82 protein-coding genes and 4 pseudogenes (1 of these 86 running past the window's edge) are annotated in these 115343 nt (G+C 70.5%); 36 read left to right on the top strand and 50 right to left on the bottom strand.

From position 1 onward, the window contains the following. The 3 genes from uraD to N4G66_RS14745 all read right to left on the bottom strand — a co-directional run. Nucleotides 1-161, bottom strand: partial view of a 2-oxo-4-hydroxy-4-carboxy-5-ureidoimidazoline decarboxylase gene (gene uraD, locus N4G66_RS14755; RefSeq protein ID WP_261704544.1) — the 5' end (the start) only. The gene continues 427 nt to the left of window position 1, outside the view; the window shows 161 of its 588 coding nt (coding positions 1-161); the start codon lies at nt 159-161; its stop codon lies beyond the left edge, outside the window. Between the two features lie 189 nt (nt 162-350). Continuing rightward, nucleotides 351-719, bottom strand: coding sequence for a helix-turn-helix domain-containing protein (locus N4G66_RS14750; RefSeq protein WP_261704543.1), 369 nt, complete (start codon nt 717-719; stop codon nt 351-353). Next, the gene (locus N4G66_RS14745; RefSeq protein ID WP_261704542.1) at nt 716-976 is read right to left on the bottom strand and encodes a thiamine-binding protein; all 261 of its coding nucleotides are present in this window, start codon (nt 974-976) and stop codon (nt 716-718) included. The genes N4G66_RS14750 and N4G66_RS14745 overlap by 4 nt, the downstream gene beginning before the upstream one ends. Nucleotides 977-1192: 216 nt before the next feature. Here N4G66_RS14745 and N4G66_RS14740 point away from each other — a divergent pair, with 216 nt between their 5' ends. The 4 genes from N4G66_RS14740 (at nt 1193) to N4G66_RS14725 (ending at nt 4971) form a co-directional block, all read left to right on the top strand. After that, a complete protein-coding gene (locus tag N4G66_RS14740; RefSeq protein ID WP_261704541.1) occupies nt 1193-2032 on the top strand; it encodes a TIM barrel protein in 840 nt (279 codons plus the stop codon). Nucleotides 2033-2076: 44 nt separating this feature from the next. Beyond that, complete coding sequence (locus N4G66_RS14735) at nt 2077-2970, top strand: 2-hydroxy-3-oxopropionate reductase (protein WP_261704540.1); 894 nt, start codon at nt 2077-2079, stop codon at nt 2968-2970. Between the two features lie 928 nt (nt 2971-3898). Then, the gene (locus N4G66_RS14730; protein WP_261704539.1) at nt 3899-4147 is read left to right on the top strand and encodes a hypothetical protein; all 249 of its coding nucleotides are present in this window, start codon (nt 3899-3901) and stop codon (nt 4145-4147) included. Nucleotides 4148-4383: 236 nt separating this feature from the next. Then, the gene (locus N4G66_RS14725; protein ID WP_261704538.1) at nt 4384-4971 is read left to right on the top strand and encodes a TIGR04222 domain-containing membrane protein; all 588 of its coding nucleotides are present in this window, start codon (nt 4384-4386) and stop codon (nt 4969-4971) included. On the opposite strand, the gene N4G66_RS14720 is transcribed toward N4G66_RS14725, so the two are convergent. Then, nucleotides 4940-5848, bottom strand: coding sequence for an alpha/beta fold hydrolase (locus N4G66_RS14720; protein ID WP_261704537.1), 909 nt, complete (start codon nt 5846-5848; stop codon nt 4940-4942). The genes N4G66_RS14725 and N4G66_RS14720 overlap by 32 nt on opposite strands. A gap of 98 nt (nt 5849-5946) precedes the next feature. After that, nucleotides 5947-7731 (bottom strand): glyoxylate carboligase, encoded by a 1785-nt coding sequence (gene gcl / locus N4G66_RS14715; RefSeq protein ID WP_261704536.1) that lies wholly within the window; start codon nt 7729-7731, stop codon nt 5947-5949. Between the two features lie 1144 nt (nt 7732-8875). Between gcl and N4G66_RS14705 the strand changes: the two are divergent. Next, nucleotides 8876-9259 (top strand): annotated as a pseudogene (locus tag N4G66_RS14705) (hypothetical protein); the annotation flags it as partial. 122 nt (nt 9260-9381) lie between these two features. On the opposite strand, the gene N4G66_RS14700 reads toward N4G66_RS14705, so the two are convergent. Further along, nucleotides 9382-10989: an AMP-binding protein gene (locus N4G66_RS14700; RefSeq protein ID WP_261704535.1), complete on the bottom strand. Its 1608-nt coding sequence runs from the start codon at nt 10987-10989 to the stop codon at nt 9382-9384. Next, the gene (locus N4G66_RS14695; protein ID WP_261704534.1) at nt 10986-12665 is read right to left on the bottom strand and encodes an AMP-binding protein; all 1680 of its coding nucleotides are present in this window, start codon (nt 12663-12665) and stop codon (nt 10986-10988) included. Before N4G66_RS14695 ends, N4G66_RS14700 begins: the two co-directional genes overlap by 4 nt. Nucleotides 12666-12767: 102 nt before the next feature. On the opposite strand from N4G66_RS14695, the gene N4G66_RS14690 reads away from it, so the two are divergent. From N4G66_RS14690 to N4G66_RS14680, 3 genes are all read left to right on the top strand, one after another. After that, the gene (locus N4G66_RS14690; RefSeq protein ID WP_261704533.1) at nt 12768-13619 is read left to right on the top strand and encodes a helix-turn-helix transcriptional regulator; all 852 of its coding nucleotides are present in this window, start codon (nt 12768-12770) and stop codon (nt 13617-13619) included. Nucleotides 13620-13770: 151 nt separating this feature from the next. Next, entirely contained in the window at nt 13771-16620 is a 2850-nt protein-coding gene (locus N4G66_RS14685; RefSeq protein ID WP_261704532.1) for an ATP-binding protein, read from the top strand. A 489-nt stretch (nt 16621-17109) separates the two neighbouring features. Beyond that, the gene (locus N4G66_RS14680; protein ID WP_261704531.1) at nt 17110-17901 is read left to right on the top strand and encodes a S1 family peptidase; all 792 of its coding nucleotides are present in this window, start codon (nt 17110-17112) and stop codon (nt 17899-17901) included. A gap of 244 nt (nt 17902-18145) precedes the next feature. On the opposite strand, the gene N4G66_RS14675 is transcribed toward N4G66_RS14680, so the two are convergent. Continuing rightward, nucleotides 18146-19252: a winged helix DNA-binding domain-containing protein gene (locus N4G66_RS14675; RefSeq protein ID WP_261704530.1), complete on the bottom strand. Its 1107-nt coding sequence runs from the start codon at nt 19250-19252 to the stop codon at nt 18146-18148. Between the two features lie 152 nt (nt 19253-19404). Between N4G66_RS14675 and N4G66_RS14670 the strand changes: the two genes are divergently transcribed. Together N4G66_RS14670 and N4G66_RS45900 are read left to right on the top strand one after the other, a co-directional pair. Next, on the top strand, nt 19405-20637 hold the full coding sequence (locus N4G66_RS14670) for a magnesium and cobalt transport protein CorA (protein WP_261704529.1): 1233 nt from the start codon (nt 19405-19407) through the stop codon (nt 20635-20637). A gap of 401 nt (nt 20638-21038) precedes the next feature. Next, nucleotides 21039-21176: pseudogene (locus tag N4G66_RS45900) on the top strand (IS3-like element ISRhosp1 family transposase); the annotation flags it as partial. Between the two features lie 188 nt (nt 21177-21364). Here the strand turns inward: N4G66_RS45900 and N4G66_RS45895 are convergent. The 4 genes and pseudogenes from N4G66_RS45895 to N4G66_RS14650 form a co-directional block, all read right to left on the bottom strand. Further along, a pseudogene (locus N4G66_RS45895) lies at nt 21365-21631 on the bottom strand (hypothetical protein); the annotation flags it as partial. A 235-nt stretch (nt 21632-21866) separates the two neighbouring features. Next, nucleotides 21867-22547, bottom strand: coding sequence for a hypothetical protein (locus N4G66_RS14660; RefSeq protein WP_261704527.1), 681 nt, complete (start codon nt 22545-22547; stop codon nt 21867-21869). Then, nucleotides 22540-29472: a polymorphic toxin-type HINT domain-containing protein gene (locus N4G66_RS14655; protein WP_261704526.1), complete on the bottom strand. Its 6933-nt coding sequence runs from the start codon at nt 29470-29472 to the stop codon at nt 22540-22542. Before N4G66_RS14655 ends, N4G66_RS14660 begins: the two co-directional genes overlap by 8 nt. Before the next feature lie 291 nt (nt 29473-29763). Further along, nucleotides 29764-34083 (bottom strand): LamG-like jellyroll fold domain-containing protein, encoded by a 4320-nt coding sequence (locus N4G66_RS14650; protein WP_261704525.1) that lies wholly within the window; start codon nt 34081-34083, stop codon nt 29764-29766. A gap of 455 nt (nt 34084-34538) precedes the next feature. On the opposite strand from N4G66_RS14650, the gene N4G66_RS14645 reads away from it, so the two are divergent. Then, a complete protein-coding gene (locus N4G66_RS14645) occupies nt 34539-34787 on the top strand; it encodes a hypothetical protein (RefSeq protein ID WP_261704524.1) in 249 nt (82 codons plus the stop codon). Between the two features lie 102 nt (nt 34788-34889). On the opposite strand, the gene N4G66_RS14640 is transcribed toward N4G66_RS14645, so the two are convergent. Next, nucleotides 34890-35486, bottom strand: a complete 597-nt coding sequence (locus N4G66_RS14640) for a DUF4328 domain-containing protein (protein ID WP_261704523.1) — start codon at nt 35484-35486, stop codon at nt 34890-34892. A gap of 1032 nt (nt 35487-36518) precedes the next feature. On the opposite strand from N4G66_RS14640, the gene N4G66_RS14635 reads away from it, so the two are divergent. Further along, a complete protein-coding gene (locus N4G66_RS14635; RefSeq protein ID WP_261704522.1) occupies nt 36519-37469 on the top strand; it encodes an aminotransferase class I/II-fold pyridoxal phosphate-dependent enzyme in 951 nt (316 codons plus the stop codon). On the opposite strand, the gene N4G66_RS14630 is transcribed toward N4G66_RS14635, so the two are convergent. Next, nucleotides 37356-38654, bottom strand: coding sequence for a Glu/Leu/Phe/Val dehydrogenase dimerization domain-containing protein (locus N4G66_RS14630; RefSeq protein WP_261704521.1), 1299 nt, complete (start codon nt 38652-38654; stop codon nt 37356-37358). The two genes, N4G66_RS14635 and N4G66_RS14630, sit on opposite strands and share 114 nt — an antisense overlap. A 113-nt stretch (nt 38655-38767) precedes the next feature. On the opposite strand from N4G66_RS14630, the gene N4G66_RS14625 reads away from it, so the two are divergent. Both N4G66_RS14625 and N4G66_RS14620 read left to right on the top strand, forming a co-directional pair. Continuing rightward, nucleotides 38768-39733 (top strand): hypothetical protein, encoded by a 966-nt coding sequence (locus N4G66_RS14625; protein WP_261704520.1) that lies wholly within the window; start codon nt 38768-38770, stop codon nt 39731-39733. A 1-nt stretch (nt 39734) separates the two neighbouring features. Further along, nucleotides 39735-41690, top strand: a complete 1956-nt coding sequence (locus N4G66_RS14620) for a S9 family peptidase (RefSeq protein WP_261704519.1) — start codon at nt 39735-39737, stop codon at nt 41688-41690. Here N4G66_RS14620 and N4G66_RS14615 read toward each other — a convergent pair. Genes N4G66_RS14615 through N4G66_RS14585 form a run of 7 tightly spaced genes read right to left on the bottom strand, consistent with a single transcriptional unit; the run spans nt 41674 to nt 49079 of the window. Further along, on the bottom strand, nt 41674-42306 hold the full coding sequence (locus N4G66_RS14615) for a GAF domain-containing protein (protein WP_261704518.1): 633 nt from the start codon (nt 42304-42306) through the stop codon (nt 41674-41676). The two genes, N4G66_RS14620 and N4G66_RS14615, sit on opposite strands and share 17 nt — an antisense overlap. Then, nucleotides 42306-43142: a S8 family peptidase gene (locus N4G66_RS14610; protein ID WP_261704517.1), complete on the bottom strand. Its 837-nt coding sequence runs from the start codon at nt 43140-43142 to the stop codon at nt 42306-42308. The genes N4G66_RS14615 and N4G66_RS14610 overlap by 1 nt, the downstream gene beginning before the upstream one ends. Next, entirely contained in the window at nt 43139-46180 is a 3042-nt protein-coding gene (locus N4G66_RS14605) for an adenylate/guanylate cyclase domain-containing protein (RefSeq protein ID WP_261704516.1), read from the bottom strand. The genes N4G66_RS14610 and N4G66_RS14605 overlap by 4 nt, the downstream gene beginning before the upstream one ends. 20 nt (nt 46181-46200) lie before the next feature. Continuing rightward, nucleotides 46201-46407: an aroma-sacti cluster domain-containing protein gene (locus tag N4G66_RS14600; protein WP_261704515.1), complete on the bottom strand. Its 207-nt coding sequence runs from the start codon at nt 46405-46407 to the stop codon at nt 46201-46203. Further along, nucleotides 46404-47087 carry an iron-containing redox enzyme family protein gene (locus N4G66_RS14595; RefSeq protein WP_261704514.1) on the bottom strand — a complete coding sequence of 228 codons (684 nt, stop codon included), beginning with the start codon at nt 47085-47087 and terminating at the stop codon, nt 46404-46406. The genes N4G66_RS14600 and N4G66_RS14595 overlap by 4 nt, the downstream gene beginning before the upstream one ends. Beyond that, the gene (locus N4G66_RS14590; RefSeq protein ID WP_261704513.1) at nt 47084-48028 is read right to left on the bottom strand and encodes a radical SAM protein; all 945 of its coding nucleotides are present in this window, start codon (nt 48026-48028) and stop codon (nt 47084-47086) included. The genes N4G66_RS14595 and N4G66_RS14590 overlap by 4 nt, the downstream gene beginning before the upstream one ends. After that, on the bottom strand, nt 48012-49079 hold the full coding sequence (locus N4G66_RS14585; protein ID WP_261704512.1) for a radical SAM protein: 1068 nt from the start codon (nt 49077-49079) through the stop codon (nt 48012-48014). Before N4G66_RS14585 ends, N4G66_RS14590 begins: the two co-directional genes overlap by 17 nt. Before the next feature lie 348 nt (nt 49080-49427). Here N4G66_RS14585 and N4G66_RS14580 point away from each other — a divergent pair, with 348 nt between their 5' ends. Genes N4G66_RS14580 through N4G66_RS14565 form a run of 4 tightly spaced genes read left to right on the top strand, consistent with a single transcriptional unit; the run spans nt 49428 to nt 53122 of the window. Then, nucleotides 49428-50558, top strand: coding sequence for a PqqD family protein (locus tag N4G66_RS14580; RefSeq protein WP_261704511.1), 1131 nt, complete (start codon nt 49428-49430; stop codon nt 50556-50558). Then, the gene (locus tag N4G66_RS14575) at nt 50555-51544 is read left to right on the top strand and encodes an ABC transporter ATP-binding protein (RefSeq protein WP_261704510.1); all 990 of its coding nucleotides are present in this window, start codon (nt 50555-50557) and stop codon (nt 51542-51544) included. The genes N4G66_RS14580 and N4G66_RS14575 overlap by 4 nt, the downstream gene beginning before the upstream one ends. Further along, nucleotides 51541-52326, top strand: coding sequence for an ABC transporter permease (locus tag N4G66_RS14570; RefSeq protein ID WP_261704509.1), 786 nt, complete (start codon nt 51541-51543; stop codon nt 52324-52326). The genes N4G66_RS14575 and N4G66_RS14570 overlap by 4 nt, the downstream gene beginning before the upstream one ends. Before the next feature lie 7 nt (nt 52327-52333). Further along, nucleotides 52334-53122, top strand: coding sequence for an ABC transporter permease (locus N4G66_RS14565; protein WP_261704508.1), 789 nt, complete (start codon nt 52334-52336; stop codon nt 53120-53122). A gap of 7 nt (nt 53123-53129) precedes the next feature. Here N4G66_RS14565 and N4G66_RS14560 read toward each other — a convergent pair whose 3' ends face one another. The 3 genes from N4G66_RS14560 to N4G66_RS14550 form a co-directional block, all read right to left on the bottom strand. Further along, nucleotides 53130-55265 carry a hypothetical protein gene (locus tag N4G66_RS14560; RefSeq protein ID WP_261704507.1) on the bottom strand — a complete coding sequence of 712 codons (2136 nt, stop codon included), beginning with the start codon at nt 55263-55265 and terminating at the stop codon, nt 53130-53132. 68 nt (nt 55266-55333) lie between these two features. Beyond that, on the bottom strand, nt 55334-56269 hold the full coding sequence (locus N4G66_RS14555; RefSeq protein ID WP_261704506.1) for a hypothetical protein: 936 nt from the start codon (nt 56267-56269) through the stop codon (nt 55334-55336). 3 nt (nt 56270-56272) lie between these two features. Then, on the bottom strand, nt 56273-58231 hold the full coding sequence (locus N4G66_RS14550) for an ABC transporter substrate-binding protein (protein ID WP_261704505.1): 1959 nt from the start codon (nt 58229-58231) through the stop codon (nt 56273-56275). A 333-nt stretch (nt 58232-58564) separates the two neighbouring features. Here N4G66_RS14550 and N4G66_RS14545 point away from each other — a divergent pair, with 333 nt between their 5' ends. Then, the gene (locus N4G66_RS14545; protein ID WP_261704504.1) at nt 58565-59908 is read left to right on the top strand and encodes a phosphotransferase; all 1344 of its coding nucleotides are present in this window, start codon (nt 58565-58567) and stop codon (nt 59906-59908) included. Between the two features lie 46 nt (nt 59909-59954). Here N4G66_RS14545 and N4G66_RS14540 read toward each other — a convergent pair whose 3' ends face one another. From N4G66_RS14540 to N4G66_RS45890, 6 genes are all read right to left on the bottom strand, one after another. After that, nucleotides 59955-60416 carry a response regulator transcription factor gene (locus N4G66_RS14540; RefSeq protein ID WP_261704503.1) on the bottom strand — a complete coding sequence of 154 codons (462 nt, stop codon included), beginning with the start codon at nt 60414-60416 and terminating at the stop codon, nt 59955-59957. A gap of 481 nt (nt 60417-60897) precedes the next feature. Continuing rightward, nucleotides 60898-61935, bottom strand: a complete 1038-nt coding sequence (locus N4G66_RS14535) for an alcohol dehydrogenase catalytic domain-containing protein (protein ID WP_261704502.1) — start codon at nt 61933-61935, stop codon at nt 60898-60900. Beyond that, entirely contained in the window at nt 61935-63257 is a 1323-nt protein-coding gene (locus N4G66_RS14530) for a nucleotidyltransferase family protein (protein WP_261704501.1), read from the bottom strand. Before N4G66_RS14530 ends, N4G66_RS14535 begins: the two co-directional genes overlap by 1 nt. Beyond that, entirely contained in the window at nt 63254-64081 is an 828-nt protein-coding gene (locus tag N4G66_RS14525; RefSeq protein WP_261704500.1) for a hypothetical protein, read from the bottom strand. The genes N4G66_RS14530 and N4G66_RS14525 overlap by 4 nt, the downstream gene beginning before the upstream one ends. Nucleotides 64082-64420: 339 nt before the next feature. After that, entirely contained in the window at nt 64421-66760 is a 2340-nt protein-coding gene (locus tag N4G66_RS14520) for an FdhF/YdeP family oxidoreductase (RefSeq protein WP_261704499.1), read from the bottom strand. A gap of 14 nt (nt 66761-66774) precedes the next feature. After that, complete coding sequence (locus N4G66_RS45890; protein WP_373287922.1) at nt 66775-66852, bottom strand: 50S ribosomal protein bL37; 78 nt, start codon at nt 66850-66852, stop codon at nt 66775-66777. Nucleotides 66853-67031: 179 nt separating this feature from the next. Here N4G66_RS45890 and N4G66_RS14515 point away from each other — a divergent pair, with 179 nt between their 5' ends. After that, complete coding sequence (locus N4G66_RS14515) at nt 67032-67514, top strand: GreA/GreB family elongation factor (RefSeq protein ID WP_261704498.1); 483 nt, start codon at nt 67032-67034, stop codon at nt 67512-67514. Between the two features lie 198 nt (nt 67515-67712). Here the strand turns inward: N4G66_RS14515 and N4G66_RS14510 are convergent, their stop codons facing one another. The 6 genes from N4G66_RS14510 to N4G66_RS14485 form a co-directional block, all read right to left on the bottom strand. Then, a complete protein-coding gene (locus N4G66_RS14510; protein WP_261704497.1) occupies nt 67713-67991 on the bottom strand; it encodes a hypothetical protein in 279 nt (92 codons plus the stop codon). 94 nt (nt 67992-68085) lie between these two features. Continuing rightward, a complete protein-coding gene (locus tag N4G66_RS14505; protein ID WP_261704496.1) occupies nt 68086-70644 on the bottom strand; it encodes an ATP-dependent Clp protease ATP-binding subunit in 2559 nt (852 codons plus the stop codon). Between the two features lie 216 nt (nt 70645-70860). Further along, the gene (locus N4G66_RS14500; RefSeq protein ID WP_261704495.1) at nt 70861-71736 is read right to left on the bottom strand and encodes a family 1 encapsulin nanocompartment shell protein; all 876 of its coding nucleotides are present in this window, start codon (nt 71734-71736) and stop codon (nt 70861-70863) included. Further along, nucleotides 71733-72788 (bottom strand): Dyp-type peroxidase, encoded by a 1056-nt coding sequence (locus N4G66_RS14495; RefSeq protein WP_261704494.1) that lies wholly within the window; start codon nt 72786-72788, stop codon nt 71733-71735. The genes N4G66_RS14500 and N4G66_RS14495 overlap by 4 nt, the downstream gene beginning before the upstream one ends. Nucleotides 72789-72908: 120 nt before the next feature. After that, nucleotides 72909-73553, bottom strand: a complete 645-nt coding sequence (locus N4G66_RS14490; RefSeq protein WP_261704493.1) for a DUF1345 domain-containing protein — start codon at nt 73551-73553, stop codon at nt 72909-72911. A 144-nt stretch (nt 73554-73697) separates the two neighbouring features. After that, entirely contained in the window at nt 73698-74183 is a 486-nt protein-coding gene (locus N4G66_RS14485; protein WP_261704492.1) for a PaaI family thioesterase, read from the bottom strand. A 118-nt stretch (nt 74184-74301) separates the two neighbouring features. Between N4G66_RS14485 and N4G66_RS14480 the strand changes: the two are divergent. The 3 genes and pseudogenes from N4G66_RS14480 to N4G66_RS14470 all read left to right on the top strand — a co-directional run. Continuing rightward, nucleotides 74302-74757, top strand: a pseudogene (locus N4G66_RS14480) (winged helix-turn-helix transcriptional regulator); the annotation flags it as partial. A gap of 252 nt (nt 74758-75009) precedes the next feature. Next, nucleotides 75010-76392, top strand: a complete 1383-nt coding sequence (locus N4G66_RS14475) for a diacylglycerol kinase family protein (protein ID WP_261704491.1) — start codon at nt 75010-75012, stop codon at nt 76390-76392. A gap of 272 nt (nt 76393-76664) precedes the next feature. Continuing rightward, nucleotides 76665-77432: a polysaccharide deacetylase family protein gene (locus tag N4G66_RS14470; protein ID WP_261704619.1), complete on the top strand. Its 768-nt coding sequence runs from the start codon at nt 76665-76667 to the stop codon at nt 77430-77432. 83 nt (nt 77433-77515) lie between these two features. Here the strand turns inward: N4G66_RS14470 and N4G66_RS14465 are convergent, their stop codons facing one another. Continuing rightward, on the bottom strand, nt 77516-78760 hold the full coding sequence (locus N4G66_RS14465; protein WP_261704490.1) for a cytochrome P450 family protein: 1245 nt from the start codon (nt 78758-78760) through the stop codon (nt 77516-77518). Between the two features lie 259 nt (nt 78761-79019). Between N4G66_RS14465 and N4G66_RS14460 the strand changes: the two genes are divergently transcribed. Next, nucleotides 79020-79511 carry an SRPBCC family protein gene (locus N4G66_RS14460; RefSeq protein ID WP_261704489.1) on the top strand — a complete coding sequence of 164 codons (492 nt, stop codon included), beginning with the start codon at nt 79020-79022 and terminating at the stop codon, nt 79509-79511. A 74-nt stretch (nt 79512-79585) separates the two neighbouring features. On the opposite strand, the gene N4G66_RS14455 is transcribed toward N4G66_RS14460, so the two are convergent. From N4G66_RS14455 to N4G66_RS14430, 6 genes are all read right to left on the bottom strand, one after another. Beyond that, nucleotides 79586-80761, bottom strand: coding sequence for a glycoside hydrolase family 6 protein (locus N4G66_RS14455; protein WP_261704488.1), 1176 nt, complete (start codon nt 80759-80761; stop codon nt 79586-79588). A 228-nt stretch (nt 80762-80989) separates the two neighbouring features. Beyond that, nucleotides 80990-82144: an XdhC family protein gene (locus N4G66_RS14450; protein WP_261704487.1), complete on the bottom strand. Its 1155-nt coding sequence runs from the start codon at nt 82142-82144 to the stop codon at nt 80990-80992. Nucleotides 82145-82204: 60 nt separating this feature from the next. Beyond that, nucleotides 82205-83662, bottom strand: coding sequence for an NCS2 family permease (locus N4G66_RS14445; protein ID WP_261704486.1), 1458 nt, complete (start codon nt 83660-83662; stop codon nt 82205-82207). Between the two features lie 284 nt (nt 83663-83946). Further along, nucleotides 83947-86334: a xanthine dehydrogenase family protein molybdopterin-binding subunit gene (locus N4G66_RS14440; protein WP_261704485.1), complete on the bottom strand. Its 2388-nt coding sequence runs from the start codon at nt 86332-86334 to the stop codon at nt 83947-83949. A gap of 2 nt (nt 86335-86336) precedes the next feature. Continuing rightward, nucleotides 86337-86939: a (2Fe-2S)-binding protein gene (locus tag N4G66_RS14435; RefSeq protein WP_261704484.1), complete on the bottom strand. Its 603-nt coding sequence runs from the start codon at nt 86937-86939 to the stop codon at nt 86337-86339. Beyond that, entirely contained in the window at nt 86939-87829 is an 891-nt protein-coding gene (locus tag N4G66_RS14430; protein WP_261704483.1) for an FAD binding domain-containing protein, read from the bottom strand. Before N4G66_RS14430 ends, N4G66_RS14435 begins: the two co-directional genes overlap by 1 nt. 386 nt (nt 87830-88215) lie before the next feature. Between N4G66_RS14430 and N4G66_RS14425 the strand changes: the two genes are divergently transcribed. Next, nucleotides 88216-89889: a PucR family transcriptional regulator gene (locus N4G66_RS14425; RefSeq protein ID WP_261704482.1), complete on the top strand. Its 1674-nt coding sequence runs from the start codon at nt 88216-88218 to the stop codon at nt 89887-89889. A 135-nt stretch (nt 89890-90024) separates the two neighbouring features. Continuing rightward, complete coding sequence (locus N4G66_RS14420) at nt 90025-90798, top strand: hypothetical protein (RefSeq protein ID WP_261704481.1); 774 nt, start codon at nt 90025-90027, stop codon at nt 90796-90798. 138 nt (nt 90799-90936) lie between these two features. Here the strand turns inward: N4G66_RS14420 and N4G66_RS14415 are convergent, their stop codons facing one another. Beyond that, nucleotides 90937-91662 carry a GntR family transcriptional regulator gene (locus tag N4G66_RS14415; protein WP_261704618.1) on the bottom strand — a complete coding sequence of 242 codons (726 nt, stop codon included), beginning with the start codon at nt 91660-91662 and terminating at the stop codon, nt 90937-90939. Between the two features lie 835 nt (nt 91663-92497). Between N4G66_RS14415 and N4G66_RS14410 the strand changes: the two genes are divergently transcribed. Continuing rightward, nucleotides 92498-93310 carry a (2Fe-2S)-binding protein gene (locus N4G66_RS14410; protein ID WP_261704617.1) on the top strand — a complete coding sequence of 271 codons (813 nt, stop codon included), beginning with the start codon at nt 92498-92500 and terminating at the stop codon, nt 93308-93310. A 321-nt stretch (nt 93311-93631) separates the two neighbouring features. Further along, entirely contained in the window at nt 93632-94672 is a 1041-nt protein-coding gene (locus N4G66_RS14405; protein ID WP_261704480.1) for a DUF2637 domain-containing protein, read from the top strand. A gap of 90 nt (nt 94673-94762) precedes the next feature. On the opposite strand, the gene N4G66_RS14400 is transcribed toward N4G66_RS14405, so the two are convergent. Then, complete coding sequence (locus N4G66_RS14400; RefSeq protein ID WP_391858816.1) at nt 94763-95215, bottom strand: ATP-binding protein; 453 nt, start codon at nt 95213-95215, stop codon at nt 94763-94765. A gap of 216 nt (nt 95216-95431) precedes the next feature. Between N4G66_RS14400 and N4G66_RS14395 the strand changes: the two genes are divergently transcribed. Next, nucleotides 95432-98446, top strand: coding sequence for an alpha-mannosidase (locus N4G66_RS14395; RefSeq protein ID WP_261704479.1), 3015 nt, complete (start codon nt 95432-95434; stop codon nt 98444-98446). A gap of 414 nt (nt 98447-98860) precedes the next feature. Beyond that, nucleotides 98861-100303: a transcriptional regulator gene (locus tag N4G66_RS14390; protein ID WP_261704478.1), complete on the top strand. Its 1443-nt coding sequence runs from the start codon at nt 98861-98863 to the stop codon at nt 100301-100303. 50 nt (nt 100304-100353) lie between these two features. On the opposite strand, the gene N4G66_RS14385 is transcribed toward N4G66_RS14390, so the two are convergent. Both N4G66_RS14385 and N4G66_RS46210 read right to left on the bottom strand, forming a co-directional pair. Continuing rightward, entirely contained in the window at nt 100354-102096 is a 1743-nt protein-coding gene (locus N4G66_RS14385) for a pyruvate dehydrogenase (protein WP_261704477.1), read from the bottom strand. Between the two features lie 101 nt (nt 102097-102197). After that, nucleotides 102198-104255, bottom strand: a complete 2058-nt coding sequence (locus N4G66_RS46210; protein WP_261704476.1) for a protein phosphatase 2C domain-containing protein — start codon at nt 104253-104255, stop codon at nt 102198-102200. 687 nt (nt 104256-104942) lie between these two features. Here N4G66_RS46210 and N4G66_RS14375 point away from each other — a divergent pair. Together N4G66_RS14375 and N4G66_RS14370 are read left to right on the top strand one after the other, a co-directional pair. Further along, a complete protein-coding gene (locus N4G66_RS14375; protein WP_261704475.1) occupies nt 104943-105923 on the top strand; it encodes a helix-turn-helix transcriptional regulator in 981 nt (326 codons plus the stop codon). Between the two features lie 36 nt (nt 105924-105959). Further along, nucleotides 105960-106442, top strand: a complete 483-nt coding sequence (locus N4G66_RS14370; RefSeq protein WP_261704474.1) for a DUF456 domain-containing protein — start codon at nt 105960-105962, stop codon at nt 106440-106442. Here the strand turns inward: N4G66_RS14370 and N4G66_RS14365 are convergent. Beyond that, nucleotides 106405-107742: an SGNH/GDSL hydrolase family protein gene (locus N4G66_RS14365; protein WP_261704473.1), complete on the bottom strand. Its 1338-nt coding sequence runs from the start codon at nt 107740-107742 to the stop codon at nt 106405-106407. The genes N4G66_RS14370 and N4G66_RS14365 overlap by 38 nt on opposite strands. Before the next feature lie 163 nt (nt 107743-107905). Between N4G66_RS14365 and N4G66_RS14360 the strand changes: the two genes are divergently transcribed. Together N4G66_RS14360 and N4G66_RS14355 are read left to right on the top strand one after the other, a co-directional pair. Further along, complete coding sequence (locus tag N4G66_RS14360; protein ID WP_261704472.1) at nt 107906-108274, top strand: PPOX class F420-dependent oxidoreductase; 369 nt, start codon at nt 107906-107908, stop codon at nt 108272-108274. Nucleotides 108275-108448: 174 nt separating this feature from the next. Beyond that, nucleotides 108449-109051, top strand: a complete 603-nt coding sequence (locus N4G66_RS14355) for a GNAT family N-acetyltransferase (protein WP_261704471.1) — start codon at nt 108449-108451, stop codon at nt 109049-109051. A gap of 42 nt (nt 109052-109093) precedes the next feature. On the opposite strand, the gene N4G66_RS14350 is transcribed toward N4G66_RS14355, so the two are convergent. Continuing rightward, nucleotides 109094-110584, bottom strand: a complete 1491-nt coding sequence (locus N4G66_RS14350; RefSeq protein ID WP_261704470.1) for a DNA-3-methyladenine glycosylase 2 family protein — start codon at nt 110582-110584, stop codon at nt 109094-109096. A gap of 351 nt (nt 110585-110935) precedes the next feature. After that, complete coding sequence (gene rsgA / locus N4G66_RS14345) at nt 110936-112096, bottom strand: ribosome small subunit-dependent GTPase A (protein WP_261704469.1); 1161 nt, start codon at nt 112094-112096, stop codon at nt 110936-110938. Between the two features lie 458 nt (nt 112097-112554). Here rsgA and N4G66_RS14340 point away from each other — a divergent pair, with 458 nt between their 5' ends. Beyond that, entirely contained in the window at nt 112555-113139 is a 585-nt protein-coding gene (locus N4G66_RS14340) for a DUF4232 domain-containing protein (protein WP_261704468.1), read from the top strand. A 320-nt stretch (nt 113140-113459) separates the two neighbouring features. Next, nucleotides 113460-115196 (top strand): trypsin-like serine peptidase, encoded by a 1737-nt coding sequence (locus N4G66_RS14335; protein ID WP_261704467.1) that lies wholly within the window; start codon nt 113460-113462, stop codon nt 115194-115196. Nucleotides 115197-115343 lie beyond the last annotated feature (147 nt).

The following is a 115343-nucleotide window of genomic DNA, read 5'->3' as shown; positions in this document are numbered from 1 at the left end:
CTCGCGGCGTACAGGTCGTCGGCGGTCGCGTAGGGACGGGCGGCGAGCAGCCGCTCGGCCCACGCGCGGGAGGCGCACGCCTCGCGGAGGACGGCGAAGGCCGCGCGCTCCTGAAGGGCGTTGAAGCGGGCCAGGCCGCCAGATGTCGTACTCGACGTCACGGGAAGCCTCCGTGGCCTTGTGCTGGACGGGCTGCGGACAGCTAACGCCCTCGGAAACACCACGTCAACACTTTGTTGAAAACTTCGAGTTACAAAAAACCCCGCCGCCGAAAACCGCCGCCCGGTCGTTCCGGACGGCGGCGGGTGACGGCGGGCGGACCCTGTCGCCCTGAGGCGCGTTTTCGCTGGTCAGGCGTCCTTTTCGCGATTCAGGTAGTTGTAGACGGTGAACCGGCTCACGCCGAGCGCGCTCGCCACGGTCTCCACACCGTGCCGCACGGAGAAGGCCCCGCGCGCTTCCAGTATGCGCACGATCTCCTGCTTGGCCTTGCGGTCGAGCTCCGCGAGCGGCTTGCCCCGCTTGCGCTCCAGGGCGGCGAGAATGTGGTCGAGCGAGTCGGCGAGCTGGGGCAGGCGTACGGCGACGACGTCCGCACCCTCCCAGGACAGCACGACGTCATCGACACCGGCCAGCTCGGGCGGCAGCATCTCACCCCCCATGGCGTCGACCAGCGGCTTGACCGCCGTGACGAAGGGGTCGTCCCCGATTCCGGTCACTTATCGCCCTCCCCGGCCGCGCCCACGACGTTCACCTGGAGCGAGACCCGGGTGGCGCCCGCCTCCAGGACCTTGCGCAGCAGCGCGTCGACCGCGGTGAGCACGCTGTCCGCGCCGCCTTCCGCCGTGTTGCCGAACGGGCCGACGTCCACGGCGTCCAGTTCGGCCGCCTCGATGACCTCGCGGGCGACCAGCGCGTGCCGGGGCGCCTCGTCGAGATCGAAGGGCTCGGTCGTGAACTCCACTCTCAATCGCACGGGCTCAACCTACTGCGCGCCGCGGACATCCCGGCAGCCCCCCGTGGCCCGAGCGGGTCACGGCTGCGGCTTTCCGTCGGCACCCCCTTGACAAGCTCCGACACACGACGGCAATCTTCCATTAAGCAGAAACGAACTTCCGCAATACGGAATACCCCTGAATCGCCGGCCCGGCCGACAGCACGGCCGCCAGTACGGAAGGGAGCGCCGACCCCCATGGGATTCGCGGACCAGCGCTTCAACGTCAACCTGTCGATCCTCTTCACGGAACTCCCGCTCCTGGAGCGCCCCGCGGCCGCCGCCGCGGCAGGCTTCAACGCGGTCGAGCTGTGGTGGCCCTGGGTCGACTCCCCCAGCCCCGAGCGGTCCGAGCTCGACGCCCTGAAGAAGGCGATCGAGGACGCGGGCGTCCGGCTGACGGGGCTGAACTTCTACGCCGGACAGCTGCCCGGACCCGACCGGGGCGCCCTGTCGATCCCCGGGGAGGAGTCGGAGAGGTTCCGCGCCAACATCGACGTGGCCGCCGAGTTCGCCGGGTCGCTGGGCTGCACGGCGCTCAACGCCCTGTACGGCAACCGCGTCGAGGGCGTGGACCCGGCCGAGCAGGACGCGCTCGCGCTGGAGAACCTGGTGCTCGCGGCGCGGGCCGCCGACCGGATCGGCGCGATCCTCCTCGTCGAGACTCTCAACGAGCGGGAGTCACCGCGCTATCCACTGGTGAGCGCAACAGCCGGTGTCGCCGTCGTCGACAAGGTCAACGCGGCGACCGGCCTCGGCAACACCAGGTTCCTCATGGACCTCTATCACCTCTCCATGAACGGCGAGGACCTGCCGCGGGCGATCGCCGACCACGCCGACCGGACCGGCCATGTGCAGATCGCCGACAACCCCGGCCGCGGCGCTCCGGGCACCGGCAGCCTCCCGCTGGAGGAGCTCCTCGACCAGCTGGCCGAGGCCGGTTACGCGGGCTGGGTCGGCCTGGAGTACAAGCCGGGCGACCGGCCGAGCGCCGAGGCCTTCGACTGGCTGCCCGCCGACGCCCGAGCCGCCCGCTGAGCGGCACCCCGATGACGCAGCAGAGATTTCAGAGAGGCACCCCCATGAGCAACAACCTCCCCAAGGTGGCATGGATCGGTCTCGGCATCATGGGCTCACCCATGTCGGAGAACCTGATCAAGGCCGGGTACGACGTCACCGGTTACACGCTGGAGCGGGACAAGCTGGAGCGCCTGGCCGCCGCGGGCGGCACCGCCGCCGGTTCGATCGCCGAGGCCGTGCGGGACGCCGACGTGGTGATCACGATGGTGCCCGCCTCCCCGCAGGTCGAGGCCATCGCGTACGGCCCCGACGGCATCCTGGAGAACGTGGGGTCCGGCGCACTGCTGGTCGACATGTCCTCGATCACCCCGCAGACCTCGATCGACCTCGCGAAGGCCGGCGCCGAGAAGGGCGTTCGCGTACTGGACGCCCCGGTGTCCGGCGGTGAGGCCGGCGCGATCGAGGCCGTGCTGTCGATCATGGTCGGTGGCGAGCAGGCCGACTTCGACGAGGCGGAGCCCCTCTTCGAGGCGCTCGGCAGGACCATCGTGCTGTGCGGTCCGCACGGCTCGGGCCAGACCGTGAAGGCGGCCAACCAGCTGATCGTCGCCGTGAACATCCAGGCGTGCGCCGAGGCCGTCGTCTTCCTGGAGAAGTCCGGCGTGGACCTCAGGGCCGCGCTCGACGTCCTCGGCGGCGGCCTCGCGGGCTCCACCGTGCTGGCCCGCAAGAAGGACAACTTCCTGAACCGCGACTTCAAGCCGGGCTTCCGCATCGACCTGCACCACAAGGACATGGGCATAGTCACGGACGCCGCCCGTACCGTGGGCGCCGCGCTGCCCGTCGGCACCGTGGTCGCCCAGCTGGTCGCCAGCCTGCGCGCACAGGGCGACGGCGGCCTGGACCACTCCGCGTTGCTGCGCGCGGTCGAGCGTCTCTCCGGCGCACAGATCTGAACCACGGCCGGGAGCCGAACAACGGCCAGGTCCTGGACACCACGGCCTGGAGCCGAACCATGGCCGAGTCCGCCGGCTCGACCGAGGGCTGAACACGGCCGAGGGCCCGCCGCGCCGGCCCTGCCCGGGCACCTCGAACTTCCGGGCATCTCGAACTTCCGGGCATCTCGAACTTCCGGGCCGCGGTGGCGCTGACACCTGTCCTGTCGCGCCCAGGCGCCGCCGCGGCCCGGATCCGCCTCAACGAACCGCCTACGGCCTTGAGCCGACCGCCCCGAGGAACCTACTTCAACAACTTGTTGACGTTTGGTCCACACCGAACCTAGGCTCCACCAGGCGGCGCACGTCCACATGGCGGAAGAAGTTTTCCGCTGAACCCGCCACCCTCTCGTACGGAAGGTCCACGATGTCGAAGCGCGTGCCCACGACCGAGTCCGGCGCCCCTGTCTCCGACGACCGGAACTCCGCCACGAGCCCAACTCCTACGACGGCCCGGCCGAGACCGGCCGGTCTCGAACCGAGAACCCAGCTCGCGTACCGCCCCTGACGGGAGGTCAGGAACGGTACGCGTAGCCCGCGGTGGATCGAGCGGCCCGGATGAGGGGTGGCCGCACGACAGGACCGCGGGCGAGGCGAGGACCGCGGCGGCATGCGAGCCAGTGCGGTGGTGAAGGTCCCGGGACCCGCTTCTCGACCTGAGGGAAGCGGCGTCACGGTTCCGTCGCATCCGCCGCGGTCCCAGCCACACCGGCCAACGGGGCCCGCCCCCACCGGCCTCAAGGGCCACAGACCCCGTCCGGCGGCGCGAACGTACTGTCGCGCCCAGCCTCGCGCCGTCGGACGGCCACAACCCCTCAGCACGACGAGCCGGACTCCGGGTGCGGATTCCGGCCGCGCGCAGCAGCCTGGGAGCATGGAGGCTGACGGCATGGATTTTCCCAGGATCGTGGTGCACACACCGGCGCTGGACGGGTCGCGACGGGTGACCGAGGGCGACCGGGTTCTCGGCATGGCGTACCACCTCGACGACGTGGTCGAGATCCTGCGCCAGGCGGACGTCGACCTCGACGCGATCGAGGTCGAGGAGAGCGACATCATCGAATGGCAGGGCGGTGGTCCGGACGACTGGCCGGGCCTCTCGGAGCATTCGGACCACTCGGACCACTCGAACGGATGAGGACCCCGGGCACCGGCCGACACCGGACCCCAACCGCGAGCCGAAACGGGCGACAAACAGACTCCGAACGTACTCAAGCGGGCGTAGAGCGCCTACGGAACCCTCAAATCAACCTCTGAACACCGCCCCAGGGGCTTCACCTCACGCCGGATGAGGCACATTCTCGGCACACGGGGCCCGCCGGCACGGGGGCGGCGGGTCCCGAACGGGGGTAACGGGGGCACGGGGGAAGCACCATGAGCGGGAGCGCGGCGGTCGGGCCTGGGCCTTTGACCGTCGCGCTGCTGCGTGGCGGGCCCCGCGCGGCCGTGAAGGTCGCCGTGGTCGCCCTGCATCTGAGGGGCGCGGTGGTCCCGGGCCCGCCGGTCACGATACGGACCTCGACCCCGGCCCCGGGGACGTCCTTCGTACCAGGGCTCTCCCTGGAGAGGGCCGTGCGCGGCTCGCTCTATCTCCCGGCGGGAATGCGGGAGTTGATGGACCGGCCGCGCGTGCGACGGGCGCTGGCGGAGCTGCGCGGCGAGGCCGCAGCGGCCGGACTGCTGCGCCGCCTGCCCCCGCGCCGGACGCGCGCCGCCCGGCGTGTCCTCCGGGAGCTTCGTGCCGCGGTCCCGCCTCCCACCGGACCGGAGGGCCTGTCCACGGCCGATGTCCTGCTCGCGGTCGCCCTGTACGGCGACGCCGCCCTGACCGTGCTGGTGCCGCGCTTCACCGAGGCTGCCGGCCTGAAGGGGCGCGGCGGCCGGGAGGAGCGCGGGCTGCCCCGGAGCGGCGACGTGGGGGGCGATGGCTTCACCGGCTGCGCGGGCGGCTGGGGGGCTTGACACTCCGTGCGGTGACCGCCCGCGGATTCTCCAGGAACGGCAGGACATGCCGGAGGAAGAGACCCGGGCGTTCGTTGTACGGCTCGTGTGCCGTGGGCAGCCGGACGCTCGACGTCCCCGCGGGGAGCTCGCGCCGGGCACGCCGGCCGTCGAGGAACGCGGGGACGACCGGGTCACGGCTGCCCCACAAGAGCAGGATCGGCAGGCCGAGGGCGGCCGGGTCCGCGAGGCCGAATCCCGGGTCGGCGAGACCGCGCCACAGCGCGCAGTGCACCGCCAGTCTCCGCTCGTCGTGGGGCAGTTGACGGACACGGGCGTACGTCTCCCGCGCGCTCGGCGTGCCCAGCCGGCCCAGATAGGCGCGGGCCAGCGGGACGACCAGCCGGCGGGCGCGGGCGGGGCGGCCCATCACCTCACGGCAGAACCAGCGGGTGAGCGCGGTCTGCCGGGTGAAGCCCGCGGGGTCGACCAGGACGAGCGCGGTGACCGACGCGGCGCGGGGGCCCTCGGCGAGGCGGCAGGCGACATAGCCGCCGACGCTGTTGCCGAGCACGGCGACCTCCCGCACACCCTGCTCCTCCGCGAGCGCGTCGATCACCCGCTCGGCGACCTCCACCAGCCCTTCGGGAGTGACCCGCCCGGGTTCCGGCGCGGTGGAGTCGCCGTACCCGGGCCAGTCCACGACAAAGGTGCGGTACCGGTCGGCGAGGGCGGGCAGCACGGCGTCGAAGTCACGGCCGTCCCCGGGGTTGGCGTGCAGAAGCAGCAGCGCGGGGGCGTCGGGCGGGACGGAGGTTCCCTCCGGGCGTGCACCGGGAAACGGGGGACGGCAGCGTACGGCGATGTCGCCGAGGGGGGTGGGGACGGTCATCCGCATGGGGCGAGCATGCCGGACCCGCCCGTCCCTGTGAACAACGCGCGAGGGCGGCCCGTCATTTGGGGTGGGCCGCCCTCGCGAGCGGACGAGCGCCCGCGTCACACCTTCAGCGTCCTGATCGAGGTGGGCGCGTGGCCCGGCTCGGTGGCGATCTCCTCGAACTCCACGACGTTTCCGATGTCGTTCGTCCTGCTCATGGCGATGTTGGTGACACGCTCCAGGATCGCCTCGACAACGACCGGGACCTGGAACTCGGCCGCGAGCTTCTTGGCCCGCTCGAAGGCGGCGCCGAGTTCGCCCGGGTCGGTGACGCGGATCGCCTTGCAGCCGAGGCCCTCGACGACCTTGACGTGATCGACGCCGTAGACGCCGAGTTCCGGGGAGTTGATGTTCTCGAACTCCAGGTTGACCTGGAAGTTGATGTCCAGTCCGATCTGCGCCTGCCGGATCAGGCCCAAGTAGGCGTTGTTCACCAGGACATGGACGTACGGGATCCGGTGCTGGGCGCCGACGGCCAGTTCCTCGATCATGAACTGGAAGTCGTAGTCGCCGGAGAGGGCGACGACCTGCGCGTCGGGGTCGGCCTTGGCGACGCCGAGCGCGGCCGGTATGGTCCAGCCGAGCGGGCCCGCCTGGCCGCAGTTGATCCAGTGGCGCGGCCGGTAGACGTGCAGCATCTGGGCACCCGCGATCTGCGAGAGGCCGATGGTGGTGACGTACCGGGTCTCCGGACCGAAGGCCTTGTTCATCTCCTCGTACACGCGCTGCGGCTTGATCGGGATGTCGTCGAAGTGCGTCCGGCGCTGGAGCGTGGCCCGCTTCTCCTGCGCCGAGGCGGCCCACGCGGAACGGTCGGGCAGGCTGCCCGCGGCCTTCAGCTCCCTTGCCACCTCGACGAAGAGCTCCAGGGCGGCCTTGGCGTCGGAGGCGATGCCGAAGTCCGGGGCGAAGATCCTGCCGAGCTGGGTGGGCTCGATGTCGACGTGCACGAACTTCCGTCCGGCGGTGTAGACATCCAGGCTGCCGGTGTGGCGGTTGGCCCAGCGGTTGCCGATGCCGAGGACGAAGTCGGACTCCAGGAAGGTCGCGTTGCCGTAGCGGTGCGAGGTCTGCAGGCCCACCATGCCGGCGTTGAGCTCGTGGTCGTCGGGCAGCACGCCCCAGCCCATGAGCGTCGGGACGACCGGGATTCCCGTCAACTCGGCGAACTCGACGAGGAGTTCGGCGGCGTCGGCGTTGATGACGCCGCCGCCGGCCACGATCAGCGGACGCTTCGACGCGTTCAGCAGCCCGATCGCCTTCTCGATCTGGGCGCGGGTCGCGGCGGGCTTGTACGCCTGGAGCGGCTCGTACGTGTCGGGGTCGAACTCGATCTCGGTGAGCTGGACGTCGATGGGCAGGTCGATGAGGACGGGCCCGGGGCGCCCTGAGCGCATGAGGTGGAAGGCCTGCTGGAAGACGCCGGGAACCTGCGCGGCCTCCAGCACGGTGACGGCCATCTTCGTCACGGGCCCCGCGATCGAGGCGATGTCGACGGCCTGGAAGTCCTCCTTGTGGATCACCGAGGTCGGCGCCTGGCCGGTGACGCACAGGATCGGGATCGAGTCGCCGGTCGCGGAGTAGAGGCCGGTGATCATGTCGGTGCCGGCGGGGCCCGAAGTGCCGATGCAGACACCGATGTTGCCCGGGTGGGTGCGGGTGTAGCCCTCCGCCATGTGCGAGGCACCCTCGACATGGCGGGCGAGGGTGTGACCGATCCCGCCGGACGCCTTGAGCGCCGCGTAGAAGGGATTGATCGCCGCACCGGGGACGCCGAACGTGTCGGTCACGCCCTCGCGCTTGAGGATCTCGACTGCCGCGCGGGCAGCGGTCATACGAGCCATGGAGTACTCCTGCTTCGGCTGTCGGATTCGCAGCTCCCGTCGCGCCCCGCGGAGAGTCACTTATTCCGTATTGCGGAAACTAACTTCTACTATCTGGAAGCAATGTAGGCGTAGGGGCAAGGAGCGTCAAGAGTGGGCGGCGCTGCGGACCGGCCTGGTGCGCGTCGCGGCGTTTCGCTGCCGGACGCCGCCCGGCAGGAGGACGATGGACGCGCTGACCCGACGTGAGTTCCTGGAGCGGTCCATGGCCGAGAGCGTGCCGGTGCGTTGCCCGGCCTGCCGCCGCGAGCACCTTTACGCGGCCCCGTCGTATCCATGCGTGTGCGGAGCACCCGTGACGGCGCCGCTCGACCGCCTCGCGGAGCCGGTCCCCGTCACCCACCGGGCGTGGGACGACGAATGGACCGCGGTCCACTGCGACGCCTGCGGCCGCGAGAGCCAGTGGCCGCACCCGGAACTGGGCTGCCCCTGCGGAACGACGCTGCGGATTCCGCTCCGCGGGGTACGAGAGGAGCGAGCCGTCGGCCGGCCTCCGCGCGCGGAGGCCGCGCCCGGCACGGCCGACACCATGCGACGCGCCGGCACCGACGCATCGGTGCCGGGCGACGAGGGCGGTCGACGGAGCGCGGAAGCGGGCGGCCCTCCCGACGGCGGCGAAGCCGACCGTCGGGGCAGCACCCCGGACGGGTCCGGAAGCGGCCATCGAGCCCCCGGCCCTGGCACGGTCCCGGACAACGACAGGGACGAGGAACAGGTACAAGGCAGAGCCGCCGGAATCGGCACACCCCAGGACACCGCCCGGCCCCAGACTTCGGACCAGGACACCGAACCCGGCGCGCCTCAGGGCACCGGCAGGAGCGAGGACCGGGACCAGGACACCGGGGTCGGCTCACCTCGCGGGACCGGCCGCGGCGAGGACCGGGACGCCGAACCCCGAGCGCCTCGGCGCACCTCCCGGGGCGCGGACCGGGACCCGGACACCAAACCTCGCGCACCCCAAGGCGCCGCCCAGGGCGAGGACCGGGACCAGGACACCGACGTCGGCTCACGCCGGGGCACCGCGCAGGCCCGGACCCCGGACCGGGGTGCCGGGGCCCGCGCGGACCGGGGCGTCGGAGGGCGCGGGCGCGACGGCTCCCCCGAGCGCCGACCGGCGTTCCAGCCGGTCACCATCCGTACCGCACGCGACGCCGTCACCGCCGCCGCGCTCTATCTGGGCTGGCTCGGCTATCGCGACATCCGGCGCGCGGACCAGCGGCCCCCGTCCGGGATCGGGCTCGCCGCGCGCGGCATCCTGGCCCAGGTGGACCCCACCGTGCGGCCGGCCTCGCTGCGCGATGTGGAGTGTCTGTGGCTGACCGCCATGACGGAGTCGGCGGACTGCGTGTTCTTCTCCCTGGCGGGGTACGCCGACGACGCCCGCTCCCGTGCCGACACCCTCGGCGTCCCCCTCTTCGTCCTGGACCTCACGGGCACCCCGCAGCCGGTGAACAGCCCGGCCGACGAACTCATCGCCGTCACGGGCTGATCACCGGGCAAAAGTACCGACGCGGGCACAGGCAGGGGCAAAACCAAAGGCAGGGGCACGAGCGCGGGTGCAGGTACCTGTACCTGCACCTGCACCTGCACCTGCACCTGCATCCCTGGCGCCTACTCCGCGTACGTCTCCCGCAGTTCGATCTTCCGTACCTTCCCCGAGACCGTCATCGGGAAGGTCTCCAGGACGCGCAGCCGACTGGGGATCTTGTAGTGCGCCAGCCGGCCCTCGCAGTAGTCGCGCAGTTCGTCCAGGGTGAGGGGGTCGGCCGGATCGCGCGGGATGACACAGGCGAGCACTTCCTCGCCGTAGCGCTCGTGAGGGATGCCTACCACCTGGACGTCGGCGATCTTCGGGTGCGCGTACAGGAACTCCTCGATCTCGCGCGGATAGATGTTCTCGCCGCCCCGGATGATCATGTCCTTGATGCGGCCGACGATCTCGACGTACCCGTCCTCCCGCATCACGGCGAGGTCGCCCGTGTGCATCCAGCGCCCCGCGTCGACGGCCTCGGCGGTCTTCTCCGGCTCGTTCCAGTAGCCGAGCATCACGCTGTAGCCACGGGTGCACAACTCTCCTGCGGTGCCGCGGGGTTGCGTCACCCCGTCCACCGGGTCGACAACCTTCACCTCCAGGTGCGGGAGCACCCGGCCGACCGTGCCCGTGCGATGTTCCAGGTCGTCGTCCCGGCGGGTCTGGAGCGAGACGGGCGAGGTCTCCGTCATGCCGTAGCAGATGGAGACCTCCTCCATGTGCATCTCGGCGACCACCCGCTTCATCACCTCGACCGGGCAGGGCGAGCCCGCCATGATGCCGGTGCGCAGGGTGGACAGGTCGTACGCGCCGAAGTCGGGGAGGTTCAACTCCGCGATGAACATGGTGGGTACGCCGTAGAGCGATGTGCACCGCTCCTGCTGCACGGCGTTCAGTGTCGCCGCCGGGTCGAACGACGGCGCGGGGATGACCATGCACGCGCCGTGCGAGGTGGCGGCCAGATTCCCCATCACCATGCCGAAGCAGTGATAGAAGGGCACGGGGATGCAGACCCGGTCCTGCTCGGAGTAGGCGATCAACCCACCCACGAAGTAACCGTTGTTGAGGATGTTGTGGTGGGAGAGCGTGGCCCCCTTGGGGAAGCCCGTCGTGCCCGAGGTGTACTGGATGTTGATGGGGTCGTCGCAGGACAGCTCGCTCCCGCGGACCTGGAACTCCTCGTGCCGGTCAGGGGTTCCGCGCCTCACCAGCGTGTCCCAGCCCGGGTCGCCGATGTACACGGTCTCCCGCAACTGCGGGCACCTGCGGCGCACTTCCTCGACCATCGCCCGGTAGTCGCTGCCCTTGTGGCTGAGGGAGGCGAACAGCAGCGAGATCCCGGCCTGGTTGAGGACGTACTCGACCTCGTGGGTGCGGTAGGCCGGATTGATGTTCACCATGATCGCGCCGATGCGGGCGGTGGCGTACTGGACGAGTACCCACTCCGGGCAGTTGACCGCCCAGATGCCCACCCGGTCGCCCTTGGCGATGCCACTGGCGAGCAGCGCGTACGCCAACCGGTCGACGTCCGCGCCGAATCGGGCGTACGTCCAGCGCCTCCCGGACGGCACGTCGACGAGCGCCTCGCGGTCCGGCCAGGCCGCGACCGCCCGGTCGAGGTTGGCCCCGATGGTGTCGCCGAGCAGCGCCGTGCCGCTCGTTCCGTGCGCGTACGACAGTTCACTCACCGGAAGTCCTCCTCGCGGTACTCGGCGTCCGAGCCGGCGGCCGTGGCCTCGCGCAGCTCGATCCGGCGGATCTTGCCGGAGACGGTCTTGGGAAGTTCGCCGAACTCCAGACGGCGGATGCGCTTGTACGGCGCCAGGACCGAACGCGCGTGCTCGAAGAGCACCTTGGCGGTGTCGGGGCCCGGCTCGTACCCGGCCGCGAGGACGATGTACGCCTTCGGTACGGCGAGGCGCAGCTCATCGGGGGCCGGGACCACGGCGGCCTCGGCGACCGCCTCGTGCTCCAGGAGCGCGCTCTCCAGCTCGAAGGGCGAGATCTTGTAGTCGGAGGCCTTGAACACGTCGTCGGCACGGCCGACATAGGTGATGTAGCCGTCCGCGTCGCGCGAGCCGATGTCCCCGGTGCGGTAGTAGCCGCCCGCCATCGCCTCCGCCGTACGGTCGGGGTCGCCGTGGTATCCGGTCATCAGGCCCACGGGGTGCTCGGACAGGTCGAGGGAGATCTCGCCCTCCGTCGCGCCGGGCGCGCCCGAGACCGGGTCGAGCAGCTCGACGCGGAAGCCGGGGCTGGGCCGGCCCATGGAGCCGGTCTTGAGCGGCTGGCCGGGGCTGTTGGACACCTGGACGGCGGTCTCCGTCTGCCCGAAGCCGTCCCGGATGGTGACGCCCCAGGCGTGCCGGACCTGCTCGATGACCTCGGGGTTCAGCGGCTCGCCCGCGGCGACGACCTCGCGCGGCGGGGTCCGCAGCAGGCTCAGATCGGCCTGGATGAGCATGCGCCACACGGTCGGCGGGGCGCAGAAGGTGGTGACGCCGGCCCGGTCCATCTCGGCCATCAGGCGGCCCGCGTCGAAGCGGGTGTAGTTGTAGAGGAAGACGGTCGCCTCCGCGTTCCACGGCGCGAAGAGATTGGACCAGGCGTGCTTGGCCCAGCCGGGTGAGGAGATGTTCAGATGGACGTCCCCGGGCTGGAGCCCGATCCAGTACATGGTGGTCAGGTGGCCGATCGGGTACGAGGCGTGGGTGTGCTCCACCAGCTTGGGCCGGGCTGTGGTGCCCGAGGTGAAGTAGAGCATCAGGGGGTCGTCCGCGTGCGTGGGGCCGTCCGGCTCGAAGGCGGCGTCGGCGGCGGCCGTCTCCTCGTACGCCTGCCAGCCGGGCCGGGTGCCGCCGACCGCGATACGGGTGTAGCGGCCGGGTACCGCGTCGAACTTCGCGGTGTCCTCGGCCCGGACGACGACGTGCCGCACCCGGCCGCGTTCGACCCGGTCGGCCAGGTCGACGGGGCCGAGCAGCGGGGTGGCCGGGATGACGACCGCGCGCAGTTTCATCGCGGCGAGGGCCGTCTCCCACAGCTCGACCTGGTTGCCGAGCATGACGAGGATGCGGTCCTCGGCCCGCACTCCCCGGTCGCGCAGCCAGTTGGCCACCCGGTCGGAGCGCTCGGACATCGCGGCGAAGGAGACCTCGACACGCTCGCCGTCCTCCTCCACGATGTGCAGGGCGGTGCGGTCGTTGTCCCGCGCGATGGCGTCGAACCAGTCGAGGGCCCAGTTGAAGTGCTCCGGGCGGGGCCAGCTGAAGCCCTCGTAGGCCGTGGTGTAGTCCGCGCGGTGCTCCAGCAGGAAGTCCCGTGCGGTGCGGAACTCGTCCGCCCTGCCCGTTGTCGCCGTCATGTGTCCTCCTCGTTGCCGGACCGCCGCCTACCATCGTGTATTCCGTGTTGCAGGTCTCACCACCCCCGAACGGGGGGTGCGCCGCGATGAAGGGGAGAGCCGGTGGCAGCAGACACGGCCGAGTCGGTGGAAGTGCGCGCCGCGCTGGTGCGGCTGCGCCGTGCCACGGGGCTGCCGGTCGCCTTCGGCGGCCTGGTGGACTCCGGCGGCCGCCTGGTGCGCATCAGTGAGCTGAGCGGTACGGCGACGCCCGCGCTGAGCGCGCTCGCGGTCTCCTCGGGCAACGGCCTGGGCGGCAAGGCGGTCGCCCTCGCCCGGCCCTGCGCGGTGAGCGACTACTCGGCCTCCCGGAAGATCAGCCACGAGTACGACACGGCGGTGGCCACGGAGGGGCTGTGTTCGGTCCTCGCGGTTCCCGTTGTCGTACGGCGCCGGGTGCGCGGGGTGCTGTACGGCGCTCTGCGGACGGCCCAGCCCCTGGGCGACCGCACGCTGGGAGCGGCCGTGGCGGCGGCCCGGGACGTGGAGCAGGCGCTGGTCGTCCGGGACCAGGCGCGTGATCTGCTCGGTGTCGTCCGTGAACCCGGTCCGGCGGCGGGAGTCACGGGAGGCGCGGCATGGGAGGAGGTCCGCGAGGCGCACGGGACGCTGCGGGCACTCGCCCCACGGATCGCCGACCCGGAACTGCGCGCCGAACTCCTCTCCGTGTGCGGCCGGTTGGCCGACGCGGCGGCACCGTCCGCGGGGGCGCCGCGCGAGGTCGGACTCGCTCCGCGCGAGGTGGACGTCCTCGCCTGTGTCGCGGCCGGCGCGACCAACGCGGCCGCCGCCGAACGGCTCGGGCTCCGGCCGGAGACGGTCAAGGGGTATCTGCGCTCGGCGATGCGCAGGCTGGGCGCGCGCACCCGCCTGGAGGCGGTCGTCGCGGCGCGCCGGGCCGGTGTGCTGCCCTAGCGGACCACCCGTTCTGGCGCTCCCCATTCAATCGGCCGGACCGTGAAATGACTTATGCGCGACATCTGTTATTTCCCTCACCACCCAGACTGTCCGAAATTCAAAGAGACATTGCCTAATATTGGCCAGGACACGACACACGAGGGGAGCGGTGACCGTGCGAGGGGACTTCAAGGAACCTGCGAGACCGCGCCCCGACCTGGTCATCGGCCGGGAGGAACTCTTCGCGGGGGCTCGTGAGCAGCTCTCCGGCGGCGGCAGTGTGCTCGTGCACGGGCCGGCGGGAATTGGAAAGTCGACCGTCCTGCGGGCGTTGGCCGCCGAATGCGCCGAATCGGCCCGCACCGTCCTGCGGTGCTCGGCCACCGAGTCCGAATCCCATCTCCCCTTCCTCGCGCTGGCCGACCTCCTCGGTCTGGTCGTCGACGAGATCGCCGACCGGCTGCCCGCGCCACAGCGCACCGCCCTGGAATCCGCGCTCACCGGCCGCGGCGAATCCACCCTCCAGCGCGACGGTCTCGCGCTGCGGCTCGCGGTGCTGTCGGCGTTCCGCGCCCTGGCCGCCCAGGGCCCGGTGCTGATCGTCGCCGACGACCTGCAGTGGCTCGACCCGGCCAGCGCCGAGCTGCTCGGATTCGCCGCCCGCAGGCTCGGCGGCACGCCGGTCCGCATGCTCTGCGCGGTCCGTACGGAGACCGAGCCGCAGGCACAGGACCACGACCGCTTTCTACGCGCGTCCCCGCCGGAGACCCTGGCCCTGCGGGTCGCCCCGCTGGCCCGCACCCAGGTGGCCGAACTCCTCGGACAGCGCGGCTACACCGGTCTGCCCCGCTCCACCGTGCGCGACATCCACCGCACCAGCGGCGGCAACCCGCTCTTCGCCCTGGAGCTGGGCCGCGCCCTCGCCGAGTCCCCGACCCGGCCGTCCCCCGGCGAGCCGCTCCCCGTGCCGACGTCACTGCGCGCGCTCGTCCTCAGCCGTCTGGACATGCTGTCCGCCGAGGCCCGCCGCACCCTGCTGGTGGTGAGCGCGGGAGCCCGCCCGACACTCGCCCTGCTGCACGCCGCGGGCCGGGAGAACGCCGAGGCGGAGACGGCCTCGGCCACCGCCCTCGGACTCCTGGCCACCGAACGCGAGACACCCGGCATCCGCTTCGCGCACCCCCTCGTCTCGGCCGCCCTGTACGCGGAGGCCGACGCCCAGGAGCGGCGCGCCGCGCACGCCGCCCTGTCCCGCGCGGCCTCCGATCCCATCGAGCGGGCCCGGCACCTCGCGCTGGCCACCACCGGCACGGACCCCGCGGTCGCCGCCCGGCTCGGCGAGGCGGCGACCGCCGCCCGTGACCGCGGCGCCCCCTCCGTCGCCGTCGGGCTCGGGCTGCTCGCCGCCCGGCACACCCCGGCCGACATCCGGCCGGGCCCGGACGAACGGCGCCTGCAGGCGGCCGAGGACGCGCTGACGGCAGGGGAGACGGACCTCGCGCGGGACATCGCGCGCCAGGTGCTGTCCCGGGCCACCGCCCCCGCCGACCGGGTCCGGGCCTGGATGGTCGTCGTCGACGCCGCCGGACAGGCCATGTCCGAGATCGACGCCGTCTTCCCGCAGGCGCTCGCCGACGCGGGCGACGACCCCGGCCTGCTCGCCCTCGTCCGCTACCAACTCGCCTGGCGTGCCCTGCTCATGGACGGCGAGATGACCAAGGCACGCGAGGAGGCCGCCCGGGCCGCACGGCTCGCGGCACGCGCCGGGGACCGGCGCACCGAACTCCTCGCGCTCGGCTTCCAGGCGCAGATGGAGACCCTGATGGGGCATCCGGACGCACCGTCGACCATCCAGCGGGCCATGCGCGAGCCGCAGGACCCCCGGGTCGCCTGCGACCACAACGGCGCCGGTGCCGCCCGCTTCCGCTGGCTCGTCATGGGCGACCGGCTCGCCGAGGCCCGTACGGCCATCACCGCACTGCTGCGCGAGGTCCAGCGGCGCGGCATGGTCGAGAGCGAACTGCACTTCCTGCGCGGCCTCGCCGAGACCGAACTGCGCTCAGGGCACTGCGGCCGCGCCCTGGACCTGGCCCGGGAGAGCCTCAGGCTGGCCCGTGACACCGGCATCGGCGAGGCGGCCACCGCCATGCTCACCTCACTCACCGAGGCGGCGGGCGGTGACGTGGACCGGGCGCTCGCCCTCGCCCACGAGGCGGTGGACCGCGCCGAGGAGGACGGCGACCTGGTCTATCTCTCGCGCGCCCTGGGCGCCCTCGGGCACGCCCAGCTGGTCGCCGGGGACGCGTCCGCCGCGGTCCACTCCCTGCGCCGGGTCCGGGAGTTGGAGGAGGGGCTCGGTGTCATCGACCCCGCCCGCGGCCGCTGGCACGGCGACCTCGCCGAGGCCCTGGTCAGGATCGGGGAGACCGCGGAAGCACAGGACGTCATCGACGTGACCCGCCGGCGCGCGCTGCGGCTGGAGCGCGAGAGCGTGCTCGCCGTGCTCGACCGCGCCGAGGCCCTGGTCCGGGCCGCGCGCGGCGAACAGGGGCCCGCGGAACGCCAGTTGGCGTCAGCGCAGGACCGCCTCGGCAAGCTGGGCTACGGCCTTGAGGAGGCCCGCGCCGCGTACGCCCTCGCCGGTCTGCGCACCCTCCCCCAAGCTCTCGGCTCCGCCAGGGCAGGGGGGACCCCCGTCCCGGGACCCACGTCCTACGACGAAGCCGCCCGTCTGTTCCGCCGGTGCCGTGCGCTGCCCTGGCTCCGTCAGGTGGAGACGGCGTCCGCGCCCCCTCCGGTCGCTCCGCCCCTCGCCTCCGCCGCCCTCAACACCCTCGCGGCGACCGAGCGCCAGGTCGCCGCCCTCGTCATGGAGGGCGCCACCAACCGCGAGATCGCCGCGCGCCTGTTCATCAGCGTGAAGACCGTGGAGGCCACCCTCACCCGGGTGTACCGGAAACTGGGAATACGGTCACGGGTGGACATCGTGCGGCTGGCGGCGGAACGCAGGCCCGACTGAGGCCTGCGGTGGCCAGGGCGGAAAACGGCCGACTCGGCTGGACCGGCGGCCGGAGCCATGGCACAGCCCCTGGTGGGAGGCCGGCGGACCGCTGAGGCCGCGAGCGAGACGGTGACGGGGCCTCCGGCGGGAAGGGGCCGGACCGGTGAGACTGCGGGCCGGAACGGTGACACTGCGGACTGGAACGGTAGAGCTCCGGGCCAGGGCGGTAGAGCTCCTGGGTGACTCCTTCGGGTGAACGGGCGTCAGACGGGCGAGGCTCCCGGGCCGGGACCAACCGGACGGCGCCCGCGTCAAACACCGCTCGCCCCGGGCAAGGGTTTTCCCTCCCCCATCTCCACTAGGGGGTTCCCTCATAGAGAGGGAGCGGTCCCACGCCCTAGCGTGTGGCCGTGCCGCTCGCTCGGGCACACGACACCCCACCCAGAGGCGTCGTGACTCACCCCCCACACCCGCGCGTCCCCCCACCGGCAACTTTCAAGGAGACCGATGTTCGGGCTCAACCGCGTCAAAAAGACCGCCGCCGTCTGTGCGGCGACCGCCGCAGCCGCCGCGACCACGCTGCTCGGCGCCCCCTCCGCCGCAGCCGCGCCCCAGCCCATCGTCGGCGGCACGACGACCACGACGACCGCGTACCCGTTCATGATGCAGATCACCGACGCCTCGCAGAACCAGTTCTGCGGCGGCACCCTCGTCGCCGCCAACAAGGTCGTGACCGCCGCCCACTGCATGTCCGGCGAGACCACCGGCAGCATCCGCGTGGTGGGCGGCAGGACCTACCTCAACGGCACGAACGGCACCGTCAGCAAGGTCAGCAAGATCTGGATCAACCCCGGCTACACGGACGCCACCAACGGCGACGACGTGGCCGTACTGACCCTGTCGACGTCGATGTCGTACACCCCGGCGAAGTACGTCGCCTCCTCGGACACCGGCCTGTACGCGACCGGCACCACGGCCCGCATCGTCGGCTGGGGCACCACCTCGGAGAACGGCAGCTCCTCCAACCAACTGCGCACCGCGACCGTACCGATCGTGTCCAACTCCAGCTGTGCGAGCTCGTACGGCTCCGACTACGTGGCCTCCGACATGGTCTGCGCCGGTTACACCGCCGGCGGCGTCGACACCTGCCAGGGCGACAGCGGCGGCCCGCTGCTCATCGGCGGTGTGCTGGCCGGCATCACCTCCTGGGGCGAAGGCTGCGCCGAGGCCGGCTACCCGGGTGTCTACACCCGCCTGACGACGTTCTCCAGCCTGGTGACCACACAGGTCAACTCGTAGTAATCGATGATCTCCTGAGTACCCCTCAGGTAAAAGCCGAGGGGCGTTGCGAGCCTCCACGAGCGGCCCGCAACGCCCCTCATCCACTTAAGGACAGGTCCTGGGTCGCCAGTCCGTTCTCCCCCTCGGCCTCGACTTCGGTGGCCCTCGCACTTGCCGGCGGACGGCTGCTTCCCCGCAGCCCCCCAACCGTCCGCCGGCACCTCAGGTCGACCCACTTGATGTCGCACACCGCGACGAGGCCTCAGGGCCGTGCGACCGTGCCGAACCGGACGTCGTGCCCCTCCCCCTCGTGCATCGTCGCGAGCATCCGCTCCCCCTCCGCCGTGACCTCGTCCCGCTGCGCCTTCGTGAGCCTGCCGAAGGGCTCGACGACGAGCGCGCCCTCCTCCAGCTTCCACAGGCCGGACAGGAAGCCGTCGACGAGCAGGGTGCAGTAGGCCTGATTTCCCTGCCAGGTGCGCCCCTTGAGGTCGGCGGGGACGACCCGGGAGCGGTCGGCGTGGGACAGCAGCAGATTGTCGAACTCGGGCAGGAAGCGCGGCGGGGCAGGGGTGTCGGCGTCGGGCCGGGACGCGCCGGGAAGGTCGAAGAGTTCCACGCCGCTCTCGTCACGGAACGTCGTCAAGCTGGGCCGGAGCCGCTCGAAGACCTCACGGAGCCGGGTCAGACCGGCCCAGGTCTGCATGTCCTTGACCGAGGCGGGGCCGAAGGCGGTGAGATAGCGCAGCACGGTCGCGTCGGGTGCCGGGGCCGGCTCCGCGGAGCGGCCCAGCCAGTGCTCGGCGGTGGTGAGGGCGACCTGACCGCTGCGGCCCCACAGACCGCGCGGGGTGACCTGGACGAGCGGCAGGGTGCAGCGGGCCGCGACGGACAGGGCGAACGGGTCGGCGTCCGGCCACTTTGCGAGCAGCGCCTCGCGCAGCTGCTTCATGGTGCGCGGCTCGGTCTCCACCAGCTCACGGCTGATCGTGGCGAGCCGCTCCAGATCGACGCCGACGAGTCCCTTGCGGAACTGGCCCAGCTCCCGGTCGCGGGCGGCCTGCACCAGCGGACGCAGGGTGAGGACGTCCTCGGCGGTGTGCGTGTGGATGGTGGAGCGCATGGTGACGATCCGGACGACCTCGCGTGCGCCCATGGCGGCCGACAGCTGCTCGGGCCGGAAGCCGTCCAGCCGGGCGGCAAGGGCGTAGTACGGCGGCTTCACGTTCTGTGCCTGGAGGCCGAGGAGATGCTCGACGGCGGTCGTCGCGGACAGCGGGGAGCGGCGCAGCAGGAGCTGACGGTCGAGGGTCGCGCGGTTGAGGGCGCGGGTCCCGAGCACGGGGGCCGTCGCGGTCGTCTTCGTCATGTCCGGCACGCTAACGCCGTTTGCGGACACCCCCTGTCCGCAACTCCCACCCGATCCCGATCCCGATGCCGCCGACCACTCACTGAACGTTTGCCCCGTATATCCTGCTCCGTGATCACACAGACGTACGTTCGACCCTGGAGGCAGCCGCGATGTCCGAGCGACGCGCCCGCCAAGCCTCGAAGAACCGGAAAAGCACCAGGGACGCGGACGGCTCCCCGGAGACGAGGAACCCCGAGGGCTCGAAGGGCGCGAAGGCCACGCGGAAGTCCCTCTGGCGGCGCGCCCTGACCCCGCCGTCCGCGCCGCCGCCGCAGCCTCCGGCGCCGCTCGACTCCCCTCCCGCGCCAGAACCCGCCGAGGTCGCCAGCGTCGTCCAGTCCGCGCTCTACCGCGACGGGGTACGGGTGTCGACGCCCGCGTCGCTGGCCGAGACCTTCCGTGAGCTGCGCGAACAGCCGGACGGTATGGCGTGGATCGGCCTGGCCCGTCCGACGGAGACCGAACTCCTCTCGCTGGCAGCCGAGTTCGACCTGCATCCGCTGGCCGTCGAGGACGCGATGGAGGCGCATCAGCGGCCGAAGCTGGAGCGCTACGGCGAGACGCTCTTCGTCGTGCTGAGCGCCGCCCGTTATCTGGACGCGGTCGAGGAGGTCGACTTCGGCGAACTGCACGTGTTCGTGGGACCGGACTTCGTGATCACGGTCCGGCACGGCGCGGCACCGGACCTCTCGGCGGTGCGCCGCCGCATGGAGGGCAGCCCGGAGCTGCTGAGGCTCGGTCCGGAGGCCGTCCTCTACGCGATCCTCGACTCCGTCGTCGACGGCTACGTCCCGGTGGTCTCCGGCGTCCAGAACGACATCGACGAGATCGAGACCGAGGTCTTCCGCGGCGACCCGGCGGTGTCCCGCCGCATCTACGAACTCTCGCGCGAGATGGTCGAGTTCCAGCGTGCCACCCGCCCGCTGGTCAGCATGCTGCACAGCCTGATGGCCGGTTTCGCCAAGTACCGCACGGACGAGGAGCTCCAGCGCTACCTCCGCGACGTCGCCGACCACGTCACCCACACCAGCGAACGCGTCGACGGTTTCCGTCAAGCCCTCACCGACATCCTCACCGTCAACGCGACGCTGGTCACCCAGCAACAGAACGCCGAGATGCGGGCGTTGGCGGAGGCGGGTTTCGAACAGAACGAGGAGATCAAGAAGATCTCCTCCTGGGCGGCGATCCTGTTCGCCCCGACACTGGTCGGGACGATCTACGGAATGAACTTCGACCACATGCCGGAGTTGCACTGGGTGTTCGGGTACCCTTTCGCGATCATCCTGATGGCGGTTGTCTGCACCAGTCTGTACGTCATCTTCAAACGGAAACGCTGGCTCTGAGCAGTCACCGCGAGAGGCGCTGTCGCGGTGAGGCGTCGCCCCGATCGCAGGCGCCGGCAGAGCATCCGTGGCCGCTGGGGAAATCTGGGGAGAATGAGCCGCCCTCCGTTCCGGGCGGGCTCCCGCGATCACGGGCGTCGAGCTGCGAAAGCGTCCGTGCTGCGGTGCGGGTTGGAGTGCCGACGATCACGGAAAGCAGTGGACTTCCGGGCCGAGAAACCAGAACGCATGGGCACAGCGAGGTGCTGTGTCCATCCGTTTCGCGAGTTGCGGAGGGTTGCCGCCCATGTGGTCGTGACAACGACGGCAGGTTGGCCGAGCAGGGCATCGACGGCCCCGCGCCCTGAAGTGATCCCCGTGGTGTGGACACATCTGACAGTGGATCTTGTTGATCCTGGAAGGTGCAGATCCACGTGGCACGGCCCTCGAAGTACAGTGCGGAGTTCCGGTCCGACGTGATCGCGTTGCGGCGGGCTTCGGCCGGCAGGCGGACGTTCAAGGACGTCGCGGCCGATCTGGATGTCGATCCCGAGACGCTGCGAACCTGGTGCGGGACGCCGACGGCCGTGCAGTCGCCGCCGGGGCGTCGCAGGACACCGAGGCCGAGCCGGCCCGGCTGCGGGCGGAGAACGCGCGGCTGGCCAGGGCGGAGGAGGAGTGGCGGTTCGAGCGGGATGAACCATCCTCCGACGGCGAGCCCCGGGCTGTGCTTCTGGGTGCCCGGCGCCAGGATCTCCGCGTTCACCCTGCAGCCCCGGAACCACACCAGGAAGGCGATCACCGAGCCGAGCAGGGCCGGCGGCACCACCGGCGACGCCACGGCGAACGCCCGGGTGCCCGTCCCTCCGGCGAGCCCCACCCCCAGCTGCGTCAACGCGTGCGCCGCGATGAACACCTGCGCCGCCCGCCCGACCGACCGCGGATCGGCCGGCCTGACCGCACCACCCTGGGCAGACGCTCCTGGGGCCACCCCCGAGGGAATCGTGGGCACCATGAACTCCCTTGCTCTGCAACCTGCTTGCTGCCGCCTTCCCGGCCGCCCGCATCTCCTTGCTCTGAGCGCCCCGTCACCACGGTCCGCCACAGATCCCGACGACAGCGACGACCCGCCGCTTCGCGCGGCACCCGTTCTCTGACGCTGCCGTCGACTGCCGCCGTCACACACGCCGAGAGCCCCACCGGAATCACATCCGGTGAGGCTCTCAGTTCACTCGGCCGAAGGAACTCGGTCAGTCGGCGGCAAAGAACTCGACGATGCGACGAGCCACTTCGTCAAGGCCGCCCAGGGCGTACTCCCGGCGCTCCGGTCCGGATTCCCGCACACGGAACACCGCCCCGTCGCTCTGAACGCGGAACATCCGGTCGCCCTGCCGGGGCGGAGCCTCGGTGAAGCGGAGCTCGCCGTAGCTGATCTCCGGAAAGAAGCTCCGCAGTTCACCGAACTGGGCAAGCCGGACGAGCAGTTGCTGGCCCCCCGTGCGGTACTCCGAATCCAGCAGATCCTGCCACTGGGCCTCGGCGACCCTTCCCTCCGCGAATGCGCGCGCCAGCTTCCCCGGTTTCATGAACGGGAATTCCAACACGTGGTCATCGAGAGGCTCGCCGTCCTGCCAGGCGGCGATCGACCGGAGGACCTGACCGAGGTCATCGGTCGCTCCCGACGCCCATTCGATACCGGACTCGTGAATTCCGATGCCGAAGCCCCTCTCCCAGGCCCCGACGTGGATCGAGACGATACCGCGGCCGGTGACGAGTTCCGCCCGGCCGAATCCGTCGACGAGCCCGTCAAGCGTCAACCCGATACCGGAAGCGCTGCGCTTCAGCGCTTCGGCCAGACCCTCGGACATGTCGAGGTCGGAGTAAAGAACTGTCGGATCCCATGAGTCATTCGATGGCATCTTGCTATTCATCCCAGGGAATCGACCCTTCACAATTGCACGTGGTCATCGTGCTCCTGACCGGATCCAGTTTACCGAAGGTGGACCAGTCGGGCTCAGCGGGTCGGGGCACTTCGACGATCTTTCCGCCCGGACCCTCGTTGTAGAAATGCACACTGTCCCATGAACGCTGACCATTGGCCACCGCCCTGGCGATCCAGCTCATCTCGAGTTCCGTGGCTTTCCCATCTCCTGAGAGACCGTTCCTCACCGCACCGTTGAAACTGGTGTCCCACCCCTTCATGTTGACGTGAAGACCGGTGACATTGGGGTCGCCGATCATACGCTGCACAGGGGCCTTCCACCCGTCATTGGGGTTGTTCAGCATGTGAAGGAATTTGTTCTCCTTCGCCCACTCCTCGGTTCCCATCGTGCGCCAGCCAAGAGCGAGATTGCAGTTGTGGACCAGTACCGGCGTGGAACCGGCGAGCACGTAGTACGTGTGCAGGTCCTCGACGGTGAGGTTGTACATGTCGGCCGCGCCGGGAACGGACTTCACCCCGGCGAGGGCGATCCGGCGGCCGGCGGCGGTGATCAGGGCATGGCCCGGCACCAGGGTGCCGGCCTGGACCCAGGCGCGGGCGGTGTCGTCCCAGAAGGGGTGATTGGCCGTGGCGTGGATGGTGGCGGTCCGCCCCTTCGCGTCACGGACGCTCAGGTCGACGAGTTCGTCGTCGCGGTGGACAAGACGGGCGGCCACCTTCCGGGGGCCCTTGTGCCGGCCGGTCCCGGGATCGGCGGCCTCGACCTCGTCACCCGGCTTGATCTTGGCGATCGCCTTGGTGCGCCCGTTCTTCATGAGCACCTTGGTCTTCGGGGTGAAGCTGCACAGCCCCCGTTCCATCCGGGCCAGCATGCGGGCCATCCGCGTCGACCCGCGAGCGATACCGCCGAGGTCCCAGGTGGACATCGCCTCGCCGAGGGTGTCGCACTTGTCCTGGTTGTTGTTGACCATGCACTGGTACGCCGGCTCGAAGACGGTCATGTCACCGAGCGCGGAGAGGAACTGCTTGTCGAGTTCCCTGCTGGCGTCCATCTCCGCCTGCGTGAAGCAGCTCAGGGCGAGCGGAGTGTAGACGGTCGCGTAGGGGCTTGCGTTATAGCGGCACTGGTCGGCCTTGAAGAAGTAGTTGTAGGCATCCTGGAGTTCCTTCTTCCGCTTCTTGGCGAAGTACTCCTGGGTTTCCCGGTTGGCCTTGTCGCCCTTTTCTTTGTTCTTCTTGATGCAGGCCGCTTTGCAGGTGTTGGTGTTGTCCTTCTTCCCGCAGAGTTCCGGGTTGACGTCGCACTTGGTGCGGCCGGTCGGATCGCTGAAGGTGACCGGATTGTTCTCGGTGTAGCTGTAGCCGTTCATCTGCTGCGGGTCGGCCGTGTTCATGACCGGGTCAAGGCTGGCGAAACGGCCGGTGTCCGGGTCGTACTCGCGGGCGCCGAGGTGGGTGAGGCCCGTCGAGGCGTCCTGGGTGCCGCCGATGAAGCCCTTCTCGCCGGGCCAGGAGGACGGGGCCTTGCCACGCGGGGCTCCGAACGGGGTGGAGCGACGCTGCTGCATGGACAGATCGGCCGCGTTCACGGCGAGTTCGGAGGTGCCGTGGTGGTCGCCGAGGAGGAAGGAGAGCTTGCCGTCGTCGGTGCGAATGGCCTGGTTGCCGCCGCCGAGGTCGTAGTAGCGGGTGGCCTTGGGAGTGCTGCCGGAGGTCTTGGCGAGGGTGATCTCGGTGGAGCCGAGGTAGAGGGTGGTCTCGCTGTCGGTGCGCCGGATCAGGCGGTTGCCGTCGGCGTCGTACACGTACGAGGTGCTCTTGGCACCCTGGGTGACCTTCGCCAGGTGGCTCTCGGCGTCCCAGTCGAGAACCTGCTTGTCACCGCCGAGGGTACGGGTCTGGGTGTTGCCGATCCCGTCGTAGGTGTACGAGTCGACCGCCGTGCCGGCGGGGCTCTCGGTGCTCACCTTGGTGAGGCCGTGCGGCTGCGGCAACTTCGGGTCGGGATAGGAGTAGGTGCGCTTGCTGTCCTTGGCCGCGTCGCCCGTCGGGTCGTGCAGGGTCTCGGTGTGCCGGTTGCCGGTGACGTCGTAGGTGTAGGACGTCCAGTACGGCGCCGGGCCGCCGAGAAGGGAGCCGCTGGGGGTGGCGGAGCAGCCGGTGCTGCCCTGGGCCCAGGCCTCGGTGAGACGGTCGAGGTAGTCGTACTGGAAGCACTGGTTGTCGGTGCCGTCACGGGAGACGTCGCTGATGGAGGTGATGTTGCCGGCGTCGTCGTACCCGAAGGTGGAGGACTTGTCGACGCCGGGCACTCCCTCGCGGTCCACCCGCGAGTTGTCCAGGCGCTGGGTGCCCCACTGGTAGGTGTTGGTGACCTGGGTCTTCTTGGCACCGCTCTGGTAGGTGAACTGCAGCGGCTTGCCCGTGTAGCTGTAGGAGGTGTTGGTGATGTAGCTGACGCCGCCGGTACCGGTGAGGGCGACCGGTCGCATCAGGTCGTCGTAGGTGGGGGTGATGACGTCCGCGGCGAGGCTGCCGGCGGCCGGGTAGCTGCTCGACTGCACGGTGCCGTCGGTGTTGTACTTGGTGTTCGACTGGTAGGAGCCGGCCAGGGCACCGTTCTCCGTCGTCGCGGGGATGCTGATGGTGGCCCGGTTGACCCGGTAGAGAGTGTCGTAGATGTTGAAGGTCGTGGTGTAGGCGCTGCCGCTCGCCCCGCCGATGTAGCGGGTCACCGAGGCCGGCTGCCCCTCGGCACCGGACGGGTCCCAGACGCGCTTGACGAGCAGCGGGCCGCTCGCGTCGCCGTCGTGGGTTTCCAGCTCACGGCCGAGATCGTCGTAGACGTGGGTGATCTTCTGCTTCGGCGTGCGGTCGTCGGTGCTGGAGATCAGCAGGTTGCGGTCATCGAAAACGTAAGTGCTGTCGCCCTTGTCCGGGTCGTGTGCGCCGGTCAGGTTGCCGCGCTGGTCGTAGGTGTACGTCCAGTGGTTGCCGGCCGGGTCGGTGACCGCGGTGACCCTGTCCGCCGGGTCGTAGTCGTAGTGGGTGGTGTCCGCCGCGCCGGTGGGCGTGGCGGCCTTGTACTGCAGCAGGTCTGTGGTGCGGCCCCGCGCGTCGGTGATCGTGGTGGTGGCCGTGCCGCCCGCAGGCGGGGTGACCGAGGTGCGGTCGCCGCCGTAGCTGGTGCTGGTGGTGGCCAGCACCTTGCCGCCGTCGCCGTTGCCCGCGACCTGCTGGGACTTCACGACGCGGCCGAGGCCGTCGAAGGTGTTCCAGGTCTGGGTCTCCACCGCCAGCGCGTCGTCGAGCTTGAGCAGCTCGGTGGAGGGGGCCGCCGTGTTGTAGTACGGCGCGAACGCCTTCGCCGTCAGACCACGCTCGTCGTAGAAGGTGTCGCTGACCACCCGTCCGCCGCCGGGACCTGGTGCCTGGGCCTGACGCTCCCGCAGGAAGCCGTCGTACAGCACGTACGAGGCCCGCTGGGAACCGTCGTTCTTCAGAACCTTGGTCGTGACGGCGACGGGCTTGCCGTCGGTGATGGTGTAGGCGAACTCGTAGTTCGGGGTGTCGCTGGTCTTGGAGCGGTTGGGCAGCCAGATCTTGAGCCTGCGGCCCAGCGCGTCATAGGTGGTGTCGCTCTGCTTGTTGTTGGTGTCGAGCCCCGAGACCGGCAGGCCGCGGGCGGCGTCGTAAGTCGTGGTCTGGGTCTGCGCCGTGGTGCTGCTGCCCGCGGTGGCGGGCGGGGTGGTCACCTTCATCGTGGTCGGGAAACCGGTCGCGGGCGTGTAGACCGTGGTGGTGGTCCGGCCGTCGGTCCGGTCGGTGCGCACCGGCGCGGTGCTCTCGGTGGCGGTGACGGTGCCCGTGATGTCGGTGCTGCTCAGCTGGCGCCCGTAGGTGGTGTCGTAGGTGACACCGGATTCCATGTAGGTGGCCGTGGTGCCGTTGTGGGATTTCAGCGCGGCCAGCCTGGTGGAATCGCCCTTGGTCGGCGCCGCGTTGTACCCCTGGCCGTCATAGGCCGTACGGACGTCGGTGATGACGTCGGCCTTGCGGTCCGGCGTGGTGTCACACTTGACCGCGACGGTCTCCACCCGGGACGGCTTGGTCAGGATCCAGGCGGTGGTGTTGTCGACGTAGGTGGTGCGGGTGCACTGGTCGTCCTTGGCCGTCGAGATGTCGCCGAGGTCCTCGCTCTGCACGACCCGGCCGGCGGTGTTCTCGAAGGTGCTGGACTCGGACGTCGTCTGCCACTTCTCGCCGACGCCGTCGTCCAGCGAGGTCCAGGTGCGGGTCGAGGCGGTGCCGGTCAGGTTGGCGGTGGTGGTGCCCCAGGAACGCACCCGCTTGGCTGTCTCGTGGTGCCAGGGGGTACTGACGGACTTCTCCAGCACCCGGCCGCCCGGACCGCTGTACTGCTCGGTCTTGTACTCGAAACCGGCCGCGGAATCGTGGTCGGTGATCGTGCCACCGTTGTCGTCGGATACCGTCACGGACTTCGTGCCGTCGTCCGTGGACGTGCCCTTGCGGTCGCCGTCCATGCCCCGCAGGAACCAGTGATCGTCCTGCGACTTCATCCCGACCGGGTCCTGACCGCCGGTGCGCACGCGGACGTGGGCGTAGCCGCGCCACTGCGACCAGGTCTTGTACTTCTCCTTGGTCAGGCCGTCGTCGTCGGTGTAGTGCCAGGCCGCGCCGTCCAGGTAGTCGTAGCGCGTGACCTGGTCGGGGGAGGCCTTGGTGCGGTCGGTCTGGGTGATCGCCTCGACGACGTACTTGTTGAACCACTGCAGCGACGGGTCGGCGTCACCGGACTTGGTGAAGTACACCGGGTAGCAGCGGGTGGTGTTGGTCTGCGGAGTGGGCAGGTTGCTCGCGTCGCAGGCCGAGGAGGAGTAGGCGACGTCGATCTGGCCGCCGGACTCGTCGGCGATGGTGGACAGCCGCTCCTTGATGAAGGGGGCGGTGTCGTCACCGGCGATGTCGAGGCGGTTGGCCCGCTGGTCGTAGCCGAAGGTGACCTTCGGCAGCGTGATCGCGGGGGTGGCCGACTTGCCGGTGTGCTGGATCGAGTCCAGCAGCAGCTGGTAGTCGATGTCCGCCATGCCCCAGCGGTAACCCAGGGCCCAGGTGTCGATCGGCGTGTAGGTGCCGTCCGACTTCAGCACGTTGGTGGTGACCGAGGACAGCTTCTTGCGGGTCCAGAAGCTGGGCGACGCGGACTTGGTGCAGTCCTCGCCGGACTTGCAGTTCAGGTCCCACGGAGTGTCGTACCAGTAGAACTTCTTGTCGTCGATCGTCGACGGGTCACACGTCACGCCGGTCTCGGGCAGGCAGCGCTCGGTGTTGGAGAAGTCCACCCGGGCCAGGGCCTTGGCCGAGGAGACGGTGTCCTTGCGCAACCCGTAGTCGATGTGGTCGACGTAGCCGCCGCGGTCGTAGACCGTCTCGTCGGCGGGCTTGAAGTTGCGGGCGTAGTAGTTGGATTCCTTCTTGTAGTAGTACGCCATCGCGTTGCCGTGCACGTCCACGACGTAGTCGAGGTTCCAGCGCCACGCCTGCTGGCACCAGGAATCCTCGAACGACGCCTGGTGGCACGGCTCGCCGGCGTCGTCGCCGTAGACCGGGACCGTCCAGGTGGAGTCGGTGGTGTCCTTGCCCGACGCCCAACCGGGGAGACGGTTGTATCCGAAGAAGTACTGGGTGCCGTCGGTGGTCGTCACCTTCCAGTACTCGTCGTTGCGGGCGCCGTTGGAGCGGACGTCGGTGGTGGAACCGTAGACCCGCTCGACCTTGGTGCCGTCGTCGCCCTTGATCTTGAACTTGTCGGTGCCGTCCGGGATCAACTCACCCGCGTGACCGTTGAACGAGATCGTGGCGTTGTCGTACGCCCAGCACATGTCGCCGGGCTTCTTGCCGTCGGCGTTCTTCACGTCGTCGTCGGCGCACGGCTTGTAACTGCGATCCACCGAACCGGGCCACAGCGCGAAACCGTCACCGGCCCACGACGACTGGTTGTTGGTCGCCGACGTCCGACCGTCGACACCACCGGAGTTGTACGACAGACCCACCTGGGGCGCCATCTTGCCGGGCACACCCGGCACCGGCATGTCGTACGACCACGAGAAGCTGCCGGAGCTGAGGTCCGTCGACCAGGTCGCCGAGGCGGACAGCTGGCTGGCGGAGTAGTCGCCGTGCTCGCTGGAGGTGCCGCCCTCGGCGGCCGTGGTCGCCGCGAGCAGGGTCGGCGTGGCGCCGAGGGTGGTCGCGGCGGTGAGCGTGGTCCCGCTGTTGCGCGCGTCGAGAGTCTCGCCGGTGCGGCACTTCGCCAGCTCCGGGGTCGTCGCGGCGCACGCGGGCAGCTGCACCAGCTTCAGACGGGACGCGTAGGCGCCGCCGTAACTCTGCGCGAACGCGGAGGTGTCGACGCCTATGCCGACCTTGGTTCCTTCGGCATCGGGCGCGCGGCGAACGGAGAACAGCAGTCCGTCGACGCCCGCCTTTCGGGCGGCGGTCTCGCCCAGTACCTTCACGGTCGCCGTGCCCGAGAGCGTGGTCGCCGACGCCTTGGCCGTCTTCTGGTTCTTACTCGCGGCAGGAGCCGTCAGGAACACTGGCAGCTTGCCGGCACGCCGGGTCACCGCCTTGGCCCCCGGTGTCAGCGTGACCTTCGCCGTGCCACTCTGCGGCCAGGCATGCCGGGGCGCCTTCGCCGGTACCCTCGGCTCGTCCTCCGTCCCACGCGGCAACGACTTCACGCCGTGGCCGGTGAGGGCCTTCTCCGACGCCGGGATCCCCGGCATGTCGTCCGCCTGGGCAAGAGGCGTACCCGCCCCTTGCAACAGGGTGCCGATCAGCACCGCCGATACGGCCCCGGCGATTCTGCGCCGGGGCCATCTACCCGTTCTCAAAATGGTTCCTCTCATCTTTGTGGTGATCCGCAGCCCGTGACGGGCCGGGGGTCGGTGGCCGGAACGGCGACACACGCATCCGTGATGCCAGGCCGCCGGTATTCGCCCCGGGTGCGGCCGTCGGTCTCTTGGCGTATGCCGAGACGTGTTCGGTGCGGAAGGGGCCGTTCGCGGCTACGGGGCGGCCCGGTGGGCTCGCCCCGTAGCTGTGCGCTGTTCGGGCGGACCCGCGGCCCAGCCGTCGTCGGCCAGGCCGCGGGTCCGCAGGTGTCAACTCGTCTTGAACAACACCTACGGACCGGGGTTGGTGGCCAGGTCGGCGCCGTTGGCAAGGGCGGCGATCTGCGTGTCGCTCGCCACGCCCTCCATCACCCAGACGTCGTCGATCGCGCCGGGCCAGTACTCGCCCCAGGTGCTGGTGCCGGTCTTGACGCGGCCGAGCTGCAGACCCTTGGTGGCGTCGAAGGAGGTCACGTTGGAGTTCCAGGAGACCTTTTCGGTGCAGGTGGGGTCGTTGGGGTTGCCGTCGTCATCGTCGTCGGCGCACAGGGTCTGCCTGCGCTCGCCGTCCACGTACAGGCTCATCTGGTCGTTGAAGGCGTCGTAGACGACGGCCAGGTGGTTCCAGGACGTGTTGTTCTGGAAGTTGGTGTGCTCGGCGGACACCGTCGCGGCGCTGGTGGAGTCCGCGCCGGCCATGACCAATTGCCAGCGGCCGCTGATCGACTCGGTCTCACCGGCGGGCGGCGGATCGGGCAGGTAGCGGACGGTGAAGCCACTGTTGTTGGCACCGGCCTGGCTCAGCACCGTGACCGGCTGCTGAGGTCGTGCCGCGGTGGTCACCCAGGCCCCGACGGTGAAGCCGGTGTTGGTGTGCACCGGTGAGGTGGCCGTCGCCGCGTAGTCGCCGTTGCCGTCGAGCAGCAGGCCGCCGGTGCCGACGTAGTTGCTGCTGCCGGAGGTGTCGACCTTGGCGTTGCCGCCGAGGGTGAGCGCGTGCTGGTCGGCCGCCGTGGGCATGTCGTCCGGGGACGTGGAGGGGGTGCCGGTCGCCGTGTCCAGCTTCCAGCGTCCCTTCACCAGGGGCCGGGCCTTGTACAGTTCGGCGATCTCGGGGGCGGACAGCGCCCGGTCGTAGAGCTGCACGTCGTCGATCTGGCCGGGGAAGAAGCTGACCGGCGTCCCGTTGTTGAAGCTGGCGCCGATCTGTACGGCGCCTCCCGCGTAGAAGGGCGTGGACCACTTGGTGGTGGCCACCCACTTGCCCTGCACGTACAGTCGCAGGTCGTCGGTGACGGCATCGTAGGAGCCCACGACCTGCGTCCACACGCCGCCCGGTGCCATGGCGGGATCACCCTGCGCGGCGCGCACCGGGGTGCCGTCGGCGGTGTCGGCGGAGTAGTTGTTGAACGTCCAGCCGTAGGTGGGCGAGTAGTACAGCTCGAAGCCCGGCCGCACCGTGCCCGCCTGGGTGGCGATGACCGCCGCCTTGGTGGGCTTGGTCGTCGACAGTTTCGCCCAGGCGGCGACGGAGAAGCTGCGCTGGTTGTTCAGCATCGGGCCGCCGGTGGTGGCGTAGTCGTCGACACCGTCGAGGGTCAGGGCCTTGCCGTCGGCACCGGTGTCGCCGGGCTTTATGCCTCCCTGGAACACCGCGGGCTTCACATCGCCCCGGCCGTGCACCTGGGTGGTCGCGGTGCCGTTGTCCTGGAGCGGCGGCTCGTCCAGCGGGAACGCCGCCAGGGCCGGGCGACCCGCACCGAGCGGCTGCTTGTTGTACAGCCTGCCGACCTCCGTGACGCTCAGCGGCTTGTCGAAGAGGCGCACGTCGTCGATGACGCCGGGGAAGAAGGACCCCGGAGCGCCGTCGTACGATCCCGCGCCGATCTGGAGACCGCGGCGGGCGTCCCACGGGGTGGAGTAGGCGGTGGTGCCGACGGCGACGCCGTTGACGTAGAGGGTGAGTGCGTCGCCCGCGGTGGTGTAGGTGCCCGCGAGGTGCACCCACTCGTTGGCCTTGGCTCCCCCGGCTGCGGCCTGCATGACCCGGACGGGGGTCGCCGTCGCCGTGTCGGCGGAGTACTGGTTGAAGGCCCACCGGTCGTAGGTCTTGGAGTAATACAGCTCGAAGCCCGGCGCGTGGTTGCCCGGCTGGGCGGCGATGATCGCGGCACCGGACGGCATGCGCGACAGCTTCACCCAGGCCGACACGGAGAATCCGGCCGAGGTGTCCACGGCCGGGATGTCCGACTGCAGGTAGTCGTCCGTCCCGTCGAAGGACGCGGCGGTGCCGACGGCGCCCTCCACGCCCAGGGTCGGTCCGCCCTTGAGGTCGAGGGTGCGAGTGCCCGAGATTCCCTCCGCCTGGGTGGCTCCGGCGGGCTCGTCCAGCTTCCACTGGCCACGGGCGGGCTGCCCGGCCGAGACCCTGAACTGGTAGGTGCGGATCTCGCTGCCGTTGCCCGCGTTGTCGAAGGCCTGGGCGGTGACCCAGTTCAGCCCCGAACGGGTGGGCCGGAACTTCATGGTCTGCGCGCCGCCACCGGTGGTGATCAGCTCGTTCTCGGAGGTGGGGTCGGTGTTGATGCCGAACCAGTACTTGGTGACGTCGGTGTTGGGCACGTCGAAGGTGAAGTTGGCGTATTTGCCCACGCCGTCGTACCAGGGGTCATTGGGATCCGACGGGTCCGAGGCGGGGTAGTCGCCCGAGGCGATCGTCGGGCCGGCCGGCACGGAGGTGTCGTAGACGAAGTAGCAGGAAGTCGCGTCGCCCGACCAGGACCAGGGCGAGTAGCTGTAGTACTTGCCGTCCTCGTAGTCCACGGCACGTGCGGACCACGCCACGGTCTTGTTCTTGGGGATGGAGGAGGGAAGGGTGATGGGGAAGTCGGAGCCGGACTTCTTGGGCGTGGTCTTCGCCGAGGTCCAGCGCGCGATCATGCCCTTGCCGTCACCGGTGTCCCAGGCGGCCTGGAACTGGACGCTCACCTGGTCGCCGTCGGGGTCGGTCACATTGCTCGCGACGACCTTCGGCAGCGAGCGGACGTACGCCTTCTTGTCCGGCTTCTTGCACGACCCGCCCGGGTCCATGGCCAGCTGCGACATCGAGATCTGCGCAGGCGGACGGTTGTACTTCACCCGCAGATAGGCGTCGTCCGAGAACCGCTTCCAGCCGTAACGGTCGGTCTCGCTGCCGGCGCGCAGTCCGAAGGAGGTGTACGAGTCGTCGTGCGCGGCCGCGTACTTGACACCGGCCGTCGCGTCGAACTCCACGGTTCCGCCGGGGCAGGAGGAGCCGAAGCCCTTGGCGACGTCCCGGCTGTCCAGCTTGTCCAGCCAGTTGTCCTTGGAACTGTTCCAGGTCGTGGAGGAGCTGAAGCTCTTGGTCCGCCACAGCTCGACCGACCGGCCGTCACAGGAGGCCGACCAGGTCTCGTTGGCCACGAACTCCGCGCTGATGATCGTCTTGTCCGCGAACTTCGAGGTGGGGAACTTGTAGAACAGCCGCTTGGTGTCGTACGGCGCGCAGTAGTCCCACTCGCAGTAACCGACACCCGCGTCCGAGTTGCCGTTGAAGCGCCACTGCGGTGAGTCCGCCCAGTACTTGGAGGCCATCGTCCACTCCCCCGCCTTGGGGGTGTAGGTCTGCGGGTCGATGTAGATCGGGAACTGGGCCTTCGGGTCGGACAGCAGCTTCGCGTCCGGGGTCAGACGCAGCTCACCGGCCTTGGCGTCCACGTCCACGCCGATCGGGGCCACCTTCGCGGCGTCTCCGGGCCCCTCGTCCGCCGTCCCGGCGGGGACCGGATCCGGGGAGTCCGCGTCGGCCGCGGAGCTCAGCTTCATCGCGGCCGCCGCCGGAGCCGGGGCACCCGTGCCGGAATCCCACATGACCGGCTTGGGGGCCTGGAAGACCACACCACCGGCGCTCGCGTCACGGGCCTCCAGCCCGCCGCCCCCGGACTCCTTCAGGGTCAGCCCCGAGGTGTCGAACCCCAGCTTCAGCTCCGCCAGGGCCGGGCTCTTCGCGGCCTCCGCGGTCCGCACCACCAACAGCTCCGAGAAGCCGTCGGTGTCGGAGCGCACCTGAAGGTCGACATCGGGGAGCACGTCGCGGTAGGTCGCGGTGTCCCCGTCCAGCACCGGCGCCGGAAGCGCCTGGGGCCACTCGAAGGCCAGCGTGCGCCCGGCCCGCTCCAGCTCCACCAGCGGGCCCTTGCCACCGCCGGAGAACGTCAGTCCCACGGCCGCGGCCTTCGGGGCGACCCGGTCGCCGTCCCCCCGGACCAGCGTGTTGTCGATCTTCGCCCACTGGCCGTCGACCCTCGCCCGCACCGGCCGCAGGTGCTGCACCGACTCCAGCTTTCCGTCCGGAGTCGCGTACACCTCCTCCGACTCGTTGCGCAGCGCGGTGATCTCGACGTTCTCACCGGTCGAACGGGCCCGCGCGAGTGCCGCGCTCTGCGACCGCGCCGCCTTCCCCGCCGACGATGACGACGCGGCCGACTTCGCCGGCGTCTTGCCCACCGACTGCGAAAGCGCCGCAGCAGGGCCGGCCGCCAGCGGCGGCACCGCCCCCATCACCACCGCCGCCACAGCGGTCAGCAGCACCGTTCTACTTCGGATGCGTCTGCCCAACAGACACGCCCCCTCGCGTTCGAGCCCCCGGACCGGGGCTTACAAGATCTTTACGAATACAAGATCAAATCCGGCCACGGTCATCACCGTCAACAGGCTTCCCGGCCAACCCCAGCTGGTTACCGCCCAGTTGGCTTGTTCTTGTTCATGTCAAAGCGACTCCCTGAGCCTCCACGACACGAGCCCTCACACCACCCAACCGCGCCCCCTCACCCAACAGGCAACAGGCAACAGGCGGTTGACACCCCGTTCCCAAAGCACAACAGCCACCCGGCAGATCTCTCCTCTCCCTTTCTCGCTGGAGCCTCGCAACCGCTCGCTCGGGGTCGGACTCCGGCAACGGCAACCAGGTCGCCGCGGCCGAGGTGCACGACTGCAGGGACAACTCCACCGGGGATGAAGGCCACCGCTGGCATGACGCCCAAGAGATGGGCACCTCGGTGAGCCTGAAGCTCTCCGAGGTGCGCGGCCCGCTCACCTGCCACTTGGTCGCCGTCGGCAAGGACGGCTCCCAGCAGACGGTCTCCAACTGGTCCGTGGGCAAGGAGGGTTACGACACCTCCGCGCAGCCCGAACCGCTGTCGCTCGACGGCGCGACGGGAATGCAGCCGGACGCCATCGACCACGTCGACGTGGTCACCACGCAGGGCCGGCGACTGGTGTCGGTGAACCTCTGACGCCACCGGCCACCGCCGGCCGGCGAGCCGCACGAGGACGGCTGAGGGGGTACACGCGATTCGCGTGTACCCCCTCAGCCGTCCTGTCCGCTGTCGCGTCGCTCAGACCAGGAACGCCTTGGGCGAGGACGCCTGGGCGGTGGTGATCCGCTGGATCAGCAGAACGACCAGCACCGCGGCGATCACGCCGGCCACCTGGTCGTAGACCGTGTAACCGCCGCCCTGCCCGGTGACCCAGGCGGCTATCAACCCGCCTGCCGTCTTGACCAGCCAGACCCCCCACCAGACGTTCACCAGGACCGTACCGCCTTCGACGCCACTCGCCCGCACGATGTCGGCGGCGACCCGGCGCGGTATCCACCACATGGCGACCGGGATGAACCACGCCCCGACGGCGAGCCCCGGACTGTACTTCTGGGTGCCCGGGGCCAGGATCTCCGCGTTCTCCCGGCAGCGCCGGAACCACACCAGGAAGGCGATCGCCGACCCGACCGTCGCCAGCAGCAGCAGCGGCACCGCCATCCGGAACACCGTAGTCCTCGTCCCCCCGGTCAGCCACAGCCCCAGCTGCGTCAGCGTGTACACGACGATCAACACCTGCGCGACCCGCGCGATCTTCCGCAGGTCCGCCAGGGGCTCTTGCGGCGCGGTCGGCGCGGACTCCAGTTCCCCGGTGGCGTCGGCGGATGGTGCTTCCATGGGAACAGCCCTTCGCTTCAAGATCGCAAGCTGCTGATCACAGCGCCCCTGCGCACACCGCGTCAACCCTCGTGGAGTCGTTTACCGCCATCCGCCCCGGACTTGGCCGATTCCCCGCGCGTGACGCTCCGGCCGGTCCGTACGAGATCACCGAGTGGCCGTCGATACACCACTCCAGCGGACGTGACCGCCCACCGATCACCGTATAGACCGAAACCCGGCAAGGGGGGCCGGCGGCAAAGAGGCGCTTCACGTACAACCCTCTTGCTCGGCCGGTCGGCGGCTTCCCCCTCGGCAGTCGCCGGGGACGTCGGTGCCGCAGCTGCAGAGGACGACGAAGAACGCAAAGAAAGAAACCTCGAAACCCTCCGACGCAATCCGGGCCTGCGTCCGTTACGTGCCGCAGATCTCGACGACTCGATCCGGCTGAGGCCATGGGACGTTCTGCACACCCCCGCGAGAGCCATCTCCTTGGCACGCCGAAGAGCAGCCCGCGGCCCGGCCGAGCACTGGGGCAGCCGGAAATACAGCCTGTCACTGAACGGCAGCGCCACTTCGGTCATGTGGCTCTCCACCGAAGGGCGAGACCACAACCGACTACGACAAGGCGCTCCAGTCGGGGGAACTCGGCATCGGATTCGCGCCGGCCGTCACCGAACGACTTCTCAGCCACGCTACCCGGATCACGCGGTATCGATCGTTCCCTCGGACACGGTCCTCCGCGATGGTTGGGCCCTGAACAGCAAAGACAAGGGCCCCACGGTGGGCCACCGATGCCGCCCGCAGTACTTCGCTGAGATCTGGAAGCCAGGCAACCGTCGCGGAGCCCCCTTGTCGTCTCACACGGCAACCACGGCACGATGGCCACCTCCTACAGCCAACTCGTCAGCGACTGCCGACAGCTTCTGCCCCAACCGTCGGCAGTAACCACCTGTGATCACCGGAGCGTCGAAGGAGCTTCGGCAGACGATCGCTCCCGGTCGGGCACGAAGCGACGTTGACACCCGAGCACGAAGGACCGAGGCTCGCGCCATGGCCGAACTGTTCGACCTCGGTGGGGAATGGCCGCGGTGGCCGGATGCCGCGGTTCGGCTCTGGCGGCGGGCGATGAGCCGGGCCGGTGCGGCCACCGATCCGTCGTGCTGGGTGCCGCAGGAGGGTGATCCGCTCCTGCGGGAGCAGCTCGCGAGCGAACTCGGCGTGTCGGCCAGGCAGTTGGTGGTCACCTCGGGCGTGCGAGCGTCCGCGGCCGCCCTGGTGCGCACCTGCAGCCCCGTGCTGGTCGAACGCCCGACCTTTCTGGGGGTGCCCGATGTACTGGCCTCCTACGGGATTCCCGTGCGGTCGAGCCGATGGGAGCAGATCACCGAGGCTCCCCGGGGATCGGCGCTCTGGGTCACCGTCCCCTGCCGGAATCCCGACGGGCGGCAACCCGACAGGCGGTTCCTGGACGACCTCGCCGCGGCTGTCGACCGCGGGGTCCGGGTCATCTGCAACTCCGCCTACGCGTGGTACGCGGGACCCGCCGACCTCCCGCCGGGCGTGGTCCGGGTCGGAACGCTGCACAAACTCGCCGGACCCGGCGCCGGTATCGGCTGGGTGATACGTGACGACACCGAGGCCGTCTCCTGGCCGCCGCCGGGCATGCCGGTGCCACCGCCCTTCTGGCAACGCACCTGGGCCCATTTCATCGAGGACGGCGGGCTGTCCCTGTTGCGGGCGCCGCTCCGCGAGCTCGAGACCGTCCGTTCGGCCTTTCTCGCCGGGGCCGGTCGCCCGGACGAAGGAGCCGGGCCGCATGTGCTGCTGCCCGTGCCGGTACCGGAGCCGTATGCGCTCTCCGCGCTCGCCGCAGTCGGCATCGTGGCCTCACCCGGGGCCGCCTTCGGGGCCGGGGAACCCGCGGTACGGGTCTCTCTGATCGGCCTGACCGCCGACGCCGCGCGAGGTGTCGGCGAGCGCATGAGGGCCGCGCTCTCCTGACACCGCGTACCGCCCGTACCGGCCGGCGATCACCGGCAGCCGCTCCCCTGCCAGTCCGTGCGCCGCCGCGCGTGGCGTCACACCCTCCCGGTCGGCCCGCCGCAGCACCTCGTCGATCAACCGCCGCATCGAGCACCTGATGTGCCTGAAGGTCTGCTCCACGTCAGCCTCCAGATCGCCGAACAGCGTCCACCACCACCAGGCGTTGGTCGCGGAGTTCACGATGACGTCCGGCAGCACGGTGATGCCGCGGGCTCCCAGCCGCCGCTCGGACGACGGCAGCACCGGGAGGTTCGCGGCCTCGACGATCCACCGGGCCCGTATCCGTGCCTCGTTCGTATCGTCGATGCAGTACGAGACCGCGGCCGGCACCAGCACCTCCGCGTCCGCCGACAGCCAGGCCTCGCCCTCCCGTTCGGCGTCGCCGGGCCGTAGGCACTCTCGGTCCACGGTGCCGTGCGCATCTCGCGCAGCGAGCAGCCGCTCGACGTCGAGGCCGTCCGCGTTGACGATCGTTCCCTTGACATCCGCGACCGCGACGACCCTCAGCCCCGCCTGCGCCAGAAACCGGCCGGTCGCCCCTCCCATCGTCCCGAAGCCCTGGATGGCCACCCGGGTGTCCTCGTACGCCCGGCCGGCCCGTTCCAGCCCGACCAGCACCGACTCGGCCACCCCGCAGCCGCCCACCAACTCACCGAGCCCGACGCCCTCGACCCGCAGGGCGAACGCGTCGGCGAGCCGCTGCCGGGCGGCCTCCTCGTCGTCCAGCAGGGGCCGGACCGCCTGCGCCGCGGAGGCCACTCCGACCTCCATCAGCGCCTGGTCCACGGTGTCCTGGGACAGCCCCAGATCCTCCCCCAGGGCCCAGCAGTTCTCCACGTACGGCCTCATCGCCCGCAGATAGCGCACCAGTACGCCATGAGCCCGCGGATCCAGCGGATCGCAGTCGATGCCGCCCTTCGCGCCGCCGAGTGGCACATAACGGGCCTGCGGGTCGTAGTGCAGGGCCTCCTTCACCGTCATGCCGCGAGCCAGGTCGGCGACCTCGCCGAGGGTGCAACCGACCCGCATCCGCAAGCCGCCGCTGGCGACCCCGCGGACCAGCGTGTCGATGACCAGATGGCCCTGGCGGCCGGTGACCGGGTCGGTCCAGGTGACGGCGAGGAGAGGTGCGGTGGATATCAACGGCGCTCCTGCACGACGGACGCGGATGAGGGCAGCTGAATTCAACGGCCCTCCAGGGGACGGGCGTTGGGCGGTATTGACACCGGCTGAGGCGATCCACTAGTCACGTCAGTGTGCCATCGACACCAGAACCTCACGGCGGCTTCCACCGATTACGGCCGCCCTCCGGGGCCCTGATCCGCATCACCCCTTCGCTGCTGCTCGCCGAAGCGGGAGAGCTGACCTGGCATCCGTCGGCCGCGCTGGTCCATGCCGTGACCGAATGTCTGGCACTCACCGGGACGAGCCCGCGGCTGGCCCTGGTCCATCATGCGATGCCCACCTTCCGCGCGGCCGGGCTGGCCGAATCGGAAGCGGTCGAATGGACCCGGCGCTTACGCCGGGAGCTCTGCGACCAGGCGTTCGAGCGTCTCTGCGAGCGCTATCCGGATGAGCTGAACCCTTCGGGGCTGCCGCTGGAACCGATCGAGTTCGATCTCGACGGCTACGGCATCAACGTGAACTTCATGGGCGACGGCATCGATTTCCGAGCCAATCAGCAGGCCCACTTCGATATCGTCGAACCGCTCGGCTCGAACCTCTACGGCCCCAACGTCAACATCCGCGGCGGCTGGCCCGTCTTCTGTGACGGCCGAGCCTATTGCCGCGACCGGGGCCTCGACATCAGAGAGATTCTGGACAAGGTTCCCGCCAGCCGGAATCTCACCTTCCGGTTGCCGCACTACCGCGCACTGCTCGAGGACTACTCCGTCGCCTACCAGGTGGACATGACCGACGACACCCCGTTCACCGTCTTCGTCAACCGGGTCGAGGAGGCCGGGCTGCTGCACGGCGCCACGGAGGTCGCCAAGGCGGACCCCGAGACCGACGCGCAGCGGCCCATCCGGCATTACGCCTGGGACAACGTCTCCTCCGCGGCCGCCGACCGCTGGTACGCGGAACTCGGCCAGGAGAACCGGCGTACGCCGGGCGAACCGCACCGCCTCAAACCGCTCATCCCGGAGAGCGTGCGGACGGCCAGAACCCCGCTCCTGATTCCCGTACCAGGCGATCCGACCGGTTTGCCGGAAAGGCACTGACTTGCCACCCTCTCCGTTCACCGAGGCGGCGCCTGGATGGCTGAGCCTGGGGGTGCCCGCGGGAGCCGGCGCCCTCACCGGGCTCGCGCTGTCGGCCGATGGCATGCTCGTGGCCGCCACCCTGGTGGCCCCCGACCCAGCCGCGGACCGGGACCGGGCCACCACCTGGATCCGCTCGACTGCCGCATCCGCGGCCTGGACCAGACTGGATACAGGCTGCACCGAGCTGGTGTTCGCCCCGACCGGGCGAAGGCTTCTTGGCCTGGCCCGGGCCGAGGAGGGACAGGTCTGCGTGGTGATCGATCCGGATGCCGGTACGGCCGTCCGGGCCACACCTCCGATGATCTCCGGCGGCGCACCGGTGTGGCACCCGCAGGGCAACGGTTTCGCGTGGTCGTGCGCAGCCCTTCCGGGCGGCCCGCGCCCGCTGCACCGCACCCGGCGGCTCGGCTTCGACCTGGACGGGCGTGGCTGGCTCGGCGAGGACGTACGGCAGGTCCATGTTTTCCGGGGCTACGACGGCTACGGGGGTTTCGGGCCCGGCGACGAGAAGCCCACGGTGATCGAGTCGCCCACCGACTGCCGACACCTCAGCTGGGCGCCGGACGGCCGGACGCTGCACTTTGTCACCGAACGGCACGACGAACGCTTCCGCGACTTCGGCGCCCAGCTCTTCGGAGTCGACCTGGACAGCGGCCACGAACGTCAGCTCACCGAGCCCGACCTCGTCGCCGCGGCCTCGCTTCCGCTGCCCGGCGGGGCGGTCGCCTGCGTGGCGCTGACCCGTGCCGCGGGCTGCGGCAGTGTCGGAGCCGTGTACACCGTCGATCCGGAGTCCGGCGAACGGGTACTCCGGTTGACCGACCCGGCGGCGTGCGACATCGCCCATCCGCTGACCTCTTATGCCCACGGGCTTGCCGCCGTGGGCGGTCTGCTCGTCACCGTGCAACTGGCCCGCGGCGCGATGCCGCTGCTGCTGCTCGATCCGGAACGGCCCGGCAGACAGCGCCGGATGCTCGACGGTCCCTGCGAGGTGCACGCGTACGACGCCGGGCCCGGCGGGATCGCCGCCCTGGTGCGCTCGGGGGCGACCGCGGAGGACGTACTCTTCCTGCCCGCCGAAGAGCTGCCCGAGCCTGCGGCGACCGTCCTGCCCGTCCCGCCGGCCACCACCTGGCAGACGGACGGCACGCCCCGGCTCCGGCCCCTGGACATCGCGGGGATCGACGCCTGGCTGGTCACGCCGGAGGGGCCCGAGCCCGCGCCCCTCGTGGTCTGGCTGCACGGGGGTCCCGGCGCCCAGGCCGGCTGGACGGTCCCGCCCGATGTCCAGCGGCTGGCCGCGCACGGCTACGCGGGCCTCTATCTGAATCCGCGCGGTGCGGCCGGACGCGGCGAGGACTTCACGGCCGCGCTGCTCGGCGGGCCCGGGACGATCGATCTCGACGACGTCGCCGCGGCGCTCGACGCCGTGGTGGGTCTGCCCGGGATCGATCAGGACCGGGTCGGCGTGCACGGTGTCTCCTACGGCGGCTACTTGGCCGCGCTGCTGTGGAGCCGGACACCGCTGATCAAGGCCGCCGTGGTGGAACGCGCCATCGTCAGTTGGGACTTCCACCGCACCGGCAGCGATCTGGGCATTCCGGTCACCGACGGCTACTGGCGGGGCGGCCCCGGGCCCGGACAGCGTCCGGATCCGCTCACCGTACCGCTGCACAACTCCTCGCCCGTGCTCGTCCTGGCCGGGGAGTTGGACCGGCGCTGCCCGCCGGCCGAATGCCAGCTGCTGTTCGGCCGGCTGGTGGAGGAGGGTGTGCCTGCCGAGTTCGCCGTACTGGCGGATTGCGGCCACAGCGTCGGCGCGGCACCGCCGTCCGTCCGGCGCGCCCGCGGTGCGGCACTACTGGACTGGTGGACGACTCAGCTGCCCGGGACAGCCGCTACATCAGCTCCCTGATGAGCCGCAGCAGCCGGACGGCCGTCTGTCGCTTCTCCTCGCTCAGGGCCGAGAAGGCCGAGGTCAGCGCGGCCAGTTCACGCAGCTCGGCGTCGGCCTCCACAGCCTCGCCCACCGTTCTGTCGCGCTCGACGAGTTGCAGCACGATCGACGCCTGACCGGCGAAGGGCGCGACGAACTCCAGACACCCGATCCCGCGCTCCTCGTCCAGCTCGTAGTCGAGCACCTCCATCACACCGACCGGCGCATCGTCCTTGATCAGTGGAAAGGCGACGATCGACCGTGGTACGTATCCGGTGGATTCGGCGACGTCCTTGGCGAAGGAGGGCTCCACCGACACGTCATCCACCACGATCGACTGGCGGGACAGCAGCGTCCAGCCGGCGATCCCCCGGTCGGACGGGTACCTGCGGCCGATCATCGAGTCCTCGCCCTGTCCCGCGACCGCCTCGAAGACGAATTCACGCCGGGCGATGTCGAGCCGCTGGATCGAGCAGGCCTGGGCGACACACGCCGCTCGCGTGGTCTCCGCGATCGACTGGAGGAGCAGCCGGTGCGCTCGCCCGTTCTCGGCGCTGCCCGCGCCGAGCAGCAGGGCGAGGTCTTGTCCCTCCATCAGGTTCCTCCCGTGACGTTTCCCGCGATGAGATGAAGCACCGTCTTCACTTGATACGGAGTCAGGCCGCCGTGTGCGCCGAGGATGCGCGCGCACATGCCGCTGACGTGCGGAGTGGCGAAGCTGTTGCCGCTGCAGACCATCTCGCCGCCGTTCAGCCAGCCGACCGGCACCCGGTCACCGCGGGCGAAGAACTCGACCGGCGGCGCCGGGTTGTACACCAGCAGCTCCGGGTCCGGCTGTTTGTGGCTGCCGACGGAGATCACCGAGGCGAAGCGCCAGGGGAAGCTCTCTATCGGCGTATTGTGCGCCGACGCGACGATCAGGTTGCGCCGGAAGTACGCGACATCGGCCAGGTGGTAGAGGGTCCGTGCCACCTCGGGTTTGGTGGTGGACAGGCTCATGTTGATGACGTCGAAGTCCTGTTCCAGCGCCCAGCGCAGACCCGTGATCAGCGCCTCGCCGCTGCCGAAGTAGCCGAGTCCGAGCACGCGCACACTGATGATCTCGCAGGCCGGGGCGAGCGACCGGATGATGCTGGCGCACGCCGTGCCGTGCCCGCAGACATCGCCTTCGGTGTCCTCGGTGACGACCGATTGCCCGCCCTGGGTCTCCTGCACCGCGTACGCCCCCTGGATGGGACCGACCTGCGGATGATCCTGTTCGACCCCACTGTCGAGGATGCAGACCCGGGCCCCGGCGCCCGAGCCGTCGCCCCAGGCCCACTCCTTGCTGATCGGGTGCGGCCAGCTCGCCGGCTGCGGTGCCGTGCCGGCGGGGTCGTCGCCGAGCCGCCAGGACAGGGAGAGTTCCGCTCCGCCGCGCCCGGGGGTCATCGTGGGTCCTCCCCTCGGGTGAACCGTTCCGCCTGTTCGATACCGGCCAGATGGCCCTTGGCCCGGTACCGGGCCAGCGCCAGATCCGCCGCCCGTCGAGCTTCCGGCTCCCGGCCCAGTTCTCGCGCCAGATGCGCCTGGTCCAGCAGCGCGACAGCCTGGATCTCCGGGGAATCGGTCATACCGGCGAGCCGTAGGGCGACTTCGACGCTCGCCTCGGCGGCCTCCGGGTTCCCCCGGGCGAGCTCCGCCCGGGCCCGCGCGCCGAACCAGCCGGCCGGGAAGTCGCCGTCGTGCTGCCATTCCGACTGCGAGCGCAGGAGGTCGACGGCCTCTGCGGCCCGGCCGAGCCGCAGCAGCACCCTGATGAGATCGCCGGCCACCGCGGCGTGCTGTACGCCGCCGAACCGGCCGAGCGCGGTGCAGGCGGTCCGTAAGCGCTCCTCGGCCGCCGGTAGATCTCCGCCGAAGGTCTTGACCGTGGCGGCGAAGACCGCGATCGAGATCCTGGCGAACTCATGGGCGAACTCCGAGACCAGCCTCTCAGCTTCGCCCAGCAGCCCCTCGGCCCGCGTCAGCTGCGATCTGCTCGCAAGCAGTACGGCGAGGGGACACATCGCCGCGACGCGCACCAGCCGCCCCGAGGCGGGCACCCCGGCCAGCAGTGACTCGCACTCCTCGATCGCCCGCGGCGCCGGTGTGGGGCCGCGCCAGAGAGAGAAGGCGAGGCCCCCGATGCTCTGCGCGTGCTGCAGATCGTCGGCCCCGGGCACCGTACCGGACCTGCTGCGTTCAAAGGCCTCGACGGCCCGCAGATAGCGGCCGTTGGACTGGTGGACCTGGCCCATCAGTGAGTAGGCCTTGCTCAGTCCCCTGGCGTCGGACGCCTCGGTGAAGACGGGCACCGCGTCGGACGCCAAGCGGAGCAGACGATCGGCGGTCAGCTCCGAGGTGGGCAGCTGGACCAGCCCCAGCCGGGCATGGGCCAGCGTGGCCCCGTCACCGTGCCGGGCGGCCTGCGCGACCGCCTCCTCGTAAGCGGTCCGTGCCTCGTCGAGCCGGGTCGTGGCCATCAGCGCGGTGCCGAGCTCGGTCAGCATCGGGCTGCGGGCCGGATCGGCCTCGGGCACCGCTTCGAGGGCACGGCGCAGCAGATCGGCCGCGGTGTGCAGATCGCCCTGGCTCATCTCCTGCCCCGCGGCGGTCCGCAGGGCCGCTGCCGTCCGGGACCGGAGCGGTTCGGCCGCCTCGGCGTTCCCCAGTTCGTGGAAGTAGGCAAGGGCACGTTCGAGGTGTCCGCCGATCTCGTCGGCCGCCTTCTCGCCGTGCAGCTCGTCGAGCAGCTCGCCGATCCGCTGGTGCATCCGGGCCCGGATCCGCTTCGTGATGGACTCATAGGCGACCTCTCTGATCTGCAGATTGTGGAACCGGTAGGCGCCGGCGCCGGCGGCCTCCAGCAGCCGCCGGTGCGCGAGCCGGTCCAACGCGGGCTGCAGTTCCGCCAGTTCGAGCAGGGCTCCGAGCAGTTCAGCCGTGCACTCCATGCCGTGGACCGCGGCCCACTGCAGGATGGCGGTCTCGTGGGCGTCGAGGGTCTGCAGGCGGGCCGCTATCAGCGCCCGGATGGTGAGGGGCAGCGAGTCGATGCCGGAGCCGTCACCCACCGCACCCACGAGTTGCTCGATGTACAGAGGATTGCCGCCCGAGCGTTCCGCGATTCCGCGCACCGTCGCCTCGGCGGTCTCGCCGTGCAGCGCGACGTCGAACTGACTGCGGGCGAGGCTCTCGGCGGCCTCGCGGTCCAGCGGGGCCAGCAGCGCGGACGCCGCCGACAGGATGCCGCCCGACCAGGTCGGGCGGCTGTCGAGAAGTTCGAGCCGGGTCAGGCAGAGCAGCATCACCGGCACATCACGCAGCGAGTGGGCGAGCTGCCCGATGACGTCGAGCAGCAGAGGCTTGGCCCACTGCATGTCGTCGAGTACGAGGATCAGGGGGCACTCCGCCGCGGCCACCTCGAAGAGTCTGCGGGCCGCCCAGAGCACATCGTCCGCGGTGTGGTCGACGGCGCCGTCGCCGAGCGCCTCGGCCGCCGCCCGCAGCCCCGGCTCGACCTGCTCGCCGCGAGCCAGCTCGGCGAGGGTGCCGAGCAGCGGGCCGAGCGAGACACCCTGCGAGAACGGCGGGCATCGTCCCGTGAAGACCTTGGCGTAGCTCTGTGCCCAGCCGAGGAACTCGTGTGCCAGCCGCGACTTCCCGATGCCCGGTTCGCCGTAGACCGTGACGATCCTGGCCATCCGGCTGTCCCGCAGATGATCGAAGTTGCCCCGCAGAAACCGCAGTTCGGCCTCCCGGGCCACCAGCGGCGCGGTCATCCGCCGCTGGATGCCGCCGGCGTCGGGGTCGACGTCGCGCACCAGCCAGGCGGGGACCGGTGTGCTCTTACCGGCGAGCTGCTTCGGTGCGAGCGGTTCGAGCAGGACGGCCCCGCTGACCAGCGCGCGGGTCGCGCCGCCGATCACGATCTGCCCCGGTGCCGCGGTCTGCTGGAGCCGCGCCGCGACATTCACCATCTCGCCGTTCACCCGCACCTGGGCTCCGTGCCCGGAGACCATCACCTCGCCGGTGTTCACTCCGATCCGCACCGCGATCCGCACACCGAGCCGCTCGGACAGCTCATGATCGAGCAGTTCGGCCTGCCGGCACATCGCCACGGCTGCCCGGACCGCCTGCAGGGCGTCGTCCTCGTGCAGTTCGGGGACGCCGAACACACCGACGACCGCGTCCCCGATGAACTTCTCCACCGTCCCGCCGTGCCGCTCCAGGGCACGCCGCATCCGCTCGTAGTAACGCCCGACGACGGCGCGCAGCGGCTCGGGGTCCAGGCGTTCGCTGAGCGCCGTCGAGCCGACCAGGTCGCAGAAGACCACGGAGACGACGCGTCGGGTCTCCGACGGGTCGTCAGCCGCGACCTGTTCACCGCAGTACGGGCAGAACCGCGCCTCGGGCAGCCCCGGCCGCCCGCATGCGGCGCAGTCCACGATGTCTGACGATCCGTCGGCTACCAGACCACACCCCCGGCCCACTCGGAGTGCGCAACCACATCGGGCGTCGCCTCGTCGAGCCGTGACTTCAGGGAGATCAGCAGGTCGGCCTCGTCCTGTGTGAGCGCGGCCATGGTGGCCAGCTGCGGCTCCGGCATCTGGTCCACCGGGAACCCCGCCGCACGCAACTGGTCGAGCACCGCTGTGCCGTGAGGATCACTCATGCGGTCCTGTCCTCTCCTTCGACCTGGCCGGCGAGTCGATCGAGGGTGGCGACGAGCATCTGCACCGAGTGTAGGGCAGCGATACCGGCCGCGGACCGGTGCCGGTCCTCGAGCGGCAGTGAGTCGAGCAGCTCGGCGAGTGCTGTGCGGTGCAGCTGGTCGAGTTCGGCGTGCCGGGCCAGGGTTCGGAAGGCCGCGGCCGGCAGACCCGTGCTCCGTCTGATCCGGCCGAGCAGGACCGGCGGCGGTGGGTAGCCTTCGAGTACGGCGATATGGCCGATGAGCGCCACCGGGTGGCCGTGCCGCGTCCAGTAGTACTGGGCGCCGACCAGCGACGCGATCTCGGGGCGGGGGATTCGCCGGAGCAGCAGCGCCGCGTCGCCGCCGGCCGCGGTGAAGTCCGCGAGCAGTTCGGTGTCATGGCCGCGTTCCTCGGCGATCTGATCCCGGTAGTACCCGGCGAGCCGTGCGGCCACGGCATCGTCCCGGCCGCGTGCCACGCATTCGGCCACCGCGAACTCCAGCAGCGGCACGGTGGCGCGGATCGCCATGTGGCACACGGCGAGGAACTCCCGGTAGCGCTCGGGGCTGGGCGGCGCCCAGGCACGCTGCGCGGCGGTCGCCAGGGCCGGCACCACCGTCTCGATCTTCAGCCGCAGCCGGGTGCTCTCGGCGATCATGACAACCCGCCTCTGAGCCCGCGCAACGCATCGACGAAGGGATGGGAGCCGGTCGGCGGGAACCGGTCCAGCACCCGCCAGCACTGTGCGCACAAGCCGCCCTGCGGGGATCCGGTCTCGAGCGCTGCGGGACCGGCTTCGCCGATGGCCCACAGCAGCGGGTCCTCGGCGAAGCCGTCGAGCGCCTCGTCCAGTGCGGGGGCGGAGTCCGCCGTCCGGCGCAGCCGCGCCGGGCCACCGCCCATGATCACCGTTTCGTTGCAGCAGGCGCTCACCGTACCGTCGTAACGGACCACCGCCGTGCCCACCAGACCGCAGCGCCCGGGGCCCGCGGCCGGTGGCGCCGGGAACCAGTCCGCGCCCCGTCCGTGCGACAGGCCCGGCTGTTCCTCGATCTCTGCCCAGCCGGCCCAGCCGGGGCCGAAGGCGCGGCGCAGCAGTCCGCGAGCCTGGTCCGCCTCCCCCTCGAGGGTCTGGACGATCAGCCAGGCTCCGCTTCGCCGGGCGAGTACGGCCGCGGCCAGCCACGCCTCGTCGGGTACGAGCGCTCGATGGTGCCGGTCGGTGCTGAGGACGATGGTCTCAGCGCGGCGCAGCACCTCGGCAGCCCACCCGGCGGCCGCCGTTCCGCCGAAGTAGCCGCTGGTGTAGAGCACCAGGTGTTTGCCCGCTGCGTGGAGTTCCTGTGCGGCGTGGATCAGACCCCGGCGTTCGGCGAAGGGTTCGCCACCGGACACGGCGACGACCTGGATCGCCTCGCGTGCGGCGAGTGACGCCACCAGCGCCGTGAAGCGGGGCCAGTCGGTGATACCGCGGCCGCCGCGCAGCGAACCGACCGAGCAGTGGGCGCATTCGACCGGGCACCGGTCGGTGAGGAACAGCAGGGCGGAGCTGCCGGGGGACGCCCTCGTCCGGGCGATGTCGCTAGCGGTCAGGGCCATCGGAGGTTCCGTTCCGGGAGCCGGACTCGACCAGCTCCGCGTAGGCCGGCGCCCCGTAGCGGCGCGCGAAGCCGAGCGCACCGCCGTCCCGTATCGAGCGCTCCACCAGCGATTCGGCCAGCACGCCGAACGGCGAGTCGAGTTCGGCTGCGATCCGCTCGCCGGTCGCGGCGTCAGCGGGCAGCCGCAGACAGGTTGCGCAGTATCCCGGCCCGGGCGGCCCGGAGTGGCGTGCGGCCAGATGTCCGGGCCCGAAGGTGCGCAGTGCGCGTGGCAGCGGAAGGGTGAGGCAGCGCTGCCGGATCTCCGGCCAGCCTTCGAGGTCGATACTGCCGAGTTGCAGGTGCGGCGCGGCAGCTCCCGCCACGACCTGTTCGTTGCAGCAGGCCGTGACGGCTCCGGTCGACGCGACCACCGGCCAGGCCGCCATCGCGCAAGGTGCCAGGGTCTGCTCCGCGGGCGCCTTGGCAGCGCGGTGCCAGGCGGCTGCCCGACCGGAGGCGACGAGCGGGGTGACGAGCACGGGCACCTGATCACCGAACTCGTGCCGCAGCCGGCCGATCAACTCGTCGGCGTGCCCGGCGACGGCCTGCACGCTCGTCGAAACCCCGCGGGACAGCAGCAGTTCGAGCAGGGCGAACACGGCTGCTCCGGGGACCTCGCGTTCATGGAAGGCGTCCATGCTCACCGCGAAGTGATCGACCGCCTCGACGGCGGCGAGAACAGCCGCGGGCACCGTCGGCCGGGTGGCGAAGAACGCGCCGGACAGCAGATAGGTACGGGCGCCCGCGGTCCGCGCCCGCTCGGCGAGTGCGGTCACGAGTCCGGGCCTCATCAGCGGTTCGCCACCGGACATCACCACGATCTGCGGACCCGGCCCGATGGCGAAGGTGTCGGCGAAGCGCAGCAGGCGGTCGGCGGGTAGTTCGGCCGATTCCAGTGACGAATCGGTGAAGCAGTGCGCACAGTGCAGCGGGCAGCGCCTGGTCACTTCGAGACAGATGCCCGCCGCAGGGACCGCCCGGAGTCTGAGCACTTCAGACAGATGCACGTGACAGCGCCTCCCTCGACGGGTTCCGGCCGAGCTCTTGCCCGGCTTCATCCTAAGTAGGGCAATTTGCGAGGTCAACGACGGAATCCGGCCAGGGAATTGTGACGGTTCGCACGCGAGAAATGCGCCGACACCGAGGTCGGAAGAGAGGATTCCGCAGGGTGAACGCTTTTCGCCTGGAACGCAGTCCGAGAAGGCCTGCCGGGAAGGTCTGGCAAATATCGAGTGTTGCCGGAACAGTCCAACTGCCCGGAAGGCCGCGGGCCTTGAGTCGTTTAGATCTCCTGGATACACTCCTTCACGATGTCCAGCCCATACCGTCGGCAGGTAACGCTGGAGGTAAAGATCTTGCGATCCACCCCGACAAGCCGCCGGCGTACGACATTAGCGGCCCAGGAAATTGACGCATGCCGGAAACTGATCGCCGGGTTACCCACCGATGACGCACTGACCGTCTTCGTCAGCGGATCCCGTGCGGAGGGCTGGTCGAGCGCCGGGTCGAACTACAACTTCTACGTCATCGGCGACATCCCCGCGGGCGTCAAACCGATCGGCGGATTCAGTGTCCCGGGCGGTACGCAACGGGTGGCCAGCCATCATCTGCTGCACGACGACGACCGTGTGGTCGTGCGGTACTGGACGCCGGCTGATGTGGAGTGGGCAATAGAGCAGGTCCGCTTTCACGAACTGCGACCCACGCTGGAGATCTGGCCGGTGGCGATCGAGTTCCTGCACCGTCTCAGTATCGGCAGCCCCATCCACGGGGAAGCCGAATTCGAGCGGATACGGGCCGGGATCGATCTGGAGCTGCTGGCCCGGTACATCACACAGACCAAGGCGATGTACGCGGAGTCGTACTTCACCGACGCCGTGACCCGGCTGGGTGCGGGCCGGGTGTACGACGCCCTGCTCCAGGCCCGGCTCGGTCTGGAGGCGCAGCTCGACGCCTATCTCGCCTCCCGGGGAGACACCAACACGCAGGAGAAGTGGCGGCACAAACGGCTGCAGCACGCGGACCGGAGCCCTGCGCTGCTCCACGACTTCGAGCGCGCGCTGTGCGGACCCGGCGCCGTCGGCGAAACGGAACTGGCCGGTCATGTCCGTGACTTGGTGGTGTTCTCGGAAACCCTCAACTGCTGTGTGCAGCTCGCCTGCACGTACGCCCGGTTGAGCCCTCCGGATCCGGACACGGCAGAGGAGCACGACCGGGTCCGGCGCAGTCTCGACGTCCGGCTTGCGCGGATGTACGACGGGAGTGTGCTGGTCGCCCATATCGACGGGCGTACGGCCGAGCTCCAGCCGTTCGCCGCCCTCGTCTACGGATGTGCCGGCGGCCGTTGGTCGGCGTCACAGATCGCCGGGCACGCGGAGCGGACGCTCGGCATGCCCCCGGCGCAGGCACGGGACGACACGAACGAGGTCGTGCGCGGACTGGTGGATCGCGGCTTCCTGCACCCCGTCCCGGAAGCCGCCCGGTGAGCCCCGGGCCGGCGATCGAAACACGGGAACTGCGCCGGGAGTTCCGGGTGCGCGGTGGGCGGGGCCGCCCGGCGTCGCAGGTCACAGCGTTGCACGGCATCGACCTGGAGATTCCGCAGGGGATGGTGTTCGGGCTGCTCGGGCCGAACGGCGCCGGCAAGACGACACTCACCCGAATTCTGTCCACGCTGCTGGTGCCGACCTCGGGGTCGGCGCGCATCATGGGACTGGACGCCCAGCGGGACCTGCGGGCCGTACGCAGGACGGTCGCCGTGGTGTTCGGCGGTGACTCCGGCCTCTACGACCGGCTGTCCGCCCGGGACAACCTGCGCTATTTCGCCGAGCTGTACGGCATCCCGCCCCGGGTCGCCCGCCCCCGGACGGCGGAGCTGCTCGAACAGTTCCGGCTCTCCGATGTCGCGGACCGCGCCGTGGAGGGCTTCTCCCGTGGCATGCGGCAGCGTCTGCATCTCGCCCGCGGACTGCTGCACGATCCGCAGGTGCTGCTCCTCGACGAACCGACGAACGGCATCGATCCCGTCGGCGCACGGGAGCTGCGCCAGGTCATCGGCGGGCTCCGGGACGCCGGCAAGACGATCCTGCTCACCACGCACTACATGTTCGAGGCCGAGGAGCTCAGCGACAAGATCGCGATCATCAACAAGGGCCGTATCGTCGCCACGGGCACGCCGAAGGAGCTGCGGGCGGCCACCACACTGGGCCGGGTCGTGGAGGTCGAGGTCCGCGGCGTCGGACCGGACCTCGTCGACACGGTGCGACAACTGCCCATGGTGCGCGCCGTGGACGTACAGGACCGTGATCAGTTGCAGGTCATGCGGGTGCACTGCCTGCCGGACCACGATCCCGGCGACACGCTGGCCGAGCTGCTCGGTGACGCCGTGATCGGACCCATGACGCGGCGGGAGCCGACCCTGGAGGACGCCTACGTCGAGCTGGTCAGCCGGTCCGCGGGCGACCTGTCGTGAGCCCCGCCACCGAGAACGCCCGCGCGACGGTGGCGGCCACGTTGTTCACGGCGAAGCTCCTGATGAGGAGCAGGTTCTCGCTGATAGCGGCAGTGCTGCAGCCGATCGTCTACGCGTCGATCACCGGCTTCATGTTCGAGGCCGGTGCCAGGGAACGTCTCACCACCGGCACGATGCTCGGGGCCGCGGTGATGGGCTCCTGGACCTCGGTGCTGTTTCTGGCCGGGGGGACGCTCAACTGGGAGCGCAGACAGGGCACTCTGCCCTTCCTGGTCGCTGCGCCGGTCCCGCTGCTCGCCGTGGCGGCGGGGTCCTGCACCGCGGCTGCCCTGTTGTCGCTGTACTCGATGGCCGGGTCCCTCGCACTCGGCGCACTGGTCTTCGACGTACCACTGGAGCTGGCACATCCCGCACTCTTCGTCCTCGCGACGCTGGTGATGATCGTGAGCATGAGCCTGCTCGGGCTCCTGCTCTGCGGCGCTTTCGTGCTGTACCGCCAAGCGGGGATGTTCACGAACATGCTCGAGTATCCGGTGTGGATCGTCTGCGGCCTTCTCGTTCCGGTGAGCACGCTCTCGCCCGGATTCGCCGCACTCGGTGCACTGCTCGCTCCGCGCTGGGCCTTGGACGCGCTGCGCGGCGCGGCGATGGGAGGGTCATCCGTATGGCCGGGAACAGCGGCGTGCTGCGGGCTGGGTGCCGCCTACGCGATCGGCGGCGCCTTCCTGCTGCGGTACGCGGAACGGCAGGCCCGGGTGACCGCGACCCTGCATCTGCGGTAGGTGCCCGATGACCGCACCACTGCGTCTGCTGCTGCTCGGCGGATATCTCTCGTACCGGGCTCTCTTCGAGTGGCTGCGGCCCAGCCTGTTCATCTCCGTGATGCTGGTGACCCCGGTACTGCAGATGCTCTTCTTCGCGGAGCTGGGCCGCTACGCCGGGTCGGCCGATCCCTCGTACTTCGTCATCGGGAACGCGATCGTCGGCTGTACCGTCGCCTGCGTCTACGGGCCGATGCTCGCCATGTCGGAGGAACGGGCGACGGGCACGCTGCCCGTACTGCTGGCATCACCGGCCAGCCGGATCTGCATATTCGTGGGACGACTGATCCCGTTCGCCGTCAACGGCCTGCTGGTCTCCGCCTATACGCTGTTCTTCGGATCCCTGGTGACGGACGCGCACATCCCGGCAGACCGGATTCTTCCCCTGGCCCTGACGCTGCTGATCGCGGCCTCCGCCTGTTCCGGCCTGGGGCTGTGTCTGGGAGCAATCGGTCTGGTCAGCCGTGACGTCCCCTTCCTCGCCAATCTTGTCGCCCTCCTGATGCTGCTGGTGAGCGGGGCGAACATCGGCATGGACCGACTGCCCACCTGGCTGCGCGTCCTGGGTGAGGCCCTGCCGCTGAGCCGGGGAATCGAGGCGGCACGCCGTATCGCACGTGGTGATTCCCTGTCCGCGGTGGGCGGTCTCCTGCTCGGGGAAATCGTCATCGGCCTGGTGTACCTCGTGGCGTCGGTCGGCGTGTTCGCCTGGGCCGAAAAGACCGCGCGCACCAAGGCGACTCTCGAGCTGGCGTGAATCAGCGCTACTTCAGCAGTGAGATGGGCTGCAAATGGAAGGAGCACGCCAGATCATCCATGATCACCACGCGCAGGTTATAGGTGCCCGGCACGGCGTCCGCGTGCACATACAGACGCAGAGTGCAGTGACCGGCCGGACCCGGCCCCGGCCCGACGCTCACTCCCGGCCGGCAGCGCCCCCGGGCGCCGAGCACCGCGGCGCCCACCACTGTCGTTCCGGGGAGCCCCGCGGACGGTGCGGACATCCGTACGGACACCGGGAACGGGGCCTTGCGTTCGGCGACCTGCGGCGCGAAGACCTCGAGCCGGCCGGCGTCGGCGGGCACATCGGCGACGACGGTGCAGCTCGGGCACAACCACAAAGTGCGTTCGACGCGGGGGAGATAGACGTCCCGGGCGGTCACCCTGAACAGCGGCGAGCCGCAGCTGTGGCAGTCCTCCCCCGTCTCCTCGACGGCGTCGTAGACGACTCGCTCCTCGTCCACCGCCATCATCGGGCCGCCGAGCGCGTCGCTCCACTCCCGGACCATGCGCTGTACGGCTGCTCCTTGTGTCAGAGCCAGACGGCTCGTCAACTCTGCGGTGGCGCGCTCCCGTGCCGTGACGGTGAGTGGATGCTGCGGCGGCAGGTGTACGGCACGCAGGGCGGCGGCGAGGCTGTGGGCCACCCGGGCCACGCCGTCGTCGGGTACGGGTACTGGCAGCGTGGTCAGCGCGGTGAGACGGTCCTGCAGCAGCCGCAGGCCTCGGGCGTCGACTGCCGGATCGGTGAGCCCGCCCAGCCGGACCACCGGATCGTCGGCCATCGAGCCGCGGTCCGACACCACAACGATCTCTCTTCCCCGCGGCACCGGGACGACGAACGCCCGTCGCCCGTCTCGGTGCTCTCCCACCGGCTCGGCCCGTAGGCCGTCACCGCCGCCGGCCAGCGAGGCGTACGTGACATGGCTCGCCGAGAACGGCAACCGGGCGGTCATGTCGCCCCGAGCCGCGGCGTCGATGACCGCATCGGTGTCGGCCGGTGGGTCGCCGATCGTCAGATCCGGATCACCGAAGAGGACGAAGACCGGCGAGCCGGTGAAGCAGTCGGCCTGCAGCCTGTTGAGCGCCAGGGTCGCCACACCGGCCGTGTGCCCGCTCCACAGCAGCCCGGACACCAGCAGTGCCTCCGCCGGATCCGCCCGGCGCTGGATCTCGGTCGCGATGACCGCGCCGGTCATCCCCTCCACGCACCTGGTCAGCAGGGAGTTCTCGAGCCGGTACCGGTATCCGGGCGCGGCGAGCAGGGTGTAGCAACTGTTCAGGAACAGCACACCGGCGAGCAGTTCCCCGGCGGGCACCAGCACGCTTCGCTCGGCGGCAAGTCCCGTTTCCGGCTCGTGGATGCGCGCCCGATAGCAGGTCTGTTCGGCGCAGCACCTCATCACCGAGTCCCCTCGTGTCGCGTCGACCAGCGCGGCCGCGCCCGAAAGGTCCCTGCTGCACAGCCAACCGCCGTGCAGATAGAGGTCCGCCTGGTCGCCATGGCCGCTCAGGGCGAGGAAGTCGTGCGGCAACGAGCGCATCCGCCGCAGCACGTCCGGCGTGATCTGCTCGTTCTGCAGGCTGGTGAGGGGACCGGCCCGGCCTGCGGGGCTCGTGGTCTCGGTGAGGGTGGACAGTGACAGATGACGCGACCAGCGGTTGCCGCGGTACAGATGCTGTTTGGCCACCACCCAGCTGAGTGCGGGAAGGTCGCGCCCGATCAGCACGCCCCACGGCACCTCCGCGTCCGTCAGCTCCCGCTGAAGGGTGCGGATGGCAGCCGGCCCGAAGTGCTCCGCGAGCCCCACCACGGTCACACTCGACGGCAGTTCGCCGAGCAGCGATGCCTTGAAGTCGTCGAGCCCCGCCAGCTCGATCAGCCGACTCCCGCTGTGCGCCGCATGGCAGGCGCCGGCCATGGCCCCGGCGGATCCGAGACCCACCACCACCCGCCCGGGACCCCGCGAGGCCGGCCGATGGAGGGTCCCCGCTCCATGCCGTGCCCGGATCAGCCGCTCCAGTCGGCGGGTGTGGTCACCGAGGACCGGAAGAAGGCCACGCTCGCCGAGCTGTGCGGCGTACTCCTCGGTCGAATGTACGGCGACGATGGTCGGCATGGCCCTCCGCCAGGCAGAGCGACGGGGGTGTACGGGACATCGGTTCCGTACACCCCTCGCGGGAGATCTCAGGAGTGCAGAGCGCTCAACTTCACCTCGGGATCGGTGACCAGCGCACTGCGCCTGCGGTCCGTCCGGCTGACCGATCCGACGATCGGCGAGACCGTCTCACCCGAGTGGGCCATGACCGCCAGCTCCTGCTCCGGGACGTCCCCGAAGATGAACGGAGTCCGCGCGATCGGCTCGACGGCCGTGAATTTGCTGGTCAGTTCTTTGGTGCGAGCGAGTGACCTGCGGTCGTTGATCACGGCGATGATCTGCAGCGTGGCCAGGCTCGGCGCCCGCAGACTGCGCTCCATCTGCAGCTTGAAGGTGCTCTCGGCCAGTTCTTCGGCAAAGTCGAAGTCGCCGAGCTCGGCCCGGGCCCGGGCCAGCAGCGCCTGGCTGCTCAGGACAAAGATCTTGTCGCCCATGGCGGCACGGACCTCGACCGCGCGCTGCGCGATCTCGGCGGCCGCCGGCCACTCCTCGTCGGCCGTCTTGAACAGCGCCTTGTAGTGCAGACCGAAGCCGATGAGGAACTGGTCGCCCATGGATTCCGCCTGGGCGTGGGCCTCGTCGAGCATGGCGTGTGCCATCTCCTCGGCGCTGCGCATGTCGGCCGTGGCCGCGTCGCCACTGGACTCCGCCTGGTCGACGTAGATGTCGGCGAGCCGCATCGCGTTGAGAACGTGGCCTCGCTCGTGCCCGTTCTCGGTGAACAGGTCCGCCGCCTTCTCGTACGCGGTCAGGGACAGATCGAAGTCCCACTGGAAGTGGTACAGATCGCCCAGGTAGTGGAAGCCGAACGCTCGGACGAGCGAGTCCTCGTCCTTGGTCGACGGCAGGATGAGCTCGAGAGCCGTTCGCTGGTCAGCGTTCATCAGTGCCTGGAACGCGCGCGTCAGTTCCGCCGCACGGTGCTCGGGCAGCCGTTTCTCAGGGTCGAGGTACTGAATGCTCATGGGTCACCCCTCCATCGGTTCCAACCGATTGTGGTAGTGGCTGAACCGCACCAGGCTGCCGCCGGTGTTCAGCGGGTCGCTCGACGGCGTCCAGCGGAACGGTCCGGTGCCCACCAGGCCGTGCCAGCCCGCGAACTCGTCGCCGCCGGCTCCGCGCGCCTCGTCCGAGATGGCGTACAGGCCCGTGGTTCCGCGGTACGTGGGCTGGGTGTAGTCCGGCCCGAGGTGGCGCCAGATGTGCATCGGGACGATGGGCATGTCACCGAACCACTCGTGCAGGTAACGGCTGCTGTGCGTGAAGTAGAGACTGATGGACTTGGCGTCCGGCATCTCGATGTGCTCCAGCCAGCGCGCCATGTCGATCCACGCGGGGATCTCTTTCTCGTTGACCAGCGCGGACTCGAACTCGGCCGTGGAGGCGTTCCGCTTCGCCAGCTCGCGGCCGCGAGCGCCGAGCATCGACAGATAGGTGAACGCCACGTCCTCGGCCGTGAAGTCCTCGCCGTCATGCCAGCGGACGCCGGGCTTGACGGTGAGGTGCAGGGCGTAGCGGATCTTGCCGCTGCTGAAGAACTCGCTGTGGAAGGAGTCGGCGAGGTTGACCGCGTCCTCGGCGACGCCCTTCATGAGCAGGAACGGGTTGAGTCCGAGCATGGACTCGTACATCCGGCTCCAGATGAGGGCGTCCCAGTAGTTGCCGACCCCGAGCGGGTTGATGTGGCGCAGGCGGTTGGTCACGCCGAGGTTGATCTCCTGGACCGCGGGATCGGTCTTGCGGATCCGCTGGAAGGTCCAGTGGCTCATCGTGCCGCCGGGGTACGTCGACTCGATCGGCTGGCTGGCCCCCGGGTAGGTGAAGCTCTCGTGCGGGTCACCGTTCCAGATGCCCAACACGTCCGAACTCCGGGCGAAGCGCACGGACGCCGCGAACATCGGGACCACCGGCGCCTCGTCGGCGATCATCCACTGCAGCTTCCACAGCAGCAGCAGGGCGTCCGCGTTCTTGGGCACGTCGCCGCCCTTGGCCCAGAACTCGGCGTTGTTCCACCACGGTTCGAGGTGCTCCTCGGTGATGACCGCTCCACGCAGGTCGCGTGGGTACAGCGTGGTGAGGAACTGCTGGGCGACACGGTCGTACTCGGGGCTGTTGAAGCCGGGGTAGTTGCGGGTCTGGCTGTTGGCGGACTGGAAGTCCGCGGTCCAGTCCAGCGACAGGCGCAGCTTGCTCATACCGGGGTTCCACCGCGACAGGTTGTCCTGCACGTACTGCCAGCCGCAGAAGATGTGCCACTCACCCTCGTCACCGGAGTAGACGGTGGTGGCGACGTCGTTACGCGTCGTCTCGACGAAGCTGATGACGCGAGCGAGTTCGGGTGACCGCTCGACGCGATCGCGGAGCGCGACCATGATCGCCTTGGAGATGGCGTCGTTCGTCGTGATCAGGCACTTGACGGAGTCATCGGCCAGACCCTCGAGTTCGGAGCCCAGGGTCGCGAGCGCCCGGGCCACCGCGTCGTCCGGACCGCTGGTCGCGTACTGGGGCAGGTAGCGGTTCACCAGGCGCCCGTAGTACTGGACCATGATGCTGTCCATGACCTCGACGCGTTCCGAGGTCACCGTCCGGCTGACCGTCTTCTTCACATCGTCGAGGAGATACGCGAACGCCTGGCGGAAGGCCTTCGAGTGTGTGGGCGCAAGCCTGTTGTTGAAGGCTACGAAGTAGTACCCGAAGTCGCGGCATGTATCGACGGCCACGCCTTCGGGTAGCGGATCCGAACTCGTGACGGGAAAGTCGACGAGGTCGATCTCGCCCGCGCCGAGAGCGGTGAGGGCGTCATCGGGGGCGGCGAAGATGCGATAGTTCAGACGCTCGACACGGGGCCCCTGAAAGAGCTCCGGCAGCGGCATACAACTTTCCTTGTACGGCCGGCCGGAGTTGTCCGCCTTGCCGGTGGATGTCATGACGCTATTCCCTTCATTTCGACCACTACTGGACTCCCGAGGGGTTTTCGCTGGTCGCGTGAACCGGCATGAACCGCTTTCATCCGATTTCACAATGGGTCTTCGCGCTATGTGATCTTCATATGCTAACGGTCGGTGCGGGCGTCGGACCACGTCCTTTCTGACAGGTTGGCGAACCTGGGGATACAAACAGTTGCACCCTGGTAAATCTGCCAGGTCGGCCGGTTCGACTGACAGGTGAATCACGGGTCGGGCCAGGGTTGTTTTCGGCCTGGCCGGAGACACTCTGGGAAAAGTGTGGGCGTCATGGAATCCTGCTGCCCGTGATGGCCAATGGCTGAAATACTGCTGGCGGCGCTGCGCAAGGGATTCACCACCGGGCGGAGTTCCGGCCTGCGGCGGTGGTATCACCCGGAATGCACGCTGGAGAGCTTTGCCAACGGCCGCGCGGAGGTGGTCCCCGGAGCGTCTGCCGTCCTGGCGGCGTGGCCCCGTGTCATCGGCCCACCCGGACGACTGACCTGGTGGTCGGTTTCTGCCGCGCCCGGTGGCTACGAGGTGGTGACGCAGCGCGAGATCGTCAAGGGCGGAACCCGCTTCCCCGTGCGCCAACTGCACCAGCTGCATGTGGAGTCCGGCAGGATCCGTCTGCATCTCGTCTCGTCGGCGGCACCGCATGAACCACCGGTTCTGGTCCCGCACGATGTGGCCGGCGTGGCTCCCGGTTCGGTCGCCGAGTTCGGGCACGACGGGCTGTCGGGGGCTGCCCTGTTCAGCGCGCGCCTGCCGTCCGGGCGGCCCGTGGTCGTCAAGATCGTCAGGCCGGGTCGGGACTGGCTTGCCGTGGCGAGCCGGGACGCGGGCCGGGAGGGCCTGCTCTTCACCGACGGTGTCTACACCGCGCTGCCGGCCGGCCTGCGTTCTCCGGTCCTCTCGGCCCGGCAGCACGACAGCGGGTGGATCATCGTCATGGACGACATCTCCGCGGAACTCGACTCGGCGCAGAGGGCAGGCCGGCAGCGCATGGCGCGCGACATCCTCACGGCGGCCGCCGACATGCACGCAGGGTTCCTCGGAAGGCAGGCGCACCCTGGTCTGTGCACCCTCGCGGACCGGCTGCGGGTGTTCTCACCGCTGCAGCGGCTGCTGAACTGGCGCAGCTCCGACAATTTCCCCACGTTGATCGGCCGGATGTGGGAGACCTTCGCCGAGCGGGCCGATCCGAAGGTCTCCGATGCCGTGCTCCGTCTGGTCGCCGATCCGTCCGCACTGCTGACCCGGCTCGGGCGCGAGGCGCCGAGCACGCTGTTGCACGGTGATCTCCGGCCGCCCAATCTCGGCGTGCGTGGTTGCGATGTGCTCGCCATCGACTGGGGGCTGGCCACCTACGGCCCGGGCGACCTCGATTTCGTCTACTTCCTCTGCAACAGCGCCTGGGGCGACGACGGGGAGCGGGACGCGCTCGAGGAGATGTGGCTGAAACTGACCGATTCGCCGCCAGGGAATCCCGTGCTCGACCTGGCCGTCGTGTACCACGCCGTCGCGGGCGAGTTGGGCGTGCTGCTGACCACGGCCGCCCATCGGCCCGAGGGGCTGCCCCGTCCCTCCGACGCAGCGGTCGCCTGGTGGATGCGGCGGGTGCGGACGGCCTTCGACCGCTTGGGGGACCTGGCCTGACAGGCCGCACGGCCGGTGTCCGGTGTCCGGTGTCGGGGCGGTCCCCCTATGGACCTCCGTACGGCCGGGACGGAGGTGTGAGCAGGCCGTTCTGGTAGGCGTACGCGACAGCTTGGGCACGGCTGCCCGCTCCCAGCTTCGACAGGATGTTGGACACATGGAAGCCGACCGTGCGCTTGCTCAGGCGCAGACTCGACGCGATGTCGGCGCTGGACCTTCCCTCCGCGAGTTTGCCGAGTATCTCCGCCTCACGGCTGGTCAGCGCGGTGTCGTTCCGTGCCACGTAGGCGGCTTCGCCCAGCTTGGCGAGGAGCGGGCTGAAGACACTGGCCGACAGGTAGTAGTCACCGGACGCGGCCGCCCGCAGAGCGGCGTGGAAGTCGGACGGCCGGCAGTCGGCGGGAAGGATCCCTCTGGCCGGCCCCTCGAGAACCGCGATGGCCACATTGATCGTGATCGGGGTACCCACCACGACCATACGCGGCGCCATCGCGGTGCTTCCGTCCATGGCACGTGCGAATTCGGAAAGCGCCATGACATGTGAGCGCCCGTCGACGACCACCACTGCCGACGTGTTCAGCGTCTGTACCAGTCGGGCCAGATCCCCCCCGAAGTCGACCAGTTCGGCCCCACCGGGGTGACTGTCGACATACTGTTGAATTCCCGCGCGGAATAATTCGCTGTCCGAACAGACAGCTACTTCGAGCATGTCGGCTCCCCCGGCGACACCGTGCCTGGTGATCGCACTGAGGATCAAGACTGTCCCGGCATTCCATCAACGCATCGGAGACACAATCCTCTTGGCCATCAGGGCGTAGGGCACATACGAGCACATCGTTCAGAGCGGTGGGCATGCAAGCGGCCGGACATTGCAACGGCCCCGCCTTCATCCATTTCTCTGCCGGCCCCACTGTACCGTCGGCCGCCTTAGGCGGGCAGTTGGTTCCACCGCCTGCAGAAAGCAGGTTCTTCCGCACAGCGCGCACGCGTCAATTGCGGAGGCAGGCTTTCAATACAGTGCGCTGGTCCATGGCGGCATAGGCGTCGGCGGCGGCCGCGAGCGGCAGTTCCAGGTCAATGACCGATGACGGGTCCATGGTTCCCTTCACGACGTCCGCGAGCAGCTCCGGGAGGTAGTTCCGCACCGGCGCCAGTCCCCCGCACACGGTGATGTTTCGGTCGAAGGTCGTGCGCAGCGGGATCGACACTCCCGTCGTCGGCCACCCCACGTAGCTCAGGGTGCCGCCGTCCCGGACACAGCTGAGCGCCGCGTCGACCGAATCCTGGGTGCCGACGCATTCGAGCACCGCGTCCGCCGGTCTGCCGAAGGTGCCCAGGACCAACTCTGCGGCCGCTTCCGGCCCGCCGACCTCGGCCACGGCCATGCCCGCTGCTCTGCTCACGGCCAGGCGGGACGGATGATGTCCCAGCACCAGGATCTGTTCGGCCCCCAGTCTCCGCGCGGCGAGTCCGGCGCAGGCCGCGACGGGGCCGTCACCGATCACCACGACGCGCGTCGCGGGTCCCACACCGGCCCGGCTCGCCGCGTGATGGCCGGTCGGCAGCACATCGGCCAGCGGCAGGAAGCGCCGGATGTCGGAGGCGCTCAGCTCAGCGCCGGGCAGCCGGACGAGCGTCGCATCGGCGAAGGGCACCCGGATCGCCTCGGCCTGCGCACCGCCGGGAGTTCCCGGATCGCCCCAGACGCCGCCTGCCGGGCAGGAGACCGGCAGGCCGCCCGCGCAGGCGGCGCAGTCGCCGTCGCTGTAGCTGAACGGGGCGACGACGCAGTCGCCGGGCCGGACCGATGTCACGGCCGACCCGATCGATTCGACCGAGCCGATGAATTCGTGCCCCATCCGTTCGCCCACCGGAAGCGGCTCGAGTCCGCGGTACTGCCAGAGATCCGAACCGCAGACGCCGGCGGCTTCGATGCGGACCACGGCATCGGTCGGTTTCTCGACGACCGGGTCGGGCACCTCCACGATCTCGATTTTTCCGGGGCCTCTGAATTCGACGGCGCGCATCAGTCCCGCCCCAGGTCGCCCGCTGCGACGTCGCGCTGGACAGGGCAGATGTCGTAGTGCACCGTCGTGGCGAACAACTCACCGTTGAGCTGGGCGAAACTGTGCCCGGAGACCACGAGTTCACGCAGTCGAGTGCTTCCCTGGACGGACGAGCTCTCCGGTTTGCCGGTCTCCTCCGGTGGGGGCGGGGATGCCGGGGCGAGGCCATGCACCATGTCCAGGGGTACGAGCCGCACGCATACATCGTTGCGCAGATGCCGCACGGGGGCGGCTGCTTCGGCGTCGTGCGTGCACGACCGTTCGGCGGTGAGCCGTAGCGGCCGCCGGTAGTAACGGTAGGAAGCCGCCGCCAGTTTCATCCCTGCCAACGGTCCGTCAGCACTGCGATAGGCGTCGATCACGGTACCGCGGACCCTCCTGCGGGCGCTGGGGACCGCGAAGGGCGGAGATTCTCGGGGCACACCGGGCAGGGCGAGCGTACCGGCGCGCCGGGCGGCTTCGCCGGAAAGACGGGAGGTGTGCGCCGTCGCCTCCAGGAGGGCATTCCAGAAAGGCCCGAGTCCGACGTGCCGGATGCGATGGAGAGCACTGCCCCACTCCCAGCCGGGCTGCTCCAGCATCAGCGCAATGTCATTGACGTCCTTCTGCCGGATCAGGAAGTCGCCCGCCGCGTTGCCGACCAGCAGCGGCAGATTCTCCAAGGGCGTCCACCGGTTGAGACCCGGTTCGGTCACGTCGAGCGGCAGGAATCGGCAGTGCCGGACGGAATAGCCGGAGAAGTGCAGGTCGACCCCGAGCCGTTCGGTACCGCGGACCAGATCCAAGGGCGCCTGGCCGTAGATCCTTCCGGTCGACCGGTCGCGTTTCACCCAGGGAAGCTCGTTCTCCCACCACTCGAAGCCGCGGGCGCGCAGCACCTCGACCAACGCCATCGCGTCATCCACGCTGCCGACCAGCAGATCGACGTCGGACATGTCCCGGAGGGCCGGCTCCTCATAGAGCGACATGGCCGCCCGGCCTTTGATCCCGGCGACCGGAACACCGGCCTCGGCGACCGCTTCGCCGATCTGCGACCACAGTTCGTCCAGTTGAGCGCGTTCCTTGCGCTTGGCGGCCGCCGCAGACAGGATGACCGACCCGGTCGGTGCCCGCCCGGACTCGGCGAGCTGGGCGGCGCCGTAACTCAGCACCTGGTTGGCGCGGAGGACCGAGAGGGCCCTCTTCTCGTCGCGGAGTACGGCATCGACGGCGTCTGCCCGGGGGATACGGGGCGCGACATGCGCCAGAGCCAGGATCGCCCGGGTCTCGCTGTCGGGCGTCATGACGGATACCCGTCGAGCAGCCCGGCGGCCGCCGGGACTTCGCGCAGGCCCGCGAGCAGAGCGGGGAAATTGACGGCCGGGTCCGCGTCCGTCACCTCGAAGAGCGGCCAGCCCCAGTCCGCGGCGACCTTGCGGAAGAACTGGTCGGAGGCGCTCTGGTGCTCAAGGAATCCCGGCCATCCGCGGGCGCCGCCGACCGGCGACATGTCTTCCAGTACCCCGAGAGTGCCGTCCTGTTCCGTGCGCCATTTGAAGGCGACATCGACAGGTCCGGAGACGATGACCGGGACATCGGGCGGGTATGTACGGAACAGGGTCAGCAGCGACTCTTCGGCTCGGTCGATTTCCTGAGCCATGTCCGGGTCGTCGTTCAGGGTGCGGGCGTGCTGAATGGCCTTGTAAGCCATTTTCAGACTTGAGCTGTCCTCAATTACCGTTATTCCCCGGGCCAGCAGTGGTCTGATCGATTCGTGGCGCAGTACGGTGTAGCCCGACCATTCGAGCCAGGCGGCCGCCAGAGGGCCGGCGGCGCGTCGCTCCGTAATGGACGCGGAGCCGAATCGGGATTCCCAGTCTTCCTGCTGAAAGGTACTGAAGTCGGCCGGCGGCTGGAAGTCGGCTCCCATGCCGAGATGCATCATACGGAATGACTCGACCCATAATTCCTGTTGAACGGTGCGGGTGGAACGCCAGGGTTGGTCGGTGAGTTCACTGCGCCAACTCACCAAGCGCGCGTCGTGGCCATTCGCGGTCAATGCGCTGTGCAACAGGCCGGCGAAGGTCGATTTCCCGACGCCGTCTATCCCGATGAATGAGAAGTACACCCCAGCAGTCAAGCTCGGTCCCCCTCCGGAGCGGCCGACGCCTCCGTGCCGCCAGGTAGCGGTGATCCATTACCACACCGTGCCTGGGGTTGCGCTGGCCAGATGACGGAATACCTGCGATTCTGATCGGAAGTGCAGCTTAGTGGCCACTGTTGTCAATGTCGATACCCCGCCAATGTGGGTACGGCGATAAAGATCGACGATGCCCTTCGCCTCACGGAGTGCCGGCCGGTCGGCGGCAAAGAGGTCATTTTCGGGCACACGACGCCGACGGCCGTCAGGCGGGACAGCCACCTGGCGGGACAGCCGTCCGGTGGGTGGTGGAGGCGACCGAGCCGGCTATCGGGCGTTGTCCACCTGGTCGGCGGCGGCCGGCGTGATGGTGACCTTGACGTGTTTCATCAGGGGCTGGTCGCTCTGGACGCTGTAGTCGCCGATCGCGCAGAGTACGTTCATCTCCGGCATGTAGCCGGCCGCACAGCCGCGGGGGATGTCGTAGGGGATGGCCAGATAGCCGTCGAGATTGCGGTGGCTGCCGTCCTTGGCGGTGCTGACGATGTCGACAGGGGTGAACTCGGAGATGCCGCGTTCCCGCATGTCGTCCTCGTTCATGAAGACGAGCGTGCGCAGGTTCTTGACGCCCCGGTAGCGGTCGTTGTCCGAGTAGATCGTCGTGTTCCACTGGTCGTGGGAGCGCATGGTGCCGAGCGCCAGGGTGCCGGGGGCTGGGACCACGTCGGGCAGGGGGGCCGCGGAGAACTCGGCCTGGCCCGACGCAGTGAGGAAGACCAGCTCGCGGGCGGGCTGCTTGATGCGGAAGCCGAGCGGCAGGCGCACGCGGCGGTTGCAGTCCTCGAACCCGTCGAGGGCCCGCGCCATCGTGTCGCGGATGCGGTCGTAGTCCTCGATGTACCACTCCCACGGAGTCTCGCTGTCCGGAAGGGCGGCGCGGGCCATTCCGGCGATGATCGCGGGCTCGGACAGCAGGTGCTTCGAGGCGGGGCGCTTCATGCCGACGGACAGGTGGACCATGCTCATCGAGTCCTCGACCGACGTGCTCTGGACACCGGCTCGCTGGTGGTCCTTCTCGGTGCGGCCCAGGCACGGGAGAATGAGCGCCCGGCGGCCGTGCACGAGGTGACTGCGGTTGAGCTTGGTGCTCACCTGGACCGTGAGATCGCAGTTGCGCAGTGCCGCGTAGGTGTACGGGGTGTCGGGCGCGGCGAGGGCGAAGTTGCCGCCCATGCCGACGAACACCTTCACGTCGCCGCGGTGCATGGCCCGGATGGTGGCCACGGTGTCCATGCCGTGCTCGCGGGGCGGGTCGATCCTGCACACTTCGGCCAGCCGGTCCAGGAACTCCTCGCTCGGCCGGTGGTCGATGCCGCACGTCCGGTTGCCCTGGACGTTGCTGTGGCCGCGCACCGGTGAAGGACCGGCGCCTTCCCGGCCCAGATTGCCGCGCAGCAGAAGGAGGTTGACGATCTCCCGTACGGTGTCGACGCCGTGTTCGTGCTGGCTGACACCGAGACACCAGCTGATGATGGAGCGGTCGGCTTCGCGGTACACCCGCGCCGCCTTGAGGATGCCGTCCCGGTCGATCCCGGACTGGCGCTCGATCTCGTCCCAGGAGGTGGCCTCGCACACCGCGCGGTATTTGTCGAAGTACGCCGTGTGGCGGTCGATGAACTCCTGGTCCAGGGCCTTGGGGTCGGTGCTCGACTGCTCCAGGATCGCCTTGGCCATGCCGCGCAGGAGTGCCATGTCCCCGCCGATGCGTGGCTGGAGGTTCAGGGTGCTGGTCCGGGTGGACTTGAGGACGGCCATGTCCGTGAAGTCGTGCGGAACGATGGTGCGGGTGGCGGCCGCCTCGACCAGCGGGTTGATGTGCACGATCTGGGCGCCGCGGTGGTAGGCCTCGGCCAGGGCGGTGAGCATCCTGGGAGCGTTGGAGGCCGCGTTGACGCCCATGATGAACAGGGCGTCGGTGGTCTCCCAGTCCTTGAGATCGGCGGTCCCCTTGCCGGTGCCGAGCGAGGCCTGGAGAGCGCGGCCGCTGGCCTCGTGGCACATGTTCGAGCAGTCGGGCAGGTTGTTGGTGCCCAGCTCGCGGGCCATCAACTGGTAGAGGAAGGTGGCCTCGTTGCCGAGACGGCCGGAGGTGTAGAACGAGGCCCGGTTCGGATCGTCCAGTTCCCGCAGGGTGCGGCCGGCCAGTTCGAACGCGTCGTGCCAGCCGATCGGCACGTAGTGGTCCGACTCCGGGTCGTAGACCATGGGTTCGGTCAGCCGCCCCTGGTCCTCCAGGTCGTAGTCGCTCCAGCCGAACAGCTCGGTCACCGAGTGGGCTGCGAAGAACTCACGGCCGACCCGCTTGTTCGTCATCTCCCAGGTGACGTGCTTGATGCCGTTCTCGCAGATGTCCAGGTGCAGGCCCTTGGTGTCGTCGGGCCACGCGCATCCGGGACAGTCGAAGCCCGTGTTCTCGTGGTTCATGCGCATGATCGCCCGCGGGCCGTCCACGAGGGCACGTTCGCGTACGAGGAACTGTCCCACGCTCTTGGCCGCACCCCAGCCGGCGGCCGGGTGATGGTACGGACGGAATTCCGGTTCACCCCGGGGCTCGGGCCCGACATGGGGCTCGAGCCCGTCCTCCTGGCCGTTCCGGGATGCGTTCAAGAGTCTCACCGGGCCTAGGACTGGGGTCGTTTCCCGTGGTTCGCGGCGTGCTTGCGGCGGCTCTTCTTCTTCCGGCGTCGCTTCGAGGACATGCGGACCTCCCTCAACTCGCAGGACATCAGGAAGCGCATCAGGAAGCGTCCTGAGCTCCAGGGACCCACGATTCCATACATCACATATCGTCGCGATTCGACTCAATGGCGAATCGAAATGGATGGATATGCTGATACTGCTCCGATACGACTCAGCTTTCGGCACCCGAGGAGTAGGCATGCCCAGCGAACCAGCACCGATCAGCGAGGCTGCCCGGCACTCTCTGGAGCAGGAACTCACCGACCTCCACGCCGAGCGCGCCACGGTCGCGGCGACCCTGCGGGACTCCGACGCGCAGGTGGGCGACCGTGCCGACGAAGCGGACGAGTTGCAGCGCGCCGACGACCTCCGGCGTCTGGACGACCGGATCTCCGACATCACCACGCGGCTCCGTCAGGCGGAGGTGGCGGGTCCGCCGCCCACCGACCTGGTCGGCGTGGGCAGCACGGTCACCGTCCGGTTCACGGACGGCACGACGGACACCGTTCAAATCGGCGAAACCGCCGTGGTGTCGGACCGGACGCTCGTCACGGCCGACAGCCCGCTCGGACGTGCTCTCCTCGGCCACAGGGCGGGAGACACCGTGAGTTTCCAGGCACCCGACGGACCGGAGAGCGCGGTGGTGGTCTCCCTGGGCCAGTCGCCCGACGACAGCGGCTGATCGGACGCGCCGCTGATCGAGTCCGCCGCTCAGCGAGCCAACTGCCCTGCGGGCGCGACCGAGTTGCCGAGGGCGGGGTCCGGGGCGCGAGTCCGGCCGCCCGGCCGAGGGCCTTCCCTGAATCGAGGGGCGCGCCCGTGAACGCGCCCCTCGGTACGGTGATGTGGGTCTTGCGGTGATGTGGGTCTTGCGGTGAATTCATTCCTCGTAGCTGGAGGGCGGGTAGGGGTTCCGGGCCCGCCGGGTGAAGTTGCCCGTCGGGATCCGACCGGCGCCCACCTCGAGATCGATCTCCACACGCTCTCGCCTGTACGCGGCTTCGGGGTCGTCCATGGGACCGCCCAGCAGACCGGCTTCCCGCCGCTCACGGACCGTACGTGCGTGGAGTTCGTCATCGTCGGACCGCAGCGGCATTCCCCTGTTGTGGGCGTGCTCCGGATCGCCTTCGACAGCCTGGTTGGACTTGTGGTGCGTCATGCGCAGCCTCCTCAAACGACTACCCGGCGTTCACGCGCCCGGGTACGTCTTCGGTGTGCAGGAGTCCTCCGTCCCGTCCTTCGTCGTGCGTTGGTCACTCGTTCTGCGTGGCGTCGGCGGGCTTCCCGCCTCCCCGTTCCGCCTTCGTGCCGTCGCCCGGGGCGTCGTCGCCCGGGGCGGCCTTGCGCACGGTGCAGTGGACGGAGCCGTCCCGGTCGTCGGCGACGATGGTGTCGCCGGGTTCGGCCTCGCCACCGAGCAGGAGCTCCGCGATCCTGTTGTCGAGTTCCGTCTGGATCGTGCGCCTCAACGGGCGTGCGCCGAACTCCGGTTGGTGACCGTGGGTGATCAGCAGCTTCTTGGCCGCCTCCGTCACCTCCAGCTTCATGCCCTGCGCGTGCACCCGGCGTTCGCTCCGGCCGAGCAGATGCTCGACGATCTGCGCCAGATCGCCCTCGTTCAGGCTGTGGAAGATGATGATGTCGTCGATACGGTTCAGGAACTCGGGCAGGAAGCGGGTCCGCAGCTCGCCCATCAAGGCGTCCTTGAGGTCGGACACATCCCCCTTGTGGTCCAGGATGCGATGCGCGCCGATGTTGGACGTCATGATCACGACGCAGTGCCGGAAGTCGACGGTGCGGCCCTGGCCGTCCGTGAGCCGACCGTCGTCGAGGATCTGGAGCAGCGTGTTGAAGACGTCGGGGTGCGCCTTCTCCACCTCGTCGAACAGCACGACGCTGTACGGCTGCCTTCGGACCTTCTCGGTGAGCTGGCCCGCTTCGTCGTAACCGACGTATCCCGGAGGCGCTCCGACGAGACGGGCGACCGTGTGCTTCTCCTGGAACTCGCTCATGTCGAAGCGGATCATGCGGTTCTCGTCGCCGAACAGCAGCTCCGCGAGGGTCTTGGCCAGCTCCGTCTTGCCCACGCCGGTGGGACCGAGGAAGAGGAAGGAACCCACGGGACGGTTCGGGTCGCCCATGCCGGCCCTGTTGCGGCGTACCGCCTGCGAGACGGCGGTGACCGCCTCGTCCTGGCCGACGATCCGGGCGTGCATCTCCTCCTCCAGTCTGAGGAGCTTCTCCTTCTCGCTGGCGGTGAGTTGGGACACCGGGATGCCGGTGCGCCGGGAGACGATGTCCGCGATGTCGCGGGCGGTCACGGAGACGACACCGGCGCGCCGCTCCTCGATGCCCGCGAGCTCGCCCTCCGCCTCGGCGATCCGCCCCTTCAGCTGTCCCGCTCTCTCGAAGTCCTCGGCGGCGACGGCCTGATCGCGTTCCCGGCGCAGTTTCGCGATGCGGTCCTCGCGCTCGGCGACCTCGGTCGAGCGCGAGGCGCCGCGCAGCCGCACCCGAGCGCCCGCCTGGTCCATCACGTCGATCGCCTTGTCGGGCAGGAACCGGTCGCTGATGTACCGGTCGGACAGTTCCGCCGCGGCGGCCAGGGCACCGTCGGCGAAACGGACCTGGTGGTGCGCCTCGTACGCGTCGCGCAGACCTTCCAGGATCTGTACGGTCTCCTCGACCGTCGGCTCCGGAACCAGCACCGGCTGGAAGCGCCGTTCGAGCGCGGCGTCCTTCTCGACGTACTTGCGGTACTCGTCGATGGTCGTCGCCCCCACCACGTGCAGTTCTCCGCGGGCGAGAGCGGGTTTGAGCATGTTGCCGGCGTCCATCGAGCCCTCGCCCGTCGCGCCCGCGCCGACGACCGTGTGCAGTTCGTCGATGAAGAGGATGACCTCTCCGTCCGAGGCCTGGACGTCCTCGATGACCTTCTTCAGCCGCTCCTCGAACTGCCCGCGGTACTGGGCACCCGCCACCATGCCGGACAGATCGAGCGAGACCACCCGCTTGCCCTTCAGGGTGTCGGGGACGTCACCGGAAACGATGCGCTGCGCGAGTCCCTCGACGATCGCGGTCTTGCCTACTCCCGGCTCACCGATGAGCACGGGGTTGTTCTTGGACCGTCGCGAGAGGATCTCGATGGTCTGCTCGATCTGCTCGGCCCGGCCGACGACCGGGTCGAGCCGCCCGGCCTTCGCCTCTTCCGTCAGGTCCCGGCCGAACTCGTCCAGGGTCGTGGCGGGCTTTTCGGGCTCGGCGGGACGGTTGTCCGGGCGGGCCGCCCGTTCCGTGAGGCCCGCCAGCTTCTGCGCGTCCTGCCCGTCGGCGCGCAGCAGCTGGGCGGCACCGGTGTCGGCGTCGCCCAGCAGGGCGCCGAGAATGTGCTCAGGACCGATGTAGGACACTCCGGCCGCCTGCGAGCGGGCGTACGCGGCGGCGAGGGTCCGCTTGGCCGCCGGGGTGAGTCCCGGTTCCGAGGACGGTTCGCTGCTCTCCCGGGGAAGCACCTCGGCCAGCTGGGCCGCGAGGGCGTCGGGATCCACCTCCGCGCGGACCAGCAGCGAGCGCGCGGGTTCCACTTTGGTGGCGGCCCACAGCAGGTGCTCCGTGTCGAGATCGGAGGACCCGTCCTGCAGGGTCCGCTGCACGGCCAGGTTGAGAAGTTCCTGCGAGGACTCTGTCAGCAGTCGCCCGATGGGCACCCGCTGCACCGCCGGGGGAGACGACGCGGGTGACATCCCGAAGAAGCGGTTCAGCAGGTCACCGAAGGGGTCGGACGAGCCGAAACCGTAGGACGACATCGACATGGGCAGCTCCCGGTGCGGCGATGAGTCCTTTCCACCATTTCGCGGCGCCTATTGCTCCGCAACTGGAGCGGTCATACGCGCCACGAGCGCCCTGGCCTGCGGTATCTCCCTGTACCAGGCGGAACTCGCCCACGGGAAAGGCATGTTGGGGAACGCCGGAAGGCGGAGCCGGCGGCCGGGGCGGACCTCCTGCCGAGGGCCGCGCACCGGGCGAGGTCAGGCCGTGTCCGTGCTCGTGTCGGTCCACGGGTCGAGTGCCACCACGGCCTCGTCCGTGTGGACCAGGAAGGTCAGGGTCTGGCGGAAGTACAGGTCGATGCCGGTGGCGTCGTGGGCCGCGTAGCCGATGGCCAGATCCTCACCGAGCCGCAGTTCGTAGTCACCGCCCCGGGTGGTGAGCAGAAAGGCCCCCTCCACGGCGGGCGCCCAGATCAGCCGGCCGTCGAGCATCCGGCCGAGGTGGGCGGCGACGGGGTAGCCATGGTCGGAGGTCTCGCTGACCGCCGTGTACGCCTCCGCGCCCAGCAGCAGCGCGTACGGGCCCTGCACTCCTGCCAGCCGGAGGGTGCTCAGGGCATGGCTGACTGCGTCCGGGAAATCGCGCGGCTCGGCGGGAAGGCGGAGCACGGGGTTGGAGGTGCGTGCGCGAAGACCGTCGATCCGGGCCGCCGTGTACCCGTTGAAGACGGTCTGGTCCTCGGCGAAGGCCATGGTGCGGGCGGCGTCCTTGACCGGTTGCCAGTCGGAGTCCTTGGCGCCCCGGTCCACGTCGTCGACGGCGGCGCGGCTCACCCGGAACGGCACCGTCAGCTCGACCAGGGGCTGTACCTGGCGCAGCCGTGCCGCGACACCGGGTGACGGCCCGTCGATGCCGGACAGGTGGCCGGTCCCCACGGCGGCGAGTCCGGGGCCGTCGGGGCCCGAGACGTCCACGGCGCGCCGCCCGGCGAGGTTGCGCCGGAAGGTGCGGCGCGCCTCGTCCTCGATCTCGTTCCACGCGGCGGGCGTGATGGGGGCGAGTTCGCGGTGCAGGTTGCCGGCGACGGGCACGGTGGCGGTAGCAGTGGCGGTGGCATCGGGCGTGGTCGTCATGGGCGGACTCCTTTGAGGCTGCCGATCCCCAGTGAGCCGTCCGCCGCCGCACGCACGCCGGGAGAGGCGGGGAGGCCGGGAGAGGCGGGGAGGTCCGTCGTCCGCTCGTCCGCCGCCTGCTCGCCCGGGGCGGCGGGGAGGTCGTCGAGGAAGTCGACGGTCGGTACGTGGAAGAGGCATCCGGTGATCGCGGTCGAGAAGTCGAGGATGCGGTCGTGCGAGGCGCGGCCGTCTCCGAGGAACATGTTCCGCAGCATCTGCTCGGTCACCTCGGGGGTGCGGGCGTAGCCGATGAAGAAGGTGCCGAACTCGCCCTGTCCCAGGGTGCCGAACGGCATGTTCTCCCGCACGATCTTGCGTTCGTCGCCGTCCTCGTCGGTGATGGTGTTGAGCGCGACGTGGGAGTCGGCCGGCTTGATGTCGTCGGGGAGTTCCACGTTGGCGAGCTTCGTGCGCCCGATGACCTTCTCCTGCTCGTCCGACGGCAGCGCGTTCCACGTCCGCAGGTCGTGCAGGTACTTCTGGACGATCACGTAACTGCCGCCCTCGAAGGCGGGGTCCTCGTCGCCGACGAGCACGGCGTCGGCGGCCGGCCGGCCTTCGGGGTTCTCGCTGCCGTCGACGAAGCCGAGCAGGTCACGGTCGTCGAAGTACTTGAATCCATGGACTTCGTCGACGACCGTGACCGCGCCGTCCAGTCGTTCCACGATCAGCCGGGCGAGTTCGAAGCAGAGGTCCATGCGGCGGGCCCGGAGGTGGAACAGGAGGTCTCCCGGCGTGGACGGGGCCCGGTGGCGCCTTCCCGTCAACTCGACGAACGGGTGCAGCCCTTGGGGGCGAGGCCCGCTGAACAGCCGGTCCCAGGCCGCCGATCCGATGCCGACGACGCAGCCGAGGTCGTCGCCGGGTGCCCGGAAGGCGACGGAACGGCGCAGTCCCGAGACATCCTCCAGCAGGCCACGGACCGTGTCCTCGTGCCCCGGCGTGACGGTGACCACGAGGAACACGGTGGCCCTGGCCGGTCGGGAGACCACAGCCTGCGGCTCGGCCAAGAGTCGGCCTCCTCATGAGACGCGGAGGTGTCCGTCGTACGCGGACCCGGTCGGTTCTTCCTCCCATCCTGCTGCGTCCCGGGGCAAACCGCACCAGAACCGGGCGCGCCGACGGCGACGTCAGCCGCTCACGAGTCCCACGACGACGTTGATGGCCGTGGCGAGAATGCTGGTGCCGAACACGTACGACAGGAGGGAGTGCCTCAGCACGATCGAGCGGATCTTCGGACTCGAAACGCCGGTGTCGGACACCTGGTACGTCATTCCGAGGTTGTAGCTGAAATAGAAGAAGTCGCGGTACGCCGGTGCGTCGTCCGTGTTGAAGTCGATGCCGCCGTTCGCCTCGTAGTACACGTAGGCGTAGCGGGTGGCGTACATCAGATGCAGCGCGGACCAGGCCAGGAACACCCCGCACAGGGCGGTCACGGCCGCCGCGTGGCCGTTGTCGGACCTGCCCCCGCGCAGGAGCAGCAGCACGATGGCGAACAGTCCGCACAGGGCGACCGCGACCACCACGAGTTCGTCGGTCAGGGGGCGGAAGTCCTCGCGTCGCGCGTTGTCGCGGGTGGCCGTGGCCGTCATCGGCCACAGCACCGCCCAGCCCGCCAGGACGAAGAACAGTTCCGTCGCGGCGATTCCGGCCAGCAGGCCCAGAAAGACGTCGGTCGACAGTCCGACGACGGCGCCGACCGCGGCGCCGAGAACCACCGCGCCGATCAGGCGCGGCACGGCGTCCAGGGGCAGGCTCGGCAGGCTCGTCCTCATACACCGTCACGCTAGCTCCGGGACCGCCGGTCGGCCCGGCGGAACGCGTCGCCTGGCCGAGGGATGCCGGCATCGACCGGCGGCATCACCCGTCCTCGGACGAGGAACAGCGGTCGCCGGCGGTCAGCGGTCAGCGGTCAGCGGTCAGACGGGGAACAGCAGGCAGCTGCTGGTGGTATGCGCCAGCAGCCGGTCGGCCGCGTCGAAGAGCTCCGCCTGGGCGAGGGCCGTACGGCGGCCGCTGCTGAGGACGGTGCCGACCGCGCGGACCTCGCCGGTGTCCACGGTGATCGGCCGCAGGAACTTCACGTTCAGGTCGAGCGAGGTGTACCCGGTGCCCCGGGGCAGCACGGACTGCACGGCGCAGCCCGCCGCCGAGTCCAGCAGGGTGGCGTAGACGCCTCCGTGGACGCTCCCGATCGGGTTGTAGTGCTCCTCCCCCGGAACCAGGGCGAAGACCACCCGGCCGCGCTCGACCTCTTCGAGTGTCATGCCGAGAGTCGCCGAGATCGGCGGTGCGGGGAGCCGTCCGGCCTGCATCTCACGGAGGAAGTCGAGGCCGCTGTACTGGCCGACGGCGGCCGCGGAGACGGCCGGGTCCTCCCAGTCGTATGTACGAGACCTGCCCATGGCTCTGCCACTCTCCCTGTTGCTCGGCGATCCGACTCCGCCCGCCTGACTCTTCTTTTCGAAGTTAGCCAGTCCCACACCTGGCTGTCAATCTCATAGTCAGCCTAGGATGAGGCGCATGACGTGGCTCGACACAAGCACCGAGAACTGCACGGTCCAGCGGACGCTCGACCTGATCGGCGAGAAGTGGTCGATGCTGGTCCTGCGGGACGCGATGAACGGCGTACGGCGCTTCGACGACTTCCGGCGGCATGTCGGACTCTCCGAGAGCGTGCTGGCGGACCGGCTGAGGAAGCTGGTCGCGGCCGGGATCCTGGACACCGTGCCGTACAGCGAGCCCGGCAGCCGCACCCGTAACGAGTACCGGCTCACCCGCAAGGGCTGGGAGCTGTGGCCCGCCATGATCGCCCTCAAGCAGTGGGGCGACCGCTACACGGCGGATCCCGAGGGCCCGCCCCTGGAGGTCGTGCACGCGGACTGCGGGGAGCAGGTGCACACGGTGGTCGTCTGCGGCGCCGGGCACGGCGCACTGGTTCCGCCGGAGGCACGTACCCGCCCCGGCCCCTCGGCGAGGCGCACGGAGTCCGCCGCCGACCGACCGGTGTCCGCAGGGGGAACGGTCCGTGGAGCGAGCCAGGAAACGGGCCGGGACACAGGCCGCCTCGTGGTGCGGGAGCCCGGCTCGTGACAGCGTGACCTCATACGGGCCGTCCCGGCACGTCGGCCATGGGAGTCCGTCCCACGGGCACATGGTTCCCGTGACGGGTGGAACGGTTCCTCTCGTCCGGTGACCGCGGCACGCGAGGGACCGACCAGTGGAGGAACGATGAGCACGGATACGGGTCCGCCGGCCCGCGAACGGTGGGCGGCGAGAGCCTCCCTGGCATCGGCGGCGCTCGCTGTGGCGTTGCCGCTCGTCTTCGGAGGCGTACGCGGATTCCTGCTCCTCCTCGCCGCTCTCGCCGGCATGGCCGTCGCGGCGGCGGCGCTGTGGTGGATGCTGACCCGTAGGGGCCTGGTGCGCTGGATCGCGGGGCTGCTGGCGATCGTCGTGCCCATCGCCAGCATCGTGGTCCTCGCGGTCACGCTGCTGTGGACCCTGCTGCTGTCCCCCGTGCTGTGGATCGTCGCCGTGTGGTGCGGGCGCTACGCGCTGCGGAGTGCCCGCGGCCGGGTCCGGCCCATGAAGGAGCACCGCACTCCGCCGCCACGACGGCCCTTCGTCCTCATGAATCCCCGGTCCGGCGGCGGCAAGGTGGAGCGGTTCGGTCTCGTGGAGAAGGCCGAGCGACTCGGCGCCCGCGTCGTCCTCCTCGACCCGGAGCACCACCAGGACGTCACCGAGCTGGCCCGGGAAGCGGTCGCGGACGGAGCGGACCTGCTGGGCGTCGCGGGCGGCGACGGAACGCAGGCGCTCGTCGCGGCCGTCGCCGCCGAACACGGTCTGCCGTTCCTCGTCGTCTCGGCCGGCACCCGCAACCACTTCGCCATGGACCTCGGCCTCGACCGCGACGACCCCGCCACCTGCCTCGACGCCCTGACGAACGGGGTCGAGCTCCGGGTGGATCTCGGCTTCGCCGGGAAGCACCCCTTCGTCAACAACGCCTCGTTCGGCGCGTACGCGGCGGTCGTCCAGGATCCCGCCTACCGGGACGACAAGATCGGCACCATCCTGCAGCTCCTTCCGGACCTGCTCACCCGCCAGCGGGGACCGCAGCTGACCGCCCGGGCCGCCGGGACGACGCTCGACGCGCCGCAGGCGCTGCTGGTGAGCAACAACCCCTACCGCACGAACGATCCGGCCGGCCTGGGTCGCCGCGAGCGGCTCGACTCGGGGCTGCTCGGCGTCCTCAGCGTCAAGGTGGACAGCGCGGTCGAGGCCGCCGCGCTGCTGCTCTCCCCGGACCCGCGGGGGCTGTCGGTCCTCACCGCGCGCGAAGTCGCCGTCGGTGCCGACAGCGACGAGCTGGAGGTCGGCATCGACGGCGAGGCCATGATCCTGCCCACCCCGGTGCACTGCCGTGTCGAACCGGGCGTGCTCCGCGTCCGCGTCCCGAAGAAGCGGCCGGGCGTCCCCACGGTCCAGCCCGCCCTGGACTGGCGTCGGCTGCTCGCCATGGCGATGCTCGTGGGCCGCACGGCCGGCGTACACCGCTCCGGCCACAAACCGAGGCCAGGGCAACCGCCGGAGCAACCCCCGAAGCAATAGCCGGAGCGACGATCCGACAACCCGTGAGCAGCGACGAACGGCCGGACGCGGACTCCTGACGACCTGGCTCCGCCAATGCAGTCGGCAAGGCGGCCGCCGAGGCCGAGCAGGGCTGTCGGCGCGAGATGGAGGACAGCGCCGAAGGCTACGGCTACGGCTACGGCGCAAGGCAACAGCATCAACCGAGCAGGGTATTTACGCAGCTCACAGCACTATACATCGAGTGTATACACTCCATATATAGTCGCGGCATGCCTTCTCTGACCAGGAAGATGAAAAGACCGGCGACCAGGTTCCGCACGGCGGCCGCGATCTCCGCCGCCGTCGCACTGGCCCTGCCACTGACGGGGTGCACGTCCATGGCCACCACCGCGCCGAGCGCCGCGAGGGCGCATCCGGGAGCCGCCGGACCGGCGGAATTCGGGACGGTGGACTGCCGAAAGGCCAAGTGCATCGCCCTGACCTTCGACGCCGGGCCGAGCGAACACTCGGCCCGGCTGCTCGACATCCTCAAGGAGAAGAAGGTCCAGGCGACCTTCTTCCTGCTCGGCAAGCGGCACATCGAGAAGTACCCGGAGCTGGTGCGGCGCATGGCCGACGAGGGCCACGAGGTGGCCAGCCACACCTGGGACCACAAGATCCTCACGCAGATCTCGCCTGCGGAGATACGAGAGGAACTGCGCCGTCCGAACGAGGAGATAGAGCGGCTCACCGGGCACAAGCCGACGCTGATGCGGCCGCCGCAGGGGCGGACCGACGACACGGTGCGGAAGGTCGCGCGCGAGGAGGGACTCGCCGAGATCCTGTGGAGCGTGACCGCCAAGGACTACCGGACGAACGATTCCGGGCTGATACGCGAGCGGGTCCTTCAGCAGTCGTCCCGGGACGGGATCATCCTGCTGCACGATCTCTACCCGGGCACCGTCCCCGCGGTACCCGGGATCATCGACGCGCTGAAGGAGCGCGGGTATGTGTTCGTGACGGTGCCGCAGCTGCTGGCACCGGGGAGGGCCGAGCCCGGAACGGTGTACCGCCCCTGACGATTCATCGCCTCTCGCGGGGCAGTTCGGATTCCGAGGCCGGCTCCCCGACCACCGCCCTCGCCACCCACCCTGACGGGTAATCAGCTCCAGCGCACGGGCAGCGTCCGATAGCCGTGGCCGATGAACGACTCGGCAAGGCGCGCCGGGCCCTGCGAGGTGTCCGCGCTCAGGGTGGGAAAGCGCTCGAAGAGCGCCGGGAGCGCGATCAAAGCCTCCAGCCGGGCCAGCGGCGCACCGATGCAGTAGTGGACGCCGTGGCCGAAGGCGAGATGCTCCTTGTCGACGCGGGTGATGTCGAACCGGGCCGCGCTCTCGCCGTGGCGCAACGGGTCGCGGCCGGCCGCCGCGTAGGTCGCCAGGATCGCGTCACCGCACGGGATCAGGGTGCCGTCGGGGAGCTTGATGTCCTCGACGGCGTAACGGAGCGGGAGGTTGGCGATCGAGGGGGCCCAGCGCAGGGTCTCCTCGATGACCTCGCTCCAGGGAACCTCACCGGCGAGCACGCGGGCGAGCTGGTCGGGGTGGGCGAGCAGGGCGTGGACCGCGTTGCCGATGAGGTTCACGGTCGTCTCGTGGCCCGCGCCGATGACGAGGAGAAGGGTGTCGATCAACTCGGCCTCGGCGAGCTGGGATCCCTCCTCGTCGCGGGCCGCGATGAGCGCGGTCGTCATGTCGTCGCCCGGCCGCTCCCGCTTCGACTCGACGAGCTGCGCGAGCAGTTCGTGTATTTCCCGGTAAGTGGCCATGGCCTGCTCGGGGGTGAGGGTGGTGTCCATGTTCGCCTCGATGAGGCGCGCGATGTCGGACCGCTTCTCCTCCGGCAGGCCGAACAGTTCGCAGATCACCCGCATCGGAAGCGGGTGCGCGTAGGCGGACCGGAGGTCGGCCCGGTCGCCGGGCGCTTCGGCCATGCGGTCGAGCAACTCGGCGGCGATCTCCTCGATACGGGGCCCCAGTGCGTCCGTGCGCCGTTTCGTGAACGCGGGAGACACGAGCTTGCGCAGCCTGCGGTGGTTGGCGCCGTACGCGGTGAACATGTTGGTGACGCCGACCCAGAGGCTGACCCAGCTCTCTCGATGGGCACCGTCGATCCAGGCGGGCCAGTGCTGATTGGGGTCCTTGGAGACCCGGTCGTCGGCGAGAAGCCGCTTGAGCGTCTCGTACCGGGTCGGGAACCAGGCACTTATCCCGCCCGGGAGTTCGACGAGGGCGGCGGCGGGGGCGGCTCCCGTGTCCGGCGGGGTGCGTCGGAGGCCGCGTAACCGTTCGGCCTCCCCATGGATGTCGGCACCTGTGGGGTCGATGACGAAGGGCTGGTCCGGCACGTGGGCTCCTGTCGCGGGAGGGGCACCGGTCGAGGTGCCGCGTCTCGGGCAAACGGTGGATCACGGTCGGCCGCATCGTAACCCGGTGCCCCTCCGGACCGGGGAGTGGCAAAGCGACTCTCAGCCCTCAACTCCCTTACCATGATGCGGTGTTGACAGTGACCTGGTCAGGTGCTTCGACCGGAAAGGGCTGGCCGGGACAGCGGGGCGGGAGAGTTCACCCTCCGTTCGACGTCCTTCGAGCGCCTACGATCATGCCGTGGTCCTCTTCGTCCTGGAACGCGTCTCCCGGCACTCCGTCGCCGAGAGCTGGCAGCGCCTGACCGACTGGCCCCGGCACGCGGACGTCGTCCCGCTGACCCGGGTCAGCGTGCGCACATCACCGCCGACGCGGGAGGGCACGGTCTTCGTGGCGCGCTCGGGGCTCGGGCCGCTCGCCTTCGACGACCCGATGGAAGTCGTCGCGTGGCGGCCGCCGTGCGACGGGGGCCCGGGAACGTGCCGCCTGGTCAAGCGCGGCACGTTCGTCACGGGCTGGGCCGAGTTCGAGGTGCACCCGGCGGACGGTGACAGCCACGGCGGCTCACGGGTGATCTGGCGGGAGGATCTGAGCGTGCGCGGGCTGCCCGGGTTCACCGACCGACCGCTGGGGTGGTCGGCGCGGTGGATGTTCGGGCGGGCGATGGACGGGCTGCTGGGCGGAAGTGAGAGCAGCCGGGGCGGGGGCGAAAGCGGCCGGGCGCGGGGGTAAGTGCGGCCGGGCGCGGAGGTGAGAGCGGCCGGGCGTGGCCGAGAGGTCGACGCCCGCGCCCCCTCTCCTGTCCGTCAGTCCCCCGGAAGAAGGGGTGGATTGGCCAACTGGGCGAGTTCCAGAGCCTGTTCCGGGAACCAGTCCCCCGCTTTCGGGTCGACCGTCCCGCGCTCCGGGTCCTCGGGCCCCGCCGTTCCGCGCAGGCAGAGCCCGTCCGACTCGCCCGGCGTCTTGATCCACAGCCGGGCGTCCTGGAGCGGGTCGCCGGTGCGCAGCGTGGGGCGGGCGCCGAGACCGCGGTCCGGCGGGTTGCACCAGTCCTGCGCGTCCGTGTACTTGCCGGCGGGCGGGGTCCAGGTGCCCTGGCCGTTGCGGCTGGAGTCCGTGACGAAGTGTTTCATCCGGGACGGCGGCGTCCGCAGATGGGCGTCGAGCCAGGCCTGAGCGTCGGCCCGCGGCCACCACTGGTTCGGGCAATCGGCTACGTCACCACCGCCGTCGGCATAGGCCAGACAGGACGAGATCAGCTTGCCGTACCAGGAGTTGGCGTCATCGGTGTTGTAGTTCGAGGCGTTGGTGTAGAAGCCGGAGGCCCGCGCCACCCCGCCCTTGATCAGGCGCGGCACGATGGAGTTGACGGTGTGCCAGCCCGGATGCCCGGTGTCGAGATAGACCCGCGTCCCGGCCAGTGGCTCCAGGGCGTCGACCGCGTAGTTGACCTCGGTGTACCGCGCGGCGGTCTTCGTGCCCTGGGCGTCGTCCTGGCCGCAGTCGGAGGGCAGCAGGGCGAGGGCGTCGGGTTCGAGGGTGACGATCGTGTCGCCGCGCCCGATCCCGCGCGCCACGGCGTCGATCCACGCCTGGTACTCGGCGGTGTCGGCGGCGCCGCCCGCCGAATAGTTGGAGCAGTCCCGGCCGGGGATGTCGTACAGCGTCAGGACGGGAATCGCGTGGTCACGGCCCGCGTCGCGCACCACCGCGCGGACCAGTCGCTCCACCTCGGCCGGTGTCTGGTCGCCGAACCACACGGCCTGCGGGGTGTTCACCATCGCCAGAACGCCCGCCGCGTCACGGAACCGGCCGGCTCGGGCGAGACCGAGGACCTGTTGATACGCCGCCGGGTTGGCGTCCGGGACGTACAGCGACGGTCCGCGGTCCGTGGACTGCGCGGCGTGCGCCGGGGGTACGGCGAAGAGGGCGGCCAGCCCGACGGACAGGGCGGCGAGCCATGTGGGGGTACGTCGTCTCATGCGCGTTCACTCCTGGTTCGCAACGGTCACGAGGGACTTGCGGGAGCGCTCCCACAGGAGATTCGCCGAGAGGCACGCCTGCGTCAATACAAGGCACAGAAGACAGGCACAGAAACGCAAGGGCCAGGCTCAGGGGCGGTTCAGGGACAAGCTCGGAGAAAGGCCCGGAAAACGAGCCCGGGAGAGGGGCCGCGGCGACCGATCCCGCCCCTCTCCCGCAACCGTCTCTCAGGCCACCGACCCGATCCGCCGCACCGGAACGGAGGCCGCATCGTGATGGATCGGCGTATGCGCCCCCGTGAGCGAAACCCCGCTCCCCCCGCGCCGGTCGGCCACGATCTCCGAGGCGATCGACAGTGCCGTCTCCTCGGGCGTACGCGCTCCGAGGTCCAGGCCGATCGGTGACCGGAGGCGGGCCAGCTCCAACTCGGTCACGCCGACTTCGCGCAGCCGCTCGTTGCGGTCCAGGTGGGTACGGCGTGAGCCCATGGCACCGACGTAGGCCACCGGGAGCCGCAGCGCGAGCCGGAGCAGCGGGACGTCGAACTTGGCGTCGTGGGTGAGGACGCACAGGACGGTGCGGGAGTCGACCTCCGTGCCCTCCAGATAGCGGTGGGGCCAGTCCACGACGATCTCGTCCGCGTCGGGGAAGCGGGCCTCCGTCGCGAAGACCGGGCGGGCGTCGCACACCGTGACCCGGTAGCCGAGGAACTTGCCCATGCGGACCAGCGCCGAGGCGAAGTCGATGGCACCGAAGACGATCATGCGCGGGGGCGGGACCGACGCCTCCACCAGAACCGTGAGCGGCGCTCCGCAACGAGAGCCCTGCTCTCCGATCTCCAGGGTGCCGGTGCGGCCGGCGTCCAGTCGGGCCGCCGCCTCGCCCACCACCGTACGGTCGAGTTCGGGGTGGGCGCCGAAGCCGCCCTCGTACGAGCCGTCGGACCGCACGACGAGGGCGCGGCCCATCAGTTCGGCGGGTCCGCTCACGACACGGGCGAGCGCTGCCGCCTCGCCGCCCGCCGCGGCGGCCAGCGCGGTCGCGAGGACCGTCCGGCGGGCGGTGTCCCGCGAGCGGACCGGGGTGACCAGGATGTCGATGACGCCGCCGCAGGTCAGACCGACCGCGAAGGCGTCGTCGTCGCTGTAGCCGAAGCGTTCGAGGACGGTCTCGCCGTCCTCCAGGGCCTGTCGGCACAGTTCGTAGACCGCTCCTTCCACGCAGCCGCCGGAGACCGAGCCGATCGCCGTGCCGTCGGAGTCGACGGCGAGGGCGGCGCCGGGCCGGCGGGGCGCGCTGCCGCCGACCGCCACCACGGTGGCGACGGCGAAGTCGCGGCCCTGCTCGACCCACCGGTGGAGCTCTTCGGCGATGTCCAGCATCTCTCGGTCTCCTTGACTGTTTGTCCGCTTGCCTGCGGTTGCGTGGAAGGAACGCGGGCGTCAGCGGACGCCCAGCCAGCTCTCGATCGGGTGGAGTGCGAAGTAGACGAAGAAGACCGCCGTCAGACCCCACATGAAGGCACCGATCTCCCGGGCCTTGCCCTGGGCGATCCTGATGGCGACGTAGCTGATCACGCCGGCCGCCACGCCCGCCGTGATCGAGTAGGTGAACGGCATGATCACGACGGTCAGGAAGACCGGGACGGCGGTGGCGCGGTCGGCCCAGTCGACATGGCGGGCGTTCATCATCATCATGGCGCCGATGACCACCAGGGCCGCCGCCGCGATCTCGCCCGGGACGATCGCCGTGAGCGGGGTGAAGAACAGGCAGGCCGCGAAGAAGAGGCCGGTGACGACGGCGGAGAGGCCGGTACGGGCACCTTCGCCGACGCCGGTCGCGGACTCGACGAAGACCGTCTGACCGGAGGCGCCGGCCACCCCGCCGACCGCTCCGCCCGCGCCGTCGATGAACAGCGCCTTCGACAGGCCCGGCATCCGGCCCTGGGCGTCGGCGAGTCCGGCCTCGGTGCCGACGCCGATGATGGTGGCCATCGCGTCGAAGAACCCGGCGAGCACGAGCGTGAAGACGATCATGCCGACCGTCATCGCGCCGACCTGGCCCCAGCCGCCGAACTCGACCTTGCCGAAGAGCGAGAAGTCCGGCATCGAGACGGCGCTGCCGTGCAGTTCGGGGGCGCCGCCGGCCCATTGCTTCGGGTCGATGACCCCGGCGGCGTCGAGGACGACGGAGACGACCGTGCCGGAGACGATGCCGATGAGGATCGCGCCGGGAGTGCCGCGCGCCTGGAGCATGAAGATCAGCAGCAGGGTGGCGGCGAAGAGCAGCACCGGCCAGCCGGCGAGTTCGCCGGCCGGGCCGAGGGCGAGGGGGGTCGCCTTGCCCTGGTGGACGAAGCCGGCCTTGACCAGGCCGATCAACGCGATGAACAGGCCGATGCCCATCGTGATGGCGTGCTTGAGGGCCAGCGGGATCGCGTTCATGATCATCTCGCGAAGCCCGGTGACGACCAGGAGCATGATGACCGCGCCGTACAGCACGCACATGCCCATGGCCTGCGGCCAGGTCATCTGCGGGACGACCTGCGAGGAGAGCACACCGGACACCGAGAGTCCGGCGGCGAGGGCGAGCGGCACCTTGCCGACGAACCCCATGAGCAGTGTGGTGAAGGCCGCCGCGAACGCGGTCGCGGTGATCAGGGCCTTCTGGCCGAGCATGTCCCCCGCCACGTCCTTGCCGGACAGGATGAGGGGGTTGAGCAGCAGGATGTACGCCATCGCCATGAAGGTGGTGACGCCGCCGCGCACCTCACGCGCGATCGAGCTTCCCCGCTGGGATATGTGGAAGTACCGGTCGAGCCAAGACCGTCCCGCCGGAACGCGGCTGCCCGCGCCCGCGTCCTGCGCGGTGGTCTTCGGCTCCAGTGACTGCTGGGTCATGTGGGCCTGCTCCCAAGGTTCAAAGGGGCACCCGGACAGCCGTCCTGACGGCTGGTCAACCGCGGGAGCGGTTGCGGGATTTGGGATGGTGCTTCGGCCGCACGACCCGGGGGACGGCCCGAGACGAACGTGAGGAACGACAAGAACTCTGCCGCGGTACGTGCCTGTTGCTTGCTGTTCCCTGCCGGGTTCCCGGTTCCGCGAGCGGTGCGGTGACCGGGTGCTCCGGGCGGTGCGGCGAAGTGTGACGTTCCCGGCGCCGCCCGGAGAGAACTGCCCGGCGCCTACGCGGTACCCGTGAGGTGTTCGGGGCGTACCGGCGTCCGGTCGAGCTCCAGACCCGTCGCGTTCCGGATCGCCGCGAGGACGGCCGGGGTGGACGACAGGGTCGGGGCCTCGCCGACGCCACGGAGCCCGTAGGGGGCGTGGTCGTCGGCGAGTTCGAGCACATCGACGGGGATGGTCGGTGTGTCGAGGATGGTGGGGATCAGGTAGTCCGTGAAGGAGGGGTTGCGCACCTTCGCGGTCTTCGGGTCGACGATGATCTCCTCCATGACCGCGATGCCCAGGCCCTGGGTGGTGCCACCCTGGATCTGGCCGATGACGGACAGCGGGTTGAGGGCCTTGCCGACGTCCTGGGCGCAGGCCAGTTCGATGACCTTGACCAGGCCGAGTTCGGTGTCCACCTCGACGACGGCGCGGTGCGCGGCGAAGGAGTACTGGACATGGCCGTTGCCCTGCCCGGTGCGCAGGTCGAAGGCCTCGGTCGGACGGTGCCGCCACTCGGCCTCGATCTCGACGGCCTCTCCTTCGAGCACGTCGGCGAGATCGGCGAGGACCTCGCCGCCGTCGGTGACGACCTTGCCGCCCTCCAGGAGGAGTTCGGCGGTGGCCCACGCCGGGTGGTACGTGCCGAACTTGCGGCGGCCGAGTTCCAGGACCTTCTCGCGGACCAGCTCGCAGGAGTTCCTGACGGCGCCACCGGTGACGTACGTCTGACGCGAGGCGGACGTCGAACCGGCGCTGCCCACCCGGGTGTCGGCCGGCTGGATGGTCACCTGGGCGACGCCCAGTTCGGTGCGGGCGATCTGCGCGTGGACGGTGACACCGCCCTGGCCGACCTCCGCCATCGCGGTGTGCACGGTGGCGACCGGCACGCCGCCGACGACCTCCATACGGACCCGTGCGGTCGAGTAGTCGTCGAAGCCCTCGGAGAAGCCGACGTTCTTGATGCCGACGGCGTACCCGATTCCGCGGACGACGCCTTCGCCGTGCGTGGTGTTGGACAGGCCGCCGGGCAGCTGCCGTACGTCGGCGTCCTCGCCCGCGGAGAGCCACTGCTGCTCGGGCGGCAGCGGCATCGCCTTGACGCGGCGCAGGAGTTCGGCGACCGGGGCCGGCGAGTCGACGCGCTGCCCGGTCGGCAGGAGCGAGCCCTGCTCCATCGCGTTGAGCTGACGGAACTCGACCCGGTCCATGCCCACCTGGTCGGCGAGCTTGTCCATCTGGGCCTCGTACGCGAAGCACGCCTGGACCGCGCCGAAGCCGCGCATGGCGCCGCAGGGCGGGTTGTTGGTGTAGAGCGCGATGGCCTCGATGTCGACGTTCTCGACCACGTAGGGGCCGACGCCGAGCGAGGAGGCGTTGCCGACGACCGCCGGGGAGGCCGACGCGTAGGCGCCGCCGTCAAGCACGATCCGCGCCTTCATGTGCGTGAGCCTGCCGTCCTTGGTCGCCCCGTGCTCGTAGAAGAGCTTGGCGGGGTGGCGGTGGACGTGTCCGAAGAAGGACTCGAAGCGGTTGTAGACGATCTTGACGGGCTTGCCGGTGCGCAGGGCCAGCAGGCAGGCGTGGATCTGCATCGACAGGTCCTCGCGGCCGCCGAACGCGCCGCCGACGCCGGAGAGCGTCATCCGTACCTTGTCCTCGGGCAGGCCGAGCACCGGGGCGATCTGGCGCAGGTCGGAGTGCAGCCACTGGGTGGCGATGTACAGCTCGACTCCGCCGTCCTCCGAGGGCACGGCGAGGCCGGACTCGGGGCCGAGGAAGGCCTGGTCCTGCATGCCGAAGGTGTACTCGCCCCGGACGATGAAGTCGGCCTTCCTCGCGGCCTCTTCGACGTCGCCGCGGACGATCGGCTGGCGGTGCACGATGTTCGGGTGCGGGACGTGGCCGATGTGGTGGTCGTCGCGGTTCTCGTGGACGAGGATCGCGTCGGACGCGGTCGCGGACGCCTCGTCCGTGATGACCGGCAGCTCCCTGTACTCCACCTTGATCTTGGCGGCGGCGCGGCGCGCGGTCTCCGGGTGGTCGGCGGCGACGATGGCGACCGGCTCACCGTGGTGGCGTACCTTGCCGTGCGCGAGGACCGGGGTGTCCTGGATCTCCAGGCCGTAGTTGCGCACGTCGGTGGGCAGGTCGTCGTACGTCATGACGGCGTACACACCGGGCTGCGCGAGGGCCTCGGAGGTGTCGATGGACACGATCTCGGCGTGCGCGACCGTGGAGCGCAGGATCTGGCCCCACAGCATGTCCTCGTGCCACATGTCGGAGGAGTAGGCGAACTCGCCGGTGACCTTGAGGGTGCCGTCCGGACGGAGGGTGGACTCGCCGATGCCGCCCTTGGTCCGGGAGCCCTGCGTGATGTTCGTGGGTGTGCCGGTCGTTCCCATGGTCAGACCGCCTCGGACTGCCGGGCGGCCGCGAGGCGGACCGCGTCCATGATCTTCTCGTAGCCGGTGCAGCGGCACAGGTTGCCCGAGAGCGCCTCGCGGATGTCCGCGTCGGTCGGGTTCGGGGTGTGCTCCAGCATCTCGTCCGCCGCAATCAGCAGACCCGGGGTGCAGAAGCCGCACTGGACGGCTCCGGCGTCGATGAACGCCTGCTGGATGGGCGCGAGTTGTGTGCCCTCGCCGGTCTGCGAATCATGACCCTTGGCCGCCCAGCCCTTGGCCTCGTCGAGGGAAATCCCGTTCCCCTCCGGGGTGTCGCACGCGCCGGTCGCACAACCTCCGTGCTCCGCGCGCTGTTCGGCGAAGTCGGCGAGCCCCTCGACGGTGACGACCTCGCGGCCCTCGACCTGGCCCGCTGCGACCAGACACGAACACACGGGCACGCCGTCCAGGCGGACGGTGCAGGAGCCGCACTCGCCCTGCTCGCAGGCGTTCTTGGAACCGGGCAGACCGAGGCGCTCGCGCAGGACGTACAGGAGGCTCTCGCCCTCCCAGACGTCGTCGGCCTCCTGCCTGCGGCCGTTGACCGTGAAATTGACACGCATTACGCGACTCCCTCCGTACGGGTGGCGCTGCCGCGGTAGGACTCCCACGTCCAGGTCAGCGTGCGGCGGGCCATGACGCCGACCGCGTGGCGGCGGTAGCTCGCCGTGCCGCGGACGTCGTCGATCGGGTTGCAGGCGGCGGAGCACAGTGCGGCGAACTGCTTGGCGACCGACGGGGTGATGATCTTCCCGTTGCCCCAGAAGCCGCCCTCGTCGAGCGCCGCGTTCAGGAACTCCTCGGCGGTCTTCGCGCGGACCGGGGTCGGCGCCGCCGAGCCGATGCCGGTGCGGACGGTGCGGGTCTCGGGGTGCAGGGCCAGACCGAAGGCGCACACCGCGATCACCATGGCGTTGCGGGTGCCGACCTTGGAGAACTGCTGCGGTCCGTCCGCCTTCTTGATGTGGACGGCGCGGATCAGCTCGTCGGGCGCCAGCGCGTTGCGCTTCACGCCGGTGTAGAAGGCGTCGATCGGGATCAGCCGCGAGCCGCGCACCGACTCGGCCTCGACCTCGGCGCCCGCCGCGAGGAGGGCGGGGTGGGCGTCGCCGGCCGGGGACGCGGTGCCGAGGTTGCCACCGACGCCACCGCGGTTGCGGATCTGCGGGGAGGCCACGGTGTGGGAGGCGAGGGCCAGCCCGGGGAGCTCACCGCGCAGGTTCTCCATGATCCGGGTGTACGGGACAGAGGCGCCCAGGCGCACGCTCCCCTCGCCGACCTCCCACTCGCTCAGCTCTCCGATGCGGTTCAGGTCGAGGAGGTACTCGGGCCGGCGGTGATCGAAGTTGATCTCGACCATGACATCGGTGCCACCCGCAATCGGCACAGCTGTGGGGTGCTCGGCCTTCGCGGCGAGCGCCTCCTCCCAACTGGCAGGGCGAAGGAAGTCCATGAGTGGCTCTCTTCATTCGTATCGTCGGTCGTTCCGATCAAGCCAGATCGTGTGCGGGCGGCCCGGCTCGTTCATGAGGTGTTCACGCGGAGTGAGGTCAGTACACAGCCGCGTCCCGCACCGGGGTCAGTCACCGAAACCATGAAGGAGTTGGCTGGCCAGCGCGTGCATCTTGTAGATTCGTATGAACCGAGGTCATCAGCAACCTCTTCGTTTTCCTCTGGAAACGGAGAGCACAGCTCTTGAATGCCCAGGACACAGGCCCAAGGGGCCGGGACCACCGATTCTCGGAACCCATGGACCCGCTCCGCGGAGCACGGGGACCGCCGACGGGCCTCACCCACGATCCATCGTAGATTTCGAGACAAAGAACGGCGGCGACGAGAATGCGGCTGCGCGCACTGCTGGACACCGACGCGCTGGGCCTGCGGCTGCTCGGCGGCGAGGACGAGCTCGACCGCACCGTGCGCGGTGTGATGACCACCGACCTCAAGGACCCGAGCCGCTACCTGTCGGGGGGCGAGCTGGTCCTCACGGGCCTCGCCTGGCGGCACGACGCCGACGACTCCGAACCGTTCGTCCGCATCCTCGCGGGCGCCGGCGTCGCGGCCCTGGCCGCGGGTGAGGCGGAGCTCGGGGACATCCCCGACGACCTGGTCGTGGCCTGCGCCCGGCACCGGCTGCCGCTGTTCGCCGTGAACGAGTCGGTCGCCTTCGCCACGATCACCGAGCACGTCGTGCGCCAGGTGTCGGGCGAGCGGGCCGGGGATCTGGCCGCCGTCGTCGACCGGCACCGGCGGATGATGACCTCGGGCCCGGCGGGCGGCGGCCCCGACGTGGTCCTCGATCTGCTCGGCACCGACCTCGACCTGCGCGCCTGGGTCCTCTCGCCCGCCGGACGGCCCATCGCGGGCTCGAAGGTCACGGGCAGCGCGCTGTCCGCGGACACCTGCGCCAAGCTGGCCGCCGAGCATCTGGCGGCGGCCCGCACCGGGCGCCGGGCACCGCACCGGGTGACGGTGGGCCACGCGATGTACTCGCTCTTCCCGATCCGCTCCTCGGGGCGCGCCACGGGCGCCTCCCGCGATGTGCGCGAGACAGTGCTCTCCGACTGGCTGCTCGCGGTCGAGGCGGACGCCGGGGACTGGCCCGAGGAGCGGCTCGACCTGCTCCAGGGTGTCACCCAGCTGATCGCGGTGGAGCGGGACCGGCGGGACGCGGCGCGCACGGTTCGGCGACGGCTCGCGCAGGAGGTCCTTGAGCTGGTCCAGACGGGTGCGGCACCCGCCGAGATCGCGGCACGGCTGCGGGTCGCGGCTCCGGTGCTGCTGCCGGGCCTGGGTGCGGCCCCGCACTGGCAGGTCGTCGTGGCGCGCGTCGAGTGGGACGGCGGCGAGGTCGAGGGCGGCCCGGTCGCCCAGGCGCTGCTGGAGGAGATCCTCGTGGACCCGCTGTCGCCGGGTCCGGAGCACTCCGACCGGATCGCCGTCGCCCACACCGGGGAGGAGGCGGTCGCGCTCGTCCCCCTTCCGGCGGTCCCCTCCGACGAGGACGGCCCGGAGCCCGGCCTGCACGCCGACACGCTGCTGGCGGCCGTACGGGACCCGCTGTCGGCCGGCCTGAACGACGACGGGCGGCTCACGCTCGGCGTCAGCGCCGCCGTCCACTCGGCCGAGGGGCTGCGCGGTGCCCTGGAGGAGGCCCGGCACGCCCGCCGGGTCGCCGCGGCGCGCCCCGGGCGGGTCTGCGCGGCCGGACACCAGGAGCTCGCCTCCCACGTCCTGCTGCTGCCGTTCGTCCCGGACGACGTGCGCCGTGCCTTCACCGCCCGGCTGCTGGACCCCCTGCGCGAGTACGACAGCCGGCACCGCGCGGAGCTGATTCCGACCCTGGAGGCGTTCCTGGACTGCGACGGCTCCTGGACGCGCTGCGCCGCCCGTCTGCACCTCCACGTCAACACGCTGCGCTACCGCGTCGGCCGTATCGAGCAGTTGACAAGTCGTGATCTGTCGCGCCTGGAGGACAAGTTGGACTTCTTCCTGGCACTGCGGATGAGCTGACCTCAGGGGCCCCCGGTGAGCGTCTCGCATCCAATGACTTTGTGAAATCCTTCACCCACCCTCTTGGCCGGGCCCGGTGATCCGTGCTGAGATGCCACCACTCAACAGCTCAATGGTGTGCTCGGGGAGGGCAACGTGGCGCATACCGCCATGTCTGGTACCGGAACGACTGCAGGGGACGATCCACTCCAGACCGCGGTATGGCGGCTGCGCTCGCGCGCCTGCTGGGCCGACGCGGCGGCGCTGATCCGGCCGCACACGGCGGGGGCCGCCCTGCAGAGAGCGTCGCTGCTGGTCGAGCGCTGTCTCTACACCGAGCAGGGCTGGGCCGAGGCGGAGGACGCGCTGCGCACCGCCGAGGCGCTGGCGCAGAGCGATGACGAGCGGGGCGCGGCGGCCTGTGAGCGGGGTCAACTCGCCTACGCCGCCACGCTGCTGACCGTGCGCGACCGTGCCGACGAGGCGCGCGCGGCGCTCGGCCGGGCCGCGGCGCTGCTCGCGCCGGGCGCGCCGGGCAGGGCCCTGCTGGACTTCCGGCGCGGACTGCTCGCCGAGAACCTCGCGCACGCGCCGCAGGCCGCCCGTGCCGCGTACCGGCGGGCGCACGCGGGCGCGACCGCCCAGAACGACGCGCTGCTGCTGTCCTTCACCTGGCGGCATCTCGCCGGACTCGCGCTGCGCGAGGGGGAGTTGGCGGAGGCCCGGCACGGCTTCGCCGAATCCCTCAGGATCCGGGAGGAGTTGGGGTACCTCGTCGGTACGGCACCGGCGCTGGCGTCCCTGGCCGACGCCGAGGTCGAGCCGGAGGCGTCGCGGCTGCGGGCGGAGGCGGGACGGCTGTTCCGGCTGCTCGGGGGCGTGCCCATCTGGCTGGCGGGCCAGTTGAATCCACCCGCGGCGACGGCCTGATCACGCACGGGCGGGCGGACACTCCGCCCGCCACCGGCTCCCACCACCGGCTCCCGCCGCCCGGCACGGACGCGTACGGTCCGTGCGGCGCGCCTCGCGGAGGGGGCGGGCCACACGCTTCAGGACACGGCGGGCACTTCAGGACGCGCCGGCGAAGTGCTCCCGCACCAGCGCCTGGACGACTGTCAGATCCTCGGCGATCAACGCGTCCAGCAGCGCGGTGTGTTCGGCCGCGTCGGCCACCAGGTCGGCGCGGCCCCGGGAGACGGGACCGCCGACGAGGGGCCACTGGGCGCGGCGGTGCAGATCGTCGGCGATGCGCACCAACTGCGCGTTGCCCGCGAGGGCGAGGACCGCACGGTGGAAGGACCGGTCGGACTCCGCGTAGGTCGCGCGGCAGCCCGAGGACGCGGCCCGCACGGTGGCCTCGGCGAGCGGGCGCAGTTCGGCCCAGCGGGCGGCGGGCACGGTGCGCGCGAGCCGGAGCATCACCGGGACCTCGATCAGGCTCCGGATCTCGGCGAGTTCGGCCAGCTCCCGGGTGCCGCGCTCGATGACGCGGAAGCCCCGGTTGGGGACGACCTCGACGGCGCCTTCGAGGGCGAGTTGCTGCATCGCCTCACGGACGGGCGTCGCGGACACCCCGAAGCGCTCACCGAGCACGGGCGCCGAGTACACCTCGCCGGGGGCGAGTTCACCCGCGACGAGCGCCGTGCGCAGGGCGTCGAGGATCTGCCCGCGCACGGAGGCACGCTGCACGACGGGCCGGGCGGCGTCGGCACGCAGGGCGGGGTGGGCGTCGTCGGCGCGTACGGGGCGGGCACCCTGCTCGCGTACGGCCGGGCGGGCCTCGCCGGCATGCACGGGCCGTACGTTCTCGACACCTCCGGGGCGCGTTGCGTCCGCGTGCCCGGGGCGGGTGTTCTCTGCGTGTACGGCGGGGCGAGTCTCGTCGACGTGTGCGGGCCGGACGTTCTCGGCGCGTACGGCGGGGTGGGCTTCCTCGGCGTGTACGGGGCGTACGACGGGGCGGGCGCCGTCCGTACGTACGGTGGCTCGGGGGTCCTCGGTGCGCCGGTGCGGGATCGGCACCTCGCTGTGCGTGTGCTCGCCGCGGGCCGAGGCCGGGACCACGGCGGGACCGCCACCCGGCCCACCACCTGACCCACCGCCGGGTGGGATCGCGCGCGGGCTCAGCAGGGACTCGCGCGGGCTCAGCAGGGACTGTGGAGTCGATTTCGCCGACCCACCGTTCGCCGGCCCACCACCCGTCCCGGCACCGGGACCGTCGTCCGCGACGCCCGCGGGGACTCCCCTCGCCCGGCCCGCGTCCGCGGGCCCGGGCTGCGGCGGAACCCGGAAAGCGCCCGCATGGATGTCCGGGTCCAAGGACTCGGCGGAGCCGTGCGCGCCGCGCGGACCGGCCTGCTCCACGGGGTCCTCCTCCGGGTCGGTGGTACTCGAGGTGATGGTGTCGGTTGTTACTCGTCCGTCAAGCACGATAGGCGTACATGGCCTCAGTTCAAACACCCACGAGGCGGGGTAAGGTAAGGCTTACCTGCTAACGATCGTGAAGCGATGGTTCCGCGTGTCCGCTCCCGCCCTGTCCGCCGACGCCGCCACGACCACCCCGTCCACCCCGTCCGCCACGGGCGACCCGGCGGCCCGCCCCGGCGCGCCGCTCGCCGCCGGGTCGCCCGTGGCGGACGCGTACGCGCGGCTGAGCGAGGCCTTCCCCGGACTGGGCATCACCGAGCTGACAGCGGGCGAAGCGGCCCCGCGGGGCGCGGGCTGGGCGGCTGCCGCCCGGCTCGCGGAGGGCGGGTCCGACCTCGACGCGTTTCTTGCCTGGGACGAGGCCCAGGTGGTCCGGGACCACGGTCGACGGGCACGGCCCGATGTCGTGGCGACTTTCGGGCTGCACCGGTACGCCTGGCCCGCCTGCCTGTTGATCACCGTGCCGTGGTTCCTGCTGCGCCGGGTGCCGCGCCTGCCTGTGGAGGACGTCACATTTCAGCGTGAGCCCGGCCGGATGGCCGTCCGCGTCACCACGTTCGCCTGTCTGCCGGACGACCCGGCCGCCGCTCTGCCGGGCGCCAGGGTCGTACCGGACGAGGAGGCGCTGCGCGTGGAGGTACGGGACGCGGTGGCCGAACACCTGGAGCCGATCCTCGGCGGGTTCGGGCCGCGGATGCGACGCCGCGGCCGGGCGCTGTGGGGCATGGCGACCGACGAGATCGTCGAGGGCCTCTGGTACGTCGCCCACCTGCTCGGCGAGGAGCGGCGCGCGATGCGCGAGCTGGAGCTGCTGCTGCCCGGCTCGACCCGGCCGTACTCCGGTTCGGCGGCCTTCCGCGAACTGACCGGCCCGGACGGGGAGTCGCTGCCCACCCGGGACCGGGTGAGCTGCTGCCTCTTCTACACACTGCGCCCCGCGGAAACGTGTGCCACCTGCCCGCGCACCTGCGACGCGGACCGGATCACCGCATTGACGGCCGTCGCGGCGGGTTGAGACACCCCGGGCGAGCACCTGCGGGCACCGGTCCGTTCGCGCCCGGGACCGGAACCGGTCGAGGCGCCCGCGCGCCCTTCGCGGATCACAGGTGCTTCACAAATTCCTCACTTGTCACGGGAACTTTCCGTGGAACCATCCGTATGGGTACTCTTATTCGTACTCAACTCCCGTCCCTCGCGCGGCAGTTCGAGCAGAAAGTCGCCCTGCGCACCTCCTTGCACTTCCTTGGCGGCCTCTTGCCCCGAAACCCCCTGAGGGCCGACGTGATTGGGCCACTATGGCGGGCGTTACGCCCTATCCCAATGCAAGGGACCCCAGATGAGACTTACCGACATATCGCTGAACTGGCTGCTTCCAGGCGCCGTTCTGCTCCTGGGCCTGCTGGCGGCGGTGGCGGTGCTCGCGCGCGGCAAGCGGTCCGGGGACGGCGCGAGCAGCGACGACTCCTGGGAGCGGACCGAGGAGCGCCGCAGGCGTAAGGAGGCCGTCTACGGCACGGCCTCCTATGTTCTGCTGTTCTGCTGTGCCGCGGTCGCGGCGGCACTCTCCTTCCACGGCCTGGTCGGCTTCGGCGAGCAGAACCTCGGCCTCTCCGGCGGCTGGGAGTACCTCGTCCCGTTCGGCCTGGACGGCGCGGCCATGTTCTGTTCCGTCCTCGCGGTGCGCGAGGCCAGCCACGGCGACGCGGCGCTCGGCTCCCGCATACTCGTGTGGACCTTCGCCGGTGCCGCGGCCTGGTTCAACTGGGTGCACGCCCCCCGGGGCATGGCCCACGCCGGCGCTCCGCAGTTCTTCGCGGGGATGTCCCTGTCGGCCGCGGTGCTGTTCGACCGGGCGCTGAAGCAGACCCGTCGTGCCGCCCTGCGCGAGCAGGGTCTGGTGCCGCGTCCGCTGCCCCAGATCCGCATCGTCCGCTGGCTGCGCGCGCCCCGTGAGACGTACAGCGCCTGGTCGCTGATGCTCCTGGAGAACGTCCGCTCCCTGGACGAGGCCGTGGACGAGGTGCGCGAGGACCGGCGCCAGAAGGAGCAGAACCGACTGCGCCGCCGGAACGAGGAGCGGGTCGAGCGAGCGCACCTCAAGGCGCTCAGCCGTGGTCACCGCGGCTTCCCCGGACGCGGTGGCGCCCGGGAACTGGAGACCGCGACCGTGGAGCGTGCGCCCGCGCAGGCCTCCACGGAGCCTGCCATATCCACCGCGGAGCAGCTGCCCGTACGATCGCGGCCCTCCCTCACCCCCGTCCGCAAGAGCACTGAGCCGATCACCGTCGACCTCACCACGGAGGACGAGACGATGGCCCTCCCGCGGCTCGACTCCCTGGAGCGCAAGCTCAAGGATCTTGAGCAGCAGTTCGGCTGAGGCACGGACGCCCGGCCCCGGACGACCGTCCGGACGGCCCGGACGGAGACTCCGGCCGGGCCCGGACACGACAATGGCGGCGCGGTGTTCCTACACCGTGCCGCCGTTCAGTTCGAACCACACCGCCTTGCCCACCCCGTGCGCCCGTACGCCCCACGCGTCGGCCAGGGACTGGACGAGGACGAGACCTCTGCCGTGCGTACCGTCGTCGGCGTTCGGTACGCACAGTCTGGGCCTGCATGCCACGAAGTCCCGAACCTCCACGCGCAGTCCGCGCGGTCCGACCGTCGCCGTCAGGAAGGCGTCGTCGTCGGTGTGAATCAGTGCGTTCGTGACGAGCTCGCTGGTCAAGAGCTCGGCTATCTCGGACCTTCCCGGTTTCCCCCAGTGCCGTAACAGCTCCCTCAGTGCCTTGCGCACCTCGGGCACCGCTCGCAGATCCGCCTTGCCCAGCCGGCGCCGGAGCTGCACGCCGTCCGGTTGGTCGATCGCCCCGTCGGACGCTTCCTCCACTGGATCGGTGGAGAAGGCCCCCCTGGTCATGGGACCACCTCCTGGTGCCTGCCGCTTCATGACCCCCGCCTGCGTGCCGATGTCGGTTCCCCTCTGCTCGAACACGTTCACCGGAATCCATGCCCTCTTCGGGAACGTGACAGTCATGCCGAATCGTCGGCCGACTGACGTACGGTCACGGGTGCGCGCCGCCCGCACGGGGAAGTGAAGGGTTCGACAGAGCCGTCCGAGCACCGAGGAGCCGCCGTGCACGACGACCGTTCGCTGGTGGAGGCGCGCCTGGAACGCGCGCTGCGGCAGCGCCTGCGCCCCGCTCAGTACGCGGACCGGGTGCCGCTCTCGCTCTCCGTATGGCATGTACCGGGCGAGCCGGTGCCCGTCGGCCAGGCGCTCCAGGCCTCCTACGAGCCCTTCACGACCGGCACGGTCTGGGGAAAGCCCTGGTCGACGAGTTGGTTCCGCATCGAGGGCCGGGTGCCCGAGGAATGGGCGGGCCGCCCGGTGGAGGTGGTGATCGACCCCGGGTTCACCGGGGACGGACCCGGATTCCAGGCGGAGGGACTGCTCTACGACGCCGCCGGCATCCCCCTCAAGGGCATCCACCCGCGCAACCGCCACCTGACGGTCGGGGCACCGGCGAGGGGCGGCGAGGAGGTGCGCCTGCTGCTGGAGGCTGCTGCCAACCCCGCCGTCCTGCACGGTTTCGAGCCCACGCGTCTGGGAGACGTACTGACCGCCGGTGATGGGCCGATCTACCGATTCGCGGCTGCCGATCTCGCCGTACTCGATGAGGACGTGTGGCATCTGGTCCTCGATGCCGAGGTCCTCTCGGAGCTGATGTACGAGCTGGATCCGGAGCGGCCGCGACGGCACGAGATCCTGCGCGCGCTGGAGAACATGCTCGACGCCCTCGATCTGCACGACGTCTCCGGCACCGCGGCGGCGGCCCGGTCCGAGCTGGTGGAGGTCCTGTCGCGGCCCGCGTCGGCCAGCGCGCACCGCGTCTCGGCGGCCGGGCACGCGCACATCGACTCGGCGTGGCTGTGGCCGCTGCGCGAGACGGTCCGCAAGGCCTCCCGGACCTTCGCCAACGTCACGGCGCTGGCCCTCGACTACCCGGAGCTGGTCTTCGCCTGCTCGCAGGCCCAGCAGTACGCCTGGGTCAAGGAGCACCAGCCGCACATCTGGGAGCGGATCAAGAAGGCCGTGGAGGAGGGCAATTGGTCTCCGGTGGGGTCGATGTGGGTGGAGTCCGACGCCAATATGCCGGGTGGTGAGGCGCTGGCCCGGCAGATCGTGCACGGCAAGCGGTTCTTCCGGGAGGAACTGGGGGTCGAGACCGAGGAGATCTGGCTGCCGGACTCCTTCGGCTACACGGCGGCCTTCCCGCAGCTCGCGAAGCTCGCCGGTGTCCGCTGGTTCCTCACCCAGAAGCTGAGCTGGAACCAGACCAACAAGATGCCGCACCACACCTTCTGGTGGGAAGGCATCGACGGCACCCGGGTCTTCACCCACTTCCCGCCCGTGGACACCTACAACTCCCAGTTCCACGGCCGCGAACTCGCCCACGCGGAACGCAACTTCGCGGAGAAGGGCCGGGCCACCCGCTCACTGGTCCCGTTCGGCTGGGGCGACGGCGGGGGCGGCCCGACCCGCGAAATGCTGGAGAAGGCCCGGCGGTTGCGGTCCCTGGAGGGCTCACCGCGGGTCCGGATCGAGAAACCGGAGGCGTTCTTCGCCGCCGCCGAGGAGGAGTACGGGGTCCACGCGCCGGTGTGGTCGGGCGAGCTGTATCTGGAGCTGCACCGGGCCACCTACACCACGCAGGCCAAGACCAAGCAGGGCAACCGGCGCTCGGAACACGCCCTGCGGGAAGCCGAGTTGTGGTGCACGACGGCCGCCGTGCGCGATCCCTCGTACACCTACCCGTACGACGCCCTGGACCGGCTCTGGAAGACGGTGCTGCTGCACCAGTTCCACGACATCCTGCCCGGCTCCTCGATCGCCTGGGTGCACCGGGAGGCGCGCGAGACGTATGCGCGGGTGCTCGCGGAGCTGGAGGAGATCACCGCGAACGCGGTGCGGGCGCTGGGGCCGGGCTCCTCGCCCGCGGTGCTGAACGCCTCGCCGTACGAGCGGACCGAGGTGGTCGGGGACGGGCTGGTGACGGTGCCGGGGCTCGGCGCCGCCGCGGCAGTGACCGGCAACGGACCCACCGTGCGGGCCGAACAGGCCGACGGCACCATCGTGTTGGAGAACGACCGGCTCCGGGTGCGGATCGACGGGGACGGGCTGCTGACCTCCGTACGGGATCTCGCGCACGGCCGGGAGGCGCTGTGCGGTCCCGGCAATCTGCTCCAGCTCCACCCCGACCATCCCAACGCCTGGGACGCCTGGGACATCGACCGGCACTACCGGCGCACGCACACCGACCTGACGGCCGCCGAGTCGGTGGAGCTGGTGGAGAGCGGGCCGTTGCGGGCGACCGTGCGCGTCACCCGGGTCTTCGGCTCCTCCCGGATCACCCAGGAGATCCGGCTGACGGCCGCGAGCCGCCGGCTGGACATCGTGACCGACGTCGACTGGCAGGAGTCGGAGAAGGTCCTCAAGGCCGCCTTCCCGCTCGACGTCCAGGCCGAACGGTCCGCCGCCGAGATCCAGTTCGGGCACGTCCACCGCCCCACCCACGCCAACACCGGCTGGGACGCGGCCCGTTTCGAGATCTGCGCCCACCGCTGGCTGCGGGTCGCGGAGGAGTCGTACGGCGTCGCGGTGCTCAACGACTCGACGTACGGCCATGACGTGACCCGCACCCCGCACGCCGACGGCCTGGGCACCACCGTACGGCTGACCCTGCTGCGCGCCCCGCACAGCCCGGACCCGGAGACCGATCTCGGCACTCACCGGTTCACGTACGCGCTGCTGCCGGGGGCGGGCGTGGGGGACGCGGTGGCGGAGGGGCTCGCGCTCAATCTGCCGCTGCGGCAGGCCGCGGTGCCGGCGCTCGAACCGCTGGTGAGCGTCGACGACCCCGCCGTCACCGTCGAGTCGGTCAAGCTCGCGGAGGACCGCAGCGGCGATGTGGTGGTGCGGTTGTACGAGTCCCGGGGCGGGCGGGCCCGCGCGAAGGTGACCGCCGGATTCCCGGTCTCCCGGGCCGAGGTGACCGATCTGCTGGAACGGCCGCTGCGCGAAGCCCCGCCGGAGATCGAGCTGCGGCCGTTCCAGATCCTCACCCTGCGGCTGCGGCCTGGCCGCTAGGGCCTGTCTGACGATTCACGTCGGATCGGACCGCGGCGTCCGGTGCCGTGCGTCGCAAGGCGGGGGGGTCGCCCTCGTACCGGGCGTACTCGGGCGTACTCGGGCGTGCCCGACAACGCGGCGCGGGGGTCCCCCTGCTCGAAGAGCTCGGGGGAGTGCGGTGCCAGGCGCCGCGGGCCCGGCGGGAATGGTCGGACAGGCCCTGGGACGGCCGGGGCTCCAATGGCCGGGCCGCAGATCGCGTGCCCGGCCCCCGGCACGGGCGGCCCCTCGGCCTCCGTGGTGTGGGGGCCTGTCCGGCCGCACCACGAGCATCAGCGACACCCCGCGGTCCGGGCACGACGGACGGCGCTCCATCCACAACGGTGGAACCGTCCCAGGCCTTCCGGCCCTCTTCTACGGGGAGTGCCTGGGATGCCGTCCTGGGACGCTAGGCGGGGAGAATCGGTGTCATCCCAGGACGACGTGGAGGAATTCGCGGCGCTGCTGCGGCGTCTGAAGGCACGCACGGACCGCAGTTACGCCGCACTCGCACGCCGTCTGAACATGAACGCCTCGACGCTGCACCGGTATTGCGCGGGAGAAGCGGTGCCCCTCGGCTTCGCACCCGTGGAACGGTTCGCCGCGTTGTGCCAGGCCAGTCCGGCCGAACGGATCGAGCTGCACCGGCGGTGGATCCTGGCGGTGGCGGCACGGCAACGGCCCCGGACGGCGGCCGAGTCCGTACCGCAAGTCGCCGACGCCCGGTCGGCGGGCGGCGAGGGCCCCATGGCCGACGGCGCACCCGAGCTCGTTTCCGCGGTGGCCGCCGACTCCGTTTCCACGACGGCCGCCGACTCCGTGCCCACGGCAACGCCCGACCCCTCGCCCGGCCACCCCCGGGAGAACCCCGCGGAAAGCCTCCACGGCTCGTCGCCCGGGCCCGACGCGGCGTCGCACCCCGCCTCGCGGAAACCCTGGTACAGGCGCCGCGTCACGGTTGCCGCGGCTGTCGTGACCGCGCTGATCGCCACCCTGGGCAGCCTGTCCGCCCTGCCGTCCGACCACTCCGGGACCACCGGCGACGACCGGGCGTCCGGCACGGACACCGCGAGGACCGCGGGAGCGCGGGGCGGTTCCGCGACACCGTCCGCGCCCCCCTCCACCGCGCGCGGCCGGTCGTCCGGCACGCCGTCCCCGAAGGCATCCGGCGAGCGAGACGCCTCGCCTGGCCCGTCCGCGAGCCCCTCCCCCATGGCCGGCTCCGCCGTCACCCCCGTCACCTGGACCGCGAACTCCCATCGCTGGGCGACCGGTTGCTTTCACGACTACGTCATCGACAAGGCGCCCGAGGAGGTACCACCGCCCCCGGCCCCGCAGGACGCATCCCCATGGGCGAGGACACAGAACGCGGTGCACGGCGGCCAGACCTTTGTGGACATCACCGTGCAGGGGCGGACGGACGCGGCTGTCGTCCTGGAGGCGCTGCGGGTCCGCGTCGTCGGACACTCGGCCCCGGTGAAGGGCAGGGTCTACTCCACGGGTCAGGGCTGCGGCGCCGACCTGGCCCCCCACTCTTTCGCCGTCGATCTGGACATGGACCGGCCCATCGCCCGCGCGGTCCCGGGCAATGACGCCGGAACGATCACTCCGCCGCTGCAGATGCCGTACCGGGTGTCCGTCACGGACCCCGAGGTGCTGACGGTCGACGCGCGAACCGACGGCTGCGACTGCCGCTGGTACCTGGAGCTCGACTGGTCCTCACAGGGCCGCACAGGCACCGAGCGCATCGACGACGACGGCGTCCCGTTCCGTACCAGCGGTATCAAGGGCCTGCCGCACTACTGGTACGCGCACGACGGCTGGACCCCGGCGTGAGACGGGGTTGGGCCCCGGGTCCGCGCCTGGCCTGACGGGCGTCACGGGCGTCACGGGCGAGGCACGTTGCGCAGGTTGGAGCGGGCCATCTGCACCATCCGGCCGACTCCGCCGTCCAGAACCATCTTCGACGCCGAGAGCGCGAAGCCCGTCACCATGTCCGCACTGATCTTCGGCGGGATGGAGAGCGCGTTCGGGTCGGTGACGATGTCGACGAGCGCCGGCCCCTTGTGGCCGAAGGCGTCCTTGAGGGCGCCTTCGAGCTGCTTGGGCTTCTCGACCCGGACGCCGTACGCCCCGCACGCCCGGGCCACCGCCGCGAAGTCCGGGTTCTTGTTGGTCGTGCCGTAGGAGGGCAGCCCGGCGACCAGCATCTCCAACTCGACCATCCCGAGGGACGAGTTGTTGAAGAGAACGACCTTCACCGGCAGGTCGTACTGCACGAGGGTGAGGAAGTCGCCCATCAGCATGGAGAATCCGCCGTCGCCGGACATCGACACGACCTGCCGCCGCCGGTCGGTGAACTGGGCGCCGATCGCCATGGGCAGCGCGTTCGCCATGGACCCGTGCGAGAACGAACCGATCACCCGGCGGCTGCCGTTGGGCGAGATGTAGCGGGCCGCCCAGACATTGCACATTCCGGTGTCGACCGTGAACACCGCGTCTTCGTCGGCGAGTTCGTCGAGCACGGAGGCGACGTACTCGGGATGGATCGGGACGTGCTTGTCGACCCTGCGGGTGTACGCCTTGACGACCCCTTCGAGGGCGTCCGCGTGTTTCTTCAGCATTTTGTCGAGAAAGCGCCTATTGCCCTTGGGGCGCACCCGCGGAATCAGACAGCGCAGCGTCTCCCTCACATCGCCCCACACCGCCAGGTCCAGCTTCGACCGGCGCCCCAGATGCTCGGGCCGCACGTCGACCTGGACGATCTTGACGTCGTCGGGGAGGAAGGCGTTGTACGGGAAGTCGGTGCCCAGCAGGATGAGGAGATCGCACTCGTGGGTCGCCTCGTAGGCGGCGCCGTAGCCGAGGAGCCCGCTCATGCCGACGTCGAACGGGTTGTCGTACTGAATCCACTCCTTGCCACGCAGCGCGTGTCCGACCGGGGACTTGATCTTCTCGGCGAACTGCATGACCTCGGCGTGCGCGCCCGCCGTGCCGCTGCCGCAGAAGAGCGTGACCTTCTCCGCCTCGTCGATCATCGCGACGAGCTTGTCGATCTCGGTGTCGCCGGGCCGGACGCTGGGCCGGGAGGTGACGAGAGCGGTCTCGATCGTCTTGTCCGGGGCGGGCTCGGAGGCGATGTCGCCGGGCAGCGAGACCACGCTGACTCCGGACTGGCCCACCGCGTGCTGGATGGCGGTCTGCAGCAGCCGCGGCATCTGCTTGGGGCTGGAGATCAGTTCGCTGTAGTGACTGCACTCGCGGAAGAGCTGGTCGGGGTGTGTCTCCTGGAAGTAGCCGAGGCCGATCTCGCTGGAGGGAATCTGCGAGGCGAGGGCGAGCACCGGAGCCATGGAACGGTGCGCGTCGTACAGGCCGTTGATGAGGTGGAGGTTGCCCGGTCCGCAGGAACCGGCGCAGGCCGCGAGCCTGCCGGTGATCTGGGCCTCGGCGCCCGCGGCGAAGGCGGCGGTCTCCTCGTGGCGGACCTGGATCCAGTCGATGGCCGCGTTGCGCCGGATCGCGTCCACGACCGGGTTGAGGCTGTCGCCCACGACTCCGTACAGCCGCTTGACGCCCGCGCGGACGAGGATGTCGACGAACTGCTCGGCGACGTTCTGCTTGGCCATGCTGCACGCACCTCTTCGTGATCCTCGAAACCCTCGGGTGTCCCGGGCCCCCCGGGTTGCCCGTCCCGTCCCTCGGTTCCATGAATTCACACCGTGCGCGGTTACGCCTCCCACACGGCGGCGGCCGTCCGGTCGTCGGCGTACCCCTTGACCCGCACCTGGCTGTCCGCGAGGAACGCGGCGAGGCCGGGCGGCTCCCCCGTCGACCACCGTGTCGTCAGGTACTCGGCCAGCTCGGGTTCGCCGCGCAGCGGCTCCGCCAGGCCGCCCGTGCACAGCAGGAGCGTGTCACCCGGGCGGGCGACGGAGGCCCGGAACCGGAAGGGGGCGTGCGGCGGCCGGGGGGCGGGTTCGTACGGGCTCGGGGGCGTCGTGATGCCCAGGTCCATGGTGAGCCGGTCGCCCTCGGGGGTCTCGTGGGGCAGCGACCCGAAGCCGACGACGGCCTCCCCGGTGGTGTCGGCGACCCGTGGTTCGATGTCCTGCCACTCGCCGTCCCGCAGCCGGAACAGACCGCCCGCGCCGACGCCGAAGAAGACGCGGGTACGGCACTCCGGATCGGCGGGCAGCAGCAGACAGCGCAGGCCGGCGGTGTACTCCTCGGGTTCGACGCCCTGCTCCGCCGCGCTCGCCCGCAGCTTGCCGAGGCTGCGGTCGGTGAGCCGGTGCAGCCCGGACTTCAGGTCGCCGCGCCGGGCGGCCCTGATGTCGTCGGCCAGCCGCTCGTGGCTGCGCCCGACGGCCTGCCCGATCCACCGGCACGCCTCCGCCGCGGCCCGGTGCGCTCCCGGGGTGGCGCGGGCGCCGGTCGCCATCGCCACCAGCACGAGCGCCTGCTCGCCCGCACCGAACCGGGCGGTGAGCAGCGCGTCCCGGCGTGGCTCGCCCCGGTACCGCGCGGAGTCCCCGCGAACGGACACGGCCCGCAGGGTGCTCGTTCCGTACCGTGCGCCGTCCAGCACGGTGTCGGCGACCAGGTCGCCGAGTTCGTCCGGCTCGGCGGGCGGCAGCGCGGTCGGTTCGGGGGCGTAGGTGGGCGGTCCGGAGCCGACGTGGCCGACGGAGGCCGGCGGCTGGACGACGGAGAGGACGGTCTCCCGGGACCCGCCCGCCGGCATGTCCTCGGGGGACGCCTCGGACGGTGGTGTCCGGAAGCCCCCGGTGGTGCTGGGCAGCGCGACCGCCGCGGGACCGGAGGGCGCGGCCCCCGGGGGCGGGGCAGGAGCCGACGCGGGTTTCGGCGGCACGTCCGACGGCGCCCGCGCCCCGGGCACCTGGGTCGCGGGAGGCTCCGAGGGTGTGTCGCCCCGGGTGTCCCGGAGCACGTCCGGGCGGGGCTCCTCCGCGGTGAACCCCTGCGGCTTCGGGCCGGGCGGGAAGGGTGCGGGAGCGGCCGGAGCCGGGGCCGGGGCCGGGGCCGGGCCGGCGGGCGGAAGCTCCCAGGACGGGGGCTCCCAAGGCGTGGGCTCCCAGGCGGTGGGCTCCCAGGCGGGGGGCTCCGAGGGGGGTCCGCCACGGCCGGGCGGTCCCGTATAGGCACCGGGCCCCGGCACCGGGCCCCGCTCCCAGCGGCCGGACCGGGAGGCGGGGTCATCGCGCGGGACCGCGCCGGGCCGGGACGCCGTCTCGTCGCGCGGGGCCGTGCCGGGCCCGGCGTCGGAGGCCGGGGGGCCACCGCGCTGCCCCGGTACGGCGGGAGGCCTCGTCGGCCGGGAGGGAGGCCGCTTCCCCGTCCCGGGAGACGGGGACCCCGGCACGGCGGGCGGCTGCTCCGGACGCGGCGGACCGTCGAGCCCGCCTGCGTCGGACCGCCGGTCGGAGCCGCGCCCCGGTGCGGACGCCGAATCCTGCACGGACTTCGGATCCGAAGCGGACCTCGCGTCCGAAGCGGACCTCGCGTCCGAAGCGGACCTCAGTTCCGATGCGGACCTCGGTTCCAACGCGGACCTCGCATCCGACGGTTCCGATGCGGGCCGCGCGTCCGACCCGGATTCCGGACCCGGATCGAGGCCGCCCCCGACCGTCCCCGACGCCGACGCGAACCGGTCGTCGAGGGAATCGGCCACGGGCGCGGGCCCCGTGTCCTCGGTGGAGTCGTCGTACAACTGCCTCCACCAGTCGTCCTCGTGACCGGTGGGCTTCTCCCCCTGCTGGCTCATGCTCCCGATTGTCCACCGAGACAGCCGGTTGAAAACGGGGCATCCGGAAAAACCGGCCAAGGTGCAGGCCGTCGAACGGCGTGCCGAGTGAACCGTCGAACAGGAATACGCGCCGAAACGTGCGAACACCTGACCGCCGGGCGGTCCCACCCCCCACGGGGGAACCGCCCGGCGGCGCCTGGGTGACCGGGGCCCGACACACATCGGGACAGGCCCGGGTCACGGCCCGGAAGACCAAATCGCCTTTGGCGTCGGCCAGTTCGGCACTGGATTCGGCACTGCATTCGGCACTGGGCTCGATACCGAATGCAACCTGCTTGCCGGCGGGAGCGGGAGATCGACGGTCGCCCGCCACGGCGCGTCACGCCGGGCCGTCCAAGCCGTCCAGGCCGGTGGTCTACATGCGCGTACGCGAGATTCCTCTCCTCGAAGTCCCGCTTCCCAGGGCTGGTTCGCCCATGTCCGCGAGCCGGCGACGGTCGCGGTCCGTGAGCCGGTACGGCCGCTTTCACGCAGGTCGAGCCCAAGTGGGGTATTACGGACGCCGGCTGATGCTGCGGTGACGCGAGCTTGTCAGAGGGGCGGGGGGTACCGCGATGATGTGCCGGGGCGGGTTTGTGCCGTGGCCGATTTCCGCCACAGCTCCGCCGACCGGCCGGAACGCATCCACGGGAGGGACATCGCCGCATGCTGGGAGCGATAGGTCTGGACGAGACCCACGAGTCGGCATACCGCGCGCTGGTGTCCGTGGGCGCCGCCGAGGTGCCCGATCTCGCACGTCGGCTCACGCTCGGCGAGTACGAGACGGAGCGCGCGCTGCGCCGGCTGGAGCGGCACGGTCTGGCCGCCCAGTCCTCGGCGCGGCCCGGACGCTGGGTCGCCGCGCCGCCGGGAGTCGCCCTCGGCGCTCTGCTCACCCAGCAGCGCCACGAGCTGGAGAAGGCGGAGCTGGCGGCCGCGCTGCTGGCCGAGGAGTACCGGGGTGCGGCCGGTGAACCGGCCGTGCACGACCTGGTCGAGGTGGTGATCGGCGCGGCGGCGGTCTCGCAGCGCTTCCTCCAGCTCCAGCTGGGCGCCAGCGACGAGGTGTGCGCGCTGGTCACCGGGACCCCGATGGTGGTGTCCGGCGCGGACAACGACGCCGAGGAGCAGGCCGCGGGCCGGGGTGTCGGTTACCGCGTGGTCGTCGAGCGGTCCGTCCTCGACCAGCCCGGCGGGATCACCGAGCTGTCCGCCGCGCTCGGCCGCGACGAGCAGGTGCGGGTCGTGGACCAGGTGCCGACCAAGCTGGTGATCGCCGACCGGGCGCTCGCGATGGTGCCGCTCACCTCGCACACCGCGGAGCCGGCCGCGCTGGTCGTGCACGCGAGCGGACTCCTGGAGCTGCTGTCGGGGCTGTTCCAGTCGGTGTGGCGGGACGCGCTGCCGCTGCGGCTGGGCAGCCGGGGCGTGCTGGAGCAGGAACCGGACGGCCCGGACGGCACCGACCTGGAGATCCTCTCCCTCCTCCTCGCGGGGCTCACCGACGCGAGCGTCGCCAAACAGCTCGACCTGGGCCTCAGGACCGTACAGCGCCGGGTCAAGCGCCTGATGGAGCTGACCGGTGTGGCGACCCGGCTGCAACTGGGCTGGCACGCGTACGAGCGCGGCTGGGTGGCCCGGGACTGACCTGCGGTTTCCCGCCCTCTCGGGCAGGCTGGGCAGATGGGAGTGTGGGAACTCCTGCTGGTCGGCGTGGTGATTCTGCTCGGCCTGGTCGGAGTACTGGTGCCCGGTCTGCCGGGGTCGTGGTTCGTATGGGCCGCGGTCCTGTGGTGGGCGCTGAGCTACCCGCAGGCCCTGTCCTGGGCCGTCCTCGTCGGTGCGACCGCGGTCCTGCTGCTCGCTCAGGCCATCCGCTGGATGCTGCCGCCGCGACGGCTGCGCGAGAGCGGGGCCACCACCCGAATGGCGGTGTACGCGGGTGGCGGGGCGATCCTCGGCTTCTTCCTGGTGCCGGTGGTCGGCGCCGTACCTGGATTCATCGGCGGGATCTACCTCGGTGAACGGCTGCGCCTCGGCGGGCACGGGCCGGCGAAGGCCTCGGTGCGGACCGCGATGCGGGCGGGCGGCTGGAGCGTGCTGACGGAACTCTTCGCCTGTCTGTTGATCATGGGCGCCTGGCTGGGCGCGGTGATCTGGGGCTGAGCGGGCGGACGGGGAGGTGTGCCCGGACCTCGGCCGGCCGGGGCAGGCGCCCGTACGCCGTCGACACGAGGGAACGCAGGTCGATCGTGTCGGCCAGCGCCCGCATTCCGGCGTCGTTGAAGTGCAGGTGGTCGCCGGGGTCGTAGGCGGGGAGGATACGGCTCGGGCGGGCCGGGTCGCGGACGGTGGCGTCGAAGTCCGCGGTCTCGTCGAAGATCCGGTGGGTGCGGATGGCGGCGTTGACCGCCTGCCGCACGGCTTCCCGGGCCGGGGTGTACGCGGCATGACCGCCGTACGGGGTGATCGTGGCGCCGATGACCCGGATGCCGCGGGCGTGGGCGCGGCGCACGACGAGCCGGTAGGCGTTCTCCAGAACGCCGGGGTCCTTCTGCTCCGGTGTCCCCTTGATGTCGTTGATGCCCTCCAGCACGATCATCGTGCGGACGCCCGCGCGGGAGAAGACGTCGGTGTCCAGACGGGTCAGAGCGCTCGGACCCCGGTCGTCGAGCAGGATGCGGTTCCCGGCGATCCCCGCGTTGAGGACGCCCGGCCTGCGGTGCGCGGGAAGGCCGCGCAGCCGGGCGGCGAGCCGGTCGGGCCAGCGGTGGTCGGCGTCGGACGAGGAGCCGGTGCCGTCGGTGATCGAGTCGCCGAGCGCGACCACACTGCCCGCGGCGGAAGGGCCGAGCACGTCGACGCCGGTCACGTAGTACCAGCTGGCGACGGTGGTGGTGTAGGCGGCGCCGCTCTCGTCTCCGGTCCGATCGCCCCGGGGAGCGATGAAGTTGGTCTGGAGCGCCGAGCGGTGGTACGTCGCCGGGCCCGAGTCGGCCGGGGTGTGCACCGAGACCAGGAGGTTGGCGTCGGCGGGGACCGGCAGGGCGACGGGATCGCTGACCACGTCCCGGCCGGCGGGGACGGTGACCGATCGGGCGTCGGCGAAAGTGACCGCGCGTACGGAGCCCGCGACGGCCCCGGGGCTCCTCGGTTCGCCCGGCCGCTGCAATGCCAGTGTCACGGAGCCGAGTTGGAGCGGTCTCGTGCCGAGCCGGTTGGAGAGACGGACGCGAGCGGCCCGGCCGCCGACACTGGTGTGCACGACGTTGCGGATCGAGGCGCCGGCCGGCGCGGGCACGGTACCGGAGGCCGCGGCCTCCCAGGTGCCCGTCCAGATCCCGGCCGGCTTCGGGGCGCCCCGGCCTGGCGCGGACCGGGCTTCGGTGATCTCGCTCGGCGAGGCGAGGACCAGGGCGGTCACCAGGGGGACGAGGAGACGCCGGAACATGATCGCGCGGGTCATGGGGCCATCGGTTCCCCGAGCATGGTCCCCACAACACGACGTCACGCCATCGGCCGCACCCGAACGGACCGGACTGGTCCGGACCGGGTACGAGACCCCTCCTCCCCTGGTCCTAGGTCCGGAACCCGATGCGCTGCGGGCAGGGGCGTGTTTGGCTGCTGTCATGACCGAATTCAGTGAAGCCGAGCGCGCGTATCTGAGGTCGCAGCGGCTGGGGCGGCTGGCCACCGTCGATCCTCTCGGACAGCCCCAGGCCAACCCCGTCGGCTTCTTCCCGCAGGAGGACGGGACGATCCTGATCGGCGGTTACGCGATGGGCACCACGAAGAAGTGGCGCAACCTTCAGAAGAACCCGAAGGTCGCCCTGGTGGTCGACGACATCGTCAGCCTCGATCCGTGGAAGGTCCGAGGCATCGACATCCGCGGAGAGGCGGAACTCCTCACCGGCGCACACGACTTGGGACCACATTTCAGTGAGGAACTGATCCGGATCCATCCGAGGCGGGTCCACAGTTGGGGCCTCGACGAATGAGCGGCCTCACGGACGGGCCGAGTTGGCGGACCGGGGCGTTGGCTGGTCGAGGGAACACGGCGGTGGAGGAACGGATCGAGCCCCGCCCGCTGTTGTCACCGTCGCCCCGGAACTGAACGGGTACCGCCGCGAAATGGCTGTCGCGCCGCCGAAGACCCGTGGCACGATGCCGCGATGATCACCGTCCCGCCCCTGCCGCCCACCGTTCCCGCAGGCCGGCTGGCCCGTCGGCCACAACCCGTGCTGGGCCTCGCGAACGGACTGGAGCTGCGCCCCTGGCATCTCTCCGACGCCGATGTCCTGGTGACCGCCGCCCAGGACCCGGCCATCCGCAAGTGGAACCTGCTGCACGTGGAGTCCCCGGAGGCCGCGCGCCTCAGGATCGAGCGCATGCACGAGCGTCGGCGGGCCGAGACGGGCGCGGTCTGGGCCATCGCGCGCACGGCGGACGGACAGGCCGTCGGGCTCGCCGGGTGGAACGACATCGATCTCGATGACGGCAGCGCGGAGATCGTCTACTGGGTCCTGCCGGGCGCCCGGGGCGGGGGCGTCGTGGCCGAGGCCGTACGACGCCTCAGCCGGTGGGCGCTGGAGGACCTCGGTCTGTACCGGCTGCGGCTGTGCCACTCGGTGGCGAACCCGGCGTCCTGCCGGGTGGCGGACAGGACCGGGTTCACCCTGGAGGGCACCATGCGTGGCGCGCTGCTGCACGAGGACGGCCGGCACGACCAGCATCTGCACGCGATGGTTCGGGGGGACCTTCCGGACACCCGGTGAACCCGCCGCCCGGCTCGGGCCATCCGGCTCGGGGCCGCCCGACTACAACTCCCCGGCCACCCTGAGGTGTTGGGCGGCGTACGAGCGCCACGGGCGCCAGGTGTCCGGGGCGTTCGCGCCGGGCGGTGCCACGTCCGGGTCGCCGAGGGCCCGGGTGCGGATGACGACGGCGGTGCCTTCGTCGATGCCGGGCAGTGCCGACAGCGCCGCCCGCGCCTCTTCGCGGTCGGCGCCCGGGTCGAGCCGCAGGGTGCCGTCGGCGAGGGCGGCGGTCAGCGCGCCGAGCGGGCCGTCGGGCTCCGCCTCCGCGAGCACGGCGGCCTCGGGGAAGAGGTGCGTGAGCGTGTCGCACGGGGCGTCCAGTGCCTTCCCGTACCGCAGCACCAGCCGCTCGGCCTCCGCCTCCCCGACCAGCGCGCGCACCGCCAACTCGTCCGGATCGGCGGCGCCCGGCGACCGCAGGCCCGGCCGCGCCGCGACCAGCGGACCCAGCCGCGCGTCGGCTCCCAGCCGCTCGTCGACGGCGTACGGATCGGCGTCGAGGTCGAACAGGCGCCGCAGCCGCTGTACGGCGGTCGTGAGGTCCCTCAGATCGGTGAGGTGCAGGCGTGCGTCGAGCCAGCCGCCGGGGTGGGCGGCGTCGGTGGGGCCCGGTGCTCGCGCGGTGCGGTTCGTCCCGCCGGCCCGGGGGCGGCCCGCGCCTGTGCCCGGCCGCTCTTGGACGGCCACGATTCCCGTGCCGTACGGCAGCCGGAGCGTGCGCCGGTACGTACGACGGCCACGGCTGCCGCCGACGGCCTCGACACCAGGGACGGCCTGGCCGGCCAGCAGGTCGAAGACGGCGGTGGACTGGTAGGGCCCCCGGTAGGCGAGACGGAGCGGGACACCCGCGCTGGGGGTGGCCGTGCTCCGGGCCGCTGGGCCGGTACGCGGCGCCGCGGCGCGCAGCTCGCTCGGTGTCGACGCGTAGACCGTGCGGATCGTGTCGTTGAACTGGCGCACGCTGGCGAACCCGGCCGCGAACGCGATCTGGGTGATGGGGAGTTCGGTGGTCTGGAGCAGGATCCGCGCGGTGTGCGCCCGCTGGGCCCTGGCCAGCGCGACCGGACCCGCGCCGACCTCCGCCGTGAGCTGCCGCTGGACCTGGCGGGCGCTGTACCCAAGGCGCGTGGCGAGGCCTCCGACACCCTCGCGGTCCACCACGCCGTCACCGATCAGGCGCATGGCGCGGCCGACGACATCGGCCCGTACGTTCCAGGCCGCGGAGCCCGGCACGGCGTCCGGACGGCATCTGCGGCAGGCCCGGAAGCCCGAACCCTGCGCGGCGGCGGCCGTCGCGTAGAACCGCACGTTCCGCCGCTTCGGCGTCACCGCGGGGCAGCTGGGCCTGCAGTAGATCCCCGTCGTCCGCACGGCGAAGAAGAACTCCCCGTCGAACCGGGCGTCCCGGCTCCGCACGGCCTCGTACCTGGTGTCCTCGTACCTGGTGTCCTCGTACCTGGTGTCCTCGTACCTGGTGTCCTCGTCGTTCACCCTTCCAGTGTGACCCGGTCCCCACGACGGGGCTGGCGGAAATCGGACACGGCACTACGCCCGGGCGACGGCCCGTGCCCATGCCCGCGCCACGACACACATCGGTCCGGGCGCAGCCCCGGCCCGTCCCGGAAAACCGGCCCGGAACGCGGTCCGGACAAGCCCGGACGACCTGGGCGAGCACGGGAGCGGCACGTCCGGGGTGGCTTGAGCGGACCGGGATCGTCTGGGCGGTCCGGGGTGGAGGCGCGGTCCGGGGTGGAGGCGCGGTCCGGGGTGGAGGCGCGGTCCGGGGTGGAGGCGCGGTCCGGGGTGGAGGCGCGGGAATCCGCGCCTCCACCCCGTCGCCGGCTACCAGCGCCCTCGCTTGGCCTCCATGGCTGCGCGGCCCTCCGCCCCCTTGCGCTTCCAGTCCCGGCGGATCTCGGCGCGGACGCGTGCGTCCGTCTTGGCGACGATCCGCTGGTTCTCGCGGAGCAGCTTGCGGTAGCTCTCCAGGCGCCGCTCCGGCAGTTCGCCGGAGTCGAGGGCCGTCAGCACCGCGCACCCGGGTTCGGCGACATGGGCGCAGTCCTGGAAGCGGCAGTCGGCGGCGAACTCCTCGATCTCGGAGAACACCTGCCCGACCCCGCTCGCGGCGTCCCAGAGCCCCACTCCGCGCAGCCCCGGGGTGTCGATGAGGACACCCCCACCGGGCAGCGCGAGAAGGTTGCGGGTCGTCGTGGTGTGCCGCCCCTTGCCGTCCATGTCGCGGGTGGCCCGTACGTCCATGACGTCCTCGCCCAGCAACGCGTTGGCCAGGGTCGACTTGCCCGCACCGGACTGCCCGAGCAGAACGGCCGTACCGCCGGCGAGCACCGCTTCGAGGACGTCGAGCCCCGCCCCCGTCGCGGAGCTGACGGCTAGCACGGGAACCCCGGGCGCGGAGGTCTCCACGTCCTGGACGAGGTGCCCGAGGGTCGCCGCCTCCGGAACCAGGTCGGCCTTGGTGAGGACGACCACGGGCTGCGCGCCGGGCTCCCGGGAGAGTGCCGACTCATGCAGCAGTGCCTCACCGGTCGAACAGGACATCGCCAGCGCGAGGAACCGCTCGATCCGCCCGAGGTCCAGTTCGACCGCGAGCGACACACAGATGACGGCGTAATCGATGTTCGTGGCCAGCACCTGGCCCTCGGAACGCTTGGACGAGGTGGAGCGCACGAACGCGGTACGGCGGGGCAGCAGCGTCCGTACGTACCGCGGGTCGCTGCCTTCAGGGTCGACCGCGACCCAGTCCCCCGTGCACACGACCTTCATCGGGTCACGAGGAACGACGAACTCGGTGTCGGCACGGACGGTACCGGCCGGGGTGACGACGTCGCACAGGCCTCGGTCGACCCGTACGACACGGCCGGGCAGAAGACCCTGCTCGGCATGGCGGGCGAACTCGGCCTCCCAGTCCGCATCCCAGCCGTACGGCACGAGGGGATGCGAGGAGGACGAGGACGAACCCGGGAGAGAAGAGAAAGACAAGGGGTGACCCTTCACAAGGGTGGCCCCGGCACCGCGCGCTTGCGCGGGAGTGGAAAGAGGTCAGCCGGAGGCCACGGAAGTGGACTTGATGAACTTCCGGATGCGGGCAGCGCCCATCTCAAAGACAGCCATCGGTCACACCTCCGAACAAGCCGAATCACCCGCGGCAACCCGAAGTCGCCGCTCGAACGACTTTGACTGTAGAGGTACGCGGGCCACGCCGCCATCGATTTACGACGCACCCGGCAGCCGTCCCTACAGCGGTCCGCACGAAGTGCCACAACTGCGTTGGCGCGCGGCTGCCACCCATCGGACACCATGTCGGTCAGGCACGCACACCGGAACACGGTGAGGCATCTTCGGGAACCCGTCCGGGCGTGCTCGCATCTCCCTGTCGGGGAGGCAGGAGTGGGGGCACCCGGCCTTCGCGGGAATGGCTTCGCCAGGGGGAAGTTCTCATGGCACGGCGGACCGCGGCGGTCATTGCCGTCAGTCTGGGCGTGGTTCTGGCTGCTGCGGCCTGTGATGCCGCCGACCACGTGGCCACACGGACGACCACCGAACCGCCACGGACGACCGCGTCCGCCTCGACGGGCGCCCGCCGAGCTGCCGCATGCGGGACGCGTCAGCTGCGGTGGAAACTGACGCGTCTCACCGGGAATCCGAGGAGCGCGTCCGCAGCCCTGCTGAGCGCGACCAACACAGGCACCGCGCCCTGCGCCTTCGACGGCTACCCGGCTGTCGAGGTCCACGCGGGCAAGGGACCTTCGGTCTCGTCGAAACCGAAGGCGCCCGCGCCGGTTCGGCACGTGCTGAACCCCGGTCGCGGGATCGAGTTCCCGCTCTTCTACGAGACGTCCGCCTCCCCTGACGGGAGCTGCTTCCTCCCGGCCGAGGACGACGCCAGCATCGATGTGCGGCCACCACACCCCGCTCGCAACGACTATGGCACCTCAATAGAGATGACCGACGCACACGGCCGACATCTGCGCGCGGCGGTCTGCGGGGTCGTCGTCCAGATGGGCTCACCTCGGCTGCCGTAGCGCGCGGGCGGCGGCCCCGTGCTGCTCCCCGTCCACGGCGCCCACGTCCCTTCCTGCCCGGTTTCGTGGAACGAGGACCCGGCCTCGCGCATCGCGACGGCCGTCGACCACACGCGCGGACGCCCACTATGCCGTCCGGCGTGTCTGACCTGGAGTAGATGTACTTGCGTTATTTACGAATACGGCTTGGGACTGCCGCCGCGCTGTGTGCCGCGCTGCTGCTGGGAGACGCCGCAGTGGCCCAGGCGGCCGCCCCACCGGCTCCGGCGCCCACCGGACCCGCGACGGTCGAACCGGCACCCACCGGCAGGACCGACACCGTGCCGATTCCCTCGACGTCCATCACGCCGTCGCCGGCCGGCAGCGACAGCGGCAACAGCTGGACGGTTCAGAACGCCATCCGTTTCTGGACGCCCCAGCGCATGGCCTCGGCGACCGACCCCTCAGGCCGCATCGCCCGGCCACGGGGCTGGACGGCGCCGCGCAAGAAGCGGTCCGTCGCCGCCGGGATCGACGGCGAACACTTCGACGGCATCAAGTCCGTCGGCGTGCTTTTCAACACGGACAAGGGCATGAAAGCCCACTACTGCACGGCGAGTGTGGTGCGCAGCAAAGGGCACAACCTCATCCTCACCGCCGGGCACTGTGTCGGCGACAAGGCCGTGTTCGTACCCGAGTACGACCACACCAAGTCGGGGGCCGACCAGCCGTACGGAATGTGGCCGGTTCAGGAGTGGTTCCGCGACTCGCAGTATGCCTCGGACAAAAGTCCCAACTCCGACCTGGACTTCGCCTTCGGGAGCCTGAAGGCCGACAACGGCCGAGAGGCCCAGGACGTCGTAGGCGCCAACACCCTCGCTCGCACGCCCGGGTTCGTCAACAAGGTGACCGTCGTCGGCTACCCGATGGTCGGCCACAACCCGCAGGACCGCGCCTTCCGCTGCCCCGGCGTCCCGACGGCTCCGCTGCCGGCCTATAACCAGATGCAGATCGACTGCGGCGGCATGTGGGGCGGGGTTTCCGGTGGACCGTGGTTCTCCTCGCTCGGCCCTTCGGGCGACACCGGCGAGATCATCGGCAATGTGGGTGGCTTCCTGAAGGGCGGCCCCGATGTACCCGCCGACAACCCGCTGTACAACCGGATCACTTACAGCCCTCTGCACGGCGACCGGTTCTTCCAGCTCTACGACGACGCCCAGAACGGCCTCCACACCGACCATGGCGCTTATCACCAGCCGCCGTTGCCCTACTCCATGGGCAACGGCGAGACCTGGAAGCACGCCAGGCTCATGGCCGCGGGCGACTTCAACGGCGTCGGCCACAGCGATCTGATCGTGGTGTGGACCGACGGCGAGGTGACCCTCTACACCAACGGCGCCAACGGCCGCTTCATCTCGGAACGGCAGTTGCTGGCCCCCAGCTCCACCTGGACCCACGCAGAGACCATCACCGCGGGCGACTTCACCGGCTCGACCCGGTTCGACCTCATGGTGCGCTGGTCCGACGGTGAGGTCACGCTCTACGGCGACGTCGGCACCAAAGGGCTCAACTGGGCCGGCACCCAGATGATCGGCCCCAATTCGACCTGGCAGCACGCCACCCAGATCGCCGCGGGACGCTTCAACGCCTCCACCTACGTCACCGACCTGATGGTGCGCTGGTCCGACGGCGAACTCACCCTCTACACCGATGTGGGCGCGGGAAGCTTCGGACAGGAGCACAAGCTCAAGGACCCCAACTCCACCTGGCAGAAAGCCACTCTGCTCACCAGCGGCGAATTCTCCGGCAACCAGAAGTGGGACCTGATGGTGCAGTGGTCCGACGGTGAACTCGACAACTACGTCGGCACCTCGGTCTCCGCCCTCGGCACCGAGGCACGCGTCCAGAACCCCAACGGGCTCTGGACCCACAACACGGTGATGACCACCGGCAGCTTCACCGGCGATCACCGCACCGACGACCTCGTCGTCCGCTGGTCCGACGGCGAGACGACGATGTACATCGACACCGGCATGGATCACCTCGGCACGGAAGAGAACCTGGTTCCCCACGCCTGAACGCACCCCGGGCGCCCGGCCGTCGCCGACGAAAGCGATTCCTCGTCCGCATCGGGTCCCTCTGGGCTGCTCGGGCTGCTCGTGTTCACTTCCGCCGGTCGGCCACGGCACACCGTCGCCGACCGGCGCCGCCGCCGATGGGCCCCC

Source organism: Streptomyces rhizosphaerihabitans (assembly GCF_025399795.1).
GTDB lineage: Bacteria > Actinomycetota > Actinomycetes > Streptomycetales > Streptomycetaceae > Streptomyces > Streptomyces rhizosphaerihabitans.
The sequence above is the reverse complement of the archived record's forward strand: the minus strand, read 5'-3'. Positions and strand labels throughout refer to the sequence as shown.

Coding starts and splice junctions, on each gene's coding strand:
- N4G66_RS14740 (WP_261704541.1), top strand. CDS start 1,193: ATGGGATTCGCGGACCAGCGCTTCAACGTCAACCTGTCGATCCTCTTC.
- N4G66_RS14735 (WP_261704540.1), top strand. CDS start 2,077: ATGAGCAACAACCTCCCCAAGGTGGCATGGATCGGTCTCGGCATCATG.
- N4G66_RS14730 (WP_261704539.1), top strand. CDS start 3,899: ATGGATTTTCCCAGGATCGTGGTGCACACACCGGCGCTGGACGGGTCG.
- N4G66_RS14725 (WP_261704538.1), top strand. CDS start 4,384: ATGAGCGGGAGCGCGGCGGTCGGGCCTGGGCCTTTGACCGTCGCGCTG.
- N4G66_RS14720 (WP_261704537.1), bottom strand. CDS start 5,848: ATGCGGATGACCGTCCCCACCCCCCTCGGCGACATCGCCGTACGCTGC.
- gcl (WP_261704536.1), bottom strand. CDS start 7,731: ATGGCTCGTATGACCGCTGCCCGCGCGGCAGTCGAGATCCTCAAGCGC.
- N4G66_RS14695 (WP_261704534.1), bottom strand. CDS start 12,665: ATGACGGCGACAACGGGCAGGGCGGACGAGTTCCGCACCGCACGGGAC.
- N4G66_RS14680 (WP_261704531.1), top strand. CDS start 17,110: ATGTTCGGGCTCAACCGCGTCAAAAAGACCGCCGCCGTCTGTGCGGCG.
- N4G66_RS14675 (WP_261704530.1), bottom strand. CDS start 19,252: ATGACGAAGACGACCGCGACGGCCCCCGTGCTCGGGACCCGCGCCCTC.
- N4G66_RS14670 (WP_261704529.1), top strand. CDS start 19,405: ATGTCCGAGCGACGCGCCCGCCAAGCCTCGAAGAACCGGAAAAGCACC.
- N4G66_RS14660 (WP_261704527.1), bottom strand. CDS start 22,547: ATGAATAGCAAGATGCCATCGAATGACTCATGGGATCCGACAGTTCTT.
- N4G66_RS14645 (WP_261704524.1), top strand. CDS start 34,539: ATGGGCACCTCGGTGAGCCTGAAGCTCTCCGAGGTGCGCGGCCCGCTC.
- N4G66_RS14640 (WP_261704523.1), bottom strand. CDS start 35,486: ATGGAAGCACCATCCGCCGACGCCACCGGGGAACTGGAGTCCGCGCCG.
- N4G66_RS14635 (WP_261704522.1), top strand. CDS start 36,519: ATGGCCGAACTGTTCGACCTCGGTGGGGAATGGCCGCGGTGGCCGGAT.
- N4G66_RS14615 (WP_261704518.1), bottom strand. CDS start 42,306: ATGGAGGGACAAGACCTCGCCCTGCTGCTCGGCGCGGGCAGCGCCGAG.
- N4G66_RS14610 (WP_261704517.1), bottom strand. CDS start 43,142: ATGACCCCCGGGCGCGGCGGAGCGGAACTCTCCCTGTCCTGGCGGCTC.
- N4G66_RS14600 (WP_261704515.1), bottom strand. CDS start 46,407: ATGAGTGATCCTCACGGCACAGCGGTGCTCGACCAGTTGCGTGCGGCG.
- N4G66_RS14595 (WP_261704514.1), bottom strand. CDS start 47,087: ATGATCGCCGAGAGCACCCGGCTGCGGCTGAAGATCGAGACGGTGGTG.
- N4G66_RS14590 (WP_261704513.1), bottom strand. CDS start 48,028: ATGGCCCTGACCGCTAGCGACATCGCCCGGACGAGGGCGTCCCCCGGC.
- N4G66_RS14565 (WP_261704508.1), top strand. CDS start 52,334: ATGACCGCACCACTGCGTCTGCTGCTGCTCGGCGGATATCTCTCGTAC.
- N4G66_RS14560 (WP_261704507.1), bottom strand. CDS start 55,265: ATGCCGACCATCGTCGCCGTACATTCGACCGAGGAGTACGCCGCACAG.
- N4G66_RS14555 (WP_261704506.1), bottom strand. CDS start 56,269: ATGAGCATTCAGTACCTCGACCCTGAGAAACGGCTGCCCGAGCACCGT.
- N4G66_RS14550 (WP_261704505.1), bottom strand. CDS start 58,231: ATGACATCCACCGGCAAGGCGGACAACTCCGGCCGGCCGTACAAGGAA.
- N4G66_RS14545 (WP_261704504.1), top strand. CDS start 58,565: ATGGCTGAAATACTGCTGGCGGCGCTGCGCAAGGGATTCACCACCGGG.
- N4G66_RS14540 (WP_261704503.1), bottom strand. CDS start 60,416: ATGGACGGAAGCACCGCGATGGCGCCGCGTATGGTCGTGGTGGGTACC.
- N4G66_RS14535 (WP_261704502.1), bottom strand. CDS start 61,935: ATGCGCGCCGTCGAATTCAGAGGCCCCGGAAAAATCGAGATCGTGGAG.
- N4G66_RS14530 (WP_261704501.1), bottom strand. CDS start 63,257: ATGACGCCCGACAGCGAGACCCGGGCGATCCTGGCTCTGGCGCATGTC.
- N4G66_RS45890 (WP_373287922.1), bottom strand. CDS start 66,852: ATGTCCTCGAAGCGACGCCGGAAGAAGAAGAGCCGCCGCAAGCACGCC.
- N4G66_RS14515 (WP_261704498.1), top strand. CDS start 67,032: ATGCCCAGCGAACCAGCACCGATCAGCGAGGCTGCCCGGCACTCTCTG.
- N4G66_RS14510 (WP_261704497.1), bottom strand. CDS start 67,991: ATGACGCACCACAAGTCCAACCAGGCTGTCGAAGGCGATCCGGAGCAC.
- N4G66_RS14505 (WP_261704496.1), bottom strand. CDS start 70,644: ATGTCGATGTCGTCCTACGGTTTCGGCTCGTCCGACCCCTTCGGTGAC.
- N4G66_RS14500 (WP_261704495.1), bottom strand. CDS start 71,736: ATGACGACCACGCCCGATGCCACCGCCACTGCTACCGCCACCGTGCCC.
- N4G66_RS14490 (WP_261704493.1), bottom strand. CDS start 73,553: ATGAGGACGAGCCTGCCGAGCCTGCCCCTGGACGCCGTGCCGCGCCTG.
- N4G66_RS14485 (WP_261704492.1), bottom strand. CDS start 74,183: ATGGGCAGGTCTCGTACATACGACTGGGAGGACCCGGCCGTCTCCGCG.
- N4G66_RS14475 (WP_261704491.1), top strand. CDS start 75,010: ATGAGCACGGATACGGGTCCGCCGGCCCGCGAACGGTGGGCGGCGAGA.
- N4G66_RS14470 (WP_261704619.1), top strand. CDS start 76,665: ATGAAAAGACCGGCGACCAGGTTCCGCACGGCGGCCGCGATCTCCGCC.
- N4G66_RS14455 (WP_261704488.1), bottom strand. CDS start 80,761: ATGAGACGACGTACCCCCACATGGCTCGCCGCCCTGTCCGTCGGGCTG.
- N4G66_RS14450 (WP_261704487.1), bottom strand. CDS start 82,144: ATGCTGGACATCGCCGAAGAGCTCCACCGGTGGGTCGAGCAGGGCCGC.
- N4G66_RS14445 (WP_261704486.1), bottom strand. CDS start 83,662: ATGACCCAGCAGTCACTGGAGCCGAAGACCACCGCGCAGGACGCGGGC.
- N4G66_RS14440 (WP_261704485.1), bottom strand. CDS start 86,334: ATGGGAACGACCGGCACACCCACGAACATCACGCAGGGCTCCCGGACC.
- N4G66_RS14435 (WP_261704484.1), bottom strand. CDS start 86,939: ATGCGTGTCAATTTCACGGTCAACGGCCGCAGGCAGGAGGCCGACGAC.
- N4G66_RS14430 (WP_261704483.1), bottom strand. CDS start 87,829: ATGGACTTCCTTCGCCCTGCCAGTTGGGAGGAGGCGCTCGCCGCGAAG.
- N4G66_RS14425 (WP_261704482.1), top strand. CDS start 88,216: ATGCGGCTGCGCGCACTGCTGGACACCGACGCGCTGGGCCTGCGGCTG.
- N4G66_RS14405 (WP_261704480.1), top strand. CDS start 93,632: ATGAGACTTACCGACATATCGCTGAACTGGCTGCTTCCAGGCGCCGTT.
- N4G66_RS14400 (WP_391858816.1), bottom strand. CDS start 95,215: ATGACCAGGGGGGCCTTCTCCACCGATCCAGTGGAGGAAGCGTCCGAC.
- N4G66_RS14390 (WP_261704478.1), top strand. CDS start 98,861: ATGCCGTCCTGGGACGCTAGGCGGGGAGAATCGGTGTCATCCCAGGAC.
- N4G66_RS14385 (WP_261704477.1), bottom strand. CDS start 102,096: ATGGCCAAGCAGAACGTCGCCGAGCAGTTCGTCGACATCCTCGTCCGC.
- N4G66_RS46210 (WP_261704476.1), bottom strand. CDS start 104,255: ATGAGCCAGCAGGGGGAGAAGCCCACCGGTCACGAGGACGACTGGTGG.
- N4G66_RS14375 (WP_261704475.1), top strand. CDS start 104,943: ATGCTGGGAGCGATAGGTCTGGACGAGACCCACGAGTCGGCATACCGC.
- N4G66_RS14370 (WP_261704474.1), top strand. CDS start 105,960: ATGGGAGTGTGGGAACTCCTGCTGGTCGGCGTGGTGATTCTGCTCGGC.
- N4G66_RS14365 (WP_261704473.1), bottom strand. CDS start 107,742: ATGACCCGCGCGATCATGTTCCGGCGTCTCCTCGTCCCCCTGGTGACC.
- N4G66_RS14360 (WP_261704472.1), top strand. CDS start 107,906: ATGACCGAATTCAGTGAAGCCGAGCGCGCGTATCTGAGGTCGCAGCGG.
- N4G66_RS14355 (WP_261704471.1), top strand. CDS start 108,449: ATGATCACCGTCCCGCCCCTGCCGCCCACCGTTCCCGCAGGCCGGCTG.
- N4G66_RS14340 (WP_261704468.1), top strand. CDS start 112,555: ATGGCACGGCGGACCGCGGCGGTCATTGCCGTCAGTCTGGGCGTGGTT.